The following is a 114130-nucleotide window of genomic DNA, read 5'->3' on the forward strand; positions in this document are numbered from 1 at the left end:
AGGTTGCCCAGCAACACGATTCCGAGGTTGCCGAGGGCCGGTCCGACGTCGATGCCGTCCTGCAGGCCGACGATCATGAACAGCACGGTGTTGGCGACCGAGTGCTCGAAGTCGAGGAACGCGAACACGAACACCGCCGTGATCATCGCCATGATCTTGGCGATGTCCTCGTGCAGGTAGCCGTTGTACACCAAGAGCATCGCCAGATTGATCATGAAGTTACACAGGATCGCTCGGATGAAAAGATCGAGCCAGCCGGTGAAACCCTCACTGAGGTAACCGGTCTTGACGTCGACCGAATGCTGCATCGCCTCGAGGACGCGTTCGTTGACGAGCGTGGTGCCGCGCAGCAGGCCGGCCAGGAGAAGTCCACCGATGATGTTGCCGAGATAGCACAGGCCCAGGATGCGCGCCACGATCAACGGAGTGACGCGGCGATAGTACGTGCCGATCGCCACGATCATCATGTTCGACGTCAGTAGCTCGGATTTCGTGTAGTAGATGAACACCAGCGCCCAACCGAACACGAATGCGCCGATCAGTTTGCCGACGACGTGGAGCTGATCGGGGTCGCTGCCCATTGTGTCGAACGCGGCGATGATCGTGTAGTTGATCAGGTAGAAGATCCCGATGATGATGCCCGCCATCGCGGCACGCTGAAGGTAGCGACGGCGCAGGTGCCCGGTCATCTTCCGCTTTGACTCGAGAACGTCGAGGGCGGTGCTGATGAAGAACTTTCCCGGGAACAGCTTGTTCACGTCGAAGTCTGGGCTGGTCATGGGTAAAACGATGGCACAAGTCGGCGGGCGTCGTCCGAGCGTCGCGAGGATTGGGCGGGCCGACGCCCGACTCCTTGCATGCAAGCATGCATGCAAGGGTGTTACAGTTCCTGACCATGCCAGAGCAGAGTCCGGTCGTGGCCGCCGAACGCGCTTACCTGACAGTGAGATCGCAGATCCTCAACGGTGAGTTGTCCGGTGGGCAGTTGGTCAGTGAGGTGAAGGTCGGCGCCGACCTCGGGATCAGTCGTACCCCGGTCCACGAGGCGTTCCTGCGTCTCGGCGCAGAGCAGTTGCTCGACCTCATCCCTCGTAAGGGTGCGATCGTGCGGCCGTTGACTCCGTCGGAGGCGTCTGACGTGCTGTCGATGCGCCGCGGTGTCGAGATCGGCGCGGCCGAGCAGCTCCTCGCGAAGCGCAGGCCGGACGATGCGGTGGCCGAGCGGCTGCTGGCGAACCTCGCGCGCCAGCGGGAGTACGTGAACTCCGGGGATGTCGACGCTTTCGTCGAGGCCGACGACGAGTTCCATGCGACCATGGTCGCCGCGTCGGGCAACCCCATCGCCTGCCACTTCTACGAGCAGCTCCGAGGCCGTCAGCAGCGGCTCCGGAACCTGCTGTTGCAGATCGATCCTGCCAATCTCGGCTCGTCGTTCGACGATCATGAGCAACTGGCGGCGTGCTTTCTCGATCGCGATGCCGTGGAGTTCGCGCGTTTGCTGACGGCGCATCTCGACCGCTACCAGGGGGCCATATGAGCATCGACGTGCTCCGACGTTCGCCCGCCGAATCGAGCCTGTCGGCCCGTACACCGGCGTGGGTCGTCGTGTTCGGCGCGTTGTTCGTCTGCGCGTGGTCGGGAAACCAGTTCAGTCCTTTGCTGTTGATGTATCGCGAGGTCGACCACTATTCGTCGGCGACGGTGACGCTGTTCCTCGGCGTCTACGTGGCCGGTCTGGCGCCTGCGCTGGTGATCGCTGGTGCCGCATCGGATCACCTCGGTCGTCGTCTGCCGATGGTGTGCGCGGTGGGCTTCGGCCTGTTGGGTAGCGGATTCCTCGCGCTCGACGGACTCGGCCAGATCCCGATCATGGTGGGCCGACTGTTGGCCGGTATGTCCGTTGGTACGGCGATGGCGGTCGGAACCAGTTGGCTCAAGGAGCTGTCGGTGCCGCCGCACGACCCGACCGCCGATGCCGGGGCGGGCGCGCGGCGGGCGTCGTTGGCGTTCACACTCGGCTCCGCGGTGGGTGCGCTCGTGGCCGGCTGTATCGCCCAGTGGGGGCCGCTACCGGAGATCCTCCCGTTCGTCATCCACATCGCCGTGACGATCCCGTTCGCGTGGCTGATCTGGCGGGCTCCCGAGACCGTGCACGCACACCAGGAGGCGGATTTCCGGTCGAGCCTGCGCGTGACGTCGGCGCGGCACCGTCGGTTCATGCGGGTGGTCCTCGTGTGTGGACCGTGGCTGTTCGTCGCGTGTGGACTGTCGTATGGCTATCAACCGGTGCTGCTGGCAGATGCCGCCGGCGGGCTCGGCCTGGCCTACGCCACCCTGCTGAGCGTGATCGCCTTGGGGTCGGGAGCACTGATCCAGCCCGTGGCGCGCCGCATCGATTCGGTGTCGAGCGCGCGCGGGATCGTCGTGGCGCTGTCGGCTCTGATCGTGGGAATCGTCGTCATGACAGTTGCCGTCACGGGCCAGCGGTTGGTGGTCGGGGTCGTGGCGAGCGTCGTACTGGGTGCCGGATTCGGCATCGGCCTGGTGTCCGGGCTGCTCGAGGTGCAGCGGATCGCCCCACCGCACGAGCTGGCGAAGCTCACCGGCATCTTCTACGCCGTCGCCTACATCGGCTTCGCCGCCCCCACCGTCCTGGCCGCCCTCACGCCGCCGTTCACCACCGTGCAGTTGCTGATGGTGCTGCTCGGACTGATGGTGATCTCGCTGCTCGTCGTGCTCGGCGGGTCACGCAAGCATCTGCCCGACCGCGCCTGAGGGATCCGTCCGGTCCGGCTGTCGGGCCGTCTACACATGCGCCCTCCCCGGGGGTCTCGCGCACATGATGTTCGCGGCACGTCTGGGGAGAGTGCATCTGTGGGGCGCCTTTCGGTGCTCGCCCTCCGAATCGAGCATTCAACAGTAATGCCGACGGTAGTAGCGATAGTGTCGCCCACGAGGTTGCCGACCGATCGGCGACCACGACGACGGGGGTGACAGTGCGACGTGTGGTGCAGGTTGCGACAGGCAATGTGGGACGTCATTCGTTGCGGACCATCATCGGCCGCCCGGATCTCGAGTTGCTCGGGGTCCACGCCGCGAGCCCGGCGAAGATCGGGAAAGACGCTGCCGCGCTGTGCGGGCTGGACTCGCCGACCGGCGTGATCGCCACCGATGACCTCGATGCGCTCATCGGTCTGGGTCCCGACTGTGTGGTGTACACAGCGCTGGCGGAGACCCGTCCCGACGAGGCGATCGAGCAGATGTCGAAGATCCTGGCGGCAGGCATCGACGTCGTCGGGACCTCGCTGGTGTGGCTGGCGGCGGGGCGGCATGCCGAGAGCTGGGTCGCCGAACCACTCGCACGCGCCTGCGACCACGGCTCGGCGTCGCTGTACATCAACGGGGTCGACCCCGGCTTCTCCGGCGACACCCTGGCGCATACGGCGCTCGGTCTGGTGGCTCGGGCGCGGACGATCACCGTGCAGGAGATCTTCGACTACGGAAACTACGACGACGCCGAGTTCACCGGGGCCGCGATGGGTTTCGGGCAAACAGAAGACGAGGAACCGGCCCCGCTGTACGCGCCCGGGGTGGTGGCATCGATGTGGGGTGGGCAGGTGCGGGCCCTGGCGGCCGCACTCGACATCACCCTGGACGAGGTGCGACAGCGGACCGAGCGATGGTTCACCCCCGATCGCATCGACTGCACGATGATGACCGTCGAGCCAGGAGGAATGGCCGCTGTCCGCTTCGCGACGGAAGGCGTCGTGGACGGCGTTGCGGTGATCACGCTCGAACACGTCAATCGACTCACGGCGGTGGCCGCACCGGACTGGGATTTTCCGCCACCAGGGCATTCCGGTGTCCATCGGGTGGTGGTCGAGGGAGACCCGAGGGTGGAGATCAACGCGCATGTGTCCCACCCCTGGCTCGACACCACCGACGCGGCGTGCATCTCCACGGCAGCGCGCGCCGTCAACGCCATCGACTGGGTGTGCGACTCCCCGAGCGGGATCCTCGGGGTGGAGGACATCCCACCGACCGCCACGCTGCGGGGCTTGGTGTGGGCAAACCGTTGAGCGGCACTCCTGCGGCGTAGGAGATGTGCTGCCGCCGGGTTCGTCGACGACAGAAGCACCTCAGCCTGCACCCGGTGGACGGCGTGCAGGCTGAGGTGAGTGGTATCCGGGGGATCAGTCGCGTGCGGCGGCCAATGCCTCGTTGAACGTCTTGCTCGGACGCATCACCGCCGCGGTCTTCTCGGAGTCCGGGAAGTAGTAGCCGCCGATGTCGACGGACGTCCCCTGCGCCTCGTTGAGCTCCCCGACGATCTGATCCTCGTTCTCCTTGAGGGTCTTGGCCAGCGACGCGAAGTGCTTGGCGAGGCCCTCGTCCTCGGTCTGCTCGGCGAGCGCCTGCGCCCAGTACATGGCCAGGTAGAACTGGCTGCCGCGGTTGTCGAGTTCACCGGTGGTGCGCGACGGTCCCTTGTTGTCTTCCAGCAGCTTGCCCGTCGCCGCGTCGAGCGCCTTGGCCAGGATCTCGGCCCGCTTGTCGCCGGTCTTCTTCCCGAGGTCTTCCAGGCTGACGGCGAGCGCGAGGAACTCGCCGAGCGAGTCCCACCGCAGGTGATTTTCCTCGATGAGCTGCTTGACGTGTTTGGGTGCCGAACCGCCGGCCCCCGTCTCGTACAGTCCGCCGCCGGCCATGAGCGGCACGATGGACAGCATCTTGGCGCTGGTGCCCAACTCGAGGATGGGGAACAGGTCGGTCAGGTAGTCGCGCAGGATGTTGCCGGTCGCCGAGATCGTGTCCAGTCCGCGGATCAGCCGCTCCATGGTGTAACGGATGGCCCGGACCTGCGACATGATCTGGATGTCGAGGCCCTCGGTGTCGTGATCCTTCAGGTACTTGTGCACCTTGGCGATCAGCTCGTTCTCGTGCGGACGGTACGGATCCAGCCAGAACACGACGGGCATGCCCGAGTCGCGGGAGCGCGTCACGGCCAGTTTCACCCAGTCCTGGATGGGCGCGTCCTTGACGATGCACAGACGCCAGATGTCACCCTCTTCGACGTTCTGGGTCAGCAGCACCTCGCCGGTGGCCAGGTCGACGATGTTGGCGACGCCACCGGCCGGGACCTCGAAGGTCTTGTCGTGTGAGCCGTACTCCTCGGCCTTCTGCGCCATCAGACCGACGTTGGGGACGGTGCCCATCGTCGTCGGGTCGAACGCGCCGTTGGTCTTACAGAAGTTGATCATCTCCTGATAGATGCGGGAGAAGGTCGACTCGGGGTTGACGGCCTTGGTGTCCTTGAGGCGGCCGTCCGCGCCGTACATCTTGCCGCCGGCGCGGATCATCGCCGGCATCGACGCATCGACGATGACATCGCTGGGGGAGTGGAAGTTCGAGATGCCGCGCGCCGAGTCGACCATGGCCAGCTCGGGACGGTGCTCGTGGCACTTGTGCAGGTCGTCGACGATCTCTTCGCGCTGCGCACTCGGCAGCGACTCGATCTTGGCGTAGAGGTCGGACAGACCGTTGTTGACGTTGACCCCGAGTTCGTCGAACAGTTCGCCGTGTTTGGCGAAGGCGTCCTTGTAGAAGACCTTGACGGCGTGACCGAAGACGATGGGGTGGCTGACCCGCATCATGGTCGCCTTCACATGCAGGGAGAACATCACGCCGGTCTCGTAGGCGTCCTCGATCTGCTCTTCGTAGAACTCGACGAGCGCCTTCTTGCTCATGAACATGCTGTCGATGACGTCGCCGTCGGTGAGTTTCACCTTCGGCTTGAGCACGAGGGTCTCGCCACCCTCGGTGATCAGCTCCATCTTGACCTCGCGGTCACCGGAGACCGTCATCGACTTCTCACCGTGGTAGAAGTCGCCCTCGGTCATGTGGGCGACGTGAGTGCGCGAGGCCATCGACCACTTGCCCATGCTGTGCGGGTGCTTGCGGGCGTACTCCTTGACCGCCTTGGGTGCGCGACGGTCGGAGTTACCTTCGCGGAGAACTGGATTGACGGCGCTACCCAGGCACTTGGTGTAGCGCTCGCGGATCTCGCGCTCTTCGTCGGTCTTCGGGCTGCCCGGGAAGTCGGGAAGGTTGTAGCCCTTCTCCTTGAGTTCCTTGATGGCGGCCAGCAGCTGCGGGACCGAAGCACTGATGTTGGGCAGCTTGATGATGTTGGTCTCGGGCAACTGCGTCAGGCGTCCCAGTTCACCCAGGTTGTCGGGCACACGTTGGTCGTCGCTCAGGTAGTCACCGAACTCGGCAAGGATACGGGCGGCCACCGAGATGTCGCTGGTCTCGACGTTGATGTCGGCGGCGTCGGCGAAGGCACGGATCACCGGCAGGAAGGCGTGCGTGGCGAGCATCGGCGCCTCGTCGGTCAGGGTGTAGATGATTGTCGGCTGATCCGTGCTCATGTGTGTTCCCAACTCCAGTCTCAGGTACGTGACGTTGTGGTTCGAGATTTTGTCTCGGCGTTACCAGTATCACGTCGGCGGGGGCATTGTGCGCAATGGTGGGGGTCGATTGGGCTGGGCCGTCCAGGAGTAGGCTTCGCTGACCTGCGCAGACGCCCTGGTGCGCGCAGGGTCACACCACAAGGACGCTGCCCGACAGGCGCCGGGCAAGCCAAACGCGCACTCGCCGACTTCCCGCGCATGTCGCGACACGCGCAGAAACTCGGCGGGTGCGCGTTTGGCAGAGAGCCTGCGGCAACCGGGTCCGAGGGGGCCGATGGGCCGGGTCAGAAGAAGGCGGGAGTGAGTTCGGCGTCTGTCGCGGCCACCACCCGGTCGACGGTCACCCCGGGTGCGGTCTCCCGCAGCAGTAGCGTGCCGTCGCCGACGACATCGATCACGGCGAGATTGGTGATGATGCGATCGACGATCGCCTCGCCGGTCAACGGGAGCGTGCAGGCATTCAGGATCTTGGGTCCGCCGCTGCGATCGGTGTGTTCCATGAGCACGATGACCCGCGCGGCGCCGTGCACGAGATCCATTGCGCCACCCATGCCCTTGACCATCTTTCCGGGCACCATCCAGTTGGCCAGATCGCCGGTGCGCGACACCTGCATCCCGCCCAGCACCGCGGTGTCGATGTGTCCGCCGCGGATCATGCCGAACGAGAGTGCCGAATCGAAGAAGGCAGCTCCGGGATTGACGGTGACGGTTTCCTTGCCGGCGTTGATCAGCTCGGGATCGACAGCGTCCTCGCTGGGATAGCCGCCGGTGCCGAGGATGCCGTTCTCCGAATGCAGAGTCACCCGCACGTCGTCGGAGAGGAACGACGGGATCAGGGTGGGCAGGCCGATACCGAGGTTCACATACTGGCCGTCGACCATCTCGGCCGCGGCGCGCGCGGCCATCTGGTCCCGGGTCCAGCCGGTTGGCGTGATCGTGGCAGTCATGGGGTCACTTCCCTTCGGCGGCGCGGACGGTGCGCTTCTCGATGCGTTTGGCCTGCGGGCCGGTGTGGACGATGCGTTGCACGAAGACGCCCGGCAGATGCACCTGGGCGGGATCGATCTCGCCGGGTTCGACGAGCTCTTCGACCTGGGCGACGGTGATACGTCCGGCCATCGCGGCCAGCGGGTTGAAGTTCAATGCGGTCTTCTCGAACACGAGATTGCCCTCGGTGTCACCCCGTCGGGCATGCACCAGCGCGAAGTCGGCGGTGATGGCCTCTTCCAGGACATAGCGTTTGTCGCCGAACACCCTGGTCTCCTTGGGGGGTGAGGCGACTGCGACCGACCCGTCGCTGTCGTACCGCCACGGCATGCCGCCGTTGGCGATCGGGCTGCCCACGCCGGCGGGGGTGAAGAACGCCGGTACGCCGGTGCCGCCCGCCCGTAGCCGCTCGGCGAGCGTGCCCTGTGGTGTCAGCTCGACCTCGAGTTCGCCGGCGAGGTACTGGCGGGCGAACTCCTTGTTCTCCCCGACATAGGAGGCCGTGACGCGAGCAATGCGTCCCAGGGACAACAGCACCCCGAGGCCGTAGTCGTCGATCCCGCAGTTGTTGGAGAACACCTCGAGTCCGGCGGCACCCGAGTCGGCGATCGCCGCGATCAGCGCGTCGGGCACACCACAGATGCCGAACCCGCCGACGGCGAGAGTGGCGCCGTCCCCGATGTCTGCGACGGCGGCCTCAGCCGTCTCATGCACTTTCGAACTCATGCTTCTCCTTCCACGCGCGTCCATTCAGTAAACGCGGCAAGCTGGGATCGAGTGTCGATGAATGGGCACGTCGTAGGCAACCAGCTGGAGAAATTGGCCAGGAATTGCTCAGTTGGTGGTCTGGAGTCTCAATTGGCGTCCATTGAATGAACGCTATGATCGACGTCGTGTCCGAAGAAAAGGGTGCGTCGGTGGTGGCGCGCGCGGCCGCGTTGCTGCGCGCGGTCGGCACCTCGGAACCCGCAGGTGCGAGTACCACCGAGCTGGCGCTCATCGCCGGTCTGACCCGACCGACCGCACATCGGTTGCTGTCGGCCCTGGTCGATGAAGGCCTCATCGACCGAGACAGCGCAACGGGGCGATGGTCTCTGGGGCCGGAGCTCTATCTGCTCGGCTCGTCCGCGGCGACCCGCTACGACATCACCGATCAGGCCCGCGATGTGGTCGACCACGTGGCCCGGGAGACCGGAGAGAGTGCGTTCCTGTCTGCACGGCGGGGCGACGAGACGGTCTGCGTTCTCGGCCAGGAAGGCAGCTTCCCGCTGCGCTCGCACGTCCTGCACGTGGGGATCCGATTCCCGCTCGGGGTCGCATCGGCGGGGCTCGCCATCCTCAGCCACCTCCCCGACGCCGAGATCGACCGCTATCTGCAGCGGGCTGATCTGGTGCCGCGCTGGGGCACATCACACTCCGTTTCGGGGGTCCGCGAGCGCATCGACGCCACCCGGACCACCGGCTACGCAGTCAACCCGGGGCTGTTGGTGGAGGGCAGCTGGGGCATCGGCGCGGCGGTTTTCGACGGCGCGGGCCGACCGGCGTGGGCTCTGAGCGTCACCGGCGTCGAGACACGTTTCCGGCCCGACCGTCGGCATGAACTCGGATCGTTGCTGCTCGATCAGGCGCACGTCCTGTCCACGAGGTTGCGGGGATAGTGGCGCTGCTCGCGTGAGGACACTTATCTGAGGCCCGTAACCCGACTTCGCACGCCTACAGAGTCGGCGCGAGGTCGGCGAGGCGCGGCAGTACCACGTCGCGCCAACCCGGTCCCATCTGAGTGAACGCGGCGGCCATGCGTGTGTCGTCGAGGTCGAACCCGGAGTGCTCCAGGAAGAGTCGGGTGCCGTTCCCTTCGGCGACGAGTACCCAGGTCAGCGTCCAGTTCTCGGTGAACGTGTAGACAAACCGTGATGGCTCGTCGACCTCCAGCACACGGCAGGGTTGAAGCCCGAATTGATGCATGTCCAAGGTGAATTCGTGGCCGACGACCGGTCGCACGTCGCCGCGCCCCCACCACCGTTCGACGAGTTCGGGTTCGGTCAGGGTGCGCCAGACCGCTTCGGGGCGCGCCGCGACGAACTGATCGACCCGGATCACGGCGAAGCGGTCGGTGGAGGTGGATGAGTCGGTCATTCGAGATCCTCTGCGATGTCGGCGATATCGGACAGTCGGTCGCGCCAGAACCGTTCGAACGGGTGTAACCACTCGCCGAGTTCGGCGAGCGGCGCGGCGGTGAGGCGATAGATCCTCTGGCGCCCCCGGGCCTCGTCGGCGACGAGGCCGGCGTCCTTGAGCACCTTGAGGTGCTCGGCGACCGAGGAGCGGCTCAGCGCGAACCGGGTGCTGAGCTCACCGGCCGGGGCGGGTTCGGTCGCCAGGATCTCCAGCAACTGTCGGCGCACCGGGTTGGCGAGCGCAAGGAAGACGGTGTCCTCGGTGGTCACGCGCCTGACAATACGTCGGAAATTTCCGACACGTCAACCGGGCGGTCGGCGCGATCATTTCTTGGTGCGGCGACTGCCGCCATGCCAGTCTTCCTGCACGCCGACATCGTCGACATCGACACCGAACGCCTTCAGCTGCGGCTTCTCACGCAGGCTCCGCTTGAGCTCGGCGAACCCCGGGAATCCGGCCAGGCCGATCACGTGGTCCCAGAGCACCACCGCGTCCTCGTCACTCGGAAGTCGGCTGATGACCGGCCCGAAGAAGGCGACTCCGTCCGGCGGCTGGAAATGGATGATGGGTGTGCCGACGTCCCGGCCGGTCAGGGATAGCGCCTCGTCGGTCTCGGCCTGGATCTCGGCGTCGAAGCTCGCATCGTCGAGCGCGGCGAGGTGCTGTGCGGGGAGCCCGAGTTCGGTGAGGATCGGGCCGAGGAAGTCCGCGGTACCGCGATGATCACGTCCGTCGACCGTGTACGTGCCGGTGTGTTGGTCGAAGATGCGGGTGCCGAAGGCGGCATAGAGCGCATCCAACGGCTCGCGACCGTGCTCCCGTCGGATGCTCGCCGCCGCCCGCAGCAGGCGCAGGCCGGCGCCGTGACCCGCTTCGTACTCGGGTGGGAAGTGGGCGTCGTAGTCGATATGGGCGTTGAGGAGCCGGAGCGAGATGAACCGCCAGTCGACGGTGTAGTCGCGTTGTGCCTGCACCTTGCGCACCCATTTGCTGGTCATCCACGCGAACGGGCATACCGGGTCGAAATAGAAGTTGATGTCGGCGTCGGCCATCGTGTCATCGTCCTTCGGTTGCCGTGGGCCTACCGGTGCGGGTAGCGCGCACTTTCGACGATAGCGCCGGGGGCCGATGACCGGCCGGTGCGGGCCGCAGCCGGCCTCGGCGACGTTCACGGCCAAGCGCGCAGGCACACACCAGTGGACTCCAAGTGATCTCCAAGCGCTGTCGGACACCCTCGTCGGTGAGCACATCGAACCCGAGGAGTACGCCATGGCCGTCCTGTCGCCGACCCGATCGCACGCCGGTCCGCCGTCGCGGTGGGTACGCCCGTGGCACGGAGTTCTGGACGCCATGGAGATGGCGGTTCCGCAGCTGCTGATTCTCGGACTGGTCGCCTTCGCGGGCGCCGAAACTGCTGCGCCGCACGACGGTTCTCTGGACCAGCCGCCGCGGGTGGTGGTCGTCGAGGCGCGGTGACCGATCTGGGGCCGACGACGGTGGTTTGACGAGCGCGGCACGACTAACCTCGAGGTATGTCGCGGGAAGCGCCGCCTCAGGAGGTGCGTTTCTGCCGCAGCGCGGACGGCACCAGGATCGCCTACGCCATCCATGGCGCCGGACCTCCACTCCTGCTCACCACCTGCTGGCTCAGCCATCTGGAGTTCGATTGGGAAAGCCCTGTCTGGCGACATTTCCTGCTGGATCTCGGTGAATTGGCGACCGTCGTACGTTACGACGAGCGCGGATGTGGGATGTCGGACTGGGACGTGGACGACTTCGGTCTGGATGCGCGGGTTGCCGATCTCGAGGCGGTGATCGAGTCTGCCGGACTCGACCGATGCGCAATGGTCGGGATGTCCCAGGGCGGACCGGTCGCCATCACCTATGCGACGCGCCATCCGGAGCGCATCAGCCGGCTGATCCTCTACGGCACACACGCCGCGTTCTGTCGTGACGACGACGCCACCGAGCTCGAGCACACGTTTCGGCAGCTGATCAAGGTCGGCTGGGCGAGGCCGGACAGCACATTTCGGCGGGTCTTCACCCAACTGCTGATCCCCGGGGCAACCGATGAACAAGCCTGCTGGCTCGACGATCTGCAGGCCCGGGCCACATCCACCGACAACGCTCTGCATTCGCGCGCCGCGCGCTGGACCGTCGACGTGTCGGCATTGCTGAGCGAGATCACCCAGCCCGCGTTGGTGATCCATGCCCGCGGTGATCGCATGTCTCCGTTCGCCGAAGGTCGCCGACTCGCCGCGGCGATACCGGACGCCCGGCTGGTGACCCTCGACAGTGACAATCACATCACCCTCGCCGACGAGAGCGCCTGGCCAGTGTTCGTCGCCGAAGTGCGCAACTTCCTTGCGGCAGAATCGGTCACCGCGCCGAGCACGCCGACGGCACTGCGCAGCCTCAGCGATCGCGAGCGCGACGTCCTGCGGCTCGTCGGACACGGGCTCGACAACGCCGAGATCGCCCGGGAACTTTCGCTGTCCATCCGCACGGTCGAGCGGCACCTCAGTAGCATCTACCTGAAACTCGGCCTGGCAGGTCGATCGGCGCGAGCGGCGGCGGTCGCGCGTCTGTTGAGCAACTGACCTGCGTGTCGACCGCCATAGAGGCGATGTCGGTGCCGGGAAACATGGCGGTCGGCACCGATTTCCGGGCCTGTGACGATCACTAACGTCCTGGTTGTCACAACGACAACCCGAGGAGGACGACATGAGTACCAACAAGGCCGCCATCAGTCTCACCACTGGGCTCGAAGACCCGGAGAAGGTGACGGTGGCATTTCTGGTCGCGGTCGGCGCAGCCGAAAGCGGTCGTCCCACAACGATGTTCCTGACCAAGGAAGCGGTTCGGCTTGCTGTGAAGGGCGTTGCGGTGGCCACGGCCTGTGTGGCCTGTCCGCCGTTGGAGGATCTGATGGAACGCTACGAGAGCGCCGGTGGGCGCTACCTCGTCTGTCCCATCTGTGTGAACTCGAAGGGAATCGACCCGTCCGGCTTCATCCCGGGTGCCGAGATGGGTGGCACCATCCAGTTGTGGGAGTGGATCGGCGACGGCGCGACGACGTTCAGCTATTGAAGCGTGTCCGAGGGCGACGGCGCGGCGTGGCCGCGCGCTCCGTTCTGCTAGTTCCCCGCGTCGGAACTTCGTTGATGATCTCGGCGCCCAGGCGGCTCCGCTGGGCCGGAACCGGCTCTGCGCGTTGCCGCATCGAAGAGTGACCAGACCTCGCGCTTCTCATGCTCGAGGTCGGCGCCTTCGCGGATGCGCTCGAGCGCGGCGTCCAGCCCCGCCCGGATGGTCGCCGACGTCACCGCGGGGTCGAGACGGCGGAAGTCGCCCGACCTGATACCGGCGATCAGGATGTCCTCCACATCCGTCGCCTCCGTTCGATGCTCGACTCGATCGGAGCGAGGCATGTCCGGCGAGCGGTAGATGGCCGACAATGCGGTCATCTCGGTAGGGTATGCGCCGTAGAAGTCGATGCTCCCGGTGATGAACTCGCGCAACGATTCACGTGGCGTCGATGCCGACTGGACACGGTTCTCGAGTACCTCGCGGGCACGGTCGTAGACGTAGGTGACCACGCCGGCGAGCAACGATGGACGATCCCGGAAGTGATAGGTGACCACCCCGCGCGTCACTCCGGCCGCCTCGGCGATACGCGAGATGGTCGCGCGCTCGGTGCCGACGTCGGCGATCACGCCGATCGCGGTCTCGATCAGCTGGGCGCGACGTGCCCGATGGATGAACGTGTCGTTGTCGACGCGGCTGGACGGCATGAGCTCTCCGGTCGGTCAGAGCCAGAAACTGCACTGGTGATCGGCAGCGAAGTCGACGTCGCGGGTCGCCGACGTCCCGAACTGCAGTGCATCGGTGGGGTCCTCGTCGACCGGTCCAATGTCGGCGTCGTCGGCGATGCGTGGTGTCCCGTCGTGCGCGAACGAGGTCCAGTACGCGATCATCTGGTCGGCGACCTCCCGTTGTCGCGGCGTCCTGAGCAGATTGTGTCCGGCGAGATCAAAGTAGTACGGCGTATCCGTCGCGTGGGCGGCACCCTGGGGGATGGTGTTGATCTGGTTCACGTTCGGTGCCGTCTCGTCGGCGAATTCGTAGAGGTGGGTCGATGCGTGCTTCGACATCAGCCGAGCACCCTGGAGGGTCGGACAGGCCCACACCGCATCGGTGGTGACCCTCGACCACGCGAGACCCGCGCTGGGGAAGTGGTCCAGGGGATAGCGGGCCAGCACCTCGGGCGCCCGCGCGCCGAACGCGGTCCTGATCAGCTGCGGGTAGTTGGCCGGTGTCACGGCGTCGGGTTGCGCGGCGAGGAGGCCGCCGACGAATGAACGCTGCTCATCATGGTTCCCGCCGGTGATCACCGGGATCTGTTGCTGATCACCGTCGCGGAGCGCTTGCGCGGGATCTCGGGGTAGCAGGTCGGTGCCGTAGGTGAGGTTGTCGGCGAAGTCCTGGTCGACGGTGAGGAGCCGGTCGACCGGAAGGCCGCGCAGGCATGCGATTGCGTCGGCACCGGAACACCCCAACTGCTCTGCGGCTGCGACACTGGTGGCCTGGTTGTCGGCACGCGAGGCGTAGGGCGTGTGCGCGGGGACCCCGGGATAGAGGGTGCCGTCGGGCCAGCGCAGCATGCACGAGCCCGACGCGAGGATCATCTTGTCCACCAGGCCTGTTGTCTTCGGCGAGGTGAGCGCCGCGCACGCCGACATCGCGCCCGCGGACTCGCCGAACACGGTCACGTTGTCGGGGTCGCCACCGAATTCCGTTGCGTTGGCGTGCACCCAGCGCAGGCTTTCGAGCTGATCGGCCAGACCGAAGTCGCCGCCGCCGGCCATCCCGGGCATGCCCAGGTAGCCGAACACCCCGAGTCGGTAGTTGGCCGTCACGACGATGACGTTGCCCCGGTCCGCGAGCCGCTGCGCGTCATAGGTGCTTGCCGCGCCGGTCGTGTAGCCGCCGCCATGCCACCAGACCATGACCGGCAACTGCGTGTCGGCGTCGGTCTGACGGGGTGTGGTGACGTTGAGGGTGAGGCAGTCCTCCGTTGGCGCGGCATGATCGCCGGGTATCGGCACACTCTGTGGGCATGGGCTGCCCGGGTGGGTCGCATCGACCGGGGCCTCGGGTGTGTGCACGGGTTCGGGTAGTGCCCACCTGCGTTGCCCGATGGGTGGTTCGGCATAGGGCACGCCGAGGAATGTCCGGCCGGTATCGGTGGCGGTGCCGATCAGATACCCGCTGGTGGTCGGCACATCGAGAGAGGTGGGATCGGCGTCCGATCCGGCAGGCGTTGTGGTGCAACCTCCGACGCCGAGTACCGCCGCGATCAGTAGCGATGCTGTTCGTCGGGAGGCTTTCGTGTCGGTGATGGTGCGTTTCGGCCTCATGGATTGACAGTGTAGGCAAAAATTTCTCGTCTGTGGGAAATTCCTCTGTCGGGTTCGATGCCGGGTCCTGAGAAGGCGTGATCATGAGCGTGCCGCGCGGCGCTCGAAGTGGTGGTCGACGCCGCGGTCACGGAGTACAAACGAGGGATGAGTGACGCCGCTGTCATCGAGATCGGTCGTGAGCACAACCCGTTCGGTCAGGACGGAGTCGTCCGGGACGACGCGGGCGTCCCCCGATATGCGGATATTCCGGCAACGCTCATCGACGTCCTGCGTGAGCGCGTCGAGACCGCGCCGGAGGATGAGGCCGTGGTGGAACTCGGCGGTCGCCGATTGACCTACGCCGAGCTGTGGGATGAGGCGGGACGCGTGGCGGGTGGACTGCGTGATCGCGGAGTGACGAACGGCGATCGGGTCGCGCTGCGGTATGCGGCAGGTGTCCAGTGGGCGCTGGCATTCTGGGGCACGCTGCTGGCCGGAGGGGTGGTGGTCGCCGTGAACACGCGGATGACCGAACCCGAGGTGGCGTTTGTTCTCGACGACGCCGGCGTCAGGGTGGACCTCGCCCCGGACATGCCGTTGCCGACGGGGGATCCGTACGCGGTGGACGGCCTCACCGCAGGTGACGTCGCGGCGTTCTTCTACACCTCGGGCACCACCGGCCGTCCGAAGGGGGTTCCAACCACGCACGAGGCGTTCATCACCAACGCCGAGAACATGATTCGTTGCATGGGCATCGGCCGCGATCTCGGGCCGTCGATGCGGACACTGATCTCGGTCCCGCTGTTTCACGTGACCGGATGCAACTCGCAGTTCCTCGTCGCCACCTACGTGGGTGGTACCGCCGTGATCATGCCGCAGCTCGACGTGGCCGCGCTGCCCGAGGTACTCACTACCGAGCGGATCGGCTACATGGTGACGGTCCCCGCCGTCTACGCACTGCTCCTGCGTCATCCGGCCTTTGCGGATGCGGACGTGTCGGGTGTCCGTTCGGTGGGTTACGGCGGCGCGCCGATCGCGCCGGCACTCGTGCAGCAGCTGCAGAAGGCGTTCGGCCAGGCAACTGTGATGAACGGCTACGGGATGACCGAATCCGCCTCCCTGATCACCGTTCTGCCCGATGCCGACGCGGTGGAGCATGCCGACTCGGTCGGCTACGCCGTGCCGTCGGTCGACATCGGCATCGTGCCGATCTCCGATGACCCGAGCATCGGCGAACTCGTCGTTCGCGGCGGCAACGTCACCGCAGGCTATTGGCAACGGCCGGACGCCGACGCGGCCACCATCGTCGACGGATGGCTGCACACCGGGGACGTCGTCCGCGTCGACGACGCCGGACGCGTCCACATCGTCGACCGGATCAAGGACATCATCAACCGCGGCGGGGAGAACGTGTCGAGCATCGAGGTCGAGGCCGTCCTGTTGTCGGCGCCCGGTGTCGTGGATGCCGCGGTGGTGCCGGTGCCCGACGATGTGATGGGGGAGAAGGTCGGCGCGATACTGGTGTCCGAGTCGGGCGACCTCGACCTCGACGCCGTGCTAGACCACTGCCGAAAGAGTCTCGCCGACTTCAAGATCCCCCAATTCGCATCCGTGTCGAAGGAGGCGCTGCCGCGCAATGCGGGTGGGAAGCTGCTGAAGAACAAGATCCGGGAACAGGCGCAGTGGGGTGGTCCGCTGCGCTAGTGCCGTACGTCGGCTGGCCGTTTCAGAGCTATCGGTCGGCTCTCGTCGGAAGTCCGGCGCCGCGGTGTGCGAGCGCGGCATCACGCTGGCGTCAGTTCACCGCGTAGGACGTCATCGACAGCGACCCGTACGAGCATCCGTCGACGAGGACCGTGGTCGCCGCGTCGCCGTCGGAGGACGCGGCGGCCTTCAGGCCGGCCAGGTAGACCGACGGCAGGAAGTGATCGGGCGTCGGGACGGCTTTCGCGTAGTCGCGGTGTCCCGCCAGGGCCGGGTACGCGGTGGGATCGCCGAGCATGGCCTCGCGGGCGGCGTCGTCGAAACGTTGGGCCCAGTCGTAGCCGTTCTCGGGCCGCGCGAAGTCGACGGCACGCAGGTTGTGCACGATGTTGCCGCTGCCGAGGATCAGCACCCCGGAGTCGCGTAGCGGTGCGAGTCGGGTGCCGAGGTCGAAGTGATAGCCCAGATCGCGCTCACCGTTGATGCTCAGCTGGACGATCGGGATGTCGGCGTCCGGAAATGCATGGGCGAGAACGGACCAGGCGCCGTGGTCGATACCCCAGCTGTCGGTGTCGCTGCCCACCCAGGTCGGCTTGACGACCTCGGCCACCTCGCCCGCGAGGTCCGGCAAACCCGGTGCCGGATAGTCGAACTCGAACAGTTCGCGCGGGAATCCGTAGAAGTCATGGATGGTGCGTGGCCGGGACATCGCGGTCACGGCGGTGGCGTTGATGTACCAGTGGGCGCTGATCACCAGGATGGCCCGCGGCCGCGGGACGGACCGGCCGAACTCCGCCCACGCCTGGGTGTAGCGGTTGTGCTCGATCGCATTCATCGGACTGCCGTGACCGAGGAAGGCGAACGGCATCGTCGATGGTGGGTGTGTGGCGGTCATGGAGGTCCTTCGGATGTCACGAACTATTTTCAATGAATCTTCATTTAAATTGATCGTACGGCAAGGTCCATGAAAGTTCAACAAGTTGTTACGCTGAGGCCCATGGCGCTCACTCCGGCCGAACAACGGGCCTTTCGCGGGTTCCTGACGGTGTCCATGCTGCTCGACGATGCTCTCGACGCTCAGCTTCGTCGCGACAGCGGGCTCACCCATTCGCAGTACATGATCCTGTTCCGCCTCTCCGAGGCCGCTGATCGGACCATCGGGATGAGGCGCCTGGTGGTGCTCGCGCAGAGCGAGCAGAGCCGTATGTCGCACTCGGTGACCGCGATGGAGCGTCGCGGGTGGGTTCGGCGGACGAAGTCGCCGTCGAGCCCCGATCGGCGCGCGGTGTCGGTGACGCTCACCGATGCCGGCATGGAGGTGGTACGGTCGGCGGCGCCGCGCCACAGCGACGAGGCGCACCGACTGATCTTCGATGCGCTCGATGCCGAGCAGCTCGCCGATCTGAACTCGGTGATCGACCGCGTCCTGCCGCACATGGCAGCTCTGGGGCTCGACCTACCCTCCCCGGAGGAGGACCCGATCATGTGGGAGGGTCGGGTGGATCCGCGGTCAGTCGACTCGGCGCATCCTGGTTGAGCTTCTCGCGCCGGGCGGTCGACGCCGCACACGAGGTTGCGTCGTGTGATTCCCACGCAACCCGCCCCGCCCCGCAATCGCGGCGGATACGGTGAGGTGACACACGCACGCCTTGCGCGACGTGGCCGGGTGGTCTTGTGAGCAAGGAGGATTGATGCCGACAATCCCGCACGGTAACCTCGTCGTGAGCCTTCCCGACGAGTGGTCGGCCGAGGACGTCACCATCGACGAGGTCCCCGGCGACGATCCGCTCGTCGCCTCGCTCGCGGCATCCGACGAGATTCGAGTCACCCACGCCGTCACGGTCTCGGTGTCGCCGAATGTGGTTCTGACCACCGAGGCGACAGGTAGGCCGGAATCTGTTGTGACCGTCCGCTCCTCGAATCCACACGACGTGCTGTTGTACGAGCGGGATGGGTGCTTCTGGTGGTCGACGTCGAGCGGTGACCCGATCGATGCCGAACACATCAGCGGAGTGCGAACACTTGCGACGTTTTCGCCCGCGGCGCCGCCAGAGGTGTCTGCGCTCCGGTCGGCCGATCGCGCGGACGCCGGTGGTGGCCTGCGCGTGCTCGCGTTCCATCTGCCCGACGCCGGGGACATCGTGCGCTTCGTCGAATCCAAGGTCGTGAAGCCGGGTTTGGTGAGCATCACCCACGTCGATCCCCGGACCTGGAGACAGCTGCCGCCGGAAGACTTCCGGCTGGCGCGAACCGGCGCGAGAGTTCTTCTCCTGGTGCACGGCACGTTCGCCACCACCACAACCGGATTCGGCCTGATCGGTGGTGGGTTGAACAACACCGTTGTGGCCACGGCGCTGGAGCGCTATGACGCGGTGATCGGTTTCACCCACCGGACACTCAGTGAGGACCCGGAACAGAACGGGCAGGAATTGGTCGCGCTCCTGGGTCGGCTGAATGTCGACACCGTCGACGTCGACATCCTCACCCACAGTCGAGGTGCGCTCGTCGCACGCAGTGCCATCGAGCTGGTGGGTATGCCCGGGAAGATCGTCATGGGCAAGCTCGTCATGGTTGCCGGCCCGAACGATGGGACCCTGTTGGCGCGCAAGGAGAACTGGTCGACACTGTTCGACCTGTACACGACGCTCGCCGTCGGCGTCGCCCGGCAATTCGGCGGGCCCATCGTGGCCGAGGCGACGCGGGTGGTGGTGACCCTCGTACTCGGGCCTGTGCGAGCGCTCATCACCACGGCGGTGAGTGAAGATCAGATACCCGGCCTCGCCGCGATGGTGCCGGGGTCGGATTTTCTCCGGCGCCTCAATCGGATTCAGCCTCGCCCCGGCGGGTCGGTCTACCTGACCGTGGTCACGGACTTCGAGCCCTCGGCGGTGACAATTCCGCAGGAGCCGGCCCTCGGACTGCTCGAACGGCTGGCCGACGACGTCGTCGACCCGTTGATGGGAGAGGCGAACGATCTGGTGGTGAACACGACATCGATGTCGCTCGTCGACGGGTCGCAGATCCCGCCGCCCGAGATGAACTTCGTTCCGCGATCGTCGGGCACCGAGCACGTCACGTACTTTGTCGTCGACGAATCGATCGCGATCATCGACTCACTGATCGGCTGAGACCACAGCACGCGACCCCGCTCATCAGTGGGAGCGGGGTCGCGTACCGGGTGGACCATCTGATCAGTCGCCGACCGAGACCTGCTGTGGTTGCGTGGGCTGCGCGCCGGCAGTTGCGTACGGCTCATCGCTCGTCGGCGCACCACCGGACCTGCTCAACCGTCGGCCCAGTACCGAGTGCCGCCGGCCGTAGACGAGGTAGATGATGATGCCCAGCACCATCCAGACCGCAAAGCGAATCCAGGTCTCCACCGACAGATTGATCATCAGCCAGACACATGCGGCGATGGCGAGACCGGGCACGATCGGGCTGCCGGGGACCCGGAAGCCTCGCTTGAGGTCGGGTCGGGTGCGGCGCAGAACGATCACGCCGGCGCACACCAGTACGAAAGCGAAGAGCGTGCCGATGTTGACCATCTGCTCGAGCGTCTCGATCGGGAAGAGTGCGGCGATGACGGCGACGACCACTCCCACGATCATGGTGATGCGGATCGGGTTGCCGGACTTGTTCGTTGCGCCCCACGGGCGCGGAACGAGTCCGTCACGCGACATCGCGAACAGGACCCGCGTCTGTCCGAGCATCATCACCATCACGACGGTCGTGAGTCCGGCGAGGGCGCCGACGTTGATCGCGGTCTGGGCCCACGTGATGCCGTGATACTCGAACGCCGTGGCCAGTGTCGCGCTGCCGTCTCCGACCAGGGGGCTTCCGGTGCGCAGCTGCTGGTAGTTGACCATGCCCGTCAGGACGACGGTCACAGCGACGTAGAGGACCGTGACGATCGCGAGCGACCCGAGAATGCCGCGCGGAATGGACTTCTGAGGATTCTTGGTCTCCTCGGCAGTGGTGGCCACGACATCGAATCCGATGAACGCGAAGAACAGCATGCTCGCTGCCGCCAGCAGGCCGTACCAACCGTAGTTGCTGCCGTCTGAACCACTGAGCACCGAGAACAGTGTCTGGTGCAGGCCGGCCCCGCCGCCGGTTGTCGCTTCGCCTGCCGGGACGAACGGGTGGTAGTTGTCGGCGTTGATGAAGAAGGCGCCGACCACGATGACCAGCAATACCACCGCCACCTTGATGGCGGTGATGATCGCTGACACCCGGGATGACAGTTTCACGCCGAAGGCGAGGGTCAGGGTGATCGCGCCGATGATCAGCACCGCACCCCAGTCGAGGCTGACGCCACCGATTTTGATGGTCGTCGCGGCGCCGAGGAAATCGGCGAGGTAGAGCGACCAGCCCTTGGCCACAACCGAACTGGCCAAGGCGAACTCGAGGACCAGATCCCACCCGATGATCCAGGCGATGAACTCGCCGAACGTCGCGTACGAGAACGTGTATGCGCTACCCGCGACGGGGACGGTCGAGGCGAACTCCGCGTAGCAGAGGGCCGCCAGGCCGCAGGCGACGGCGGCGAGGACGAAGGCCAGGGAGACCGATGGTCCCGCCATGTCACCGGCTGTGCGTGCGGTCAGGGTGAAGATGCCGGCGCCGATCACGACGGCGACGCCGAAGGTCGTCAGATCGCGGGTGGTCAGGTCCTTGCGTAACCGACTTCGTGGCTCGTCGGTCTCGGCGATCGATTGCTCGACCGACTTCGTCCGCCATATGCCAGTTCCCGGCATGCTTTCTCCTCAATGCGAGTTCGATTCGCGCAGTGCGCATCTGGCTGCCGACGCGCACGCACGGGTGGTCTGGCGGGTCAAGCGGATAGGTTCCGCGGGCGGTGCCCTCGCCCCGTCAGTCGCGTGTCGGCAGTGCTCGCTATGCAAGCAGTGTGATCTGGAACACGCCAGTCATCGGAGCGAAATCGAGGCGAAGACGCAAAATTTGTCGCGCTGTCCCCGTTTGCCGACGGATCTTTGCGTCGGGGCGGCCATTTCGAGGGTGGGCGCTCCCCGGTGGTCGAGCTGGCCCCGCTCCCTGAGCAGCGACCGCCTCCCCGCTCCCTGACGGGCTGCTGCCGCTCTCTGGGCGGCGACCGCCTCCCGCGAGCTTGAGCTCACCCCGCTCCCTGAGCGGCGACCGCCTCCCGCGAGCTTGAGCTCACCCCGCCCCCTGAGGAGCCTCGCGAGGAACGAGCGAAGCGTCACGAAGGGGCCGCTTCTCAGCAGCGAGCTTGCGAGTTCACCGCGCTCCCTGGGGAGCGAGCGTGCGAGTTCACCGCGCTCCCTGGGGAGCGAGCGTGCGAGCCCACCCCGCTCCCTGAGGAGCGAGCTGGCGAGCTCACCCCGCTCCCTGAGGAGCGAGCGTGCGAGCCCACCCCGCTCCCTGAGGAGCGAGCTTGCGAGCGTCACGAAGGGGCGCCCTTCGTGACGCATCCTCGCAGGCTCGGAGGCTCCTCGGGGATCGGGTGGTGGCGTTTGCGGGCTTGGAGGTTCCTCGGGGATCGGTGTGGTGGCGTTTGCGGGCTTGGAGGTTCCTCGGGGATCGGGTGGTGGCGTTTGCGGGCTTGGAGGTTCCTCGGGGATCGGTGTGGTGGCGTTTGCAGGCTCGGAGGCTCCTCAGGGATCGGGTACTCGGAGGCTCGTCGCTCAGGGACTCAGATCGGTGTGGTGGCGTTTGCGGGCTCGAAGGTTCCTCGGGGATCGGGTGGTGGTGTTTGCGGGCTCGGAGGTTCCTCGGGGATCGGGTGGTGGCGTTCGCGTCTCCACCCACCGTCGCGGCTCGCCCCTATCGATGCCAGGAACCGAGGACGATCATCGTCTTCGTGCCGGTGGCCTTGCCGCCACGTCGGAGATGGTTGATGACCTGTTGCAGATGGCTGTGATCGCGAGCGCGCACCTTGACCAGCATGTCCGGGTCGCCGGCAATGGTGTACACGGCCTCGACCTCGGGGATCTCGGTCATCGCCTGCATCATCTCGTCCGGCTGGGAGGTGCCCACGTAGCGAACCTCGGTGAAGGCCTGCACCGGCCAGCCGAGTGCGGTCTGGTCGATCGTTGCGGTGAACCCGGTGATCACGCGCTGCGCGCGGAGACGGTCGACACGTCGTTTGGTGGCCGCGACCGACAGATTGACGCGAGCAGCCAGATCCGAGAAGGTGGCGCGACCCTCCTCGGACAGCAGTGCCAGCAGGGCCAGATCAACGTCGTCGAGATCGACCATGCGCAACAATTTATCGAACTGGTCGCATTCGCGGCAAAGATTTGCGTATTGCCGGCCAGTTGACGCGAACTCCTTGTGTGGCCTGTCGAAGGGGTCATAGCGTCCTGCGCCATGACGACAACCATCGCCGCAAACGACCTGCACAACGAACTCCATGAACGCGACTTCGAACAGCTCGTCCTGTGTCGGGACCCCGAAGCAGGCCTGGAATCGATTATCGCCGTGCATGATACGACCCTCGGGCCGTCCCTCGGCGGCGTGCGGATGCGCCAGTACCCGTCCCGCGCGGCGGCTGTGGCAGATGCGATGGACCTCGCTCAGGCGATGACCTACAAGGCCGCGCTGGCGGGGGTGCCGCTCGGCGGTGGCAAGAGCGTGATCAACGCGGACCCGCGCGTCGCGAATCGTGACGAAGTGCTGGTCGCACATGCCAAATATATTGCGGCGCTGAATGGTCGATACATTCCGGCGTTGGACATGGGCACGTCGGTGCGCGACCTGGAACTGATCGGACGCCATGTGCCGGTGGTGTCGGCTCAGCGCGGCGATCCGTCCTACTTCACTGCCCGCGGTGTGGTGCGCGGTATCGAGGTCGCTCTCGAGGCGTGCGACGGAAAGGCGGTCGCCGGTAGTCGTGTGGCGATCCAGGGGCTCGGCAATGTCGGGTTCCACGTTGCCCGGATGCTGTCCGATGCGGGCGCCGAGGTGATCGGAGCCGACATCGATCCGGCCCGGGTGCGGCGCGGTGTCGACGAGCTCGGGATCACCGGGGCCGACCTCGCCGAGGTTCTGTTCGCCGAGGTCGATGTGGTGGCTCCCTGCGCGGGCGGCGGCGTGATCGACGAACCGGCGGTCTCGCGGTTGCGGACCTCCGCGCTGGTCGGCGCGGCGAACAACATGCTCAGCGAAGACCGGCTCGCTCGGGATCTGCACGAACGAGGCATCGTCCACGTCCCGGACTTCGTCGCCAATGCCGGCGGACTCATCGCGGTGGAGGCCGAACTCCGCGACGATGAGCACGGCCTCGAAGAGCGTGTGGATGCCATCGCGGACACCGTCCGCGAGGTCCTGAACCGATCCGCGGTGACCGGAGTCGATGTCGTCAGCGTGGCGCTGTCGATGGCCAAGGAGATCGTCGAGGCCAAGCGCAAGTACCGGCCGTATTTCCGAGCGTCCTAGCCGCCGACCGTCACGCGTCACCGGGACTGATGGCGGAATCGCCGGATCGTGGGTCGGATGCCGATATGCTCGCCACGATTCTCCAGAACCGCTGCTATCGAAGGTGACGCGTGATGACCGAACCGCTTCTTGTGGATGTGCGAGACACCGTCGCACTCGTGACCCTCAATCGGCCGGACGCGCGCAACGCGTTGAGTCTGGATCTCGCCCGAGGGCTGAGTTCCGCACTGCGTCAACTCGACGCGGACCCGGCCGTCCGGGTCATCGTGCTCACCGGCGCAGATCCGGCTTTCTGCGCGGGACTGGATCTCAAGAGCTTGGCCGCCGATGGCCCGGACTATCTCGATGCCGTTCACGAGGCGAACTGCATCCGTCTCGTCGGTGAGCTCGCCACCCCGGTTGTCGGTGCCGTCAACGGCGCGGCGTTCACCGGCGGGCTCGAGATCGCACTCGGTTGCGATTTCCTGATCGCCGGTGAACGCGCCGTGTTCGCCGACACCCACGCCCGGGTGGGCGTGTTGCCCGGCGGCGGGATGACCGTTCGACTGCCCGACCGTGTCGGGCCCGGCTGGGCGCGACGGATGTCCTTCACCGGAGAGGTCGTCGACGCACAGCTGGCGCTGCGTATCGGGCTGGTGACCGAGGTCGTCGCTCACGACGGCTTGGTGGATCGTGCCGTGGAGATTGCGCACCGGATCGCCGACACCGACGGTGGGATACTCCGTTCGGTGAAACAGATCTACGACGCCGGATGGGGCGCCACAACCGGGCCCGCCCTCGCCGTCGAAGGCGACCTCGCCGCGGCCAGCGTACCGAACTGGGCGGCACTAGAGTCGAATCGGCGCAACGTCATGGTCCGTAACCGCGCTCAGATGTGACGAGACCGTAGACACAACACTTCTCGTCGGATACACGTGGCGTGCCACGTGTATCCGACGAGAAGTGTTGTGGTTATCGGGTCGACAACCGCGAAGAGCTGCTCAACCTGTTCGCGCGCAAGGCGCCATGGCTACTGGAGGACATGCTCCGGGAGGCGGGTGTCGAGTACTCCAAGGTGCTGATCCCGCTGCGGTCGCATATCGTCGTCGACGGAAATCTGTACACCGGGCAGAATCCCGGGTCGTCGGAGGAGCTGGCGAATCGGATCGTCACAGACGTGGCCGGCGCCGCGCAGCGCTGAACTCCTGGCGGCGCCGGCCGGATGCCTAGACGGCGTCTTTCCCCTCGTCGAGTTTGACCGCGAGCACCGGGATCGGGCTGCGCAGGATCAGTCGTTGGCTGATCGATCCGAGTACCGCCTTTCCGACGGCGCTGCGGCGCTTGACACCCACCACCAGACGGCTGGGCTGGAACCGGTCGATCTCGTGCAGGACGGCGTCGACGGGGTCGCGTTCGTCACGGCCGAGTCGATCCACAACCGTGATGGCGGTGTCGGTGACGATCTCGGATGCATCGAGTTTGGTGAGGGTGAGGTTGACGGCGACGACGTCGGTGTCGAACCGACGCGCTTCGGTGACGGCCTCGTGCAGAGCGTGGGCGCCTTCAGCGGTATCGGTCACGGCGACGATGATGCTCATGGTGACTCCTTGAGGTGGATGTGCGGTGTCAGCGAAAATCGCCGCGTGCGAACGATTCTTCGAGTTCTTCGAGTGACCGGTGGCTGGTGTTGGGCAGCGTCTTGTAGGTCAGGAACGTCATGATCGCGCACACCACGAAGAACACGGTGTAGGTCCCGGTGATCCCGCCGATGGAAACCAGAGTGGGGAAAGCCTGTCCCACAATGGCGTTGGTGGACCATCCGATCAGAACCGACACCCCCATACCGAACCCGCGCATCCGCAACGGGAACAATTCCGACAGACACACCCACACCGGGATGTTCAGCGTTGTCTGCATGACGAGCACGAAGAGTGCGACGAAACCGAGCACGGCATAGGCCTGCAGCTTGCCGTCCGGCACCACCAGGGTGGACGCGACGATCAGGGCGTGACAGATCGTGACACCGATCAGTCCGGAGATGATCAGACGGCGGCGACTGACGCGTTCGATGACCACGAACAGGCAGAGCACACCGCCGACGACCGATGCCACTCCCATGAAGATGTTGGCGATGGGCGCGGCGTTGTCGCTGAATCCGGCGGTCTTGAGAAGGTCGGTGCCGTAGTACATGACGGAGTTGATGCCGGTCAGCTGTTGGCCGACGGCGATGATGACACCGGCCAACAGGATGCGCCGCACCCACGGGATGGCGAGGTCGGCGATACCACCGGTCTGCGATTCGCGCTCTTCTTCGGCGAGTTCTTCGACCTCGGCCATCTCGGCGCGGGCGCGATCTTGGGTGCGTACCTGCGAGAGCACTGCGAGTGCTTCGTCGTCGCGGCCCTTGGAGATGAGCCAGCGTGGGGATTCGGGCATCCGGAGCATACCGATGAACATGCAGACCGCGGGGATCGCACAGACCGCGAGCATGATTCGCCACACACCGTCGTGTTCGCCCCACACCGCGTGGATGATGGCGTTGACGACGAACGCTGCGAGTTGACCGATCACGATGGCCAGGTCGTTGCGCCCGGAGAGAGTGCCGCGACGTTCGGCGGGCGCCAGCTCGGACAGGTAGATCGGCACGGTGACCGATGCACCGCCGACGGCGAGGCCGAGGATGAATCGGGCCGGCAGCAGGAGTTCGAGGCTGGGGGCGGCGACTGCGCCGAGGGTTCCGAAGAAGAAGATGATCGACAGGATGATCATGGTCTTGCGGCGGCCGAGGACGTCGCTCATCCGGCCGCAGAGCACCGAGCCGATCGCGGCACCGACGAGCAGGGTGCTGACCACCAGCCCTTCGGTGACGGCGGTGAGGCCGAGTTGCCGGCTCATCGGCTCGAGTGCGCCGTTGAGCACGCCGGTGTCGTAGCCGAAGAGCAGGCCGCCGAACGTGGCCACGACCGCGATGAGGTCCATGCGGCGTTGGTGCGGTCCGGGACGCAAGGGTGGCAGCGCTACTCCGCTTGCCGTGAGAGAGGGGGCGGTGTTGGACATGAGTTTCTCCTGCCGGGTCGGATGCTTCCGGTTCCCGGTTGTGGGCTGTTTGCAGAGAGGTGGTTACTTCTGTAGTGGTGCAGTCTGTTTCAGTTGTGTCGGGGGTCAGAGGTCAGCGGTCAGAGGTCAGCGGTCGGAGGTCAGCGGTCAGGGGCGAGCACGATGTCGAAGCGAGCGCGGGCCCAGTCAGATCCGTTCAGGTCGCGGCCGTCGGGTGTGGGTGTGCCCGGGCCCTGTGGCACGAAGTCCTTGACGAGCGATTCCTTGACGCCGAAGACGGTGTCGGAGGTGAGCAGTTCGTCGCCACGGACGAAGATGTGGGTGACAAGTGTGCGCCGCCCCGGGGCCGACACCATGAAATGCAGATGTGAGGCCCGCATCGGCGAGCGTCCGGTCGCGGCGAGCATTCTGCCCACTGGGCCGTCGTGAGGGATGGGGTACGGCGTCGGGGTCAGTCCCCAGAATCGGAAGCCGCCTTCGTCGTCGCTGAACAGATGTGCTCGACCGCTGACGCGATCGTCGCCGTACTGGACGTCGTAGAAGCCGTCGTCGTCGGCTTCCCACACCTCGATCCGGGCGTTTGGGACGGGCGCACCGTCGAGGTCGCGGACGGTGCCCTCGACCCAGCACGGTTGGCCCGTTGCACCGCCGGCGATGTCGCCGCCGTTGTCGATGCGTGGAGCGTCGTCGACGAAGAAGGGCCCGAAGACGGTCGCCTCGGTGGCGTCGCCGACCGCCTCGTTGTTGACATTGATGGTCTGCATGGATGCCCCGAGCACATCGGACAACAGAATGAACTCCTGTCGGCGGTCGTCGGTGATGTTGCCGACCTCGGTGAGGAACTCGATTGCCGTGTTCCACTCGGATTCGGTCAGTCGCACTTCCCGGATGAACGCATGGGTATGACGCACGAGAGCCTGCATCAGATAGGTCAGACGTGGATCTTTGCACTCGGCGAAGGACTGCAGGACGTTGCGGGTCAGTCGCTCTTCGACCGCGTCCTGCTCAGGGCCGGGAGTCGGAATGGTGGTGGTGGGGGCGGCAACGGTGTCGGTCATGGTGATCTCGATCGTGGTTGTAGGTGGATGGGGTCAGTGGCCGGCCGGGCGATCTCCGGCCCAGGCCGCGCGCAGCAGTTCACGGACCGCATCAGGAGTGACGGGTCGAGGGTTTCCGTACGGGCGGGCGGTCACCTCGTCGACGATGCGGTCGATGTCGTCCTCGGTCATGCCGAGTTCGGCCAGGGAGGCGGGTGCCCCCAGTTCGCGCGACAGCCGCCAGATCCGCGACGACGGTGCGCCATTGCCGGGCAGCGCGCGGCACAGCGCGGCAACTGCGGCGGGCGCTTCGGGTTCGTTGAAGGCCAGCGCGTGCGGAAGGACCACCGTGTGTGTTTCGGCGTGCGGCAGATTCAGCGTCCCGCCGAGCGCGTGGCACAGCTTGTGGTGCAGCGACATCGTCGTGGCGCCCAAGGTGGCGCCGCACAGCCAGGCGCCGTAGAGGGCTTCGCTGCGCGCATCGAGGCCGGTGGGATCGGCGACCACCCCGGGCAGCGACGCGGCCAATGCGCGGACGCCTTCCTCGGCGAGCAACGACACGATGGGACTCGTATCGGGTGCATAGAGGCCCTCGACGGCGTGCGCCATCGCGTTGAACGCACTGGTGACCGACATGGCGGCGGGCAGTGTCGTGGTCAATTCCGGGTCATAGACGACGCTGCGGGGCAGGACTGCCTGGTCCCGTCCGGTCTCCTTGCGGCCGTCGGTGGTCAAGCCCCAGACCGGCGTCATCTCCGAGCCGGCGTAGGTGGTCGGTACGGCGATGATCGGCAATCCGTGTTTGAGGGCGATCGCCTTGCCGAGGCCGATGGCCGAGCCGCCGCCGACGGTGACACAACCGTCCGCACCGAGGTCGGCCGCGGTGGCGGTGGCCTTTTCGGCGACCTCGGCCGGAACGTGCATGACGGCGTGCGGGTACAGACCGACACTGCGGTCACCCAACAGGTCCGCAATCTGCTGCGCGACATCGTCCTGCCCGGGCGAACACAGCACCAGCACGCGCCGGAGCCCGAGATGGTCGAGCTCCTCGGCCAGCAGGCTGCGGGCACCGGGGCCGAAGCGGACCCTCATCGGAAGCGATTGATAAATGAAGTCGTAGGTCATCGACGTGACCCCTCCTGCAGATTGTTCGGGAGATGTACTCTCATACAATGGACGAGGTGTTCGCACAGTACCACGGTTCTGATAGAAAGTGATACGGCTAACGTCGAATGACGAGAGACGCTCCGGGCAGCGCGGTACCAACCGCCTGCGTGGCAGGGTCGGATCGGCGATCGGCGTGCCGGAGCAGGCCCGACAACTTCAGGGATGAGGCGCAGTGAACTCCATTCAATTGCTCACCAAGGCGGGTCAGATCATCGACGAACTCGCCCGCTCGGGCCCGTCGACCCCTGCTGAGCTGGCCAAATCCGTCGATGAGCCCCGGCCGAGCGTGTACCGGATCGCCGCCGCACTCGAGCAGCTGGAGATCGTCCGCGGTGGCGCCAATGGTCGACTCGAACTGGGCCCGGGGTTGCTGCGCTGGGGCGACGCCGTCGTCGAGGCCTTCGTCGACCGGCGCGACCTGCACAAGCATTTGCGCTGGGTACGTGAACAGGTCGGTATGAACGCGTACTTCGCAGTTCCGGGGCCCGGCGGCCTGCTGTGCCTGGATCAGGAGGGCGGAGCGGTCGTGGACCTGCGCGACCTCGAGCCCGGCCGCGTGCTACCACCGCATGCGGGCGCGGCATCGCAGGTGGCCCTGGCGTTCGCGCCGAACGCGGTCCGAGAAGAGTGGCTGGCCTCGGCCGGCTTCGAACCACTGGCAGCCCGCACACCTACCAGCGTCGACGATCTCCGCGCTCGGTTGACGCTCACCGTGACGCGCGGGTGGAGCGTCACCGACAGCGAGATCGTCGACGGTATCGCATCGGTGGCGGTACCCGTACGCCGTGACGACCAGGTCGTCGGCGTGATCTCGGTCGCCGGTCTGCGGTCCAGCATCGTCCCGCAGGCCGAGTCGGCGGCGCAGGTCCTCGAGGTCGCGGCACGCGCGATCGCCGAGTCGATGGGCCGGCCTTCGTCGCCGGTGCCACGCGGCGGGCCGGGTGCGGCCGCTGTCGCCGAACGCAGCGGCCCACGCTCGCCTGCCCTGATCCTCAAAGCCGGGGCGCTGATGGAAGCCCTTGCCGCAGAACGAGTTGCGACCTCTGCCCGACTGACCGAACTCACGAACGAGCCGGCCAGCTCGGTGTATCGGATGCTGGCGTCTCTGGTGGACCTCGGCTGGGTGGAACAGATCACCCCCAGAGGTGCCTATCGGGTGGGGGGCAAGGTCCTCACCCTGGCCTCGGAGCTGGTTCGACGACTCGACATCCGCAAGGCTGCGCGCCCGATTCTCGAGGAGATCCACGGAGCCACCGGTGAGACCACGTTCCTGTGTGTGCGCAACGGCCCACGTGCCGTCTGTATCGAGCGCATCGACGGGGTGCGGGTGAACAGCACGGTGTTGCAGCTGGGACGCTCGCTTCCCTTGCACGTCGGAGCCGCCCCACGGGCGCTGCTCGCCTTCGAGGAGAAGGAGGCCTGGGACGAGTACGCCTCGATCGCCGCGTCGAGCGATGACCTGCGCCGCGACGCCGTGTCGCGGTCGGAGTTGTATGCACAGCTCGAAGCGGTGCGCGATACCGGGCTCGCGGTCAGTGACAACACCGTGACCCCTGGTATCGCAGCCGTCGGCGCGCCCATATTCGACCACTACGGCCGTGTCGCCGCGTCACTGTCGGTCAGCGGCCTCCGCGAGGGCATCCTCGCGGAGCCGGACGAGGGCCGGTCGGTATCCGAGTTGGTTGAGTGGGGCGCCCGAGAACTCTCGCGGTATCTCGGCTGGGTCGATCCGGCCGTGTCCGAGGCATCGTCTTGACCCGCGACGTGCCCCATGCCACACTTGGACGAGATGTCCACTAGGTGATAGTCGAGCGGGCTAAGTGCCGCAGACATGTACTCACCACCTGCTCGGACCCGACAGAGGTAACCGGCAGATAGCCCAGAGCATTGCCAGACAGGAGAACCACACCGTGTCCGACACCATTCGCGTAGGCCTACTCGGTATCACTCATCCCCATGCGTCGGCCCGGGTGCGGGCACTGTGGGAGATCGACGGTGTCGAGGTGATCGCCGCCGCCGACGACGATTCCCGGTTGAAGTACTTCACCGACAAGTACGACCTCGAGGCACGCGAGATCGACGACATCCTCGGCGACACCGAGATCGACGCGATCATGGTCCACTCCAAGAGCCGGGACATGGTGCCCCATGCGTTGCGTGCGCTCGCCGCAGGCAAATCGGTCGTCGTCGAGAAGCCGGGTGGCGGCACCGTTGCCGACCTCGAGCAGCTCCGCGACGCGGAGCTGCGGGCGCCTGCCAGCCTGGTCCTGCAGGTGGGCTACAACGTGCGCCTGGCCGAATCGATCAATCGCGCCAAGGACCTGGTCGACAAGGGCGTCATCGGTGACGTCGTCAGCGTCTCCGCGCGCGGCGCGGCGCTGGCCGGGGAGCACCTCACCCAGCATCTCAATCAGCCCAATGACATGGGCGGCGTGTTGTGGATTCTCGGCTGCCACATGCTCGATGCGCTGGTGCACGTCTTCGGCGCTCCCGACTCGGTGAACGCGCGGGTGCACAAGTCGTCGAAGCTCTCCGACGATGCCAGCCGGGAGGACTCCGCGGCGGTGCTGTTGAACTACCCCGACATGTCCACGACATTCAGCTTCGACGGCCACGACCGCCTGGAATGGTTCGAGAGCTCGAACATCACGATCCACGGCACGAACGGGCTGATCGAGGCCGGCGTGCTCCCGCAGCGGCTGCGCGTGTTCGTCGACGAGGCACGCGAGGGTTACCAGGCGGGGTGGACCGAGTGGACGCAGAGCTACTTCACACCGCCGTTCGCCCGGACCGAGGCGAACAGGTTCTCCGAACTGCCCGAACTGGAGAACATCAGCAACTTCCACACCGAGATGCGGGGCTGGATCAACAGCATCCGCACCGGCGCCCCGATCGTGTCACCGGTTTCTGATGCGCTCACCGTGGCCCGCATCATCGACGCCTGCTATCGGTCGTCGGCGGACCGAGGCGCCGGCATCGATCTGTAGTCGCCAACTCACACGTCACTCCGGGGCCAACGCCCCTGCACTGCAAAGGATCACCCATGTCGAACGACAAGCTGCGCCTGGCCCTGTTCGGATCGGGCCGCATCGGCCACGTCCATGCCCGCAGCATCGCTGAAAACCCGGACGTCGAACTGGCGGTCGTCGCCGACCCGTTCCTCGATGGCGCACAAGCCCTCGCCGCGGCGACCGGTGCTCGCGCAGTCCAGGATCCCGAGGACGCGCTGGCGGAGCCGGGGCTGGACGGAGTCGTCATCGCCTCGCCGACACCCACCCATGTCGATCTCATGTCACGCGCTGCGGCCAAAGGGTTGGCAGTGTTGTGCGAGAAGCCGATCGACCTCGACATCAACACGGTGCGCGAATGCCGCGACTCGGTCCTCGCGCACGGCGTACCGATCATGCTCGGATTCAACCGCCGCTTCGATCCGGCGTTCGCCGCCATCCAGCAACAGGTGGCCTCGGGTGCGATCGGTCGGCTCGAACAGCTCATCGTGATCAGCCGCGATCCCGAACCCGCACCACGCGGCTACATCGAGGCGTCCGGCGGCATCTTCCGCGACATGACGATTCACGACCTCGACATCGCACGGTTCTTCGTTCCGGAGATCGTCGAGGTCACCGCCGTCGGCGCCAACGTGTTCAGCGATGACATCGCCGAGCTCAACGACTTCGATTCGGCGACAGTCACTTTGCGCGGCAGCAACGGCGAGATCGTGACGATCATGAACTCACGTCACTGCACCTTCGGCTACGACCAGCGACTCGAGGCCTTCGGGGCCACCGGCATGCTGTCGGCCGGCAACATCACGCCGACCACCGTGCGCCGATACGACGCCACCGGCACCGAACAAGCGCAGCCGTACTTCCCGTTCTTCCTGGAACGCTATGCGGCCGCCTACCGCGCCGAGCTCGATGCATTTGTCGCCGCCATCCGTACCGGGAAACCGTGCTCACCCGGCTTCGACGACGGCCTGCTCGCACTGGCACTCGCCGACGCCGCCCTTGAATCGGCGACGACCGGCACGACCATCGGTATCCCGAAAGCCTGACTCCACCACGCACAGAAAGCTCAGCGACGCCATGTCCTCGAACTCTATCGAACTCCTCGCCACCTGCTGGACCAGTGCCGGCAACGTCAAGCCGCTCCAGGCCAGCGAAGTCAGTCCGATCCCCATCGCCGAACGCATCCAGGCAATCGCCGACACCGGATGGGCCGGCATCGGCATCGCTCAGGATGATCTCCGTGTTCTGCGCGACGAACCCGGCTTCGGCGCACTCGGCGAAGCGATCCGTGGCGCGGGCCTGCGGCACGTCGAGGTCGAGTTGCTCACCGACTGGTGGGAGACCGGCGACAAACGCGCCGCTTCCGATGACGTGCGCACACTGCTGTTCGGGGCCGCCGCGGATCTGGGCGCCGGCCACATCAAGATCGGCACCGCGTTCGGGACCGCGCTGGATTCGATCGACCCGCTCGTCTCGCCCCTGCGTGATCTCGCCGACGATGCAGCCGCCCGTGGAATCCGCCTGGCCATCGAAGCGATGCCCTTCTCGATGGTGTCCAGCGTGCCGATGGCAGCCGACCTCGTGAGGGCCGTGGACCGACCCAATTGCGGTGTGCTCGTGGATAGTTGGCATGTGTTCCGAGCCGGCACCTCGATCGCCGATCTCCGGGCGTCGCTCACCTCGGACATTCTCTTCGGCGTCGAACTCGACGATGCGGCCGAGACCGTGCGCGGCACCTTGTTCGAGGACACCCGGGATCGGCGACTGTTCTGCGGTGAAGGGTCATTCGATCTGATCGGACTGATCCAGGCGCTCGCCGACATCGGATGGGGCGGCCCATGGGGTGTCGAGATCATCTCTGAAGACTTCCGCACGCTCGACGTGACGACCGCACTCGAGCGTGCGCGACGAACGGCCGCCGACGTCATCGCCAAGGCGCTGAACTGAGGATGCGTGTGGCAGGTGTGCCCGTCCAGGCGGACACCTGCCACACGATGATCGGATACACCCGGGCCGCGGCCGGGCCAACCCGTCGGTGTGTGGATGCGCCGGATTCGGGGGAACCGGGCAGGCATCAATGAGTTACAGGAGACGCTAGAATGTGACCGTCATCACACCCTAGCCAAGACTTGAGTGGAATGCACTCAACTTTACTGGCGTTGCACCTCTCGAGTGGCTCATACTTGAGTCTGTTGGACTAAAGAGAAAGGTACACGCGAGTGGACAGCTTCAACCCGACCACCAAGACGCAGGCAGCGTTGAGTGCTGCCGTGCAGGCGGCGGCCAGTGCTGGGAATTCCGATGTGCGTCCGGCTCACATCCTGGTGGCCCTGCTCGATCAGTCCGACGGCATCGCCGCGCCGCTGCTCAAGGCGGTCGGGGTGGACCCGTCGACGGTTCGCGCACAGGCCCAGGCTTTGGTGGACCGCGCCCCGACGGTGGCCAGCGCCAGCGCCCAGCCGCAACTCTCCCGCGAGTCGATCGCGGCGATCAGCGCAGCTCAGCAGCTTGCCGGTGAGCTCAGCGACGAATATGTGTCGACCGAGCACATCCTTGTTGGCCTGGCGACCGGCGATTCCGACACCGCCAAACTCCTGGCCAACGTCGGTGCGACGCCGCAGGCACTGCGCGAGGCATTCGTCGCCGTGCGCGGCAATGCGCGCGTCACCACCGCCGATCCCGAGCAGACCTATCAGGCGTTGGAAAAGTACTCCACCGATCTGACCGCGGCTGCGCGTGAGGGCAAACTCGACCCGGTCATCGGACGGGACACCGAGATCCGCCGTGTCGTCCAGGTGCTGTCTCGGCGCACCAAGAACAACCCGGTGCTCATCGGTGAACCCGGCGTCGGCAAGACGGCGATCGTCGAGGGCCTGGCCCAACGCATCATCGCCGGTGACGTACCGGAATCGCTGCGGAACAAGACGGTCATCTCGCTCGACCTCGGTTCGATGGTCGCGGGTGCCAAGTACCGCGGCGAGTTCGAGGAGCGCCTCAAGGCCGTGCTCGACGAGATCAAGGGATCGGCCGGACAGGTCATCACCTTCATCGACGAGCTGCACACGATCGTCGGCGCCGGTGCGACCGGTGACTCCGCGATGGACGCCGGCAACATGATCAAGCCGATGCTCGCCCGCGGTGAGCTGCGACTCGTCGGCGCCACCACGCTGGACGAGTACCGCCAGCACATCGAGAAGGACGCCGCGCTCGAGCGGCGCTTCCAGCAGGTCTACGTCGGGGAGCCGTCGGTGGAGGACACCATCGGCATCCTGCGCGGACTGAAGGAGCGCTACGAGGTGCACCACGGCGTGCGTATCACCGACTCCGCGCTGGTGTCGGCGGCGTCGCTGTCGGATCGCTACATCACCTCGCGTTTCCTGCCGGACAAGGCCATCGATCTCGTCGACGAAGCCGCCTCGCGGTTGCGGATGGAGATCGACTCGCGCCCCGTCGAGATCGACGAGGTCGAGCGCATCGTGCGTCGACTCGAGGTGGAAGAGGTCGCCCTGCAGAAGGAGACCGACGACGCGTCGAAGGAACGTCTGGAGAAGCTGCGCGGCGAACTGGCCGACCAGAAGGAGAAGCTCAACGAACTCTCGGCGCGGTGGCAGTCGGAGAAGACTGCCATCGACGCGGTCCGCGACCTCAAGGAGGAGCTGGAACGGCTTCGTGGTGAGGCGGATCGCGCCGAGCGCGAGAGCGACCTCGGCCGTGCTGCCGAACTCCGCTACGGCAAGATCCCGGGGCTGGAAAAGCAACTGGCTGCCGCGGTGGAGAAGACCGGCACCGATCCGGGTCAGGATGTGATGCTGCAGGAAGAGGTCGGACCGAACGACGTCGCGCAGGTCGTGTCGTCCTGGACCGGCATCCCTGCCGGACGCATGCTCGAAGGTGAGACCGCCAAGCTGCTGCGGATGGAAGATGAACTGGGACACCGGGTCATCGGCCAGAAGGAGGCGGTGCAGGCGGTGTCCGACGCGGTGCGTCGGGCGCGGGCCGGTGTCGCCGATCCGAACCGCCCGTTGGGCTCGTTCCTGTTCCTCGGACCGACCGGCGTCGGTAAGACCGAGCTCGCCAAGGCATTGGCGGAGTTCCTCTTCGACGACGAACGTGCGATGGTTCGCATCGACATGAGCGAATACGGCGAGAAGCACAGTGTCGCCAGGCTTGTCGGTGCACCTCCGGGATACGTCGGTTATGAGTCCGGCGGCCAGCTGACCGAGGCGGTCCGCCGTCGTCCGTACACGGTGGTGCTGTTCGACGAGGTCGAGAAGGCCCACCCGGACGTGTTCGACGTGCTGCTGCAGGTCCTCGACGAGGGCCGTCTGACCGACGGTCAGGGTCGAACGGTCGACTTCCGCAACACGATCCTGATCCTCACCTCGAACCTCGGTTCGGGTGGCGACAAGGACCAGGTGATGATGGCGGTGCGCGCGGCCTTCAAGCCGGAGTTCATCAACCGGCTCGACGACGTCGTGATCTTCGACGCGCTGAGCCCGGAGGAACTCGTCTCCATCGTCGACATCCAGTTGGCACAGTTGGGCAAGCGTCTGGCACAGCGTCGACTGGAGCTCGCGGTGACACCGAAGGCCAAGGAGTGGCTGGCCGAGCGTGGTTTCGATCCGCTCTACGGGGCCCGTCCGCTGCGGCGGCTGGTGCAGCAGGCCATCGGCGACCAACTCGCGAGGGCGTTGCTGGCCGGCGATGTCCACGACGGCGACGTGGTTCCGGTAAATGTCGGTGCCGACGGAGAGTCGCTGGTCATCGGCTGATCCGGGCCCTTCGTGACGCTCGCAAGCTCGCTCCTCAGGGAGCGGTGGGGGACGTCGGCAAGCTCGCTCCTCAGGGAGCGGTGGGTGACGTTGGCAAGCCCGCTGACGTCCCCCGATCCCTGAGAGCGTGTTTGAAAACTCGGATGTGCGGCGTGTGACGGATGGGATTTGAGTGAACTCCTGGTAGGTCAGTGAGTGCTAACAACACGTACTCACCAGGAGTTCACCATGCCATCATCACCCATCGGTGCGTGCCCGTCCTGCCCGACCCCCACCCACGGGTCTGGTCATCGGTGCGAGGTATATCCGTCCTCCAGTGTCACCGATGCCCAGTGGGCGGTCCTCGAACCGCTCCTGCCACCGGCCGGGAACACCGCAGGACGCGGTGGCCGACCCGAGAAATGGTGTCGCCGAACCGTTCTCGACGCCGTTTTCTATGTTGTCCGCGGCGGTATCGCCTGGCGACAACTCCCCTCGGAGTTCCCACCCGCGATGACCGTCTACGCGATCTTCCACCGCTGGGTCACCAGTGGAGCGTGGCGCCGCATCCACAACTGCCTCCGCGACATGCTGCGCGTGGCCGACGGCCGCAACCCGCTGCCGACCGCGGCGATCATCGACGCTCAATCGATCCCCGGCGCCGATACCGTGCCCGGTGCCAGTCGCAGCTACGACGCCGGCAAGAAGGTCAACGGACGCAAACGCCACATCGCCGTCGACACCACCGGTCTGCTGCTGGCGATCGTGGTCCACGTCGCCAACATCCAGGACGCCGACGGTGGTGCCCGAGTGTTGGCCGCGCTGCGCGCCCAGTTCTCCACCATCACTATGGTCTGGGCTGACGGCGGCTACCGCGGCAGACTGCTTATCTGGGCGAAAAACGTTCTGGCACTAACCGTTACGATCGTCAAACGCACCGACGACATGACTGGATTCCACGTCCTACCGCGCAGGTGGGTCGTCGAACGCACCTTCGGTTGGATCGTCAAACACCGCCGCTGCGTCCGCGACTACGAAACCCGACCCGACCACCACGAAAACATGGTGTACATCGCCCTCATCGCTACCATGTCACGACGACTGGCCAAACTTGCCTGAGTTTTCAAACACGCTCTGAGGAGGTCCGGAGCGCTAGCGGAGGACCGTCACGAAGGGGCGCCCTTCGTGACGCATCCTCGCAGGCTCGGAGGCTCCTCAGGGAGCGGGTGGGTGACGCATCCTCGCAGGCTCCTCAGGGAGCGGGTGGGTGACGCTCGCAGGGTCGTCAGGCTGCGACGACGGCCGCGTTCTGGGGTTCGTCGCCCAACTCGTGTCGTCCCATTCGGATCATGCCGATGATGACCAGCAATGCGAGGCCCATGAACCCGGCGCCGCAATAGAATGCGACGTCGTAGCTGTGGATGCTCGCCGACATGAAGTCTTGCGGGTTCACCGGGACGGTCTGCCCGGTGGCCTGGTCGACCGTCATGGCGCTGCGGTGGTCGTTGGAGAACACCTGCGCCACAATCGTGCTCAGTAGTGCGATGCCGACCGAACCACCGACCTGCTGGGATGTGTTCACCAATGCGCTGGCCACGCCGGCGTCCCGTTCGTCGATGCGGTGCAACGCAACGGACTGCATGGACACGAACACCAGACCCATTCCGAGGGCGATGAGGAGCTCGCTGGGCAGGATGTGTGAGAGCCAGGTCGAGCTAGAGTCCAGTTGCGCCAGATACAGGTAACCCAGGATCCCCGACACGGTGCCGATCACCATCAACGGTCGTGGTCCGAACCGGGGGAGCAGTGAGCTGGCCGCTCCGGCCGAGATGATCAGTGCTGCTGGGAAGGGTAGGAACAGGACGCCCGCCTTCAGCGGCGTGTTGCCGAGGGTGTTCTGGAAGTAGAAGCTCAAGAACAGGAACATGGCGAACATCGCGGTCGGGATGATGAACGCGATCAGATATGCCCCGCCACGATTCAGCTCACCCGGGATGCGCAGCGGCAGTAGCGGGCTGGCGCTTCTGCTCTCGATCAGCACGAAGGCAACCAGCAGTGCTGCGGCGGCCGCGAACAGCAGGATCGTCGAGGTTGCGCCCCAACCGGATTCGGCCGCCCGGGTGAAGGCGTACACGAGGCTGACGAGACCTAGCGTGACAGTGATTGCACCGGGGAGGTCATAGGTGCCGGTGCGCGGGGACGGCCGGTCCCGGATCACCAGGGTCAGGCCGCCGATCGCGGCGATGATGGCGATCGGGGTGTTCACCAGGAGCGTCCAGCGCCACGAGAAGTACTCGGTGAGCGCGCCACCGGCGATCAAGCCGATCGCCGCACCGCCGCCGGACACCGCTCCGTAGACAGCGAAGGCGCGGGCCCGCTCGCGATGTTCGGTGAACGTGACGGTGATCAACGACAGTGCTGCCGGCGCGAGCATGGCCGCGAACACACCTTGCAGGGCACGACCGGCGAAGAACGACATGCCGTCCCAGGCGAATCCCGCCATCGCGGAGGATGCGGCGAATCCGGCGAGTCCGATCAGGAACATCCGTCGGCGGCCGAGGTAGTCGGCCATGCGGCCGCCCAGTAGCAGCAGACCACCGAACATCAGCGTGTAGGCGGTGAGTGCCCATTGACGGTTGGCGTCGGAGATGTCGAGGTCGGTCTGGGCGAAGGGCAAGGCGATGGTGATGATGCTGGCGTCGAGCACCACCATCAATTGAGCGAGGGCGATGACGCCCAGTGCCCACCAGCGGCGTGAGTTTGCCCGAGGTGGAGATGCGATTTCTGAGTGGGGGAGATCCTGCGGGATCGCAGTGTCGGAGGTGGTCAAGAGATCCTCGATCCTGAGAGGTGTGTAAGACCTGCCTTTAAATAATGGCAGAGTCAGACAGAAGTCGTCAAGAGACAAAATGCGGATACAGACAATTGGCTGTAGGCGCAGAAATTCTGCGTCAGACGAGTTACAATCTGCTCGTGACTGCCGTTGAACCTCGAACGGGCCAGGTCAAGGCCGGTCTCCGTGAACGCAAGAAGGAACAGACGCGCGATCGGCTGATCGCCGCGGCGCTGGAGTTGTGCGATACGCAGGGGTTCGAGGCGACGACGGTTGAGCAGATCTCCGATGCCGCCGACATCTCACCGCGAACGTTCAACCGTTACTTCGCGACCAAAGAGGACGTCATCCTGGCGCCGATCGAAGACATGATCGCCGCCATGGCCGCATCCCTCGACGCGCAGCCGCGTACCGGAAACGCGTTCGAGGCACTCGTCAACGCGCAAATGCAGATCTTCTGCGGTGAGTGCCCGACGGGTTCTGTCGATCTCGCTCGTTTCGAGACCATGAACCGGATCATTCAGACGGCGCCGTCGGTGAGTGGCCGCAGTACCGAACTCGCCGAGAAGAAGTTCCGGAGCATCACCGACAAGGTCGCCGAACGGATGGAACTGCCGTCCGACGATCCTCGGGTGCGGGTGACCGTCGCGGTGTACATGTCGCTCATGCACATCTCGATGGACACCTGGCGGTGCGGTGAGTCCGGAGCCATGACCGATTCGGCGGTGGCAGCGCAGACCCTGAAGTCCACCTATGAGACATTCCGCGAGGTCGTTCAGAACGTCTGAGTGGGTTCGCGCTGCGTCACCGTCGTGACGCGGCCGCCCGGTACAGCCACGAGATCACCAGTGCGCCCGGGTCGACGACGCCGCGGGCATTGTCGCCGACATAGCTGGCACGACCCTTGGAAGCAGTGGTGTCCCTGGTGGATTCGGCGCCCGCTTCCGCTTTGTCGGCCACGGACGACAACGGCTCATCGTCGGAGAGCGCTTGCGCGGCGGGACCGAGGGCATCGACGACGGTGTTGTCGCCGACCTGTGCGCCTCCGAGATCCTGAATCTCGGCCAGGGCAGACACCGTCCCTTCACGCAAGGCCCGCCTGAAGTCATCAGACGAACCGAAAGCTGTTGCGAGCCCGCGGAAGAGAACGCCGAACACCGCACCCGATGTACCGCCGGCACGCACCAGGAATGACGTGCTGATCGCCGTCGACACCTCGGCATCCGACCCCCGCAGCGGCAGGTCGAAATGTGCAAGCGCCGCTTTCATGTTCGCTCCGAAGTCGCCGTCCCCGGCCTGCTGATCGAGCGCTGTCAGCTCGTCGATCGAATCCATCACGCGCCGAACGAATTCGGACAGCCACGCCGACTCGTCTCCGTCGGACGCGCTGTCGTGTGGCTCGGCGAACGCGATGTGCGACACCGATGCCGGCCCGCGACCGATGTGCGAGGGCCACGCGGGCGCACTGGTGTCGGCGTCGAAGCATTCGAGGATCTCGTCGTCGAACCGGACGAGGGTGATCGAGAATCCGGTCATGTTCAGGGCGGTCACGAATGTCCCCACCATGGAGCGCTCGACCGTGATCCCGCGACGATCGAGATCGATGACGACCTCGCCGAACACGAGGGAGAGCTCGAGCGGGTGCGCCGATCCGAGTCCGTTGACCAGGCAGATGACGTGGTCGTCCGCCGCCAGGCCGAGCGACTCGACGATGCGATCGATCATGCGCGCCACGAGCTCGCGTGCTGCGATGGCCTCGGTGCGGTCCTCACCGGCCTCACCGTGGATACCGACGCCGAATTCCATCTCTTCCGTGTCGAGTTCGAACGTGGGGGCGGCAGCACCCGGAATGGTGCATGCCCGATACGCGACGGCGAAACTGCGCGAGTTCTCGGCGGTTCGCCGTCCGAGTTCGGCAACCCGCGCGAGGTCGTCACCGCGTGCCGCGGCGGCGCCACAGACCTTCTCGACGATGATGGTGGCGCCGGTGCCCCGTCGGCCCGGTCCAGATTCTGACTCGGTCGCGACGTCGTCGTCGACGAGGACATGATCGGTATAGACCTCGTCGCGCAGCATGTGTCGAGCGATCCGGAAGTTCATCACGTCGCCGGTGTAGTTCTTGACGATGTGGAGCACACCGCGGCCCGTGTCGGCCCATCGGGTCGCGCCGACGACCTGCACGGCGTTGGGAGAGGTGAAGACCAGACCGGGGCATGCGGCGTCGAGCATGCCTGCGCCGATCATCCCGGAATGCATCGGCTCGTGTCCCGAACCTCCGCCCGAGATCAGGGCGACGCGAGGGTCGTCGTCCCTGTCACGGCGGTACAGGAATCCGGGATCGGGCTCCCACGCGATCGACGGATTGGCCGCAAGGAGACCGCGAAGCGCGTCGGTGATGAAGGTGTCGGGCCGGTTCAGGACGTACTCGTGAGCGGACACGTCTCCAGGGTAGGTGCCGGGTCTCGATACGCTCCTCGCTTCGTTCGTCGCTACTCGACCAGCGGTTGGGGCTGCTCGCTTCGTTCGTCGCTACTCGACCACTGGTTGGTCGCTGCTCGGGCAGTGGTTGGGCTGCTTACCTCGTTCGTTGCTACTCGACGAGCGGTTGGTCGCTGCTCGGTCGGTGGCGGGGTTCGCGCCGTGTTCGTGGTGGATGAAACCTCCTGGCTGTCGGGGGGTGGCGGTAGGGTGCGGATGTCGATCAACACGAGGAGCCTGCATGTCGTTTGTCATCACCGGAAATGACGGCGTGACACGGTGCGGGTGGGCTGGCGTGGAGCCGGAAACCACCTACCACGATGAGGAATGGGGTTTTCCACTCGAGGGAGACGATGCGTTCTTCGAACGCGTTGCGCTCGAGGGCTTCCAGTCCGGGCTGAGCTGGCGCACCATCCTCAACAAGCGGGAGAATTTCAGAGCGGCGTTCGCGGGTTTCCAGATCGAGAAGGTGGCCCGCTTCGGCGAGGCCGACGTCGAGCGTTTGCTGACCGATGCCGGCATCATCCGACACCGAGGCAAGATCGAGGCGGTCATCAACAACGCCCGCCGCGCGGCGGACCTGATAGACGAGGAAGGTTCGTTGCCGGCCTACTTCTGGCGGTATGAGCCGCAGGCTGCTGTCGAACCCCAGTCACAGACCACCTCGCCCGAGTCGATCGCCCTGTCGAAGGATCTCAAGAAGCGTGGCTGGAAGTTCGTCGGTCCGACCACCATGTTCGCGCTGATGCAGGCCAGTGGGATCGTCAACGACCATGCGGAAGAGTGCGTGATCCGTCCGCGAGTCGATCAGGCTCGGTCGTCGGCGCCACGTCGCTAGCGACGATTGACTTCAAGTCGACATGAGGTCCTAGCGTTCGGTGCATGGACGACACCACACTCATGAACGACGAGGTCCTCGACTACCTCTCGACCCAACGGCTCGGACGACTCGCCACCGTCGATCGTGCCGGCGCACCGCAGAACAACCCCGTGGGGTACCGCATCAACCGGGACCTGGGCACCATCGACATCGGCGGCTGGAATTTGACGAAGAGCCGCAAGTTCCGCAACCTCGCGCACAACGACCGCGTGGCCTTCGTCGTCGATGACATCGCGTCGCTGAAACCGTGGCGGGTACGGATGGTGGAGATACGCGGCCGCGCCGAGCGGATCGTCGGCGGCGTCACGCCCGGATCGGGTATGGACGACGCGCTGATCCGGGTGCATCCGGAGCGCGTGATCGCCTTTGGAATCGGTGACTGACCTGCGAATATTGCGTAACACAAATGTCACCTCCCCTGGATTGTTGACAATCCGACAATGTGTCATCATTCCTGCATGAAACCGGTGGAAGTCGCAGGCGTCCCACAGCAACAGGTGGGTATCGGGATGGTGTGCCCCTTCGACATGGCGCTCGACCGGGAACTGTGGCGGTGGATGCCGGATTCGGTCTCGCTCTACTTCACTCGGACGGGTTTCATCGATGCCCCGGTCGACGTCGACCTGTGCCGTGATCTGAACAATCACGCCGAGATCGCCGCCGCGGTGCGCAGCGTTTGCTCCGTCGGGCCGCGAGCGTTCGGATACGCCTGTGCGTCAGGAAGTTTCGTCTATGGCATGACCGGCGCGAAGGAACTGTCGCACTGCATGATCGCTGCCGGCGCGCCGGCAGCCGTCACCACGTCGGAGGCGCTCGTTCGTGCCCTGGACGCGATGGACATCGGACGGATAGCGGTCGCCACGCCGTACACCTCGGCGCTGACCGGGCTGCTCTGCGACTTCCTCGCCGAGTCCGGTCGGGCTGTGGTGTCGCAGGCGGGACTGGGACGTGACCACGAGATCTGGACCATTCCCTACGCGGTCACCTGTGACCTCATCCGCGCCGCGGACCACCCCGATGCCGATGCGATCTTCGTGTCCTGCACCAATCTCTGGACATACGAGATCCTCGGCCTGATGGAGGCCGAACTCGGTAAGCCCATCCTGTCGGCGAATCAGGTCACGGCGTGGGCCACCCTTTCCGATGCCGGCCTCGTCACCGAGTCGCTGTCCGGCGATGATGGGCAGTCGCTGTTCGCCCGCGTAGCCTGACCTGCATGACCGACTCCATACCCGCCGCTGCCTTTGGCGAAGCCGCCGAGGCCAAATTCGTTCAGCTCACCACTTTCCGCAAGGACGGGACTCCGGTGTCGACGCCGCTGTGGGCCGCCCTCGACGGTGACCGGATGGTGATGTGGACCGCGACGGATTCATGGAAGGTGAAGCGGATCCGACGCGACAGCCGTGTGGTGGTGCAGGCCTGCGATGCGCGCGGAAAGAAGACCAGGGGCACCCCGGTCGAGGCGACCGCCACAGTGCTCGACGACGCGGGCACCGAACGCGCCCGTGGCCTGATCATCCGCAAGTACGGCGTTCTGGGGTGGTTGACGGTCAAGGGCAGCCTGCTGCGGAGGGGTAAGTCGGGGACGGTCGGTCTCGCCATCAGCCTCTGACGGCGTCGATCAGGTTCACGCTGCGTCGTCCAACCTCGCCCGTAACCTCTTCAGGCCGTCGCGGATACGGGATTTGACCGTCGGCAGCGGCACCGAAAGTCGTTCGGAGACTTGCCGATAGGACAGGCCCTCGTAGTAGGCCAAGATCAGCGATTCCCGCTGCAGATCGGTGAGATCGCCCAGCGAGTCGAGCACGAGTCTGCGTGCGGCGCGTGCGGCGACGATGTCGCTCACCTCGTCGGCGTGGCGGATGGGCAGCTCGGCGGCGCCGCTGGCGAGGGTACGGCGCGTCAGGGCCGATTCGGAGCGGACACGATCGACGGCGCGCCGGTGGGCCTGCGTGATCAGCCACGACAGCGCCGACCCCCGGTCGGGACGGAAGTCGCGGGCATGCCGCCACACCGCGAGGTACACCTCCTGGGTGGTCTCCTCGCTGTAACCCGGATCCCGCAGTACACGAAACACCATGCCGTAGATACGCTCCGCGGTGAGATCGTAGAGACGTGCGAACGCTGCAGCGTCTCCGTCCGCTATCCGGGCGAGCAGGTATGGAAGCTCGGCCATCGAGGCATCGGGCGCGGTTGGCACGGGTTGCGCCGGTGCGAGACCATCGAGGACCGTCATGTGGTTCTCCCGTCCGACTGCCGAAATGAGCGTGCCACTTCCCTGATGCGACATGTCAGACGTTATTGATCTGCACCGCGACCGGCGTGGGTGCGGGAGTAACCGCGACCAGATCGCAACGATTGATAACGGAGCGATAACGACGCGACGGTGGTCTACGGTCCCGCGGGTGCCGAGCCGACCTCACTCGACGCGAACAGTGCGCCGATGCCCGCGACGACGGGCTCCGCGCCGATCAGCCGTAGACCCTGCCAGATCGTGACCTGATTGGCCGTCAAGATCGGCTTGCCGAACTCTCGTTCCAGATCCTCGATCCATCCGATGGTGTGCAGCGCGGTGTCGGGGACCAGGATCGCCTGTGCGTCAGCGGTGTTCACCGAGCGAACCATCTCGAACAGGTTGTCGCCGTCAAGCGTGCCTGCTTCGCCCGCGGTTGCGATGTCGTGTGCGGACGCGGACACGACGGTGATCCCCGCGTCGGCGAGAAAAGTGGTGAAGCCGTCCGCGACCGGCGCCGGATAGGTGGCGGCGATCGCCACCGAGCTCACCGACAACTGGTGGCACGCGGCGGCGAAGGCCAGCGATGTCGAGGACACCGGCAGCCCGATGCTCTCGGAGACCCGCGCCACCTGCTCGTGGGCTCCCGCCCAGCCATACAGGAAGCTGCCCGAGGTGCATGCCCACATCAGTGCGCCCGGTTCGTGCCGGAGTGCCTCACGTGCGCCGGCGAGCAGGGGCACGTCGGTGCCGACGGCGCGCATCGCTTCCACGGTGTGATCGTCGGACTCGATGTCGGTGATGATCACCGGTAGACGTGCCGCACCACCCAGGGCGCTCTCGGCCAATGGGTAGTCGTCCTCCGCAGCGTGTCCTGGATAGAGCATCGCGACCGTCGGTGTTCTGGTTGTCACCCGCATACCTCCCGAGTAGATTGTCAACAATCTACCAACATCTCGCCGCTTTGCCGAAGGAACCCATGCACACGACCGCACGCTGGTGTAGCGCCGCCGAACTGGTGGCCGGCTACACCTCCGGAGCACTGTCACCGACCACCGTCACCTCCGAGATCCTCGACGCGATCTCGGCCGACAACCCGGCGATCAACGCGTATTGCCTGGTGGACGCCGATGCGGCACTGAGTGATGCGCGCGCGTCGGCCGAGCGCTACGCCTCCGGGAGAACCCGCGGTCCACTCGACGGGGTTCCCGTCAGCATCAAGGACCTGTTTCTGACCAAAGGCTGGCCCACGCTGCGCGGATCGGAGTTGATCCATTCCGACGACGACGAGTGGGCCGTCGATGCGCCGGCGGCTGCGCGCCTTCGCGAGGCCGGTGCGGTCCTGCTCGGCAAGGTCACCACTCCGGAGTTCGGGTGGAAAGGGGTCACCGACAGCCTGCGGTGCGGTGTCACCCGCAATCCGTGGAACACCGAACGGACATCCGGCGGATCGAGCGGCGGCAGTGCGGGCGCCGTCGCGGCCGGGCTGGGCCCGCTGTCGGTCGGGACCGACGGTGGCGGCTCGATTCGTATCCCCGCATCGTTTTGCGGGATCGTCGGTTTCAAGCCGACGTTCGGCCGGGTGCCGCTCTATCCGGCCAGTCCGTTCGGGACGCTCGCGCATGCCGGACCGATGACCCGCACGGTCACCGACTGTGCGGTGATGCTCGATGTGTTGTCCGGCTTCGACTCCCGTGACTGGTGGGCCATGCCGACACCCACGGCCTCCGCGGCGGCCTCACTTGCCGAAGCTCCGAAAGATCTTGCCGGAGTTCGGATCGCGTACAGTCCCGATCTCGGTTATGGAACGAACGACCCAGGCGTGCAACGCAACACCGATGCTGCGGTCGAGATCTTGGGTTCGCTCGGTGCCGAGGTGAGCACGGTGGACATCGGCTGGCAGGACCCGGTCTGGGCTTATCACATCCTGTGGTTCAGTGGTGCCGACGTGGTTGTTCGGGCACAGGGTCCGGGAGCGATCGAGAAGGTCGATCGCGGCTTGGCCCAAGCCTTGCAGCGACATCATGACTTCTCCGCCGCGGACTATCTGGACGCCACAGCCCTCCGGATGTCGATGGGCGTCGAGATGGGGCGACTGCACGAGCAGTTCGACGTACTCGTCACACCGACGCTGCCGACAGTGGCTTTCGAAGCGGGCGTAGATGTTCCGGCAGGATCAGCGAGTTCGGACTGGACGTCGTGGACTCCCTATTCCTACCCCTTCAATCTGACCGGGCAGCCGGCGATCACCGTGCCGAGCGGGTTCGCCGGTGGGGAGACGGCGCAAGGGATGCCCACCGGCGTTCAGTTCGTCGCGGCCCGCCACAACGATGATCTGGTTCTACGCGTCGCCGCCGCCTACGAGGCCGCGGCCCCGTTCGCCACCCTCGAAAATATTGCGAAAGGATCTCGATGACCGACCGGTACATCTCCGTCAGCCTCGCCCAACGCGGTGTCAAGGCGGTGGCGCGCCTCCTCGACGACGAAGCGCCCAGGACTGCTGCGGCCGTATGGGATGCCTTGCCGCTGGGCGGGCAGGTGTACCACGGAAAATTTGCCCGAAATGAGATCTATACGTTACTTCCGGCCTTCGCGCCGCATGAGCCCGGGGCCGAAAACAGCACTGTCACGCCGATTCCCGGCGATTTGTGCTATTTCACATTCGATGGGGTGTTGACAAACCCGGCCTACGGGTACGAATCGGGTTCCGCGCCGGGCGAACATCAGTTGCTGATCGATCTCGCGGTGTTCTACGGGCGCAACAATCTGCTGGTCAACGGCGATGTCGGCTGGGTTCCCGGAAATGTCTTCGGCACCATCGTGGACGGTTTGTCGGAGTTTGCCGAGGCCTGCAACGACGTCTGGATGGGTGGCGCCCGTGGGGAAGTACTGTCCTATGCGCGTGAATGAGCGTAAGAAAAAGAGGTAATGTCGATGAGTGTTTCGCAGGACAGCAGTAGCCAAAGGCGGAAGAGAATTCTGACGCCGCTGGTGCAGGAGTCGACGCCTGCAATCATTGCGCGGAAGTTGCACGACGCGATTGCGAGCGGCGACTTCCCGCCAGGCTCGCAGCTGACCGAGTCGGGTCTGGCCGCAGACCTCGGGGTCAGCCGCGGGCCGCTGCGCGAAGCGATGCAGCGCCTCACTGCCGAGGGTTTGCTGGTCAGTCACCGCAACCGCGGTTTGTTCGTCGTCTCGATGGACGATGATGACATCCGCGACATGTATGTGGCGCGGACCGCGGTGGAACGCGCGGCAGTACAGCAGGTGATCAACAACGGAGCACAAGCGGCAGTGGACGACCTCAACGAAGCGGTCTCCGACATGCGCGAGTTCATCGACGAACCGAACGGCGCCGAAATGGCCGAGGCGGACATGCTGTTTCACCAGACCTTGGTGGAACATGCTCACAGCCAGCGCCTTTCGCGACTACATGAGACGATCCTGGTGGAGACCCGGATGTGTCTGCGAGCTATGCGGGGAACGTATTCCTCGGGAAAGGAACGCATAGAAGAACACCAGGCATTGGTGGACGCCATCGCGGCGGGAGAAGCGCCGGCGGCCGACTCACTGATGATCGAGCACATGAACGACGGTTTGCTTCGCCTCGTGGGCGAGTCGCCGCCGGATCTTGCCGACGCCTCGGCGGGGTGACCCGCGGCCATGCCGCGTGGCCCACTCGCTGCCGAGTACACGCCACTGATGTGACAACAGCACAAGACAACTGGCCGAACCGACCTGAGGAAGGCACAGATGACGAATGCAAGCCCATCAGGGGCCGCTGCTCATATCAGACCCGACCCCGAATCCCCAGAGGGGAAAACGATCCTGCGGAAGGCCATCGGCGCCTCCGCGATCGGTAACGCAACCGAGTGGTATGACTACGGTGTCTATGCCGCTACCGCCACCTATCTGACCGACGCCTTCTTTCCCGGCGACATGGGCACACTCGGCACCATGCTCGGCTTCGCGATCTCGTTCGTGCTGCGCCCGCTGGGTGGATTCGTCTGGGGCCCGATCGGTGACCGCATCGGACGTAGATCCGTTCTGGCACTGACCATCGTTCTCATCTCGGGAGCCACCGCCCTCATCGGTGTGCTGCCGACACACGCGGTGGCCGGGGTGTGGGCACCCGTTCTGCTGATCCTGCTCCGCGTCATCCAAGGTTTCTCCACAGGTGGCGAATACGGCGGTGCGGCAACGTTCATGGCGGAGTACGCGCCGGACAAGAAGCGCGGCCGATACGGTAGCTTCCTGGAGTTCGGCACGCTCGCCGGCTTCGTGCTCGGCTCGGCCGTCGTGCTGGGTCTCGATCTGATCCTCAGCGACGACGCCATGTCCACCTGGGGCTGGCGCCTGCCGTTCTTCCTCGCGCTCCCACTGGGTCTGGTCGGTTTGTACCTGCGTAGTCAGGTCGACGAGTCCCCGGTGTTCGAGGAACTCGAGGATGAGCACAAGCTCGAGGGGTCGCCGTGGGAAGAGCTCGTGGACCTCGTGAAGCGGTACTGGCAGCCGGTTCTGACCATGTTCGGCATGGTCATCGCGCTGAATGTGGCGAACTACACCTTGCTCGCCTACCAGCCGACGTACCTGGAGAACACGATCGGTATGAGTACCGACACCGGGACGACGGTGATCCTCATCGGCGAGCTGGTGATGATGGCGGTGATCCCGTTCTTCGGACGATGGTCGGATCGCACCGGGCGAAAACCGATGTGGTGGGGTTCGCTGATCGGGCTGTTCGTCTTGGCGCTACCGCTGTACTGGCTGATGGGCCAGGGGTTCGCCTGGGCCATCATCGGGTTCGTGATCCTGGGGTTGCTCTACATCCCGCAGTTGGCGACGATCTCCGCGACCTTCCCGGCGATGTTCCCGACTCAGGTGCGCTATGCGGGATTCGCGATCTCCTACAACGTGGCGACGGCCGCGTTCGGCGGCACGGCTCCGTTGGTCAACGACGCGGTCGTGAACAACACGGGATGGAATCTCTTCCCGGCGCTGTACATGATGATCGCGTGTGCGATCGGCATGGTGTCGTTGGTGTTCCTCAAGGAGACCGCAGGTGTGTCCATCCGCGGTACCGAGGTGCCCTCGAAGGAACGAGATCTCGCGATGGCCGCGTAGTCGGCCTGGCTCCTGCCGGCATCCACCTCATATGTCGCCGGGCACCTTCCGTACGCGGAAGGTGCCCGGCGACAGCTCAGGTGTCTGTCAGACGATCAGGCTGACGCGCGCCCCAGCAAGCGCAGCGCGGTGAGTGCGTAGGCGCGGGCGGCGGTGTCGAGATCGGCGATCGCGACGGACTCGTCGGGTTGATGAGCCTGGGTGTGGATCTCGCCGGGGCCGCACACGATCGACGGGATGCCGAGATCGCGATCGATGAACCCGCCGTCGCACGCGGCGCTCCACCCGCCGACGGAGGTGGACGCGCCGGCATCGGTGAGGGCTCCCACCGTGGTGGTGACCAGTGGATGCGTCGGATCGGTGGCGAAGCCAGGCATTTCCATGGTCACCCGGACATCCACCGAGACCCCGTCGGAGTCGATGGCGGACTGCGCGATCGCGTCGCGGAGTTCGGCAGCGATCGTCTGCGCATCCTCATGGGGCATCAGACGTCGGTCGATCCCGAGACTGCACATCGGCGCGACCACCGAGATGCCTTGGCCGCCATGGATGGTGCCCACGTTCCAGGTTCCGGAGCCGAGTAGCTCGTCGGCGGTCATGGCCAGCTGATCGTGGTCGAAGCGGATCAGATCGATGATCGATGCCGCAGCATTGATGGCACTCCGGCCATCGGCCGGGCGGCCGGAATGGGCTGCGCGGCCGATGATGTCGATCTCGAGATACGATGCGCCGCGGCAGCCGCGCACGACTTCCAGGTCGGTGGGCTCGGCGACGATGCAACCGGCGAACGCCTGCTCGGTGGGCCGCGACACGAGATCACGGACCCCGATGCCGTGTTCCTCCTCGTCGACCGTGCAGACGAGTTGCACCGGTCCGGTGAGATCGAGACCGTACGCGGACGCATGCGAGAGCGCCTGCATCGCCACGACGGCGGCGGCCAGCCCGCCCTTCATGTCCGTGGTGCCACGTCCGTAGATGCGGCCGTCGGAGTAGCGCGCCCGGTACGGGTCGGCGGTCCAGCCCGGACCCGCCGGCACGACATCGGAGTGACCCAGGAGCATCAGGCCGGGCCCGTCACCGCCCGTCATCGTGGCGATCAGGTTCGGCCGTCCGGGTGCCACTTCGTGTGTCTCCACGGAGAAACCTGCCGCGCGGCAGGCCTTTTCCAGTGCTTCGACGGTTGCTGCCTCGGTGCCGCCGGGATTCTCGCTGGGCGCCTCGACGAGGCCGGCGGTGAGCATGGCGACGGTGTCGGCGTTGATGTGCGACAACACGCCGTCCTCGGCCTCGGTCAGGGACACCTCGCCACCTCTTTCACCACGTTTCGTCATCCAGTATGAGCCATCTTCTCGAGACTGGCCGTGAGCCGGCGGATGCCCTCCTCGATCCGTTCGGGAGTGCTCGACGCGAAGCACAGGCGAAGCGCGTTGCGGAAGCGCCCGCCGGGGGAGAGTGCCGGACCCGGGATGAACGCGACGCCGTCGGCGAGCGCGACCTCGAACAGTTCGCGGGTGTCGATCTCGGCGAATTCGTCCTGCAGGGTCAGCCACAGGAAGAACCCACCGTCGGGATTCGTCGTGGCGACCCGATCGCCGAGGTGCCGGCTGATCGAGTCGATCATCGCCTCCTTGCGTTCGCGGTACAGCGTGCGAATGCCGGCGAGGTGATCTTCGAGACCGCCGCGGGCGATGTACTCGGCAACGATGTGCTGGTTGGGCACATTGGTGCAGGTGTCCATCGCCTGCTTGCCGTTGATGAGCAGCTGTCGCAGCGACGGATCGGCGTCCACCCAGCCCACCCGCCATCCGGGAGCCAGGATCTTCGAGAACGTCCGCACCGAGAAGACCAGCGGGTCCTGCGGGCTCAGCGTCTGGAACGTGGGGATGTCGGTGCCGGCGAACCGTAGCAAGCCGTACGGGTCGTCGTCGATGATCATCGCGCCCCACTTGTGGGCGAGGCGCAGCAGTTCGCGGCGGCGCTCCTCGGACAGGGTGACGCCGGACGGGTTCTGGAAGGTCGGGATGGTGTAGATCGCCTTCGGCGTCTGATGGGTGTGCGATACCAGGTCTTCGAGGGTGTCCACCTGCATGCCGTCGGCGTCGGTCGGCACCTCGAGGAGCTGCGCGCCGTAGGAGAGAGCGGTGGCGCTGCCGTTGGTGTAGGTCGGCGACTCCACGATCACCAGGTCACCCGGGTCGACGAACAGTTTGCAGGCGAGGTCGAGGCCCTGCATGCCGCCGGTGGTGATCACCAGACGTTCGTGGCTCGACGGGTCGGGCGTGGTGGCGAGATAGTCCACGAGCAGCTGCAGCAGCCGTGGTTCGCCCTCGGTGGCGCCGTAGGTGAACGACGTGTGGTCCAGGATCTCGCCGGCGATCTGTCGGAACTCGTCGGCCGGTACGGCCTCGTCGGCGGGCGAGCCCATCGCGAAGCGCACGATGTCGTGTTTCTGCGAGGCCAGCAGCGATGTCGAGGAGTCGATCATGGACCCCACAAGGTCTTTGGCCCGGCCGGCGAGCGGCAGGGTGGGCGCCGACCGTCGGATGTCATGCAGGTCGTGGGTGGTGGGATCGGTGGTGGCGGTCATGGTATTCACCTCTTTCGTTTCGGTCGGCCCTTCGTGACGCCTCAGGGGCCGGGTGACGTTCGCAAGTCGGCGCCGTGAGGGAGCGGGTCATTTTCGGATGAGTTCGCGCGGGAAGCTGGTGAACGTCTCCACGCCGGTCGGGCTGACCCGAACCGACTCGGAGAGTTCGAAACCGTAGTCGTCCATCCACATTCCGCAGACGATGTGGAAGGTCATGTTGGTCTCCAGGATGGTCTCGTCCTCGGAGCGGATGCTGATCGTGCGCTCACCCCAGTCGGGTGGGTAGCCGATCCCGATCGAATAGCCCAGGCGTGACGGCTTTTCCAACCCGTATTTGGCGAGCGTCCAGTTCCAGGTGGAGGCGAGTTCACGCGTGGCGACACCAGGGCGGATGACGTCGAGGACGTTGTTGAGACCTTCGGCGGTGGCCTTGGCGACGTAGTCGAGGTCCTTCGAGGGAGAGCCCAGCGAGACCGTGCGCGCAAGCGGGCAGTGATACCGGTTGTGCGCACCGGTGAGTTCGATGACCACGGCCTCGTCATCGACGAAGGTGCCCTGATGCCAGGTGAGGTGCGGGGTGTCGGCGGCGGCGCCCGTGGGCATCATCGGCACGATGGCGGGATAATCACCACCGAACTCCGAAGTCCCCGTGATCTGGGCCTGCGAGATCGCCGCGGCCGCATCGCATTGCCGCACACCGACCTCGATGGTCTCGATGGCGGCACGCATCGCCTCCGAGCACACCATCCCGGCCTGGCGCATGAGTTGGACCTCGGCGTCGGACTTCACCGAACGCACCCAGTTGACCAGCTCGAAGTTGTCCACCAGCTTCCATTCCGGGATCGCGTTGTACAGCGCCCGGTACGCCTTGGGGGAGAAGAAGTGCGAGTCCATCTCCAGACCCACCGACCCGGCACGTGAGGCGGGTGCGATCAGGTGGCGTTGGCGCAGCGCCCACGCCACCCAGTCGAAGGCGTGGACGTGCGGCCGGTGCACATAGCTCTCCGGGTAGCCGACGATCTGATCCTCGGGCAGCCAGGTGGTCCGGTGTGCGCCATGGGCATCCATCTCGCGGGCGAAGAAAACCATCTCGCCTTCGATCGGGACGAACAGCATCTGTGGGGTGTAGAACGACCACGCGTTGTAGCCGATCAGATAGAAGATGTTCGCGGGGTCGGTGACGATGATCGCCGAGAGTCCCTGCCGGTCCATGAGTTCGCGGACACGGGTCAGGCGCTGTTCGTACTCGCTGTCGGTGAACAGCTGAGCGCCGAGGTACATCCTCTGGTCTCCTGTCGGTCAGAATGTCGGTGAGCGCTGGACTCTCGCGGTCAGCGCTTCGGGATGGGGCGCGCGACGTACTTCACGTCGAGGAACTCCTCGATGCCCAGCCGTCCGCCCTCGCGGCCGAGTCCGGATTGCTTGACGCCGCCGAACGGGGCCGCGGGGTTGGACACGAGGCCGGTGTTCACCCCGACCATGCCGACCTCGAGATCGGTGGAAAGCCGGTCGGAACGATCGATGTCGCGAGTGTAAAGATAACCGACCAGGCCCCAGGGCGTGTCGTTGGCGAGCCGCAGCACCTCGTCGTCGTCGGCGGCCGGATCGCTGCCGTCGCCGCCGAACGGGATGATGGCGGCGACCGGTCCGAAGATCTCGGTGTGCATCAGGTCGGCGTCGGCATCGACGTCGGTGAGCACCGTCGGTGGGTAGAAATGTCCGGCACCGTCGGGACGCTCACCACCGCAGATGATCCGGGCACCGCGGTCGACGGCGTCGGCGACGAGGGCGGTGACCTTGTCGACCGCCTTCTGTTCGACCAGGGGGCCCACCTGGGTGCCGTCGGCGGCACCGTCGCCGACCTTCAGGGCGCCCATCCGTGCCGCGAGCTTCTCGCTGAACTCACCGAGGACATTGCGGTGCACGAAGATCCGGTTCGCCGCGGTGCACGCCTGTCCCATGTTGCGCATCTTCGCGACCATCACCCCGTCGATGGCGCGATCGACGTCGGCGTCGGCGCAGACGATGAACGGTGCGTTGCCGCCCAACTCCATCGATGTGCGCATGACCGTTCCGGCGGCCTGGCCCAGCAGGATCTTGCCGACCTCCGTCGAGCCGGTGAAGCTGACCTTGCGTGCCTTACCGGAGGTCATCCATTCGCCGACGACCGCGCCGGGGTCTGTGGTGGTCACGACGTTGAGCACACCGTCGGGAAGTCCTGCCTCGGTGAGGATCTCGGTGAGCAGCAGTGCGGTCAGGGGCGTCAGCTCGGCCGGCTTGAACACCATCGTGCAACCGGCGGCGACGGCTGGGCCGATCTTGCGGGTGCCCATGGCGAGTGGGAAGTTCCACGGGGTCACCAGCACGCACGGTCCGACGGGTTGCTTGCTGACGATGATGCGGTTGGCGCCGTCGCCGGTGGTGGTGTGGTCGCCGTCGATGCGGACGGCCTCCTCGGCGAACCATCGGAAGAACTCGGCCCCGTAGGCGACCTCGCCCTTCGCCTCGGCCAGTGGCTTGCCCATCTCGGCGGTCATCACCGCCGCGATCTCGTCGACCCGGTCCATGATGAGTTGGTAGGCGCGATAAAGGATCTCGCTGCGTGAGCGCGGCGATGTCGCGGCCCATTCGGCCTGATGCGCCGCGGCCGATGCCAGGGCACGGCGGGCGTCGTCGGCGTCACCGTCGGCGACCTGGGCGAGTTCCTCGCCGGTGGCGGGATTCTCGACGGCGAAGGTGGCGCCGGAGGCGGCCGGCGTCCACTGCCCGTCGATGAACAGGTCGGTGTGGATGCGCGCGATCCTCTGGGTGGCGTCGCTGGGTGAGATGGTGGCCGTCATCGGGTCACGCTCCTTCCGAGGTGGGGGGTGCTGTGGGTGGGCGGTTGGGTTCTGTCGGCGAGTCTTTGGGTTCTGTCGGCGCGAGCTGGGGTTCCGTCGGCGAGTTTTTGGGTTCTGTCGGCGCGAGCTGGGGTTCTGTTGGCGCGAAGACGGGTTCTGTCGGCGGGGATGGGGCGGGCCGGGTGAGGATCTCGGCGAGATGCAGGCCCGTCGAGCGGATGGCCGGGTCGGTGGCCGACAGGTGGTCGACGGACATGGCACAACTGAAGCCGTCGGTGATCACCGGGCGCTCGGGCGCCGATCGCAGCGCCGGTGCCAGGGCGTTCTCCGAAACCGCGACGCTGACCTCGTAATGCCCGCGCTCGAAGCCGAAGTTGCCGGCGACACCGCAACATCCGTCGGCCGTGTGTACCTCGACCCCCATCGCCTCGAGAACGCCTGCGCCGGTGCGTGCGCCGAACACCGCGTACTCGTGGCAGTGGGTCTGCAGTGTGACCGCGTCGGGTAGGTTCGCCGGCCGCCAGCCCTGAGCGAGGAGAGTCGGCAGATGATCGGCGAAGCTGTGCACGCGTGCGGCCACTCGTCGTGCCGCGTCGGTGTGGACCAGTTCGGGCAGATCCTTGGCCAGGGCGGCCGCGCAGCTCGGTTCGGGGACGACGATCGGGCGGTCGGTGCCGTCGTCGAGGTTCTGGGCGGTGCGGGACAGGACCTTTCGTGCCCGCGTGAGTTGCCCGGTGGAGATCCAGGTGAGTCCGCAACAGTTGTCGCTGGTGCAGCCCACCGTCTGACCTGTGGCGCCGAGCACCTCGGCGGCGGCGGTGGCCACCTGTGGTCGGAATGCGCGGGTGAACGAATCGACGAACAGCACGGTGTCGGTGGCCGCGGTCACCGGAGCGAGATCACGCAGATGCCTTGTGCGGTCGCGCCGGGTGGCGAAACGCGGCATGCTCCGGCGGGGGTCGAGGCCTCCGGCGCGGGCGGCGACGCGGCGCAACGGACTCTTCAGCGACGCGTTGATGACCGGCGCGAGCGTGCCGGCCACACCGAGCCAGGCGGGCATCCAGCCCAGTGAGTAGTGCGACAGGGGACGTCGTCGACCCTGATAGTGGTGATGCAGGAACTCCGCTTTGTAGGTGGCCATGTCGACGCCGGTGGGGCAGTCGGTGGAGCATGCCTTGCACGACAGGCACAGGTCGAGCGCCTCGGCGACATCGGTGGACTGCCAACCGGTTTCGATGTCGGGGGCGGTGCGCACCATGTCCTGCAGGACGCGGGCACGCCCGCGGGTGGAGTCCTTCTCGTCGCGGGTGGCGCGATAGCTGGGGCACATCACTCCGCCGGACGACGCGCGGCACCGGCCGACGCCGATGCAGCCCTGGACGGCGTGGACGAACGGGTCGAGTGACGCATGGGTGGTGGGCTCGTTTGCCGCGGCTTCCGGAAAAGCGCCCCGCAAATCCGCCCTCTGTGCGCCCGCCGTCGACATAGTGTCAACCACGCTGCTGCCGAGGGCGCTTTTCTGGGGCGCATTTGTGGGAGCGCCGGAGCCGACTGCTGCCGGATCGGGGGTACCCAGGTGGAACATCGTCTGCCAGCGCCGCTCCGGTACCCCGGCGAGCGCGAGGTCGTCGGTGATCGGGGCGGGGTCGACGATGGAGCCGGGGTTGAGGATGCCCTGCGGGTCCCAGATCTGTTTGAACTCGGCGAACGCCGCCAGCATCGTCGGCGAGTACATGATCGGCAGCAGCGCCGATCGCGCACGACCGTCGCCGTGCTCACCGGAGAGGGAACCGCCGTGCGCGACGACGAGGCGTGCCGCGTCGGTGCAGAAGCGCTCCATGGCCGCGCGGCCGTCGGCGGTGCGGAGGTCAAAGGTGATCCGCACGTGCATGCATCCGGCACCGAAGTGGCCGTACATGACCCCGGTGAGATCGTGCCGGTCGAGGAGGTCGGTGAAGTCGTCGAGGTAGTCGGCCAGACGCTCCGGCGCGACGGCGGCGTCTTCCCAGCCGGGCCAGGACTCGTAGTCGGAGCCGACGCTGTCGTCATCGGGGTCGGCCAGCCGCGACGACAGGCCCGCGCCGTCCTCGCGGACGCGCCAGAGTGTCTTGCGCGCAGCGGGATCGGGGACCGTGGTGCCGGCGATCATCCGGCCGCGGGCGTGCAGTTCGTCGAGCAGGCGTTTGGCCGTGGCGGCGACGTCGGATTCGGATTGTTGTGCGGCGCTGTGTTCGTCGATGTCGATGAACAACCATGCCGTGCAGGTGGGGTCGGCGACGCCGGGGAGCGCGGTCACGGTGTCGCGGCCGCGTCGGGCGGCCATCGTCGCGACGATCTTGCGGTCGATACCCTCCACCGCCGACGGAGCGTAGGGCAGGATGGCGGGGATGTCGCGGGCCGCGTCGCTCACGGTGGGATAGCCGACGCAGATGAGCAACGGGGAGGCGGCCACCGGGACAAGCCGTACCTTGGCCGCGACCACGATCGCGCACGTCCCCTCGCTGCCGACGAGGGCGCGGGCGACGTCGAACCCGTTCTCCGGCAACAGCTTCGCCAGGTGGTATCCCGACACCTGGCGCGGGATGGTCTCCAGGTCGGTGCGCAGGATGGCCATGTGGCGGGCGGCGAGGTCGCGCAGGCGTTCGGTCAGTTCGGCAGCGCGAACGACCGCGGCGGCGTCGGCGTCGTCGGTGGCGAACACGCCGGTGCGCGTGGCGGTCAGGCGCACGCCGTCGGCGGTCACCAGATACAGCTCATCGACGTGATCGGTGGTACGGCCGTGGCGCACCGAGTGATTGCCGCAGGCGTCGTTGCCGATCGCGCCGCCGACCGTGGCCCGTGACGCCGATGACGGATCGGGTGCGAACGTGAGCCGTCCGTCGGTGGCCGACCGGGCTTGCGCGGCCAGAGTGGTGAGCACCATTCCGCTCTCCACGATGGCGGTCGCCGACGTCGCGTCCAGCTCGCGGATGCGGGTCATGTGACGGGACAGGTCGATGACCACTCCGCGACCGATGGCGTTGCCGCCCATCGAGGTGCCGCCGCCTCGGGCGATCACGGCGACCCCATGGGCATGACACAGCGCTGCCGTGCGGGCGACGTCGTCGTCGGTGCGCGGGAAGACGACCGCCACCGGGCGTATCCGGTAATTGGAGGCGTCATAGGAGTACTCGGAGAGACGACGCGAGGACGTGTCCACCTCGACGCCGAGGGCCGCGAGGGCCTCGGCGACTTCGAGGTCTGTCGACGATCCGGTCAGGCTGACATGTGTCATCTCTGTCCGAGGGTATCGCCTGAGAACACATCGGACAGGGTCGCGGCGAAACGTTCCAGACCCGTCGCGATCTCGTCCTCGGTGACCACCAGCGCCGGGATGAGGCGCACCACGTTGCCCGCGGGACCGCACGTCAGTGTCAGCAGACCATGCCGGGTGGTGGCCTGCTGCACCGCGGCGGCCGCGGCGGCGTCGGGAGCGGTGGTGGAGTCGTCGCCGCTGGTCACGAACTCGATACCCGCCATGAGACCCAGGCCGCGGACGTCACCGATGGCGTCGAACCGCGCGGCGATGTCCCGCAGGCCGGTGAGGAGTTGTTCGCCCCGGATTCGTGCGTTCTCCACGAGGTCCTCGTCACGGATGACGTCGATGGTCGCGATCGCGGCGGCGGCGGCGACGGCATTGCCGCCGTAGGTGCCGCCCTGCGATCCCGGCCAGGCCTTGCTCATGAGTTCGGTGGATGCGGCGATCGCCGAGATCGGGAAACCCGAGGCCAGGCCCTTGGCGGTGATCAGGATGTCCGGTGTCAAGCCGTCGGCGTGCTGGTGGCCCCAGAACTTGCCGGTCCGGCCGAAGCCGGCCTGTACCTCGTCGAGGATGAACAGGATGCCGTGGCGATCGGCGCGCTCGCGCAGGCCCTCCAGGAATCGCGGCGGTGTGGGCAGATAGCCGCCGTCGCCGAGGACCGGTTCGATGAGGAACGCGGCGGTGTCGTTGGGGGCGACCCGCGACTGCAGCAGGTAATCGAGTTCCCGCAGCGCGAAGTCGACGGCGGTGTCGGTGTCCCAGCCGTAGCGATAGGCATAGGGGAACGGCGCCATGTGCACACCGGACATCAGCGGGGAGAAGCCCGCGGAGAATCGGGTGCCCGCGGTGGTCAGGCTGGCCGCCGCGACGGTCCGGCCATGGAATCCGCCCTGGAAGACGATGATGTTCGGTCGCGCCGTCGCCATGCGGGCCAGGCGAATCGCCGCCTCGACCGCCTCCGAGCCCGAGTTGGCGTAGAACACCGAATCGAGACCGAGCGGCAGGACATGGCCGAGCTTTTCGGTCAGCTCGAGCAGCGGCGGATGCATCACCGTCGTGTACTGGGCGTGGATGATCTTCGTGCACTGCTCCTGCGCCGCTGCGACGACCCGTGGGTGGCAGTGGCCGGTGCTGGTGACGCCGATACCGGTGGTGAAGTCGAGGTAGTCGTTGCCGTCGGTGCCGTGTATCCACGAGCCCAGTGCATGGTCGACCACGACGGGCGTGGCCTGTTTGAGCGCGGGGCTCAAGGTCGCGGTCTGGGCGGTCTGCATGGCTTCGGTGGTGACGGTCATGGGTACACCGTGACGGTCGATCGTCGGATTGTCAACAATTGGACATTGGTGCAGGTGGGGAAGCCGCCAGGCACTCCCGGGTGGTCGGAAGTCGGCGGTGCCGGGCACGTTCTGGTTACCGTGAGGCGTGGCCACCCAACGACCTGTCATCGCCGTCCTCGGGGCCGAGGGCGTCCCCTCGCCGTCCAACATCGATCAGATCGCCGAGATCGCGACCATCCGTGACTGCACCGCGGCAACGTTGCCCGACGCCCTGCCCGGCGCCGACGTCCTGCTCGTGTGGGACTTCTTTTCTCGTGCGCTGAAGGACAATTGGGGGCCGTCGACCGCAGATCTGCGCTGGGTGCATGTGTGCGCGGCCGGTGTGGACTCGCTGCTCTTCGACGATCTGCGCGCCGCCGACATCGTGGTGACGAACGCGGCCGGCGTGTTCGACCGCCCGATAGCGGAGTTCGTCCTCGCATCGATCCTGGCTCACGACAAGCAGTTGCACATCTCCAAGCGGCTGCAGGTACAACGCATCTGGCGGCACCGGGAAACGGCACGCACCGAGGGCAGGTCGGCATTGGTGATAGGGACGGGTGGAATCGGGCGTGCCATCGCCCGTCTGCTGTCCGCGGTCGGGATTGCGGTCACCGGCGCCGGCCGCACCGCCCGCACCGACGATCCCGACTTCGGGAGCGTCGTCCCCACGGCCGAGCTGGCCGACCACGTCGGAGATTTCGACACCGTGGTGGCGATCGCGCCGTTGACGCCCCAGACGGACCGGATGATCGACGCCGACGTCCTGCGCGCGATGCGTCCGGAGGCGCACTTCATCAACGTCGGTCGCGGCCAGCTCGTCGACGAGCCCGCACTCATCGCCGCACTGGAGAACGGCGAGATCGGTGCGGCGTCGCTCGACGTGTTCACCGACGAGCCGCTGGCCGAGACCAGCCCGCTGTGGGAGATGGACAACGTCGACGTCTCGGCCCACATGAGCGGCGACGTCGTGGGCTGGCGGGACGTACTCGCCGAGCAGTTCCTGGCCAACCTGCGGCGGTACGTGGCCGCGGACACATCGCGATCACTCGCCGATGTCCTGGACAACGTCGTCGACAAGGAGCGCGGATATGTCGTGACCGCTACGCGGGCGACCGGCGATAGTAGGCTGTAGCCCGATGACCATCGTGTATTTCGTGATCGCCGTGTTGGCACTGGCCGGTGCGGTCGCCCTGTTGTGGCTGGACCGACAACGTTCGAGTGCCGTGCGGCATCGTCGGGCGGTCTGGGGCGATCAGCACGAGTTCAAGTTCCGGGAAACGGATACCAAGCTGCGCAAGGTTTTCCACCGCGCAACGATGAATGTCCCGGACCGGGTCGAGGTTCGTGACGTCGCATTCGGGCAGTTCGGCGGCGCCGAGGCGGTGGTGTTCGATCTCGCCGAGACCGCCACGGTGGTCGCGGTCCGGCGCTCCACGCCGTCGGCGGTTGTGGTGGATCTGCGTCACGAGGACGTGCTCGCCCCGGCCGAGGAAGACGTCGAACTCCTCGGTGCCATGGGTCCGCGCGTCATGTTCTCGAACAATCTCGACGTGGCACGCCGGGTCTGCGACCGTCGGATGGTGGCGCTCGCCAACACCGCGCCGTCCTACATCGAGGTGCTGTGGAACGAGGGCAACTGGGTGCTCGGGTCCATGCCTCTGACCGCCGACGACGGCCAGCTCGACACCGGTCTGGACGTGGTCCGTCGCTTCGCCGACCTGCTGCGGGTGTTGCCGCCGCTCACCGACCCCCAGGATGCGCCGGACCCGCGTGATCCGCATGGGCCGACGCGCGCCGAACTCGCGGACGAGAAGACCGAGTCGATGCGGGACAAGCAGCGGCGTGCGCGGGTCGCTGCCGCGGACGAGAACCCGCGACCGGCCACGCCGGACAGTGGGGATGCTGCGCCGGCCCCGACGCGCGCATGGAGTGCCGCCGCGGACCCGGCGTCCGGGCCGTCCACCGCCGGGCGTCGCATGCAGCCGATGCCGGTTCGTCGTCCCCCGCAACCGCCCACCGGTGCGCGGCCTGCGGCCGATCGCGACGAGGAGTCCGCGCCACCACCATCGGGAGTCGGTCGCCCGGCGCGCCCGTACGATATGCCCCCGAGCACGATGCCGCCCACGGACCGGCCGAATCGTCACCGCAAGAGTTGACCACCCGGACCGTCACGGACCGTTGCCGCCGATTGCCGTAGTCGATACCGAGAAATGAGCCGTGACATGTCCTCGTCAGCTGCAGTCCCGCCCACCGTCAACGCCGACGGCCGCTCGCGTCTCGCCGAGCTGGTCACCGGACTCGCGGTGGTGCACGGGCGGGTGACGCTGTCCTCGGGCAAGGAGGCCGACTACTACGTCGACCTGCGCCGCGCCACGCTGCATCACGAGGCGTCGCGACTCATCGGCAGTTTGATGCGTGAGCTCACCGCGGACTGGGACTACCAGTCCGTCGGCGGACTGACGCTGGGTGCCGATCCCGTTGCCACGTCGATCATGCATGCGCCCGGGCGGGAGATCGATTCGTTCGTCGTGCGCAAGTCGGCCAAGACCCACGGCATGCAGCGCCGCATCGAAGGTCCCGACATCGCAGGACGCAATGTCCTCGTCGTCGAGGACACATCGACGACCGGCGCGTCGCCGTCGGCGGCTGTCGAAGCGGCCCGCGAGGCCGGTGCGACGGTGATCGGGGTGGCCACCGTCGTCGACCGCGCCACCGGAGCCGACGAGGTGATCGGTGCCCTCGGGGTGCCGTACCGCTCGTTGCTCGGGTTGAGCGACCTCGGACTGGGCTAGGGGTGGAGCAGTCCGGGCTGGGTGAGTCGGAAGTGGGAAGTTCCGGCGTGGACAAGCCCGGAGCGGATCAGTCCGGGCCCACCGAGTGGCAACCGCGATCTGGTCCGGTGGTGGGTGTGGGGCCGTGGGCCGACGAACGCAGCGGACCCCCGCCGACCGACCCGCGGTTCGATCCCGACCTGCTGACCGAGGGGGATACGCGGAACGTGGTCGACGCGTACCGCTACTGGTCGCGGGAGGCCATTGTCGCCGACATCGACGACCGTCGGCACCCGTTCCACGTCGCCATCGAGAACTTTGCCCATGACGCCAATATCGGGACGGTCGTACGGACGGCGAATGCGTTCGCGGCGGCGGCGGTGCACATCGTCGGACGTCGGCGCTGGAACCGTCGCGGCGCGATGGTGACCGACCGCTATCAGCATCTGATGCACCATGATTCGGTCGCGGAGCTCATCGCCTGGGCGCGTTCTGAGGAGCTGGCCGTCGTCGCGGTCGACAACACGCCCGGTGCGCAGCGGCTGGAGACCGCGGACCTACCCCGCGAGTGTGTGCTGCTGTTCGGTCAGGAGGGCCCGGGCGTCAGTGACGATGCCCAGACCCACGCCGACCTCACCGTGTCGATCGCACAGTTCGGCTCCACTCGCAGCATCAATGCCGGTGTGGCGGCCGGGATCGCGATGCATGCGTGGGTCCGGCAGCACGCGGATCTCGGCCAGGCGTGGTAGCCGGCATCGACCTTCAGAGTCCTTCCGCCGGTTCCTGATTCGTATTCGCGAAGTTGTGCGCGGACGAATGTAGAACCGACGGAAGAACCCGAAAGGCCATCAGGAGACGGTGATCTCGCGCTTGAGGATCTTGCCGGTCGGGCCGAGCGGCAGCTCGTCGACGATGCGCACGACGCGCGGGTACTTGTAGGCGGCGACGCGCTCCTTTGCAAAGTCGCGGATCTCATCCTCGGTCACCGACATTCCTGGCTTGAGGGTGATCACCGCCGCGACCTCCTCGCCGTGCATTTCGCTCGGGATGCCGACGACGGCGGCGCTACCGACGGCGGGATGTCCGTAGAGCACCTCCTCGACCTCGCGCGGGTACACGTTGTAGCCGCCGCGGATGATCATGTCCTTGGCGCGGTCGACGATGTAGTAGTAGCCGTCCTCGTCTCGGCGACCGATGTCACCGGTCCGGAACCATCCGTCGCGCAATACGGCAGCGGTGGCTTCCGGGTTGCCGAAGTAGCCCTTCATCACGTTGTGGCCCTTGATGGCAATCTCGCCGTCGGTGCCCTCGGGCACCTCGTTCCACGTCGCGTCGACGAGCTTGAGCTCGACACCCTCGACCGGCTGACCGACCGAACCGGGCTTGCGCTCGCGGTCGGCGTGGTTGAACGACGCGACCGGTGAGGTCTCCGACAGGCCGTAACCCTCGAGAACCATGGCGCCGTAGGCCTCCTCGAACGCGGCGAGTACCTCGACGGGGAGGGCCGAACCGCCGGAGACGCAACGGGTCAGGCTGGAGGTGTCGTACTTGTCACGATCGGGGAACTGTGACAACGCGACGTACATCGTCGGCACGCCGCCCATGTGGGTGACCTTGTCGCGCTCGATGATCTCCAGTGCCCGCTGCGGATCGAACCGGGGCAGCAGGGTCAGGGTCGCGCCGGTCAGTACCGCCGCATTCATCATGCAGGTCTGTCCGAAGACGTGGAACAGCGGTAGACCACCGAAGACCATGTCGCCGACGGACAGTCCGATGAGGCGCTCGCTCGCACAGACCTCTGCATTGCGGATCATGTTCGCGTGGGTGAGCTCGGCTCCCTTGGGTGCGCCGGTGGTGCCCGAGGTGTAAAGGATCACCGAGGTGTCGTCGCCGCCGCGATCGGCCGCCCTGGTCGCCGCGTGAGATGTCACCTGGCCGAGGAAGGTCGCCGGGTCGACCTCGACGAAGGTCACGCCGGCATCCGCTGCGCCCTTGGCGGCCTGTTCTGCCACGCCGTTCCATGCGAAGAACGCCTTCGCGCCACAGTCACCGAGGACGTGGGCGAACTCGCGGTCCTTGTAGAGCGGGTTCATCGGCACGACGACCGCACCGGCCCAGAGGATTCCGTAATAGAGGACAGGCATGTGTGGGATGTTCGGCAGTGACACCGCGACCCGATCGCCGGGCTCCACACCGAGATCACGCAGCCAGCGTGCGGTTCTCGCCGCGAGTCCGCTGAGCTGGGCGTAGGTGATCTCGGCATCATCCAGCTTGATCGCCACGACGTCGGGGTGGTTCTCGGCGGTGCGCCGCAGGTTGTCGGTGAGGTTCATATGTGTGAGTCCTGTTCGTGGGTGGGTTGTTCGGGTGGGGGTGGCCCTTCGTGACGCTCGCTCGTTCCTCGCGGGCTCCTCAGGGGCCGGGGTGATGACGCTCGCTCGTTCCTCGCGGGCTCCTCAGGGGCCGGGGTGATGACGCTCGCTCGTTCCTCGCGGGCTCCTCAGGGACCGGGGTGGTGGCGAGCGCTCGCTTTTTCCCGATCCCTGAGGAGGTCCGGAGCGCTAGCGGAGGGCCGTCACGAAGGGGGCCCTTCGTGACGCATCCTCGCAAGCTCGGAGGCTCCTCAGGGACCGGGTGGTGACGCTCGCTCGTTCCTCGCGGGCTCCTCAGGGGCCGGGGTGATGACGCTCGCTCGCTTTTTCCCGATCCCTGAGGAGGTCCGGAGCGCTAGCGGAGGGCCGTCACGAAGGGGCCCTTCGTGACGCATCCTCGCAAGCTCGGAGGCTCCTCAGGGACCGGGTGGTGACGCATCCTCGTAAGCTCGGAGGCTCCTCAGGGACCGGGTGGTGACGCATCCTCGCAAGCTCGGAGGCTCCTCAGGGACCGGGTGGCGACGCATCCTCGCAAGCTCGGAGGCTCCTCGGGGACCGGGGTGGTGGGGCCGCATCCTCGCAAGCTCGGAGGCTCCTCAGGGACCGGGGTGGGGTCAGCTGGCCGACAGCGCTGCAGCGCGAGCCAGACCATCGGCGAGGATCTGCACCATCCGGCCGGTGATCAGGGTCGACCCCGGCAGGAGGGTGCGGTACTGCGCCTCCCAGGTGATCGTGCTGCCACCAGACGGATTGGCCTCGACGGTGATGAGGCTGAAGTAGCGCTTCATGCCGGGCGCACCCTTGGCCGTGTATTCCATGCGGTGGGGTGCTTCGGCCGCGACGATCTGCTCGGTGACCGCCATGCCGGCCGGACCACCGCTGAGCTTGCGGATCAGTCCGACGCCGTCGGCGTCTCCGCCGCTGAGGATCTCGGAGCGTTTGAACGGAGTCCAGTCGGACATCGTGGCGTGATCGTCGAGCACAGCCCACACCTGCTCGGGGGTCGCGGTGGTCTGGGCGACGGCGCTCACCCGCTTGAGGGGCGGCTTCTTGGCGGTGAAGCCGAGTTCGAGGAGACCGAGTGGGTCCACTGGGCGACGCTTGCCCTTGCTGCCGTGCCAGAGCAACTCGATCGAGAAGCCCATGGGGTCGTTGACGTACGAGGCGTACCAGACCTTGTCGACGATCGTGCCCTTGGTGGTGTTCGGCTCGATGCCGACCTTCTGCCCCTTCGCGACGAGCGCGTCCAACGACTCCCGATCCTGCAGACCCAGAGCGACATTGAGGATGCCGAGGTCGCTGATGTGATATCCCTGCGGCCAGGGCTTGCCGACCGGATCCAGGTACTGAACCACCTCGAGGAACGCATCACCGGCGCGGACGACGAACGACTCACGGGTGGAACCGGCCAGGCCCCAGAGCTTTTCGTGCTCGGCGTCATGCAGTGCGAGGCCCACCTCGGGCAGGCCCATCACGTCGACCCAGGTGCGCCGGGCCTCGGCGAGGTCGGGAACCGACAATGTCGTGAACCGGGCGACTGCCGGGGTGTTCGGGCGAGGTCCCATGCCGGCGACGCGCGGGTCGTCTTCCATGATCTCCAGCAGGATACCGTCGGGGTCGGTGACGCAGACGCGTCGCGCTCCCAGCAGCCCCATCGGCTCGGTCAGCGGGGTCACGTTCCGGCGGGCGAGTGCCTCGAGCGTCGCGTCGAAGTCGGTGACGTGGAAACCGACTGTGGTGTAACCGATGTCGCTCGGACGCCAATCAGCGGGCACTGGCTTCGGATGCGGCTTGGAGAACTCGAAGAGCTCCATCTGGAATCCGGGAGTGCCGTCGAGCATCCACCAGCAGACACTCGTGGCGCCCGGCACGTTCTGGACGTCTTCGGAACCGAGCAGCGGGATGAAGGCGTGCGTGCCACCGGACTCGGTGAATCCGAAGATGTCGCGGTACCAGCGCTGGGAGTGCTGGACGTCGCGCACACTGAGCGCGATCTGGACGAGGGGCAGTGTTGTGGTCATGATTCGGTCCTCAGGAAAGAGATTTGGCTGCCGCCGCGATGCGTTCGGCGTTGGGGAGTGCCGCATATTCGAGGTGCGGCGCGAAGGGTATGGTCTGTTCGACCGCGACCCGCGCATAGCGGGCGTTGGTGCCGGATTCCAGCAACAGAGCGGCGATCTCGCCGGTCAGGCCGCCACGGCTGTAGTCCTCATCGGCGACGACGACGCGGCCGGTACGGCCCACGTGGGAGACGATGGCCTCGGTGTCGAGCGGGGCGAGGGTACGCAGGTCGAGGACGGTGGCCTCGATCCCGTCGGCGGCGAGTTGATCGGCCGCCTCGAGGCAACGATGCACGCCGATACCGACCGACACCAGCGTGATGTCGGAACCGGTGCGCCGGGTTGCGGCCTGTCCGAACGGAATCGGGGTGACGACATCGGGCACCTCACCGATGGCGCCTGCCTTCGGCTGCACGGGGGTGAGATCCAGGGTGTCGCGTTGGTCGCCACCGAGGTAGTCCAGGATCTGCTGGTCGAGCAGCTTCGGGGTGAGGAAGACGGTGAACTCGTCGCTCTGCACTGCCGAGAGCATCAGGCCTGCCGCGTCGGCCGGCGTGGACGGCACCACCACCTCGGTCGACGGGTAGGAGGAGAGGCTGCCCCAGAAGGTCTGCTCATGCTGGCCACCGTCGGCGTACCAGCCGCCGACACCGGCGCGCAGCACCATCGGGACGTTCCAGCGGCCGCCGGAGAAGTCCTTGAACTTGGAGCCCGCGTTGGCGATCGCCGACCAGCCGACCATGCCGAAGTCGATCATGTAGAGCTCGACCACCGGGCGCAGGCCGGCCATGGCGGCACCGATGCCGGCGTACATGAAGCCCTGCTCGGAGATCGGGGTGTCGCGCACCCGCTCCACGCCGAAGCGGCTCTGCAGCACGCGGCGCAGGATCTCGACGTCCTCACCCCAGGTGACGACCGAGGGATCGGCGGCCATGGCCTGGCCGAGAGCGTGGTCGACGGCTTCGTCGTAGCGCATGATGGTCATCGGTTTCCTCCTGTGGTGACGCCGAAGCCGAGGCGCTTGCCGACGCGCGCACGGACTGCGGTGATGGTGGCGAGCACTTCGGCTCGTTCCTGGGCTTCGATGGTCGCCGCGGCTTCCGCCCCGACCAGGGACCGGCCGCGACGGACCGGGTCCTTGCGGGAGTTGAGGGCCATGTCTCGGGTGAAACGACCGGCACGCTTGCCGACGCCGACCATCGCGCGCATCTTCTCGCCGGTGGAGCCGCTCTGCGAGTTGGTGAACCCACCCATCAACTCGGGCACCCACACCGACAGCTGCTGCTTGGGCTGACGCAGCAGACCGACCAGCGGGTCGCCCTCGAGATGTCCGTTGGGCCGGTGGCAGGTCACGTACAAGAACCCGGGTCCCTTGCCGGCACGTGCGCGGTCGATCAGCTTGCCGGCAGCACGGTGGACGTCGCCCACCTTGTGCCCGGCCGCCGTCTCCACGTGCAGGCCGAATCCTTTGGCGCGCTGCACCGGATCACCGGCGGTCTGGTCGCTGGAGTAGGTGGTGATGCCCCACTTGTTGTCCTTGCAGACGAACACCACGGGCAGATTCCAGGCGACGGCCATGTTGTAGGCCTCCATCATCATGCCCTGGTTCATCGCGGCCTCACCGTGGAAGGTGACCGCGACACTGCCCGGATTCGCGCGGGTGTGCGCGATGGCCTGACCGACGGCGAGCGGGCCGCCTGCGCCGACGATGCCGTCCGCGCCGGCGTTGGAGTCCGGATCGAAGATGTGCATGTGTCCGGCCATGCCGCGGGCGATGCCCTCATCGGATCCCAGCACCTCGAGCATCAGCGCTTCGAGGTCGATGCCGCGGCCGACGAACGGGCCGGTGTTGCGGTGATCGAGGGCGAGGGTGTCACTGGCGTGCAGGTGCGCGAGGACGCCGGCGTTGATGCCTTCTTCGCCGTGGGCGGAGTGGTATTCACCCGGCACCAGGCCGTCCTTCCAGGCCTCGACGAAGGCCTCGTCGACCAGTCGCATGCGGACCATCATCCGGTAGATGCGGGCGGTGTCCATCCGCTTGGTGCTCATCGGTTTCCTCCGGCAATTATGTTGTGATGCACGATATTTCCTGTCGTTCGGTAGCTGTGTGGGTGCTCAGATGAGTCCTTCGCGGCGGGCCCATTCCTTCTGTCGTGCCATGCCCTCCTCGTAGGAGACGACGGGCTTGAAGCCGAGCACGGTGCGCGCCTTCTCGTTGGACACGACGACCTTGCGGTTGAACATGTGCATGAGGGCCGGGCCCAACTCGCTCTTCATGCCCAGTCGGCGCTGGAGCTTGCCGACGGCGTCGAGCGCAGGAACGGCGACCTTGATCGGCACCGACGTGACCTTGCCGCCCGCGACCCAGGAGGCGAGCTCGCCGAAGTACTCGGCGCAGGTGCGGATCAACTCCTCACCGAAGTTGAAGATCTGGCCGTCGACGTCGGCGCCGTCGGCGGCGAGCAGCAGGACCATCGCGTCGACGAAGTTGTCGATGTAGATGACGTCGAACACGCCGGAGCCGTGCTCGGGCAGGATCATCTGCTTCTTCTTGATCATCGCGAGCGGTTCACGAATCCAGACCGAACCGGGGCCGTAGACGTCGGCCGGACGCACGATGACGGTCTCCATGCCGCGCTTGCCGTTGGCGAGGACCGTCAGTTCGGAGTTCGTCTTGGTGTCGGTATAGGTGCTGATCCCGCCGGTGACGCGGGTCGGGTAGTCCTCGGTGACGTGATCGGGGTAGTCCCAGCCGTAGGCGGCGATCGAGCTGAGGTGCACGAAGCGGCCGACGCCGGCGCCGACCGCGGCGTCGAGCACCTTCTTGGTGCCGAGCACGTTCACCTCCCAGGCCTGGTCGACCGGGGCGACGGTGCTGACGATCGCCGCGGTGTGGACCACCGCGTCGACACCTTCGAGCGCATGGGCCCAGGTCGACGGGTCGGTGGTGCTGCCGGCGACGATGCCCTCGGCCGGGTTGGCCACGAGGTCGACGCCGGTGACCGTGGCGCCGAGCTCACGCAGGCGGGCGGCGAGAGTGCGGCCGATGAAGCCGCCGGCGCCGGTGATGAAGACCTTCGACGGGACCGTCGGGTTGGGGCGGGCGTCCGACATCTGCGGAACCTCCTTGGGTGATCTTTGAACCTGCAGCACTGTTGTGTGACAGTATTAACTGTAAAACGACAGTAAGACAAGTCACACAGCACTGTCAAGTGTTGTTCGGACCAACGGTGCACGATGGCACTTGAAGGTGATTTCATGAGACGTATGGCAGCGAATGACACCGCCGAGGGTGCCGAGTTCTCACTGGCCGAACTCGAGAAGGTGGCCGAGGTGCCCGCGCGGACGATCCGCTATTACCAGTCCGAGGGTCTGCTACCGCGTCCCCTGCGCAAGGGCGGGCAGGCGGTCTACGGGTCGCAGCACCTGGAACGTCTCCGGTCGATCGCTGCGCTGCAAGGTCGTGGACTACGTCTGCAGACGATCCGCACAGTGTTGGGGGATTCCGGGGAGTCGCAGAGCAGGGTCGTCGATCTCCTCGGGCCGGCCGTCGCCGGGTCCGCGTGGCTGGCCACCTCGAACCGAGAACTCGATGAGGGGGAACTCGCGGATCTCCTCGGTGATGCGTATCCGGATCAGGTGCCCGCGCTCGTCTCGAGTGGCTATCTCGAGCGTCGGACGACGCCGGACGGACGTAAGGTCTGGTTCGCCGCGAGTGTGCCGCAGCTCCGCGGTGCGCTCGAGATGTTCACACTGGGAAGCGATTTCGAATTGAGCCGGTGGTCGGCCGACGCCATGCGATCGAGCTTGCGGGACCTCTGTGAGCGGCATGTGGTGAAGTGGCTGTCCGAGCGTGGGCACCTGTACCAGGGCACGATCGAGGACCTCGAGGCGAACCTCGAACGGATTCGTGCAGTCGCCTGGCAGTCGGCGGCGCACGTGATGGCCGAGGAGATCGGTGCGGCGATCCTTCGGGCGGGCGAGATCCAGGAGCGACTCGACAACGGTGAGATCGACCCGGACCCGGAGTAGTCCGGCGGAGGAACGATGCGTGACGGTCGGGTGGCCGCGGCGTGACCACTTGCGCCATCGGTGCGTGGGGCGGAAGAGTGTTGCTCCGTGTCGACTTCGCGCCTGCGCCTGGTGTTCCCCACAGTTCTGACCGCACTGATCGTCATGTTCGGGTTCGTCGGGGGTGGAGCTGCAGTCGCGGCGCCGACCGCCACGAGCACCGGGTTCACGACCGCTCAACTGGTCGGGCCCTATGCGTCGGACGTCCCGCCGTCGGGCACCTATCTGCCGGTCTTGGACGGGTTCGCCGACCTGCGCGCCACCCATCCGTCGATCATGGCCGCGAACCTGCAGAAGGTGCAGCGGATCAACAACTCCGCGACCGCGCAGCAGCAGGCGGACGCCATCGCCATCAACTACGACGACCGGCTCATCTCGCTCTCGGACGCCCTCGGTGCGAAGCTCGGTCCGGTGTTCCGCACCCTCCTCGCCGACGGCAGACTCCCCAAGGTGCAGGCGCTCGTCGGTGGCGACACCGCGCGTGCGGGCCTCCCGCTGGGCACCAGCCTTCTCGAGAAGCAGCTGTACAACAACCCACGTCCGTTCGTCGTCGCGCCGAACACCATCCGGCGCTACGACCGCCCGGGCGGACACCTCTACGCCGAGCTCGAGGGCAACGGCTCATATCCGTCGGGCCACGCGAACATGGGTTACTGGAAGGGCGCGTTGCTCGCCTACTGGTTGCCCGAACTGGGGCCGCAGATCATCGCCCGTGCGGGGGAGATCGGCCGTGGCCGCATCGTGCTGGGTGTGCACTATCCGCTCGACGTGATGGGCGGCCGGATCATGGGCACCGACATCGCCACCGCCCGGTTGAGCGACCCGCGATTCGCCGCGCTGATCGCAGACGCCGGGACAGAGCTGCGCACACAACTGCAACGCGCCGTCGGCATGCCCGTCGCACAGTTCATCGCCCGCGACACGCCGTACCTGACCACCCGGCAGGCTGTCGCCGAACATCGTGAGGTGATGACCTACGGATTTGCAAAGGTGGCGCCCGGGCAGCGCAATCAGATCCCCGTGGCGGCGGCCGTGTTGCTGAAGAGTCGATTCCCCGGGCTCTCCGACGCCCAGCGGCTCGACATCCTGCGCCGCACGTCGATAGACGCCGGCTATCCGCTCGATCAGGCCGGGTCGAACGGCGGCTGGCTGCGGATCGACCTCGCCGCGGCATACGCAGCGCGCCCATAGCGGCGATGCGCGGCCACGGCCCGCAACGCCACCGTGCGGGATGGATCAGACGGTGTCGGTGGTCTCGGTGGACGTCGTCAGGGCTGCGTCCGGTGACTTCTTGGCCACCCGACGACGGCGGTACCACTCGATGAACATCGGCAGCACCGAGAGCAGAACGATCAAGATGAAGATCGGCTCGATCAGGTTCTGGACGAATTCGAACCGGCCAAGCCAATAGCCGAGGAGCACGATGCCGGCACCCCACACGATGGCGCCGGCGACGTTGTAGATGAAGAAGATCGAGTACTTCATTCGGGCGGCGCCGGCGACGATCGGAGCGATCGTGCGGACGATGGGCACGAAGCGGGCCAGGAAGATGGTGATCGGTCCACGCTTCTCGAAGAACTCGTGCGCCTCGACGAGGTAGCGCTCCTTGAGGAAGCGGGCATCCGGTTTGAACATGCTGGTGCCCACGTAGCGGCCGATCCAATACCCGATCTGTCCGCCGATGATGGCGGCGATCGGGACGAAGATCAGCAGTTGCCAGAGGGACGCGAACTTGTCGATGCCCTCCTTGCCACCCGCGGCGACGACCATGCCCGCCACGAAGAGCAACGAATCGCCCGGGAGCACCGGGAACAGGATTCCGGACTCGACCATGATCACGAGCAGCAGGCCCCAGAACGCCCAGGCACCGAAGTAGCCGAGCAGGGTCACCGGGTCGAGAAATCCCGGCATGAGGGCGACGTTTGTCGTGGTCTGGACGAGCGCGGAGTCGATCACGACGCCTCAGACTACCGGGCAGCGACCCGCGAACCCATTTCACCAGGTGACAGGCCATCGGTGTCGGTGGTGAACCGGCGTCGCTGCAGGACCACCACGACCCCCACCAGCAGGGCCCCGATCAAGAACAGGCCCAGCGCCCCCGGCCAGTCCGCACCCACCCCGAGCACGCCGCCGTCGTCGGCCTGCCACGGCCACAGCGCCCGCAACGAACCGAGCAGCAAACCGCCCGCCGCGACCATCGCCGTGGTGTGGTGGTTGGCCAGCAAACGTTCGAGAATTCGCACGAACGACGCCAGGCCGACGATCGCCCCCAGCGCGAAGGTCGCGAGGTAGGCGAGATCGACGGAGTCGACGGCGGCCATGGTCGGTGCGTACACCCCGACCACCAGTAGGAAGAACGACCCGGACACTCCCGGCAGGACGAGGGCGCAGACGGCCACCGCCGCGACGGCGAATACCAGCAGGAGCGGCGGATCGACGATCTCCGAGCGTGGCAGCGACGTCAGTGCGAACACAGCGATCGCCGCGACGGCGAACACGCCGAACGCTCTGGTCTTGTCGCGTCGGGAGGTGAGTGCGCCCGGGGAGATCTCGAGGAACGGGACCACCACCGACATCGCGATCATGCCCATGAACAGGGCGCGGGAGTAGACCGGTTGCTCGGTGACGAACTCTTCCATCACGCCGGCGATCGTCGCCACCATGACGGCCATGCCCAGCCCGATCGGGACCAGCAGCCACCAGTCGATGCGCCGAACAGCCGAGCGCCATTCGCCGGAGACCACTGCTCTCGGCAGGTCGACGAGGTGTTTCGCCGAGCCGATCAGCCGGCCGTAGACGCCGGTGACGAGCGCAACCGTGCCGCCGGAGACACCCGGCACGGTCTCGGCAGCACCGATGAGCGCGCCGCGCGCGAGGTTCGCCCCGAATGCGGCGGCGGTCGGCCGTGGGGGCCGCGTGGTGGGCGGTCCGGCGGAATCGGGACGGCCTTCTTCGGTATGGGACTTGTCGGGGGTGGTGCTCACCGGAGGATTCGCAGACATCACCGGCCATGGTACGGACGCCCGGCAAATCGGTCATAAAGGACACGTCGGTGCCGCTGACATCGAATTTGCTGAAGGTACCGGGCGTTGCACGCCGACGCAGCGGACTTGACATACTGAACGGGAGTGACCGACTCGCAGGACGCGAAAGCCTTATCCGGTTGGAGGACGTGACATGCCCATTGCTACCCCAGAGCAGTACGCGGAAATGTTCGACAAGGCCAAGAAGGGGGGTTACGCGTTCCCGGCGATCAACTGCACGTCGTCGTCGACGATCAACGCCGCCATCAAGGGCTTCGCTGACGCCGGCAGTGACGGGATCATCCAGTTCTCCACCGGCGGTGCCGAGTTCGGCTCCGGCCTCGGTGTGAAGGACATGGTGACCGGTGCCGTCGGGCTTGCCGAGTTCGCCCATGTCGTCGCCGCGAAGTACGACGTGACCATCGGTCTGCACACCGACCACTGCCCCAAGGACAAGCTCGACACCTACGTCCGTCCGCTGCTCGCCATCTCCCAGGAGCGCGTCGACGCGGGCAAGAACCCGTTGTTCCAGTCGCACATGTGGGACGGCAGCGCGGTCCCGCTGGCCGAGAACCTCGAGATCGCCAAGGATCTGCTCGCCAAGGCGGGCGCCGCGAAGATCATCCTCGAGATCGAGATCGGTGTCGTCGGCGGCGAGGAAGACGGCGTCGAGGCCGCGATCGACGACAAGCTGTTCACCACGCCGGAGGACTTCGAGAAGACCCTTGAGGCGCTGGGCGCCAGCGACACGGGCAATCGCTACCTGCTCGCCGCGACCTTCGGCAACGTGCACGGCGTCTACAAGCCCGGCAACGTGAAGCTGCGCCCCGACGTGCTCAACACCGGCCAGGAGGTTGCGGTCAAGAAGCTCGGTCTGGCCGACGGATCGAAGCCGTTCGACTTCGTCTTCCACGGTGGTTCCGGCTCGCTGAAGAGCGAGATCGAGGAAGCGCTCAGCTACGGCGTGGTCAAGATGAACGTCGACACCGACACCCAGTACGCCTACACCCGCCCGATCGCCGGGCACATGTTCTCGAACTACGACGGTGTTCTGAAGGTCGACGGCGACGTGGGCAACAAGAAGGTCTACGACCCCCGCGTCTGGTCGAAGAAGGCCGAGACGTCGATGTCCGAGCGGGTCATCGAGGCCTGCACCGACCTCAAGTCGGTGGGCAAGTCCATCACCGCCTGACCTTCGATCTTCTGACAGCACCCGGTCATCGCCGGGTGCTGTCGGCGTTTCGGGGTGCTCTCGGTGGGAGCTGGGGTTCTGTCGGCGAGATTTCGGGTTCTGTCGGCGCGGGTCCGGGTTCTGTCGGCGAGATTTTGGGTTCTGTCGGCGCGGGTCCGGGTTCTGTCGGCGCGTGTTCGGGTTCTGTCGGCGCAGGCCTGGCTCTGGTTGGTCAGAGGGTGGCGAGACCGACGATGACGCCGACGGCGAGTGCGATCATGACGAGCGCCGCGAGCACGACCGGGGGATCGACACGGCGTCGCCGGGTGGGGCGCGGTGCGGGGGCGTAGCGTCCCGTCGGCGCGTCGATCCGCAACGGGCGGGTCGGTGCCTCGTAGTAGGCGCCGCGGGCCTCGATCGGCTCGGCCGGGGGGATCTCGATCCCGGGCCGATGGTGGACCCAGGACGAGCTGCCGTGTGTGGCCGTACTGCGCTGTGTGGACGAGCCGGCCTGGGTGGACGGGCCATGTGGCTGCGTGGACGTGCTGTGTGACAGACGGGTAGTGGGTCCGTTTCCGGTCACTGAGGAGTGCACACCTTCCATTGGTCGCCGGATTTCTGCAGATTGATCGTCACGGTCATGGGGTCGTTCGGGTTCGTGCTGTGCACCGCCGACACCTCGACCACGGCCTGACTTCCGTCGCCGGTCACCTTGACGGCCTTGACGTCGTCGACGCGGATCAGTTCGTCGCGACTCTTCTGCCCGTCGTAGATCTTCTGGAAATCCGAGTCGCTGATCGACTGGTAGAACTGGTTGCGCTCACCACACGTCACCGACCGCAGCGTTTCCAGGTCGCCCTCATAGAGCGCGGTGGAGAATTTCTCGGCGGCGTCGGCCGCCTCGTCGGCGGGAGCCGGTGGCCGCAGGTTGAGGTACGCGAAAACCCCACCGACGACGACGGCGATCAGCACGATCACCGCGGCACCGATGATCCACGGCAGACGACGACGGCCGCTGGACTTCGCCTTCGACTGGGATGTCTCGTCCTTGCCGCGGATGACCTCGGGCTTGTGCGCGGTCGTGGACCAGCCCTGCGAGGCCGTGGTGGCCGCGGCGGTGGCGGCGGCGGCGCCGGCTGTTGCCGGCAGGACCTTGGTCGAGCCCGATTCCGAATCGTCCTCGGTCTCGTCGCCGCCGGTAACCGTGTCGTTCTCGGTGGCGGATTTCGTTTCGTCGGCCGATGCGGGCTCGTCGACATCGACCCATTCGTCGGTCGAGTCGGTCGTGTCCGTGGTGTCGGTGGTGTCGGCTTCGTCCGGCGCGGCGGTGGCGGCGGCCCCGGCGACCCCGGCACCGAGCGCGTTGATCTCCGACAGATCGTCGAGCTCGTCGGCGTCGGGGAGGTCGTCGCGGCGAATGACCGTGGTCGCCGAATCGGTGGGGTTGGCACTGCCGCCGGGCTTCGGGTGCGTCGACACCGACTCGTCGGGTTCTTCGTCGGTTGCTTCGCCGCTGTCGTCGCCAGACAGTGCGTCGATGCTGTCGAGGTCGGCCAGATCGGCGGTGTCGGGCAGATCTTGGCGACGGATGACCTTGGTGGACGAGTCGATCCCGAGCCCGCCCTTCGGCTTGGGTCGTACGGCTTCGGCCGGCTCCGGGCTCTCGACGGCGTCCGCCGGGCTGTCGTCGGCTTCAGCGGTGTCGGCGTCAGTGGCATCCGCCGCTGCGTCGGTGACGTCGGAGTCCTCGGCCGGCGCGAGGTCCGCGTTCGTGTCGTCGGTGTTGTCGGTGCCGGTCTCGATGTCGCTCGTGTCCGGATCCGACGGGGACTCATCGTGCAATTCGGCGACGTCGGTGTCGTGCGGCCCGTCGGCGTCCGATTCCGAGGTCGTCCGGGAGTCCTCATCCGCGGTGTCGGCGTCTGCTGCGTCGGCGTCTGCTGCGTCGCCCTCTGCCGTGTCTGCGTTTGCCGTGTCGCCCTCTGCCGTGTCGCCCCCTGCCGCGTCGCCCCCTGCCGCGTCGCCCTCTGCCTGGTCGCCATCGGTCGCGACGGTCCCGGTCGGCTCGTCGTCGGTGCTCATGGTGTCGGCGGCACCGTTGGCCTCTGCACTGTTGGCCTCGGCGCCGTCCGTATCGGCGCCTGCCTGGTCGACATCCGCTCCGCCGACGTGCTTCTCGTCGTCCGATACAGGACCGGTCACATCGTCTGTGTTCGTCGCGTCTGTCACCGCTGCGTCGTCGCCCTTCGTACTGTCTACCCAGGAATCGTCCGGTCCACGGCGGCCGGTTCGGGCCGCGTGGTCGTTGTTGCGATTGCGCCATGCATGCAGGGCGCGTCCGACCAACGAGCCCTGTTCATCTCGCGATGGAGGCATCGTCGTGTACACCCCGCTTCCCCGGATTGGATCTGATCGGCGTCGGTGAGTTCGTGACGACTCCGCCGTGTGGGTTTGCGTCGTGGCCGATCGCGTCATTCACCCTAGCGAATGCGCACCGGATACAGCACTCGGTGGGCGCCGAAGTGACCGAGTCGAACCACGGCCCGCCGACCGGGCCGGCGTACAGCGGGGTCGGGGCTGGTCGAAGACCCGACCGGCGCCAGGGTGATTCAATAGGACGATGACTTCCTTCGGAGACCTCCTGGGCCCGCAGCCGGTGCTGCTCACCGGCGACGACGAGGCCGAATCGGACCTGCTCAACGGCGCCGATCCGGCGCAGACCGCGGCGGCGCACCCCACCGCGTCGATCGCCTGGGCATATCTGGCCGACGCCGCGCTCGACGCCTCTGACGGCGGCGCCGACGTCCGGAAGGTGATCGAGGCCTACGGCTACGCCCGCACCGGCTATCACCGTGGACTCGACCAGCTCCGTCGTCATGGATGGAAGGGCTTCGGGCCGGTGCCGTGGAGCCACGAACCCAACCAGGGCTTCCTGCGGTGCGTCGGGGCGCTGGCCCGGGCCGCCCAGGCGGTCGGCGAAGAGGACGAATACCTGCGCTGCCTGGACCTTCTCAACGACAGCGATCCCACCGCCGCGCAGCACCTCGGATTGGCTTGACCGACTGGCTGCGCACGCGCCTGAACGCGTTGCCGGCACCCGTGCGGCGACGCGTTCGTCGACTGTGGCTGTCTCTGGTCCCGATCGCACAGTGTTCGCTCGCCGCCGGCGTCGCCTGGTGGGTGGCGGTCCACGTCTTCGGCCATCCGCAGCCGTTCTTCGCCCCCATCGCGGCGGTCATCTCCCTGGGGTTGTCGCTGGGCAAGCGGTGGCGCCGGACGGTCGAACTGGTCGCAGGCGTCACGATCGGCATCCTCGTCGGCGATCTACTCATCTCCGTGATCGGTTCCGGAGCGTGGCAGATCATCGTGGTGGTCGCGCTGGCGATGGCGGTCGCGGTGTTCCTCGACGACGGTCCACTCATCCCGATGCAGGCGGCGTCGTCGGCGGCGCTGGTGGCCACCCTGCTGCCGCCCGGTGGGGTCGGTGGCTTCCATCGGGCGATCGACGCCCTGATCGGCGGGGTGATCGGCATCGTCATCGGCGCACTGATCCCGGTGAACCCCGCGCACCGGGCCCGACGAGACGCCGCCGGGGTACTGGCCACCATGCGTGACGCCGCCCGACGCCTCGCCGGCGGATTGCGTGACATGAACGAACCCGAGGTGTTCGCCGCTCTCGAGGTCGCGCGCGGTACGCAGGAGGCGATCAACACGATGCGCGCCGACATGCGCGGAGGCCGGGAGGTCAGCAACATCTCGCCGCTCTACTGGAATTCGCGTGAGCGACTCCAACGGATCTCGGCGACCGCTGATCCCATCGACAACGCAGTCCGCAACTTCCGGGTCATCGCACGACGCGCGCTGGGGATGACCCAACGCGGCGAGCCTCTGAACCCCGAGATGATCGAGATCATCGCCGACGTCGGTGAGGCGTTCGAGGTGCTCCGCGCGATGATGATCGCGAAACCGGGCGAGGAGCCCGACCCCGCCGACGCCGCGCGCGTGCTTCGCACCATCGCACGGAAGGCCAAGGCGGAACTGGTCGAGGACAGCTCACTGTCGGAAACCGCGGTCATGGCCGAGCTGCGATCACTGCTCATCGACATGCTGATGGTTGCCGGTCTGCGCCGGTCGTCGGCGGCCGCAACACTGCGCTGAGCCCGCCGTTCCGCTGGGCCGAACGGCCCTTGTCATATATGCGAAAGTCTGCATATATTGGCCCCACGATGGGTCACTCACATTCACACACGCATGCCGAGCCGGCCGGCTCGGTGTCGAAGCGCCGGATCTGGCCGATGGCTGTCGCCGTCGCGATCATCGGTGCCTACTTCGTCGTCGAGCTGACCACGGGCCTCGTCGTCAACTCTCTGGCCTTGATCGCCGACGCCGGACACATGCTCACCGACGTCGTCGCCCTGATGATGGGCCTGGTCGCGTTGCTGCTGGCCAAGCACGGATCGAGCACCGACGACCGCAGTTTCGGCTGGCATCGCGCCGAGGTGTTCACCGCGGTCGCCAACGCCGTGCTGCTGATCGGCGTCGCTGCGTTCGTCCTGTACGAGGCAATCCGGCGACTCGGCACACATCCGGAAGTGCCCGGCCTCACCCTGATCGTGGTCGCGCTGATCGGCCTGGCCGTGAACGTCGCGATGATGCTGCTGCTACGAGCCGATTCGCAGGAGTCGATCGCGGTCCGCGGTGCCTATCTCGAGGTACTGGCCGACGCCGTCGGCAGCGTCGGCGTCCTGATCGCCGGTGTCATCGCGCTGACCACCGGGTGGGGATACGCCGACGTCGTGGTCGCGGTGCTCATCGCGATCTGGGTGGTGCCGCGCGCAGTGCGGCTGGCACTGGACGCGATGCGCATCCTCAATCAGCAGGCACCCGCCCACGTCGACGTCGACGCCCTACGCAAGGAGCTCGCCGCGATCCCCGCCGTCGACGACGTCCACGATCTCCATGTCTGGTCGCTCACCACCGGGATGGACGTGGCCACGGTGCACCTCGACAGCGACGGTTCCAACAGCGACGTGCTGACCGCCGCGCAGGCGGTGATGGCCCGCCACGGCCTCGAACACGCCACCATTCAGGTCGACCCGCAGGAGGTCCAGCGACGCTGCCGCGACGAGCTGCAGTGGTGACCCGGCGAACCGGCGTGATCCGCCGGCCGAAAACCTGCTGACAATCGACCGGCGGACCCGCCATGCTGTCTGCCATGTCCGATGACGCGCTCTCCACGCTGACCCGCAAACCCGACCGCGGCGGTGACCGCGCACTGCTCGACGAGGTCCTCGACGAGGCGCGGGTCGGGGTGCTGGCCACGGTCACCGACGACGGTCTGCCGTGGTCGGTGCCGATGCTCGCCGCGCGGGACCGGGATCGGTTGCTGATCCACGGATCGTCCGGCGCGGGCGCGTTGCGTCACGTCGCTGCGGGAGCGCCCGTGACCTTCACCGCGTTCCTCGTGGACGGCCTCGTCGTCGCCGACATTCTCTTCGACCACTCGGTGAACTACCGATCGGCGGTGGTCCGCGGAACGCTGCATCGGATCGACCCGGACGACGCCGCACGCGCCCTCGACATCTTCTCCGACGCGATCCTGCCGGGCCGCAGCGCCGAGGTGCGTGACCACACCCGCAAAGAACTGTCCTCGACGACGATTCTCGCGCTGCCCATCGTCGACGGACAGTGGCTGGCCAAGGCGCGCTCGGGTGGGCCGGGATCGGCCGAGGCGTCGGGTTGGACCGGGCACATCCCGATGACCGTCACGTATGGCGAGCCGGTCGCCGCGACGGCGGGTGACCTTCCAGAATCGGTGGCCGGCCTCTACCGGCACAAGGAACACGGCTCCCGCCGGTGAAGGGTCCGGTCCGGATTCCGGTCGCAGCCGATCTACAGCCGCACCCCTGACTCAGAGTCTTCGAACAGATGGGCTCGCGACGCATCCGGCAGCAGCCGGACACGGTCGCCCTTGCGGGGCGGGGCGGAAACGTCCGCACGGGCGACGACGTCGATGCGAGCGCCATCGGGTCCGAGGACGTGCGCGAACACGTGCGCCTCGGAGCCGAGTTCCTCGATGACGTCGACGGTGGCCTCGATCCCCTCGGCAGAGTCGAGCGGACGGACCTCGATGTGCTCGGGACGGATCCCGACCACCACGGTGTCGCGCGCGCCGACCGCATCGCGCGTGGCGGGCACCACCAGCCCGGCGAGGCTGACGCCACCATCGACAACCGGTACGGCCACCAGATTCATCGCCGGGGATCCCATGAAGCCGGCGACGAACCGGTTGGCCGGAGCGTCGTAGAGTTCCCGTGGTGCCGCGCACTGTTGCAGCACACCTGCCCTGAGCACCGCGACACGGTCACCCATGGTCATCGCCTCCACCTGGTCATGGGTCACGTACACGGTGGTGGTGCCCAGACGCGCTTGCAATGAGGCGATCTGGGTGCGGGTGGCCACGCGCAGCTTCGCATCGAGATTCGACAGGGGCTCGTCCATCAGGAACACCCGCGGCGAGCGGACGATCGCGCGGCCCATGGCGACACGCTGACGCTGGCCGCCCGACAGCGCCTTCGGCTTGCGGTCCAAGTAGTCGTTGAGGTCGAGGATGCGGGCCGCCTCGGTCACCCGGTCGGCGATGTCGGACTTGGGCACCCCGGCGAGTTTCAAAGCGAAACCCATGTTCTCGGCGACACTCATGTGGGGGTAGAGCGCGTAATTCTGGAACACCATCGCGATGTCGCGGTCCTTGGGATCGACGTCGGTGACGTCGTCGTCGCCGATGAGGATGCGGCCGTCGTCGACGTCCTCGAGACCGGCGAGCATGCGCAGCGACGTGGACTTGCCGCACCCGGACGGCCCGACCAGGACGAGGAATTCCCCGTCCTCGATGTGCAGGTCGAGGGTGTGGACGGCGGGCTTGTCGGTGCCGGGGAAGAGTTTGGTGACCTTGTCGAAGGTGATGGAGGCCATGGCGTGCACCTTTCTGGGAGCGGGTGGTATCGGAAGATGTTGTGGAGGTGTCTACTTGACGCCACCGGCGGTGAGCCCGGCGACGATGCGGCGTTGGAGCAGAAGGACCATCAGGATCAATGGGACGGTGACGATGGTGCCGGCCGCCATGATCGAACCGAACGGGTCCTCGTGTGGTTGCGATCCGGCGAACGAGGCGATCGCGACGGTGGCCGGTTGGGTCTTCTCGTCGGCGAGCTGGCTGGCGATCAGATACTCATTCCAGGCCGCGATGAAGGCTAGGATCGCCGTGGTCACCATGCCCGGTGCGGCCAAGGGCAGCAACACCGTTCGAAACGCGCGCAGCCGGGATGCGCCGTCGAGACGGGCCGCTTCCTCGAGCTCCCAGGGCAGTTCGCGGAAGAACGTGGTGAGGGTGTAGATCGTCAACGGCAACACGAAAGAGATGTCGGGGATGATCAGTGCGGGGTAGGTGCCGTACCAGCCGACGTTGGTGAACAGCTGGAACAGCGGGGTGAGCAGTGCGACTCCGGGGAACATCGACGCCGCGAGGATGGCGCCCATCACCACGTTCTTGCCGCGGAAGTCCATGCGCGCCAACGCATAGGCGGTGAACACCCCGGCGATCAACGCGATCACGGTGGTGGCCGCGCCGATGATGACGCTGTTGATCATGGCGCGCGCGAAGTGATTTCCGCTCGCGGTGGAGAACACCCCGGTGAAGTTCGAGAAGGTGACGTGGGTGGGCCACGGGGTGGTGTCGAAGATGTAGGCGGGATCGCGAAATGCGCTGACCACCATCCAGTACACGGGGGCGAGACCCCAGACGATGACCAGGGCGAGCCCGAGGTTGTTGCGGAGCGAGGCGAATCGTTCGGTGTGACGTTTACGAGCGGCGCGGCCGGTGGCGACCGGGCTGACGGTGAGCGTGGCCATTCCTCAGGCCCCCTTTCGTTGCGCGTTCTGGGTTGCGACGACGTTGATACTGAGCGTCTTCACCAGCAGCCAGGCGATGAGGAAGACGAGTCCGAAGGTGATGGTGGACAACGCGGATGCGCTGTTGAAGCCTTGGCGCATCTGATCGACGACCAGGATGGACAGGGTGGTGGTGGAGCCGTCTCCGCCGCCGGTCATGATGGCCGGCAGGTCATACATCCGCAGCGCGTCCAGGGCGCGGAACAGCACCGCCACCACGATCGCGGGTTTGATCAGCGGGAAGGTGATGTAGCGGAACTGCTGCCACCGCGACGCTCCGTCGACACGTGCGGCCTCGTAGGTCTGCTGCGGGATCATCTGCAGACCGGCGAGGATCAACAACGCGACGAAGGGCGTGGTCTTCCAGACATCGGCGATGACCACGGCGAATCGTGACGGCCACACCTCACTGGTCCACATGATGTGGGTGCCGAGCAGCCGGTTGGCGATCCCGTCGTAAGCGAAGATGTAGGCCCACAGCTTGGCGCTGACCGCGGTCGGGATCGCCCACGCGACCAGCACGCTGGTGCGGATGAGCGCTCGGCCCCGCATCGTGCGGTGCATGATGTTGGCGAACCAGAGTCCCAGCCCCACCTCCAGCGACACGGTCACCACGGCGAAGAACAGCGTGACGAACACCGACACCCAGAACAGTGATCCGAGTGTGCCTTCCGGGCAGGAGACCGTCTGGCCGGAGGCGTCGGTGCACTGCTGCAGAAACCAGTGTTTGTAGTTGGCGAACCCAACCCATCCCTGGCCGACGAACCGGCCGATCGCGGTGTCGATCGTCGGGTCGCCGCGGAACGACATGACGATCGCGCTGATGACCGGATAGCCGATGACGATGGCGAGCAGGACCACGGTCGGGGCGATGAGTGCGGGAACCGCGAGACTGCGCTTGCGTCGGCGCCGTCCGGGAGTTTCGGGCGCGGTGTCGCCGCTGACGTTCGGTGGGGTCGGTTCGTCGGATAGACGGGGAGGTGATTCGATTCGAGTGGTCATCGGATACTCCTAGGACTGGGATGCGCCGATCGAGGCACTGATGTCGCGGGCGGCGGTGTCGACGTCCTTGGTGCCCTGCAGCAGCGAGTAGACGTTGCTCTGCACCGCGCGGGTGATGGCCGGATAGTAGGGACTCACCGGACGTGGCACGGCATTCTGGATCGAGGTGAGAAGTGTTTCGAGATAAGGGAATTCGCTCTGCAACGCGGGATCGTCGTAGAGGGATGCGCGGACCGGGGCCAAGGAACCCACTTCCAGGAACGAGCGCTGCTGCTCCCCAGACGCCAGGAACTCCAGAAAGTCTCGCGCCGTCGCCTTGTGCTGGGAGAACACGTTGATGGCCGCGTTGTGCCCGCCGAGCGACGAGTTGCCGATGCCGTCGTGGCCGGGCAAGGGGGCGATACCGAACTTGCCGGCCACCTCGGAGCCCTCGGCGCTCATCAGGCTGTACACATACGGCCAGTTCCGCATGAACAGCAGCTGCCCGGTCTGGAACGCCTGGCGGGCCTGCTCTTCCTGGAAGGTCAGTGCTGCGCGGGGTATGTTCCCGTCGGCGAAGGCCGCGGCCAGCGCCTGCAGTCCGGCCTTGGCCTTGGGTGAGTCGATGGTGGGGGTGATGCCGTCGTCGGCGACGATGGATCCGTCTGCGCTGTTGATCGCCTCCGCGGCGTTCACCGCCAGCCCTTCGTACTGCGCGAACTGGCCTGCATAGCAACCGATGTGGTGCTCACGGGCGATGCTGCAGTCGTTCATCATCGCCGACCAGGTGGCCGGCGGGGCGGGCACGAGATCCTTGCGATAAAACAACATGCCACCGTCGCTGGTGGTCGGCATGGCCCACAGCTGTCCGCCGTAGGACGCGCCACGCACGGTCGCCGGGATGAGTCCCGAGGTGTCCACCGCCATCGGACCGGCCAGCTGTTGCAGCCATCCACGCGCGGCGAACTCGGCCGTCCAGACGACGTCCACGGTCACGACGTCGTAGCCGGTGTCGCGGGCCTGGAAGTGCTGGACCAGATCCTGGTGCTGCTGATCGGCCTGGTCGGTCTGCTCCTTGATGGTGACCCTTTCGCCCGGGTGCGAGGCATTCCAGCGGGCCACCAGAGGCGGGAGCACCCCCGAGTTGTCCTTGCCCTGGACGAAGGTGATCGGTCCGCGGCCGTCGAGATGCTCGTGCTGGGAGTCGGAAGCGACCTGCAGACTGTCGTCCGCGCAACCGGCGACGGCGGCGGTGAGCCCGACTGTTGTCAGCAGCGCGGCGGCGATGCGTCGGATGCGCATGTCAGACGTCCTCCTCGACCAGCCACACGGTGGTATCGGGCGGGAGGATCTCGCCGGTGGCCGTCGGGTGCGACGCGATCAGCATCCGGGTGCCCGCGGGCAGCACGATCTCGTGCGGTCCGGTGTTGACCCAGACCTGCACCCGGCCGCGACGGAAGGCGAGCACGCCGTCGGCGTCGTCGAGCCACTCGATCTCCTCCACGAAACCGCCCTCGGCGCAACTGTCCTCCACGCAACCGTCGTCCACGCCGCGGAAGACGTTGCGCCGCAGTGTCAGGGCTTCGCGATACATCCACAGCGCGGAGTTCGGGTCGGCTTCCGCGGCGGCGACGGTCAGCTCCGACCAGTCCTGCGGCTGCGGCAACCACGGATCGACGGCCTCGTGCGGCGAGAAACCGTAGGGCGGTGCGTCGCCGGAGAAGGGGATGGGCACGCGGCATCCGTCGCGGCCCACGTCGGTGTAGCCGGACTGCACCCACGTCGGGTCCTGACGGCGGTCGTGCGGAATCTGCTCGTGCTCGGCCAGCAGCAGTTCGTCACCCTGATAGAGGTAGGCGGTGCCGGGTAGCGCGAGTTGCAACAGCGCCGCGCCCCGGGCGCGCCGTCGACCCAGCTCGAGATCGGGCTCCTCGGCGGCCCATCGGGCCCGGTCCCACTCCGACTCGATCAGATGATCCGGCTGCGAGCGTGCGTAGCGGGTCACCGGGCGCACCACGTCGTGGTTTGCCAACACCCAGGTCGACGGTGCCCCGACGGCCCGGGCCTGGTCGAGGGAGTCGTCGATCACCGCCCGCAGCTGGGCAGCACGCCACGGGGCGCGCAGGAAGTCGAACTGGAAGGCGGTGTGCAGCTCGTCGGGGCGCAGGTAGCGCGCGAGGCGCTCGTTGTCGGGCACCCACGCCTCGGCGACGAACACCCGAGGCGGATCGAACTCGTCGGCCACCGACCGCCACCGGCGGTAGATGTCGTGGACGCCCTCCTGATCCCACGCCGGATGCGGTTTGGTGTGCTGGGTGCCCGGTGTGATCGCACCGGCGTCGGGGAGTGCGGGGTTCTTGACCAGCCCGTGGGCGACGTCGATGCGGAACCCGTCGAGGCCGCGGGAGAACCAGAACCGCAGGATGTCGTCGAATTCGGCTCGGACCGACGGGTGCTCCCAGTTCAGATCGGGCTGTGCCGGGGCGAACAGGTGCAGATACCAGCTGCCGTCGTCGACCCGCGACCACGCCGGGCCGCCGAAAGCGCTGAGCCAGTCATTGGGAGGCTGTTCGCCGTCGGCGCCGCGGCCCGGTCGGAAGATGAACTTGTCGCGTGCTCCGGGCTCGTCGCGCAGCGCGGCGTGGAACCACGCGTGATCTGCGGACACATGGTTGGGGACGATGTCGGCGATCACCCGGATTCCGGCGCGGTGTGCCTCGTCGATGAGCTGCTCGGCCTCGGCGAGGTCGCCGAATGACGGGTCGATCTGCCGAAAGTCGGCGACATCGTAGCCGGCGTCGATCATCGGTGAGCGGTACCAGGGGTTGATCCAGATCGCGTCGACGCCGAGCTCGTGTAGGTGGCCGAGTTTGCTGCGCAGGCCGGTCAGATCGCCGACACCGTCCCCGTTTCCGTCGGAGAAGCTGCGGATATAGACCTGGTAGACCACCGCGGACCGCCACCAGTCGTGGTCGTTGAGCTCGATGCCGTGTGCGGATGCGGTTGGTACGGGACGAGTTGTCATGGAGCTGCTCCTGGGTGCTGGGCCGGGATCCTGAGATGTTGCGAGAACCGCAAACGTTTTCGTGCGACAACTGTGGCGGCAATCACAGATGATGTCAAGACGAAGGGTGAATTTATGTGTTTTAACTGCGAAGTATCTGGTGATCGCTAGTTCTCTGCTCGCAGTTGAAGTGACGTTGACCGCATTTGCGCAAGTATTTGCGTCAAAGGTGACCTAAGGTGAGTGACGTGATTCCCAGGCAACAGGTGAACATGCACGACGTGGCGCAGCGGCTCGGTGTGTCGATCTCGACGGTCTCGCGCGCGTTGCGTGGTCAGGCGGGCGTGTCCGAGGCGATGCGCCAACGGGTGCTCGCCGAGGCCGAGGCGATGTCCTACGTGGTCTCGCCCGCCGCGTCGTCGCTCAGCGGTGGCGCGACCGGACGGGTAGGTGTGCTCGTACCGCAGATCGATATCTGGTTCTACTCGTCGGTCGTCGCGGGTATCGAGAGCCGGCTTCGTGCCGAAGGTCTCGACGTCCAGCTGTGTTGCCTACCGACAACCCGGGAACGCTTCGACTTCTTCGAGCGACTGCCGTTGCGACGCAAGGTGGATGCGCTGGTCGTCGCGAGCTTTCCGCTCGACGAGCGTGCCCGCACGCGGCTGGAGTCGATGGGAATGCCGGTGGTCATGGTGGAGGAAGAGGTCGAGGGCTTTCCGGGTGTCCGCATCGACGATCAGGTGGCCGCGACGATGGCCGTCGAGCACCTCCTGCGCGCCGGTCATCGGCGCATCGCGATGATTCGGACTTCCGATCCCGAGGGCCGGGTGTGGGCGGCCGACATCGCGCGTCTCGACGGATACCGCGCGGCGCTGTCCGCGCATGGCGTCATTCCCGACGACGACCTGGTGATCAAAGTGCCCTGGGGTATCGAGGGCGGTGCGTCGGCGATGGAGATGCTGCTGAGCCGGCCCGACCCGCCGACCGCGGTGTTCTGTTTCTCCGACGAGGTGGCCATCGGCGCCCTGCGCACGTTGCGGCGCGCCGGACTGTCCGTGCCGGCGGAGATGTCGGTCGTCTCTGTCGACGATCATCCGATGGCCGAGCTGATGGACCTCACCACGGTCCGTCAGCCGGTGCACGAGATGGGAACGGCCGCAGCGGAGATCATCTTGGCGACGCTGCGCGGAGAAGAACCGGAGTCGGTGGTGCTCCCCACGCGACTGGTGATCCGGCACAGCACGCGACGACTCGAGTGACTCTGCGTGCCTCGAACGCCGGCGCCGCGGCTCTACCGCCAGAACACGAACAGATTCCAGCCGTAGGAGGCCAGCGCGCTGGGCACCCCGGACAGGCCGAACAGCCAGTAGATGAGGTCGAAGAAGGCGCGGTTGAGGAACGGGATGAACAGCAGCGCGAACACGATGAGGAAGCCGTACGGCGCGATCTTGCTCACCGACGCACGCGTCTGGTCCGACAGATACGGCTCGATCGCTCCGTACCCGTCGAAACCGGGGACCGGCAGGATGTTCAGCACCGCCGCGGTGATCTGCAGGAACGCCAGCATCGACAGCGCCGCCCACAGATTGAAGCCGCGGTCGACGTAGAGGACGCCACCGAAACCGTACGTGCCGAAAGCATCCGGCGAGGCGAACCGGACGACCACCAGGAGGATCGCACCGAGCACAGCGTTGGTCACCGGGCCGGCCAGCGACACGATCGTGCGTTGGGCGCGGGTGAATCCGTGCTGGTTCACGTAGACCGCACCTCCGGGAAAGCCGATGCCGCCCAACAGGATGATCAGCAGGGGTAAACCGATCGAGAGCCCGGGGTGGGTGTAGCGCAACGGATTCAGCGTGAGATAGCCGCGCAGCTCGGCGTTGCGGTCGCCGAACCTGAATGCCGTGACCGCGTGCGCGAACTCGTGCAGGCACAGCGAGATCACCCACCCGGCCAGCACCAGCAGCAGTGTGCCGCCGACCGATTCCAGGTTGCGGCCGGGCTCCGATCCGGCGACCAGCCAGCCGCCGGCGATCGCCGCGACGACCAGTCCGAGAAAGATCCACCCGGGCCGGATGGCGCGCAGGATCTCACGGGTCGTCGGCGCAGCCGGGTGACGGTGCGGGCTGTTGGCTCCGAAGGTCATGGGCGTACCAGTTTCATGTCCACATGATGCCGGTAAAACGTCGACCGCTTCAGCACGCGCTGATTCACCACGCCCTCACGCTCCACGACGATGTTGGTGCCCCCGGTCTGCGCCGCCCGGCCCTGGTACCAGCGTCCCGGAAGCAGCAGGCGCTCCACCTGCGCACGCAGCCCGGGTTCCTGTGCAAGCGGTTCGATGAGCACCGAGCGCACCTCGCCGGTGAACAACCGCTGGTTGTCGACATAGGTCTCGCCGTGCAGTTTCGCGCCGTCGGCGCCGAGATGGCGGGCGCGGCCCACCACCACGGTCGCGGCGTCGTCGCGGATGAGCGGTGTCGTCGGCGCGGCGCCGTGGTCGGCGAGTTCACGCGCGGCCGGACCGTGAGGCAGCCCGTAGCGCTTGGTGGCAGGGGTCGCCTCCGGCGAGACGAACGCCACCTCGATGTCGAGGCGTTCGAGGACCATGAGGGCGGCCAGCACGTGGGCGAAAAAGGTATCGGACTCGTCGGCGATCGTCGGTGCCACCCGTTCCGCGACCCGGGGTTCCACGATCAGCCGAGTGACCCCGGCGTCGTCCAGGGCTGCGGTCACCGAGGCCCGGATGGCCTTCTTGTCGTCGGAGGACGAAGCCTGCGAGATCAGCGCAATCGACACACCGATAGCGTATCCACGCTCATGAACAAGTAGGGTTGGCCTGTTGTTCAGCGTGCCAACTCAAAGGAGTAACCGACCATGGCCGCGATCGTGCTTATCGGGGCCCAGTGGGGCGACGAGGGCAAAGGCAAGGCAACCGACCTGCTCGGCGGGAAACTGCAATGGGTGGTCCGCTATCAGGGCGGCAACAATGCAGGTCACACGGTTGTCCTCCCGAACGGCGAGACATTCGCCCTCCATCTGATCCCCTCCGGCATCCTCACCCCCGGCGTGCAGAACGTCATCGGCAACGGCGTGGTCGTCGATCCCGGTGTGCTGCTCACCGAGCTGGGCGGTCTCGAGGACCGCGACGTCGACACGTCGGGTCTGCTGATTTCGGCGGATGCGCATCTGCTGATGCCGTATCACGTGGCGATCGACAAGGTGACCGAACGGTTCCTCGGCAACAAGAAGATCGGCACCACCGGCCGCGGAATCGGTCCGTGCTACCAGGACAAGATCGCCCGCGTGGGTGTTCGGGTCGCCGACGTCCTCGACGAGAAGATCCTTGCGCAGAAGGTCGAGGCCTCCCTCGAGCTCAAGAACCAGATCCTGGTCAAGATCTACAACCGTCGTGCGCTCGATCCGGCGCAGGTCGTCGACGAGGTGCTGGGCCAGGCCGAGGGATTCAAGCACCGCATCGCCGACACCCGGCTGCTGCTCAACCAGGCCCTCGAGCGCGGCGAGACCGTGCTGCTGGAGGGTTCGCAGGGCACCCTGCTCGACGTCGACCACGGGACCTATCCGTACGTGACGTCGTCCAATCCGACTGCTGGTGGCGCCGCTGTCGGCGCGGGTATCGGGCCCAACAAGATCACCACCGTGCTCGGCATCCTCAAGGCCTACACCACCCGTGTCGGGTCGGGGCCGTTCCCGACCGAGCTGTTCGACGAATGGGGCGACTACCTGGCCAAGACCGGTGGCGAGGTGGGCGTCACCACCGGCCGGGCGCGGCGCTGCGGCTGGTTCGACGCGGTCATCGCGCGCTATGCGACCCGGGTCAACGGCATCACCGACTACTTCCTCACCAAACTCGACGTGCTCTCGAGCCTGGACACGGTGCCCATCTGTGTGGCCTACGACGTCGACGGCGAACGTGTCGAGGACATGCCGATGACCCAGACCGGGTTCCACCACGCCAAGCCCATCTACGAGGAGATGCCCGGCTGGTGGGAGGACATCTCGCAGTGCAAGCGTTTCGAGGATCTCCCGAAGAACGCTCAGGACTACATCCTTCGACTGGAAGAGCTTGCCGGAGCTCATGTCTCGTGCGTCGGCGTCGGGCCGGGACGAGATCAGACCATCGTGCGTCGCGAGATCGTCTAGCCGGAACGGTCCGGCGGGGGAGGGAATGGCGACACGGGACAGCAGGGACTACGGGTCGATCCTGCTCGGTTCCGCCGACGAGAGTTCGTTCCGTCAGCGCATCCGCATCCAGACGCTGCTGACCGCGATGATCGTCGTCGCCAATCTGTTCGGTGCCGCCATCGCGATCCTGTTGACGTCGGTGGGTATTCCGCAGCCGTCGGTGTTCCAGGCACGGTTGTGGTGGGTGAACTTCATCGCGCTGCCCGTCTACGTGGTGACCGCGTTCGTCATCGGGATCGGCCTCGGCACGGTGGTGGTGGTCCGGGACCTGCGTTGGGCGATCCGCGGTCAGGAGCCGACCGCGCGGGATGCGCGTCGTACCCAACGTGCGCCGTGGCGTCTGGTCGCCATCCAGGGGATTCTGTGGGGCGTCGCCACCGTGATGTTCACGATCATGTACGGGGTCATCGACCCCGCGCTGATCCCGAAGATCTTCTTCGTGATCACGCTCAGTGGCGTTGTCGTGGTGGCCAACTCGTATCTGCTCGTCGAGTTCGCATTGCGGCCGGTGCTCGCCGAGGTGATCAGCGCGGGGTACGGGCGCCGCAAACGCAGCGGTGTCCGGGCGCGGTCGCTGGTGTCGTGGCTGGTCGGTTCCGCGATCCCGATCAGCGGCATCCTGCTCGTGGTGCTGTTCGGGCTCTTCCGGGACGACACCGACAAACTCGACCTGTTCATCGGTGTCACCGTGCTGGCGGTGATCGCGCTGGGGACCGGGCTCATCCTGACCGTGCTGTCGAGTGTCAGTGTCACCGGGCCGATCCGGAGTGTGCGGTCGGGGATGAAACGGGTCCAGGACGGCGACGTCGACGTCGACCTCGTGGTGTACGACGGCACCGAGCTCGGCGACCTGCAGGTGGGGTTCAACCGCATGGTGACCGGACTGAGGGAACGTGAGCGGCTGCAGGATCTCTTCGGCCGGCATGTCGGCCGTGACGTTGCCGCGGCTGCGCTGCAACGTGATCCGGAGCTCGGCGGCGTCGAGCGCACGGTTGCCGTCGTGTTCGTCGACGTGATCGGTTCGACGACGCTCGCCGCCGGGCGCTCTCCGACCGAGGTGGTCGAGATCCTCAACCGGTTCTTCGCGGTGATCGTCGCGGCCGTCGAGCGGAGACAGGGCCTGGTGAACAAGTTCGAGGGCGACGCCGTGCTGGCCATCTTCGGTGCGCCGATCGATCTCGACGACGCCGGCGGTGCCGCGCTGTCCGCCGCGCGCGAGATCTCGTCACGCCTGGGGGCCGAGGTGCCCGACATTTCCGCCGGCATCGGCGTGAGTTATGGGCCGGTGGTCGCCGGAAACGTCGGGGCCATCGAACGTTTCGAATACACGGTGATCGGCGATCCGGTCAACGAGAGCGCGCGGCTGTCGGAGCTGGCCAAGCGCGACCCGACCCGCCCGCTGGCCTCAGCGCGCGCCATCGACGCCGCCGGCGGTGAGGCCGACGCGTGGGAGCGCCAGGAGGCCACGACGTTGCGCGGGCGGACCGAGGAGACGGTGGTCTACGCGGCCCGACGCCTGGTCGAGTAGCCCAGCCCGCTGGTCGAGTGACCGTCCGCTGGTCGAGTAGGTGCCGAGCCGTTAGGCGAGGTGCCGTATCGAGACCTCTTGTTCCGAAAGTGATCTCGATTCGCGACTCACTGCGTTCGCTGCTACTCGATCAGCAGGAGGCCGGAGACGGGTGACTGCTCGATCAGGCATCGCGATGCCTACTCGACTTCGCGGTCCATCTGACCCTCGGCGAAGTCCAGGCGGCGCAGTGCGGTGCGGAGCACCTCGTCGTCGATGTGGCCGGCGTCGCGCTCGTCGATGAACACCGCCCGCTGGATCTGCAACAGCTCCAAGCGCATCCGATTGCCGGCGGCCGTCGGGCTCTCGCCGATGTCCTCGGGGCCGCGACCGAGTTCCTCCCACCCGACATTGCGTTGCGTGGTCACCCATTTGCGCAACATCATCACCTGATGTCGGCGGGTGTCCTTCTCCGGCAGGTCCGCGGCCATCTCGTCGAGCCGTCGCTCGCATTCCCGCGACGCCCGGTCCTGCGCACCCGCATACGCCAGCCGGTCCCGGGCCGCATCGTCCCCGGCGACACCGAGCCTGCGGATCATCCACCCGAGCGAGGTGCCCTGGATCAGCAGGGTGCCGACCACCACGACGAAGGTGAGGAACAGGATCTCGGCACGGGCCGGGAACGCCCCGCCGTCATCGGTCATCAGCGGGATCGCGAACGCCGCGGCCAACGACACCACGCCCCGCATACCCGCCCAGCCGACGATGAACACCGCGCGTGGCGTCGGACGTTCCTCGCGTTCACGGATCTTCGACGACAGCACCCTGGGTAGGTAGGTGGCCGGATAGACCCAGAGGAAACGCGCCACGATCGTCGCGGTCAACACCAGGGCGGCGTCGATCGCCACCTGCACCCAGGACTCGCCGGCGAGCCCGCGGATGAGGAACGGCAGCTGCAGGCCGATGAGCAGGAACACGAAGGACTCGAGGACGGCGTCGATCGACTTGCGCACCGCGTCGTCCTGCAGGCGGGTCGCATACCCCATCCGCACCGACCGCTGACCGAGGAACAGCCCGGCCACAACCACCGCGATCACGCCCGATGCGTGCGCCTCCTCGGCGATGTAGTAGGTGCCGAACGGCACCATGAGGCCGATCGCGGTCTCCATCGGTGGGTCGGTCAACCACTGCCGCAGCCAGGTCACCGCGTAGCCGACGGCGAGCCCGATCACCAGACCTCCGACCGCGGCGATCGCGAAGGTCGACAGACCCTCCCACAACGAGGCCGTGGCACCGACGGCGGCGGCCAGAGCCACCCGGAACGCGGTCAGGGCGGTCGCGTCGTTCAGCAGGCTCTCGCCGCCGAGCAACGTCATCAGTCGGCGCGGCAGCCCCACCCGGCGGCCGATCGCCTGCGCCGACACCGCGTCCGGCGGGGCGACGACGGCACCGAGCACCAGCGCCGCCGCCAACGGCAGGTTCGGCACCGTCCAGTAGGCGACCAGACCGACGATCACCGTGGTGAACAGCGGCAGGCCGATCGCGAGCAGCCCGATGGCCCGCCGATTGGCCCTGATCGCCTGATACGAACTCTCCTGGGCGGCGGAGTACAACAACGGCGGCAGGATCAGGAACAGGACCAGCTCCGGCTCGAGCATCACCTCGGGGGTGCCGGGAATCCAGCCGATCCCCAAACCGACGACGACCAGGATCAGGGGAGCCGACAGACCGAAGCGTCGGCACAGTGCGGCGATGACCACGGCCACCACCGCGACCAGCAACAGCGATGCGCTCACGCGAAGAACCTAACCCGCCGACGCAACCGCGGCCCGACGGTCCACCGGGATAATGGGGTCATGCGAATCTTCCGCCGCAGTTCCGATGACCGATCAGAGACCGACCGAGCAGACACCGCAAGCGGTGGCGGGGCTCGTTCCGCACGGTGCGCGGAGCTGGGCACCTACGGTGTCGACGCCAACACAGACCCGTCACCGCGCAGCGGCGACCTCGCCGCCTGCGAGGAATGCACCCAACTCGGCGAACATCATTGGGCGCACCTGCGGATCTGCCTGACCTGCGGACATGTCGGTTGCTGTGACTCCAGCCCGCGTCGTCACGCCAGCGCGCACTTCGACGAGACGGGTCACCCGGTGATGCGTTCGGCCGAGCCGGGAGAGGTGTGGCGGTGGTGCTACACACACGAGGTCATGGGCTGAGTCGTGGGCCTCGACGATCGACGTCTGCACGCGGTCGTGCACTGAACTGCACGTAGGATCTGGGGCATGACGTCAGACAGCCACAGTGCTTCCGAGGCGTCGGTGCCGGCCGGCGGGGAGGTCGCACCGGTGCCGGGTGACACCGCCACGCCCACCCCTGCCACCCCGGAGTCGGGCGATGCCGGCCGGCAGTCGGGAGACCCGGCGTCCGACGCGACCGCCGCGGCCGACCTGCGACCCGCCGCGAAGCCGTCGGTCGGTCCGCCCGCGGTGCTCGGCACGCCGCTGAGCGCCACCGCGACGAAGGTGATGGTGCTGGGTGCCGGTGAGCTCGGCAAAGAGGTCATCATCGCCTTCCAGCGGCTCGGCGTCGAGGTGATCGCCGTCGATCGCTACGCCGACGCACCCGGGCAGCAGGTCGCCCATCACGCCGAGGTCATCGACATGACCGATCCGGACGCCGTGCTGGCACTGATCGACCGCTACCGGCCGCACTTCGTGGTGCCGGAGATCGAGGCGATCGCCACCGACGCCCTCGTCGAGGTGGAGAAGCGCGGGCTCGCCGAGGTGATCCCGACCGCCCACGCGGTGGTCTCGACGATGAACCGTGAAGGCATCCGACGTCTCGCCGACGAAGAGTTGGGCCTGCCGACCTCGCCCTATCTGTTCGCGTCGTCGGCGGAGGAACTCGAGGTCGCGGTCGCCGAGATCGGGTTCCCCTGCGTGGTGAAGCCGGTCATGTCGTCGTCGGGCAAAGGCCAGACCGTGGTCCGCGCGCCCGCCGACATCGGCACCGCCTGGGACACCGCGACAACCGGTGGGCGCGTGCACGGCGAACGCGTCATCGTCGAGGGGTTCATCGAGTTCGACTACGAGATCACCCTGCTCACCGTGCGTGCCGTCGATCCGGCGACCGGACGTCTGGCCACCCATTTCTGCGCACCCATCGGACATCAGCAGGTGGGCGGCGACTACGTGGAGAGCTGGCAACCCCACGACATGAGCACCGACGCACTCGGTGCCGCCACCTCCATCGCCGCCCGCGTCGCCACCGCCCTCGGTGACGGCAGGCTCGGCGGACGTGGCGTCTTCGGCGTCGAACTGTTCGTCAAGGGTGACGACGTCTACTTCTCCGAGGTCAGCCCCCGTCCGCACGACACCGGATTGGTGACGTTGGCGACGCAACGCCTCTCGGAGTTCGAGATGCACGCCCGCGCGATCCTGGGTCTGCCGGTCGATGTCACCCTCGCCTCGCCCGGGGCATCGGCGGTGATCTACGGACAGCTCGACGAACCGGCGATCGGATTCGCCAACGTCGCGCGCGCGATGGCGGTGCCGGAGACCGACATCCGGCTGTTCGGCAAGCCGGAGAGCCACCGCCGTCGCCGGATGGGTGTGGTCACCGCGACCGCCGACGACATCGCGACCGCCCGCCAGCACGCGCTCCAGGCCGCGTCGATGGTGACGCCCGTGTCCGGTGGTCCGTTCGAGCGGGCCACCCCGGAACCGGTGAGTGCGCCCGCAGGGCCACCGCCGGCACGGCGACCGGGCCCACCGCCGAATCCGGTGCCCCCGGGCCCGCCGCGACCGCCCGGTCCGCCGCGAGGGGGACCCGCGGGGCCGCCGCCTCCGCCCGGCGCGCGGCCGGGACCGATGCCCCCGCGCGGACCGGTTCCGCCACGAGGCATGCCCGGACGCCCGGGCGGGCCGCCGCCACGGCCGATCCCACCGCACGGTGCCCGACCGGCCGGACCGCCGCCCCCACCGCGACCGGCCGAGCAACCCCCGGCCGACAAGACCACTCGCGCCTCGGTCGACTGACCCGGACCGGCAGCGATGTCGCTGGGTGGGGAACTGCTCGTCGGGGCGGTCATCCTCGTCGGTCTGCTGGGCATCGTGTTTCCGGTCCTGCCGGGCGGATTGCTCGTCATGGCGGCGATCGGTGTCTGGGCGTTCCTCGTCGGCGGCTGGGCGTGGGGGATCTTCGCCGCTGCTGCCCTCGTGATCGTGGCCGGTGAGGGCATCAAGTACGTCGTCGCCGGACGATCGCTGAAAAACGACGGCATCCCGAACACGACCATCGCGGTCGGTGGGATCCTCGGGATCGTCGGATTCTTCGTGATCCCGGTGATCGGTCTGTTCATCGGTTTCGTCGTCGGTGCGCTGCTGGCCGAACTCGCCCGCACCCGCAGCGGCCGGGCCGCCTGGCGGGGCACCGTCGCGGCGTCGAAGGCGGCGGTGATCACGATGGGCATCGAACTGTTCGCGGCGCTGGTCGCGACGGCGATCTGGCTGGTCGGGGCAGGGATCTGGTGAATTCACGCGCCCCGGTGCTGCTGCTCGTCGCCGGCTTCGTCGATGCCATCGCATTCATCTATCTGCAGGCGAACTTCGTCTCGTTCATGTCGGGTAACACGACGGTGCTGGGAGTGTCGCCGAGCCTCGGGCATTGGTCGGATGTCGGGGTGTGTGCCGCCTTGATCGGATTGTTCTTCGCCGGCGTGTTCGTCGGGTCGATGCTCAACCGCACCCGGACCCGGCCGCGCGTGTGGCTGCTCTGGTCGGTGCTGGGCGGACTGACCCTGGGCGCGACGCTGGCGACGTTCGAGCCCGGCGTCGGCGTCGACACCGGGGTGTCCGGCGCCGGCACGGCGGGCATGCTCGTCGTCGCCGTGGCCACCGGCATGATCAACGCGGTGTTCGAGAAGGACGCGACGGTGCCGTACGGATTGACCTATGTGACCGGCACTCTCGTGATGGCGGCCCGGCAACTCGCCGACACGGTCACCTCGGGGGAACGTCGCGGGGCCGGTCTGGGCCGGTGGGCCTGGCTGATCTCGCTCGGCATGTGGTCGCTGCTGGCGGTCGGTGCTCTGCTCGGGGGCTACTGCTTCCGGTGGTTCTCGTTGCTCGCCTTGTGGATTCCCGCGGCGGTCATGGTGCCGTTGGCGCTGTCGAGCTCGCTCGGGAATGATGCACGCCGAACGGGATGATCATCGGTCCACCGGCGACCGGGTCCTCCATCACATGTGCCTGTAATCCGAAGGCGTCCGCGAGGAGGTCGGCGGTGATCACATCAGCGGGCCGGCCATGGGTCACGATCTGGCCATCACGCATCACGAACAATGAATCACTGTAGCGGGCAGCGAGATTCAGGTCGTGCAACACCATCACGACGGTCTTGCCGTGGTCGGCGCGCAGGGTGTGGACGAGGTCGAGGATCTCGACGGAGTGGGCGAGGTCGAGGTAGGTGGTCGGCTCGTCGAGCAGCAGCAGGTCGGTCTCCTGGGCGAGCGTCAACGCGATCCACACCCGCTGACGTTGCCCGCCGGACAAGGCGTCGATCGGACGGTCGGCGAGATCGGCGGTCTCGGTCTGCTCGAGCGCTCGGGCGACCGCGGCCTCGTCGGCGGCGGTGGCCTGCTGGTACCACCGCTGGTGCGGGTGCCGACCCCGGATCACCAGATCGGCGACTGTGAGACCCTCGGGCGCCACCGGGTTCTGGGGGAGTAGGCCGAGGGTGCGGGCCACCGTCTTGGGTCGCATCCGGTTGATGTCGTGATCGTCGAGGAACACCGTGCCGGCCCGTGGCGGCAGCAGCCGTGACAGTGCGCGCAGCAGGGTCGACTTCCCGCACCCGTTGGGTCCGATGATCGTGGTGATGGCCGCGTCGGGGATCGCGATGTCGAGGTCGGAGAGGACGACGCGTTCGTCGTACCCGACGCTCAGACCCGAGGCGCGCAGTCGGCACCGGGTGTCGTCGGCGGGCCGGTCGACGTCGTGGCGGCCACCGCCGGTCAGGGTCTCGCCGTTCATACCGTGGCCTTCCGGGACATCGTGATCATGAGGTAGATGAGGAACGGCCCGCCGATCGCCGCGGTGACGATGCCGACGGGGAGACTGCCCGGCAGCACCGTGCGGCACAGCAGGTCACCGCCGAGCACGAGCACCGACCCGACGAGACCGGACGCCAGTGGGGTGGGCAGCGGTGAACCCGTCAGCCGCAGCGCGATCTGCGGGGCCAGCAATGCCACGAACGCGATCGGACCGGCGGCCGAGACGCACAACGCGGTGACCACCACCGCGACCAGCAGTACCACCGCGGTCACGCGGCCGGCGCTGACGCCGAGTCCCCGGGCGATGTCGGGGCCGAGTCCGAGCACCCCGATCGGTCGGCACAGCCCGACCACCATCGCGATTCCGAGGGCAACCGCGATGAGCGAGGGCCATACGTCCGACCAGGTGGCCTGTGACACCGACCCGACCAGCCACGTCTGGGCGCGCGCGGCGTCACCGATCTGCGCGCGGGTCAGCATGTAGCTGGTCAGCGCCTGCAGCATCCACGTGACCCCGACGCCGATGATGACGAGGCGGAACGGGTCGATGCCGGCGTTGGCCCGCCGACCCGGCCAGGCGAGGAGGTACATCGCCACCGCCGTGGCCAGTGCGCCCAGCAGTGCGGCCGTCGGGACACCCAGCCCGGCCAGCCACGCACCCCACGTGCCCGAGAACGCGATGGCCGCGACCGCGGCGGCGCTCGCACCCGCGGTGATGCCGAGGATGTCCGGTGTGGCCAGCGGGTTGCGGGCGATCCGCTGGGTGAGCGCCCCCGCCATCCCGAAACCGAAGCCGACGAACAGCGACACCAGAGCGCGGGGCAGCGAGACGTCGACGACCACGACGTTCTCGATGCGGGTGCCGCCGCCGAGAAGGACCCGGGCGACGTCCAGCGGCCCCATCGGGTAGTCGCTGACGCCGACGCTGAGCAGGAACAACAGCAGCGTGATCGCGGCGCCGACGCCGGCGACCACGAGCATCCGGGGCCGCAGGATCCACGACGACGGGCCCACCCGCACGACGCGTCGAGTCGTCGTCGGCCGGGGCCGCGGGGCCGCGGGTTCGGGCGTGGGCCGGATGTCGGGCCCGAGGTCGAGGGTCATACGCTGACCAGCTTCCGTCGGCGGACCAGGGCGATCAGGAACGGCGCCCCGACCAGTGCTAGTACCACCCCGACCTGCACCTCGCCCGGCCGGGCGATGACTCGACCGAGGATGTCGCAGATGAGGATCAGGATGGCGCCGAGCAGTGCCGAATACGGGATGATCCACCGATAGTCGGGCCCGGTGAAGGTGCGGGCGATGTGCGGCACGACCAGCCCGAGGAACACGATCGGCCCACATGCCGCGGTGGCGGCACCGATGAGAAGGGTGATCGTGAGGATGCCGATGGATCGGATGAGCACCACCCGCGACCCGAGCGCCTTGGTCATGTCCTCGCCGAGGCTGAGCACGTTGAGGAAGTAGCCGCTGCCCAGCGCGAGGATCAGCCCGATGACGATGAACGGCAGGCTCGCCGAGAACACGTCGAGTCCGCGGCCGGTGGTCGCGCCGACGTTCCAGAAGCGCCACGCGTCGAGGGTGACACTGTCGGAGAGGACGATGCCGGACGTGATCGCCAGCAGCAGTGCCGACAGGCCCGTGCCGGCCAGGACCAGCGTCAACGGACTCGCCCCGGACAGCGCCGACAGTCCGAAGACCGCGCTCGCCGCGATCAGCGCACCGATCAGCCCGAACGCCATGTACGCGACCGGACTCTGGATGCCGAGCACATAGACGCCGACGACGACGGCGCACGCCGCACCGGCATTCACCCCGAGCATCCCGGGATCGGCCAACGGGTTGCGGGTGTGGCCCTGGGCGAGTGCACCGGCGGCGCCGATGGCGAGTCCCACCGCGAGACCGAGAACGGTTCGCGGGAAGCGAAGATCCCAGACGATGCCGTAGACATCGCCGGCGCCGGCCGGAGGAGTAGGGGTTTCCACGACGACCCACGGCACCCCGTGGAAGTCGGTGATACCCAGATGCGGCCATCCGCCGGCCTGCAACGCGTCGAGCACGTCGCCGAGTCCGAGAGGGCGGGTCCCGATCGCGATGGACGCGACAACGGCCAACACCAGCACTGCGCTGAGCAGCACAATTCCGGTCAGGCGACGCACGAAGGTAAACCTTACCAAAGTTCCTTGTGGCAGATCCCGGGGCCGATCCGGAAGCGTGTCCGTTGCATAACGAAAAGCCGAATGCGCCTGTGAGGATCCTTTGGAGTGCGTAACGATTCGCTGGGTGGGCGTCGATAGTGTCACCAGAACATCACGCGGACAACGGAGGAGAGGTTGATGAGAGCATCATTCAAGCGTGCGGCCACTGCGGTACTGGCGACCGTCGGAATCGCCGCCGGCACGCTTGCCGGCACCGCACCCGCACAGGCCGCGGCGCCCGGAGACCTGCAGATCATCGGTGGCATCGAGTGTCACTTCGGACAGTGGGGACAGCCCTGGAATCAGGCCTGGTACATGTACCGCTGGATGACCGTCCGCAACATCGGCGGCACGACGATGCACAACGTGATCCTCAACGAGATCAACGGCGCGTCGGTGCGGGTCAAGGAACTCAAGCCCGGTGAGTCGATGTCCAAGTGGGACAACAAGGCCAAGCGCTGGGTCCGCCCGATCGAGACCAAGTGGTTCGGTTGCTTCCCGGCGACCATCTCCGGCTTCACGTTCGGTGACGAGGCCGAGAACCTGACCAACAACTTCGGCTACTGGCAGAACTGGCGCAACCAGCAGAACTAGCCAACTGAAACCAAGGCTCCCAGAGCAACCGATGGGGGCCGAGAGAACCCAAAATTCCACCGAGGGAACCCACCGCGATCACCAATCGCACCTGACAATCAGGCTGTGGGTTCCCTCGGTGGAATTTGGGGTTCTCTCGGCGTGAAGCGGCCGTTGCCTCGCCGGGTTCTCTCGGCTCCCATCGCTTGCGTTGGGAGCCTATCTTGCGGGTGTGGGTGCGGGGGGCTTGGCGGGCTACGCCTTCTCGACCTTGTGGGGTTCGCTGGCGGCGAGCATGTCCTCGCGCTCGACGACCTTGACGCGTTCGCGGCCTTCGGCGGCGCCGAGGGCGCGCTCGTGCTCGTCGAGGCGGTACCAGCCGTCCCAGGTGGTGAACGGGATGCCCTTGCTCTCGAGCAGTTCGATGACGGCGTCCTCGGACGGCTTGGTCGGCTCGTTGAGCACGCCGTTGGCCATGTCCTCGAGGATGCAGTCGACGGTCTCGTTGGCGTCACCCTTGGTGTGGCCGATGAGGCCGACGGGGCCGCGCTTGACCCAGCCGGTGGTGTACATGCCGGTCAGGTGTGCGCCCTCGTCGAACACGCGTCCGGCCTCGTTCGGGATCACGCCGGCCTGGGTGTCGAACGGGATCTGCGGGAGGTTGTCGGACAGGTAGCCGACAGCCCGGTAGACCGCGCCGACCTCCCAGTCGGTGTGCTTGCCGGTCGGCTTGACGTTGCCGGTGCCGTCGAGCTGGGTGCGCTCGGTGCGCAGGCCAACGACCTTGCCGTCCTCGCCGAGGATCTCCACCGGGTTCTCGAAGAAGTGCAGGAACAGCTTGTGGATCGCGCCCTGCTTCGGGTCGCGGATCGCGTAGTTCTCGATGATCGTCGCGACCTGGTCGGTGATCTTCGAACCGCGGCGTGCGACAGCCGAACCCTCGTCGTAGTCGATGTCCTCGGGATTGACGACGACCTCGATGTTCGGCGAGTGGTCGAGCTCCTTGAGCTCGAGCGGGGTGAACTTCGCCTGTGCCGGGCCGCGACGACCGAACACGTGCACCTCGATGGCCTTGTTGGCCTTGAGGCCTTCGTAGACGTTGGCCGGGATCTCGGTGGGCAGCAGTTCGTCGCCGGTCTTGGCGAGAACGCGCGCGACGTCGAGGGCGACGTTGCCGACACCGATGACGGCGACCTTCTCGGCCTCCAGCGGCCAGGTGCGCGGGAAGTCGGGGTGGCCGTCGTACCAGGCGACGAACTGGGCGGCGCCGTAGCTGCCGTCGAGCTCGATTCCCGGGATGCCGAGGGCGCGGTCGTCGGTGGCGCCAGTCGAGAAGATCACCGCGTCGTAGTGTTCGCGCAGCTCGGCCAGGGTGATGTCGGTGCCGTAGTCGATGTTGCCGAGCAACCGGACCTGCGGCTTGTCGAGCACCTTGTGAAGAGCGGTGATGATGCCCTTGATCCGCGGGTGATCGGGAGCGACACCGTAGCGGATCAGGCCGAAGGGCGCGGGCATGCGCTCGTAGAGGTCGATGCTGACGCCGCGGTCCTTGGCGGTGTCGGACTTCATCAACGCATCGGCGGCGTAGATCCCGGCGGGACCGGCACCGACGATCGCAACCCGCAACGGGCGGCTCGTGTCACTCATGGATTAGGTGCTTCCTGGCTCTCGTGGAACTGGCTCTCGTAGGACTCCGGCGAAGAGTCGCTGATGGTAGCCGCTGACGCGACGCTATCCCTTCTACGGTAGGCGCTGATCGGCCACGACCAAAATCTCCTAGTGAGGTTTACCTCACTAGGATCGATGCGCGACGTCGGCGGGTGCGTGGCCTGCCCCATCGCACGGCGCCCACCGCCGCCGACGGCGGTCGGGTCCGCGATGCCCGAAATCGAAGCGTTCACGGCGATCGATAGACTGCGCGCCATGGCCAAGCGTGCAGGTGACCGGGACCGTTCGGCCTCCGTCGACCCCGGCGAGGAGCAGCCGGCCCCTCCGCCGCCGAGTTGGAAGAACGCACTGCCGTTCTTGGTGGCTCTCGGCGTCGTCGTGATCGCCGCCGCCGGCATCGGCATCTCGTACCTGATCCGACCGGCCGATGACCGGATGAGTACTGAGGCCCATGTCCAGCACGCCGTGAACGATGCCTACACGGCCCGCAACGAACTCGACTACCCGAAGTATCGGGCGTCGACGTGCGCGGCCGACCTCGCATCCGGCGATTTTCCCGACGAGGCGACGTTCCTCGCGGAGAACCGGCAGTCGAACGACCAGAACGGGCACATCGTGATCCCCGAGATCACCGACATCACCGTGTCGGGAGACCGTGCGACCGCGCAGGTACATTGGCATTTTGACGACAAGCCCGACCAGCAACAGGTCACCAAGGTGGTCGTGGTGCGAGAAGACGGGGTCTGGAAGGTGTGTGGTTCGTGAGCTACGCGGGTGATCTCACGCCGCAAGAGGCGTGGAAGAAACTGGAAGACGACCCGAAGGCGGTCCTGGTGGACTGCCGGACGCGGGCCGAGTGGGCGTTCGTCGGTGTGCCGGACCTCGAGGTCATCGGCAAGAAGACCGTCTTCATCGAGTGGAACACCTTTCCCGACGGTAGGCCGAACCAGGCCTTCGTTTCTGAACTCCGTGACGCGGGTGTCACCGACGACAACGAGGTGATCTTCATCTGCCGCTCCGGCCACCGGTCCATCGGCGCGGCCGAGGCGGCCACCGCGGACGGCGTGACCGCCGCCTACAACGTGCTCGACGGATTCGAGGGCGCCCTCGACGAGAACGACCACCGTGGTGCCGTCGGCTGGCGTGCCCTGAACCTGCCGTGGCGGCAATCGTGAGCAAACAGCTGCCCGAGAGCGTCTCGGCGGACACGCTCGCGGTACGGGCCGGCCTGGACCGGTCGGGATTCTTCGAGACCTCCGAAGCGCTCTACCTGACCAGTGGCTACGTCTACGACTCGGCCGAAGCGGCCGAACGTGCGTTCACCGGTGAGGACGAACGATTCGTCTACTCGCGCTACGGCAATCCGACTGTCGAGATGTTCCAGGAGCGCCTCCGTCAACTCGAGGGCGCCGAGGCGTGCTTCGCCACGGCGAGCGGTATGGCCGCGGTGTTCGTGGCCTTGGGTGCGCTGCTCAAGACCGGGGACCGATTGGTGGCCGCCCGCAGTCTGTTCGGCTCGTGCTTCGTGGTGTGCAACGAGATCCTGCCGCGGTGGGGCGTCGAAACCGTGTTCGTCGACGGTGAAGACCTCGATCAGTGGGCGGCGGCGCTGTCGCAGCCGACGACCGCGGTGTTCTTCGAGACCCCGTCCAATCCGATGCAGACCCTCGTCGACGTGGCCAAGGTGACCGAGATGGCTCACGCCGCAGGTGCAAAGGTGGTGTTGGACAACGTCTTCGCCACGCCGCTGCTGCAGCGCGGGCTGGATATGGGCGCCGACGTGATCGTGTACTCCGGCACCAAGCACATCGACGGGCAGGGACGCGTGATGGGCGGAGCGGTGCTCGGCGAGAAGGAGTACATCGACGGCCCGGTGCAGACCCTGATGCGACACACCGGTCCGGCGTTGAGTCCGTTCAACGCGTGGACGATGCTCAAGGGGCTGGAGACGATGCGCCTGCGGCTCGACGCCTCGGTGTCGTCGGCGCTGCGCATCGCCGAGTTCCTCGAGGCCGATCCGCGCGTCCGGTGGGTGAAATATCCCTTCCTGCAGTCGCATCCGCAGTACGAGCTCGCCAAGGCGCAGATGTCCGGCGGCGGCACTGTGGTGACCTTCGAGATCGATGACCGCGGCGGTGTCGAAGGCAAGAAACGTGCCTTCGAGGTGCTCAACGGTCTGCGCGTGATCGACATCTCGAACAATCTCGGCGATTCGAAGTCGTTGATCACCCACCCGGCGACCACCACACACCGGGCGATGGGCCCGGAAGGCCGTGCGGCGATCGGGGTCACGGACTCCGTGGTGCGACTCTCGGTCGGCCTGGAGGGTGTCGAGGATCTGTTGTCGGATCTGGATCAGGCGCTGGGCGGGTCGTGATCTCGGCGGGTTAGATCGCTGGCCCCCGATCCCTGATCTGCGAGCGTCTTCACGCGATATGGGCGGAAGTGGAGCGCTGTCCACCCGATCCCTGATCTGCGAGCGTCTTCACGCGATATGGCAGAAGCGGAGCGCTGTCCACCCGATCCCTGAGGAGGGCCGGAGCTTGCGGAGGCCCGTCACGAAGGGTCGGCCCTTCGTGACGCTCGGCTGGCGCCTCGCTCCTCAGGGACCGCAATGGGGACGCTCGGCTGGCGCCTCGCTCCTCAGGGACCGCAATGGGGACGCTCGGCTGGCGCCTCGCTCCTCAGGGACCGCAATGGGGACGCTCGGCTGGCGCCTCGCTCCTCAGGGACCGCAATGGGGACGCTCGGCTGGCGCCTCGCTCCTCAGCGACCGCAGTGGGGAGCGCTGGGCTGAGGGTCGGGGTGGTCTGACTCGATACGGTCGGCGTCGGGTATGTGGCTCGGGGCCGGTTGGTGCGCATCGTCCGCTGGTTGAGTAGGCCGGAGCGCTAGCGGTGCGCTAGCGGAGGGCGTATCGAAACCTGGTGACGGACAACGCAGAGCCCACCGAATCCACGGTGAATACTCAGTCCTGTCTGTCGTTGCGCTTCTCCCACGCTTCGCGAACGCGCGCAGGGATGCGGCCCTTGGTGGGTACCTCGACTCCGTTGGCCACTGCCCACGCGCGGATCTCGGCCGGTCCGGCGGCGGGGCCCTGCAGATCGTTCACGACGATGTCGGTGCGGGTGGACAGATGCCACTCGTGCAGTGCCGCGCCGAGCCAGCGGTAGGTCCACTCCTCGGCCAGTTTGCGGTTGTCGCAGAACACGATCGGCACATGAGGGAAACGCACCTGGGCTTCGGCGACTGCTTCGGCCAATGTCGAACCCGCGACGTATTCGCGTTTGAACACCGCGCTGTAGGGTGCCTCGACAACGACTGCGGCGCGGTGCAATCCGGCGAGATCGGAGAGCTGATAGGTCATCTTGCCCGACGTCAGACCGGAGCTCAGATCGTCGATCGACTTGCGTTCAACTGCGGCGATCACGGTCTCACCATCGGTGACCGCGTAGTCGCCGGCAGGCAGTTTGCGTCGGGTCGTCTCGGCCTGCTGATGTGTGAACCCATAGGCGTAACGCTCGCCGCTGTCCACCACGATCGTCAGAACCTGCCCGTGCGCACGGGCTTTCGGGATCGCCACGTTCGGACGTGCCTGCTTGGTGGTGCGCCGTGACTGCCAGAAGATCATCTCCCGACCGCGCGCCTGGGTGAGCACGAACTGCGATCGGTTCTCCCGGCCGCGCTCGAGGACGAGGTCGATGGCGGCGCCGCGCCGGGATACGGCCCGTACCGGAAGCTGTTCGACGATCTCCGGATCGGACGGCCATTCGACGGCGCGATGGCAGTAGATCTTGCTGGTGCGCGGCCAGGTCTCGCGGACCTTGAGGATGATCCCGTTGGCGCCGAGAGGAATTCGTACGAGGTAGGGGAGCGAGGAGCCCTCCTCCGGATTGCGCGCGATCAGGAAGTCGTCAGGCATGCTCGATCCCGAGCGCATTGAGGACGGTCCGCAGTTTCGCGGTGGTCTCGTCCACCTCCGCCTGCGGGTCTGACTGCGCGACGATGCCGCCGCCGGCCCAGGTCCGCAGCGACCGACGGTCGGCGGCCAGTTCGAGGCACCGGATCGTCACCATCCAGTCCCCGTCGCCCGATTCGTCGCACCACCCGACGGCACCGGCATATAGTCCCCGCGGCTCCTCGTTGTCGAGGATGAACTGTGCCGCCACGGAATTCGGTGTTCCACCGACAGCGGGCGTGGGACCCAGACGCAGTGCCAGGTCGAGCGAGGTCATCGTGTCGTCGCGAAGGGTTCCGTGGATGGTCGTCGCCAGATGCCAGATCTCGCCGGTGGAGCGCACCTCGGGCGACGTCGGTGCGTCGAGGTCCTCGCAGATCGGTGCGAGTTGCCGACGCAGATGGTCGACGACGAACGCGTGCTCGGTGAGATCCTTGGCCGACGCGGCGAGAGCGGCTGCGGCCGCGCGGTCGGCTTCGACATCATCGGACCGAGGCGCGGACCCGGCGTACGGCTGACACGTCACCGTCCGACCGCGCTTGCGTAACAACATCTCCGGGCTGGCGCCGAGTAGCCATGCGCCGTCTCCACGGACCGCGCCGACGTCGACGGCGAACGCATTGTGCTCGGCGTTACCCGCAGCGAGGGCGGTGAGCAGCTCGGCGGGATCGACCGCCGGTTCGACGATCAGATCCACTGCCCGGGCGAGCACCACCTTGGCGAGGTTTCCCTCGGCGATCTCCTTGATCGCCCGTACCACGCGATCGCGATGGGCCGACGGCTCCGGACGATAGGTCGCCGACGCGATGCGGTGCGGCGTTGCGGCCCGGCCCGCCAGCGGTTCGGGGGTGCGAGCGAGTGTCTCCGGGGTCAGAAGGGCGGCCGGCTCGGCCGGATCGAACGGGATCGCGCCGGTGATCGCGCCGACCGTCCGCGCGCGCATGGCGTCGGCGGCCGCGTGCGCATCGGTGAACCGGCGTCGCACACCGCGCGCACGGACCGTGCCGTCCGGGCGTGACAGCACGAACACACCGGCGTCGGTGTCGTCGCCGTCGAGGTTCGCCATGCGTCTCACGCTACCGTCGCGGGTTCGCGCGGGTGTTTCGCGCATGCTGATCCAAAGGTTGACTCCGATCATCCGATGGGCGAATCTTGACGCGGGTCATGAGTGCCAGTGCCAAGCCCCGGCTCGCTGGTCGGCAACCCTCCTCCGCGGTGGGGTGCTCCGGGTGACGACCCGGCCGTGTTCGAGGTGATCACGGCAAGTGCGGATTCCCAGGAGTATTTGTCATGTCTGCTGTCCTCTCAGCGCCGTTCGTCAAGCCCCTCGCCGACCTCGGATCGGCCCACTCGTGTGCCACGCGGGCACCGATCGCACCGTTGGCCGAGGTCGTCGGCGCCGGTGAGCTCGTGCCGCTCCGTACGGGCGGTTCGGTCGCGTACGCGAATCTCGATTACGCCGCGAGCGCGCCGGCGCTCGTCGACGTCGCCCGCGTGGTGCAGGAGTCGTTGGCGCAGTACGCGAGTGTGCATCGTGGCGCCGGCCACCTGTCGCAGATCACCACCCGCCGCTACGAGGCGGCCCGTGACGTCGTACGGGGGTTCGTCCGCGGGCGGGTCGACGACACCGTGGTCTTCACCCGCGGCACCACCGATGCGATCAACCTCGCAGCCCATGTGACGTGCGGTGATGTCGTCGTACTCGACATCGAGCATCACGCCAACCTGCTGCCGTGGGCTCGCGGCGGATCGTCGCGGGTGCGTGTCGTCCGCGCCGCCTCGACGATCGAGGACACGCTGACCGCGCTCGAGGCGGAACTCGCGTCATCGCCGGCGGCGCTGCTGGCGGTCACCGCGGCGTCGAATGTGACGGGTGAGGTGTTGCCGATCGGGCGGCTCGCATCGATCGCGCACCGCAACGGCGCACGCATCCTCGTCGACGCCGCGCAGCTGGTCGCGCATCGTCGGGTGTCGATGGTCAGCCACGGCATCGACTACCTGGTCTTCTCCGGCCACAAGCTCTACGCGCCGTTCGGCGCCGGCGTACTGATCGGCCGGGGCGACTGGCTCGACGCGGCCGATCCGTACCTGTCCGGCGGCGGGGCGTCGGCCACCGTGTCCGTGGGCGACACCGAGGTCGGGAGCTCCAGCGTCGAATGGCACACCGGTGCGGCCCGCCACGAGGCGGGCTCGCCGAATGTGCTGGGCGCCTTGTCGATCGCGGCCGCCTGCGAGGCGCTTGCGGCCATCGGCCTCGAGTCGATCGGAGTGCACGAGGCGGCATTGCTCGCCCGCCTGGACGACGGCCTCGCCGGCATCGACGGTGTCACCCCGTTACGGATCTTCGACGACTCGACCGAAGGGGTCGGCATCGCCGGCTTCGCCGTAGCCGGACACGCGCCGCGGCTCGTGGCCGAATACCTCAGCGACAGTGCGGGTATCGGTGTCCGCGACGGCAAGTTCTGCGCGCACCCGCTGCTGAACCGGTTGGGGTATCCGGACGGCGCGGTGCGGGCGAGTTTCGGCCTCGGCACCGGTTCCGCGGATATTGACCGGCTGGTCGACGCACTCTCCGGTCTCGTCGCCTGACAACCGCGCGCCCATCAGGCATCCGCGCGCGTCGCTACATGCGCGGATGCACGCCAGGCGCGCGGTATCGGGGCGACGCCAGGTGACGAGTCAGGCCTCGCCACGCTCCCACTGCTCGACGAGTTCGGCCTCGGCATCGCCGGTCAGGGTGCCGTAGAGCTTGAACCGCGCCATCCCGCCGTCGGGGAAGATGTCCATCCGTGCCTCGGTCATGGGTCGATCGAGGTCGATGACGAATCGGTGACGTGTGTCGGGCTGCAGGTCGGTGCGGGGTAGGACCTCGAACCACTCGCCGTCCTCGCCGTCGCGGCCGCGGACCGTCGCGGCACCGGGCGCATTGCCGAGGAAGTAGCTGGTGTCGAGCTCGACGAGGCTCACCAGTCCGCGTCCGGCGAGGCGAACCTGCACCCAGTCGTTGCCGTCGTCGCGGCGTCGCGACGTCTCCCAGCCCTCGCCCATGTTCCGGGCCCGGCCCGGCATCAGCAGATTATTCGGTGAGCTGTAGAACATGTTGGAGCAGGCCGTGATCAGGCCACCGTTCTCCAGCGCCGCGAGGTCGAAGTGGCCATAGCGGAAGAAGTGCGGATTGGGCACGCCGCGGCCGTGCACGCGGAAGCGGGCCACACCGCCGTCGGGGTGCATCGTGAGGCGTACGTGGGTGAAGCGGTTCTTCGCGTCGACCTTGAACGGATTGCGGGTGTCTCCCTCAGCGGGACTGCGCTCAACGATGGTCACCCACTCGACGTCGTTGAGGAGTTGCTCGACCGACACGACGCCCTCGACCGCGGCCGCCTCCACCGAGATGAACGGCGGGTAGTTGCCCTTGAACCACGACGTGTCCACCACCACGCCATAGATCACACCCGGCGCGCCGAGGCGCACGATGGCCTGGTCGACTCCACCCACTCGCCGACGACGCGTCTCCCAGCCGTCGTAGATCTGACCCTTGTGGCCGAACGTCGCCGGCTGGTACTGGGCCGGTGCCGTCTTGATCAGGTTCTGGGCCTCGGCGAACAGATCGTCGTTGGTCCACACCACGGCGCCGCCGAGGTCCCGAAGTGCCAGGTCGGGCATCGAGGTGAAGTGGGGCCGGTTTCCCGTCGGGGGCGGTGGTGCAGGAGTCACGACCTCTGATCGTAGGTACTCGTTTGCCTTCGATCGAATCCGAGCGCATACTTGCGGGCGGCAACTAATTGCAGCCTACAACTAATTGCAATGAGAAAGTAAAAATCCGTCAGCGGGGAAGGACGTGCGCGTGCTCGATCAATCGGCGTTCGACGAGTTGTTCGATGTGCTCACCCGGTACATGCGTATCCGGGATCGGGCGGTGCACACCACGTTCAAGACGGCCGAAGGTGAGTTCGAGACGGCGGCATTCAAGGGGCTTTTCCACCTCGCCCGCCAATCGATGCGCTCGCGAGAGTTGGCGGAGAGCCTCAACGCCGATCCGTCGACCGTCAGCCGTCACGTCGCGCAACTCGTCGATCTCGGGCTCGTGCGCCGAGAGGCCGACCCCGCCGACGGCCGTGCCACCCTTCTCGTCATCACCGATGCCGGGCGGGAGCGTGTGGAGGCCATGCGGACGGTGCGCCGTGTCGCAATGGATCGCGCCATGACCGATTGGACCGACGACGAACTGTGGACGCTGGTGCGTCTGCTGACCCGATTCGTCGACGCGACCGAGTCGGTCATCGTGCCGCCGCAGTGCGACAAGAACCAACCGTCGCTGACAGACCTTGTGAAAGGACAATCATGACCGAATCGACGGCCGCAGACGTCACCGCGGCCCACGACGACAACACGGCGGGGGCCGGGCTGACACACCGTCAGATACTGACCGTGCTCGCCGGTCTGATGAGTGCGATGTTCCTCGCCGCACTGGATCAGACCATCGTCTCGACGTCGATCCGAACGATCGCCGACGACCTCAACGGCTACGACATGCAGGCGTGGGCCACCACCGCGTACCTCGTCACCGCGACGATCGTGACGCCCCTCTACGGCAAGCTCTCCGACCTGTACGGCCGTAAGCCGTTCTTCATGGTTGCGATCTCGATCTTCGTGGTCGGGTCGCTGCTCTGCAGCATCGCGACGTCGATGTATGAGCTGGCGGCGTTCCGCGCATTCCAGGGCCTCGGTGCCGGTGGTCTGATGACGTTGGCGTTGACCACCATCGGTGACATCGTGCCGCCCCGCGAGCGCGCCAAGTACCAGGGCTACTTCCTCGCGGTGTTCGGCACCTCGAGCGTGCTGGGCCCGGTCCTCGGCGGTCTCCTCGCCGGACAGAGCTCGATCCTGTGGGTCTCCGGCTGGCGCTGGGTGTTCCTGGTCAACGTGCCCATCGGCCTTCTCTCGCTGCTGCTGATCTACAAGGTCCTGAACTATGACCAGCAGAAGGGTCGGGGTGGGCGCACCGACTACTGGGGCGCGACGGCACTGGCCGTGGCGGTCGCCCCGCTGCTGATCGTCGCCGAACAGGGACGCGAATGGGGATGGACCTCGGGCCTGTCGCTGCTCTGCTACGCCATCGGCGTGATCGGGATCGGTGTGTTCATCTGGATCGAGCACAAGATGGGCGACGAGGCGCTGATCCCGTTGCGCGTCTTCAAGAACCCAATCTTCTCCCAGGGCATCGTGATCTCGGTGATCATCGGTGCGGCGATGTTCGGCGGCATCTCGATGCTGCCGCAGTACTACCAGGTCCTGCGTGGATCGAGCCCGATGGTCGCCGGCCTGCAGATGCTGCCGATGGTATTGGGCCTGATGACCGGTTCGATCGTGTCCGGCCAGCTGATCTCCCGCACCGGCCGCTACAAGATCTACCCGATCATCGGATCGGTGCTGGTCACCGTGGGTGCGTTCCTGATGCATCTCGTCGGGGTGGACACCCCGGTGTACCTGGTGATGCTGACCGCTGCCCTGATCGGCTTCGGTCTGGGCAACCTGATGCAGCCGATCATGTTGGCGATGCAGAACATCTTGCCGCCCAAGGACATGGGACTGTCCACCGGCACGTCGACCTTCTTCCGCCAGATCGGCGGCACGATGGGCGTCGCCGTCTTCTTCTCGTTGCTGTTCTCCCTGATGGGCCCGAACATCCACGACGAGATGACCGCAGCCGCAAGCCAGCCCGAGTACCGGACCGCCGTGGTGCAGGCCGCGCAGAGCGACAACCCGAAGGTCGCGCAGTTCGCCCAGGGGTTGATGGCAGCCGCGGAG

Annotated in this window: 103 protein-coding genes and 1 riboswitch (2 of these 104 cut by a window edge); of the genes, 53 read left to right on the plus strand and 50 right to left on the minus strand. The window is 66.7% G+C overall.

Annotated elements, in window-relative coordinates; genetic code table 11:
* A protein-coding gene (locus AC4AMJ_RS00760) for a formate/nitrite transporter family protein (protein ID WP_489897483.1) crosses the window boundary here: on the minus strand, window positions 1-779 show its 5' portion. It extends 91 nt beyond the left edge of the window; 779 of the gene's 870 nt are visible here — the first part of the coding sequence; its start codon is at window positions 777-779; its stop codon lies off the left edge, out of view.
* A 116-nt stretch (window positions 780-895) separates the two neighbouring features.
* Between AC4AMJ_RS00760 and AC4AMJ_RS00765 the strand changes: the two genes are divergently transcribed.
* The 3 genes from AC4AMJ_RS00765 (at window position 896) to AC4AMJ_RS00775 (ending at window position 4079) form a co-directional block, all read left to right on the plus strand.
* A complete protein-coding gene (locus AC4AMJ_RS00765; RefSeq protein ID WP_489897482.1) occupies window positions 896-1537 on the plus strand; it encodes a GntR family transcriptional regulator in 642 nt (213 codons plus the stop codon).
* Window positions 1534-2775: an MFS transporter gene (locus AC4AMJ_RS00770; protein WP_489916663.1), complete on the plus strand. Its 1242-nt coding sequence runs from the start codon at window positions 1534-1536 to the stop codon at window positions 2773-2775. The genes AC4AMJ_RS00765 and AC4AMJ_RS00770 overlap by 4 nt, the downstream gene beginning before the upstream one ends.
* Window positions 2776-2996: 221 nt before the next feature.
* Complete coding sequence (locus AC4AMJ_RS00775; protein ID WP_489918549.1) at window positions 2997-4079, plus strand: NAD(P)H-dependent amine dehydrogenase family protein; 1083 nt, start codon at window positions 2997-2999, stop codon at window positions 4077-4079.
* Window positions 4080-4193: 114 nt separating this feature from the next.
* On the opposite strand, the gene AC4AMJ_RS00780 is transcribed toward AC4AMJ_RS00775, so the two are convergent.
* From AC4AMJ_RS00780 to AC4AMJ_RS00790, 3 genes are all read right to left on the minus strand, one after another.
* The gene (locus AC4AMJ_RS00780) at window positions 4194-6431 is read right to left on the minus strand and encodes an NADP-dependent isocitrate dehydrogenase (RefSeq protein ID WP_489916665.1); all 2238 of its coding nucleotides are present in this window, start codon (window positions 6429-6431) and stop codon (window positions 4194-4196) included.
* 326 nt (window positions 6432-6757) lie between these two features.
* On the minus strand, window positions 6758-7420 hold the full coding sequence (locus AC4AMJ_RS00785) for a 3-oxoacid CoA-transferase subunit B (RefSeq protein WP_489916667.1): 663 nt from the start codon (window positions 7418-7420) through the stop codon (window positions 6758-6760).
* A 4-nt stretch (window positions 7421-7424) separates the two neighbouring features.
* Complete coding sequence (locus AC4AMJ_RS00790) at window positions 7425-8186, minus strand: CoA transferase subunit A (RefSeq protein ID WP_489897478.1); 762 nt, start codon at window positions 8184-8186, stop codon at window positions 7425-7427.
* A 146-nt stretch (window positions 8187-8332) separates the two neighbouring features.
* Between AC4AMJ_RS00790 and AC4AMJ_RS00795 the strand changes: the two genes are divergently transcribed.
* On the plus strand, window positions 8333-9118 hold the full coding sequence (locus AC4AMJ_RS00795) for an IclR family transcriptional regulator (protein ID WP_489916669.1): 786 nt from the start codon (window positions 8333-8335) through the stop codon (window positions 9116-9118).
* Between the two features lie 55 nt (window positions 9119-9173).
* Here AC4AMJ_RS00795 and AC4AMJ_RS00800 read toward each other — a convergent pair whose 3' ends face one another.
* Genes AC4AMJ_RS00800 through AC4AMJ_RS00810 form a run of 3 tightly spaced genes read right to left on the minus strand, consistent with a single transcriptional unit; the run spans window position 9174 to window position 10690 of the window.
* Window positions 9174-9596: an SRPBCC family protein gene (locus AC4AMJ_RS00800; RefSeq protein WP_489916671.1), complete on the minus strand. Its 423-nt coding sequence runs from the start codon at window positions 9594-9596 to the stop codon at window positions 9174-9176.
* Window positions 9593-9907: an ArsR/SmtB family transcription factor gene (locus AC4AMJ_RS00805; protein ID WP_489916673.1), complete on the minus strand. Its 315-nt coding sequence runs from the start codon at window positions 9905-9907 to the stop codon at window positions 9593-9595. Before AC4AMJ_RS00805 ends, AC4AMJ_RS00800 begins: the two co-directional genes overlap by 4 nt.
* 54 nt (window positions 9908-9961) lie before the next feature.
* Entirely contained in the window at window positions 9962-10690 is a 729-nt protein-coding gene (locus AC4AMJ_RS00810) for a mycothiol-dependent nitroreductase Rv2466c family protein (protein ID WP_489897474.1), read from the minus strand.
* Window positions 10691-10766: 76 nt separating this feature from the next.
* Between AC4AMJ_RS00810 and AC4AMJ_RS00815 the strand changes: the two genes are divergently transcribed.
* The 3 genes from AC4AMJ_RS00815 (at window position 10767) to AC4AMJ_RS00825 (ending at window position 12728) form a co-directional block, all read left to right on the plus strand.
* Window positions 10767-11114, plus strand: coding sequence for a hypothetical protein (locus AC4AMJ_RS00815; RefSeq protein WP_489916675.1), 348 nt, complete (start codon window positions 10767-10769; stop codon window positions 11112-11114).
* Between the two features lie 56 nt (window positions 11115-11170).
* Window positions 11171-12238: an alpha/beta fold hydrolase gene (locus AC4AMJ_RS00820; RefSeq protein ID WP_489916677.1), complete on the plus strand. Its 1068-nt coding sequence runs from the start codon at window positions 11171-11173 to the stop codon at window positions 12236-12238.
* A gap of 124 nt (window positions 12239-12362) precedes the next feature.
* Window positions 12363-12728 carry a DsrE family protein gene (locus AC4AMJ_RS00825; RefSeq protein WP_489916679.1) on the plus strand — a complete coding sequence of 122 codons (366 nt, stop codon included), beginning with the start codon at window positions 12363-12365 and terminating at the stop codon, window positions 12726-12728.
* Between the two features lie 47 nt (window positions 12729-12775).
* On the opposite strand, the gene AC4AMJ_RS00830 is transcribed toward AC4AMJ_RS00825, so the two are convergent.
* Window positions 12776-13432 (minus strand): TetR/AcrR family transcriptional regulator, encoded by a 657-nt coding sequence (locus AC4AMJ_RS00830; RefSeq protein ID WP_489916681.1) that lies wholly within the window; start codon window positions 13430-13432, stop codon window positions 12776-12778.
* Between the two features lie 15 nt (window positions 13433-13447).
* On the minus strand, window positions 13448-15058 hold the full coding sequence (locus AC4AMJ_RS00835; RefSeq protein ID WP_489916683.1) for a carboxylesterase/lipase family protein: 1611 nt from the start codon (window positions 15056-15058) through the stop codon (window positions 13448-13450).
* Window positions 15059-15205: 147 nt separating this feature from the next.
* On the opposite strand from AC4AMJ_RS00835, the gene AC4AMJ_RS00840 reads away from it, so the two are divergent.
* Window positions 15206-16744 carry a class I adenylate-forming enzyme family protein gene (locus AC4AMJ_RS00840; protein ID WP_489916685.1) on the plus strand — a complete coding sequence of 513 codons (1539 nt, stop codon included), beginning with the start codon at window positions 15206-15208 and terminating at the stop codon, window positions 16742-16744.
* Window positions 16745-16835: 91 nt separating this feature from the next.
* Here the strand turns inward: AC4AMJ_RS00840 and ygiD are convergent, their stop codons facing one another.
* Complete coding sequence (gene ygiD, locus AC4AMJ_RS00845) at window positions 16836-17639, minus strand: 4,5-DOPA-extradiol-dioxygenase (RefSeq protein ID WP_489916687.1); 804 nt, start codon at window positions 17637-17639, stop codon at window positions 16836-16838.
* 102 nt (window positions 17640-17741) lie between these two features.
* Between ygiD and AC4AMJ_RS00850 the strand changes: the two genes are divergently transcribed.
* Both AC4AMJ_RS00850 and AC4AMJ_RS00855 read left to right on the plus strand, forming a co-directional pair.
* Window positions 17742-18281: a MarR family winged helix-turn-helix transcriptional regulator gene (locus AC4AMJ_RS00850; RefSeq protein WP_489897466.1), complete on the plus strand. Its 540-nt coding sequence runs from the start codon at window positions 17742-17744 to the stop codon at window positions 18279-18281.
* A gap of 154 nt (window positions 18282-18435) precedes the next feature.
* The gene (locus tag AC4AMJ_RS00855) at window positions 18436-19872 is read left to right on the plus strand and encodes an esterase/lipase family protein (protein WP_489916689.1); all 1437 of its coding nucleotides are present in this window, start codon (window positions 18436-18438) and stop codon (window positions 19870-19872) included.
* A gap of 63 nt (window positions 19873-19935) precedes the next feature.
* Here the strand turns inward: AC4AMJ_RS00855 and AC4AMJ_RS00860 are convergent, their stop codons facing one another.
* Both AC4AMJ_RS00860 and AC4AMJ_RS00865 read right to left on the minus strand, forming a co-directional pair.
* A complete protein-coding gene (locus AC4AMJ_RS00860) occupies window positions 19936-21501 on the minus strand; it encodes an amino acid permease (RefSeq protein WP_489897464.1) in 1566 nt (521 codons plus the stop codon).
* Window positions 21502-22549: 1048 nt separating this feature from the next.
* Window positions 22550-22984 carry an Lrp/AsnC family transcriptional regulator gene (locus tag AC4AMJ_RS00865; protein WP_489897463.1) on the minus strand — a complete coding sequence of 145 codons (435 nt, stop codon included), beginning with the start codon at window positions 22982-22984 and terminating at the stop codon, window positions 22550-22552.
* A 111-nt stretch (window positions 22985-23095) separates the two neighbouring features.
* Here AC4AMJ_RS00865 and AC4AMJ_RS00870 point away from each other — a divergent pair, with 111 nt between their 5' ends.
* The 3 genes from AC4AMJ_RS00870 (at window position 23096) to AC4AMJ_RS00880 (ending at window position 25343) form a co-directional block, all read left to right on the plus strand.
* On the plus strand, window positions 23096-24163 hold the full coding sequence (locus AC4AMJ_RS00870) for a Glu/Leu/Phe/Val family dehydrogenase (RefSeq protein WP_489897462.1): 1068 nt from the start codon (window positions 23096-23098) through the stop codon (window positions 24161-24163).
* Window positions 24164-24276: 113 nt separating this feature from the next.
* Window positions 24277-25041 (plus strand): enoyl-CoA hydratase, encoded by a 765-nt coding sequence (locus AC4AMJ_RS00875; protein WP_489916691.1) that lies wholly within the window; start codon window positions 24277-24279, stop codon window positions 25039-25041.
* Window positions 25042-25082: 41 nt separating this feature from the next.
* Entirely contained in the window at window positions 25083-25343 is a 261-nt protein-coding gene (locus AC4AMJ_RS00880) for a hypothetical protein (protein ID WP_489916693.1), read from the plus strand.
* Window positions 25344-25368: 25 nt separating this feature from the next.
* On the opposite strand, the gene AC4AMJ_RS00885 is transcribed toward AC4AMJ_RS00880, so the two are convergent.
* The 4 genes from AC4AMJ_RS00885 to AC4AMJ_RS00900 form a co-directional block, all read right to left on the minus strand.
* Complete coding sequence (locus tag AC4AMJ_RS00885) at window positions 25369-25740, minus strand: universal stress protein (protein ID WP_489916695.1); 372 nt, start codon at window positions 25738-25740, stop codon at window positions 25369-25371.
* 28 nt (window positions 25741-25768) lie between these two features.
* Window positions 25769-27199 carry a sugar porter family MFS transporter gene (locus AC4AMJ_RS00890; protein ID WP_489897458.1) on the minus strand — a complete coding sequence of 477 codons (1431 nt, stop codon included), beginning with the start codon at window positions 27197-27199 and terminating at the stop codon, window positions 25769-25771.
* A gap of 140 nt (window positions 27200-27339) precedes the next feature.
* Window positions 27340-28257 carry an intradiol ring-cleavage dioxygenase gene (locus AC4AMJ_RS00895; RefSeq protein WP_489916697.1) on the minus strand — a complete coding sequence of 306 codons (918 nt, stop codon included), beginning with the start codon at window positions 28255-28257 and terminating at the stop codon, window positions 27340-27342.
* 33 nt (window positions 28258-28290) lie between these two features.
* Window positions 28291-29361 carry a maleylacetate reductase gene (locus AC4AMJ_RS00900; RefSeq protein ID WP_489916699.1) on the minus strand — a complete coding sequence of 357 codons (1071 nt, stop codon included), beginning with the start codon at window positions 29359-29361 and terminating at the stop codon, window positions 28291-28293.
* Between the two features lie 214 nt (window positions 29362-29575).
* Here AC4AMJ_RS00900 and AC4AMJ_RS00905 point away from each other — a divergent pair, with 214 nt between their 5' ends.
* The 6 genes from AC4AMJ_RS00905 to AC4AMJ_RS00930 all read left to right on the plus strand — a co-directional run bounded on the left by AC4AMJ_RS00905 (window position 29576) and on the right by AC4AMJ_RS00930 (window position 38281).
* A complete protein-coding gene (locus tag AC4AMJ_RS00905; protein ID WP_489916701.1) occupies window positions 29576-31159 on the plus strand; it encodes an IclR family transcriptional regulator in 1584 nt (527 codons plus the stop codon).
* A 154-nt stretch (window positions 31160-31313) separates the two neighbouring features.
* Window positions 31314-32390, plus strand: a complete 1077-nt coding sequence (locus AC4AMJ_RS00910) for a Gfo/Idh/MocA family protein (protein WP_489916703.1) — start codon at window positions 31314-31316, stop codon at window positions 32388-32390.
* A gap of 56 nt (window positions 32391-32446) precedes the next feature.
* Window positions 32447-33457 (plus strand): inositol 2-dehydrogenase, encoded by a 1011-nt coding sequence (gene iolG / locus AC4AMJ_RS00915; protein ID WP_489897454.1) that lies wholly within the window; start codon window positions 32447-32449, stop codon window positions 33455-33457.
* A gap of 31 nt (window positions 33458-33488) precedes the next feature.
* Window positions 33489-34358, plus strand: coding sequence for a sugar phosphate isomerase/epimerase family protein (locus tag AC4AMJ_RS00920; RefSeq protein ID WP_489916705.1), 870 nt, complete (start codon window positions 33489-33491; stop codon window positions 34356-34358).
* 272 nt (window positions 34359-34630) lie between these two features.
* The gene (gene clpB / locus AC4AMJ_RS00925) at window positions 34631-37183 is read left to right on the plus strand and encodes an ATP-dependent chaperone ClpB (protein WP_489897452.1); all 2553 of its coding nucleotides are present in this window, start codon (window positions 34631-34633) and stop codon (window positions 37181-37183) included.
* A gap of 228 nt (window positions 37184-37411) precedes the next feature.
* On the plus strand, window positions 37412-38281 hold the full coding sequence (locus AC4AMJ_RS00930) for an IS5 family transposase (protein ID WP_489896485.1): 870 nt from the start codon (window positions 37412-37414) through the stop codon (window positions 38279-38281).
* Between the two features lie 166 nt (window positions 38282-38447).
* Here AC4AMJ_RS00930 and AC4AMJ_RS00935 read toward each other — a convergent pair whose 3' ends face one another.
* Window positions 38448-39992 carry an MFS transporter gene (locus AC4AMJ_RS00935; protein ID WP_489916707.1) on the minus strand — a complete coding sequence of 515 codons (1545 nt, stop codon included), beginning with the start codon at window positions 39990-39992 and terminating at the stop codon, window positions 38448-38450.
* Window positions 39993-40135: 143 nt separating this feature from the next.
* Here AC4AMJ_RS00935 and AC4AMJ_RS00940 point away from each other — a divergent pair, with 143 nt between their 5' ends.
* Window positions 40136-40783 (plus strand): TetR/AcrR family transcriptional regulator, encoded by a 648-nt coding sequence (locus tag AC4AMJ_RS00940; RefSeq protein WP_489897450.1) that lies wholly within the window; start codon window positions 40136-40138, stop codon window positions 40781-40783.
* Window positions 40784-40799: 16 nt separating this feature from the next.
* Here AC4AMJ_RS00940 and AC4AMJ_RS00945 read toward each other — a convergent pair whose 3' ends face one another.
* On the minus strand, window positions 40800-42434 hold the full coding sequence (locus AC4AMJ_RS00945; protein WP_489916709.1) for a dihydroxyacetone kinase family protein: 1635 nt from the start codon (window positions 42432-42434) through the stop codon (window positions 40800-40802).
* A gap of 280 nt (window positions 42435-42714) precedes the next feature.
* Between AC4AMJ_RS00945 and AC4AMJ_RS00950 the strand changes: the two genes are divergently transcribed.
* The 4 genes from AC4AMJ_RS00950 to AC4AMJ_RS00965 all read left to right on the plus strand — a co-directional run bounded on the left by AC4AMJ_RS00950 (window position 42715) and on the right by AC4AMJ_RS00965 (window position 44965).
* Window positions 42715-43311 (plus strand): DNA-3-methyladenine glycosylase I, encoded by a 597-nt coding sequence (locus AC4AMJ_RS00950; RefSeq protein ID WP_489916711.1) that lies wholly within the window; start codon window positions 42715-42717, stop codon window positions 43309-43311.
* A gap of 44 nt (window positions 43312-43355) precedes the next feature.
* Window positions 43356-43736, plus strand: a complete 381-nt coding sequence (locus AC4AMJ_RS00955) for a PPOX class F420-dependent oxidoreductase (protein ID WP_489897447.1) — start codon at window positions 43356-43358, stop codon at window positions 43734-43736.
* Window positions 43737-43811: 75 nt separating this feature from the next.
* Window positions 43812-44564, plus strand: coding sequence for a maleate cis-trans isomerase family protein (locus AC4AMJ_RS00960; RefSeq protein ID WP_489897446.1), 753 nt, complete (start codon window positions 43812-43814; stop codon window positions 44562-44564).
* Between the two features lie 5 nt (window positions 44565-44569).
* Window positions 44570-44965 (plus strand): PPOX class F420-dependent oxidoreductase, encoded by a 396-nt coding sequence (locus AC4AMJ_RS00965; protein WP_489897445.1) that lies wholly within the window; start codon window positions 44570-44572, stop codon window positions 44963-44965.
* Window positions 44966-44980: 15 nt separating this feature from the next.
* On the opposite strand, the gene sigK is transcribed toward AC4AMJ_RS00965, so the two are convergent.
* Window positions 44981-45589 (minus strand): ECF RNA polymerase sigma factor SigK, encoded by a 609-nt coding sequence (sigK, locus tag AC4AMJ_RS00970; protein WP_489916713.1) that lies wholly within the window; start codon window positions 45587-45589, stop codon window positions 44981-44983.
* A gap of 155 nt (window positions 45590-45744) precedes the next feature.
* On the minus strand, window positions 45745-46506 hold the full coding sequence (locus AC4AMJ_RS00975) for a maleate cis-trans isomerase family protein (RefSeq protein WP_489916715.1): 762 nt from the start codon (window positions 46504-46506) through the stop codon (window positions 45745-45747).
* A gap of 59 nt (window positions 46507-46565) precedes the next feature.
* Between AC4AMJ_RS00975 and AC4AMJ_RS00980 the strand changes: the two genes are divergently transcribed.
* The 4 genes from AC4AMJ_RS00980 to AC4AMJ_RS00995 all read left to right on the plus strand — a co-directional run bounded on the left by AC4AMJ_RS00980 (window position 46566) and on the right by AC4AMJ_RS00995 (window position 50710).
* Complete coding sequence (locus AC4AMJ_RS00980; protein WP_489916717.1) at window positions 46566-48002, plus strand: amidase; 1437 nt, start codon at window positions 46566-46568, stop codon at window positions 48000-48002.
* Window positions 47999-48496: a DUF3830 family protein gene (locus tag AC4AMJ_RS00985; RefSeq protein ID WP_489897441.1), complete on the plus strand. Its 498-nt coding sequence runs from the start codon at window positions 47999-48001 to the stop codon at window positions 48494-48496. The genes AC4AMJ_RS00980 and AC4AMJ_RS00985 overlap by 4 nt, the downstream gene beginning before the upstream one ends.
* Window positions 48497-48520: 24 nt before the next feature.
* Window positions 48521-49240 carry a GntR family transcriptional regulator gene (locus AC4AMJ_RS00990; protein ID WP_489916719.1) on the plus strand — a complete coding sequence of 240 codons (720 nt, stop codon included), beginning with the start codon at window positions 48521-48523 and terminating at the stop codon, window positions 49238-49240.
* Between the two features lie 99 nt (window positions 49241-49339).
* The gene (locus tag AC4AMJ_RS00995; RefSeq protein ID WP_489897439.1) at window positions 49340-50710 is read left to right on the plus strand and encodes an MFS transporter; all 1371 of its coding nucleotides are present in this window, start codon (window positions 49340-49342) and stop codon (window positions 50708-50710) included.
* A 95-nt stretch (window positions 50711-50805) separates the two neighbouring features.
* Here AC4AMJ_RS00995 and AC4AMJ_RS01000 read toward each other — a convergent pair whose 3' ends face one another.
* The 6 genes from AC4AMJ_RS01000 to AC4AMJ_RS01025 all read right to left on the minus strand — a co-directional run bounded on the left by AC4AMJ_RS01000 (window position 50806) and on the right by AC4AMJ_RS01025 (window position 60733).
* Complete coding sequence (locus tag AC4AMJ_RS01000) at window positions 50806-51951, minus strand: M20 family metallopeptidase (RefSeq protein WP_489918550.1); 1146 nt, start codon at window positions 51949-51951, stop codon at window positions 50806-50808.
* 86 nt (window positions 51952-52037) lie between these two features.
* Window positions 52038-53297, minus strand: a complete 1260-nt coding sequence (locus tag AC4AMJ_RS01005; RefSeq protein ID WP_489897438.1) for an aminotransferase-like domain-containing protein — start codon at window positions 53295-53297, stop codon at window positions 52038-52040.
* A gap of 87 nt (window positions 53298-53384) precedes the next feature.
* On the minus strand, window positions 53385-54578 hold the full coding sequence (locus AC4AMJ_RS01010; RefSeq protein WP_489897437.1) for a M24 family metallopeptidase: 1194 nt from the start codon (window positions 54576-54578) through the stop codon (window positions 53385-53387).
* A 50-nt stretch (window positions 54579-54628) separates the two neighbouring features.
* Complete coding sequence (locus AC4AMJ_RS01015) at window positions 54629-56137, minus strand: NAD-dependent succinate-semialdehyde dehydrogenase (protein WP_489897436.1); 1509 nt, start codon at window positions 56135-56137, stop codon at window positions 54629-54631.
* A 4-nt stretch (window positions 56138-56141) separates the two neighbouring features.
* A complete protein-coding gene (locus AC4AMJ_RS01020) occupies window positions 56142-59411 on the minus strand; it encodes an FAD-binding and (Fe-S)-binding domain-containing protein (protein ID WP_489916721.1) in 3270 nt (1089 codons plus the stop codon).
* Window positions 59408-60733, minus strand: coding sequence for an aspartate aminotransferase family protein (locus tag AC4AMJ_RS01025; RefSeq protein ID WP_489916723.1), 1326 nt, complete (start codon window positions 60731-60733; stop codon window positions 59408-59410). The genes AC4AMJ_RS01020 and AC4AMJ_RS01025 overlap by 4 nt, the downstream gene beginning before the upstream one ends.
* A 127-nt stretch (window positions 60734-60860) precedes the next feature.
* On the opposite strand from AC4AMJ_RS01025, the gene AC4AMJ_RS01030 reads away from it, so the two are divergent.
* The 4 genes from AC4AMJ_RS01030 to AC4AMJ_RS01045 all read left to right on the plus strand — a co-directional run bounded on the left by AC4AMJ_RS01030 (window position 60861) and on the right by AC4AMJ_RS01045 (window position 64277).
* Window positions 60861-61889 (plus strand): D-2-hydroxyacid dehydrogenase, encoded by a 1029-nt coding sequence (locus AC4AMJ_RS01030; RefSeq protein WP_489897433.1) that lies wholly within the window; start codon window positions 60861-60863, stop codon window positions 61887-61889.
* Between the two features lie 4 nt (window positions 61890-61893).
* Window positions 61894-62913 carry a hypothetical protein gene (locus AC4AMJ_RS01035; protein ID WP_489897432.1) on the plus strand — a complete coding sequence of 340 codons (1020 nt, stop codon included), beginning with the start codon at window positions 61894-61896 and terminating at the stop codon, window positions 62911-62913.
* Between the two features lie 66 nt (window positions 62914-62979).
* Complete coding sequence (pyrE, locus tag AC4AMJ_RS01040) at window positions 62980-63549, plus strand: orotate phosphoribosyltransferase (RefSeq protein WP_489897431.1); 570 nt, start codon at window positions 62980-62982, stop codon at window positions 63547-63549.
* 47 nt (window positions 63550-63596) lie between these two features.
* Window positions 63597-64277: a TrmH family RNA methyltransferase gene (locus tag AC4AMJ_RS01045; RefSeq protein ID WP_489916725.1), complete on the plus strand. Its 681-nt coding sequence runs from the start codon at window positions 63597-63599 to the stop codon at window positions 64275-64277.
* 99 nt (window positions 64278-64376) lie between these two features.
* On the opposite strand, the gene AC4AMJ_RS01050 is transcribed toward AC4AMJ_RS01045, so the two are convergent.
* The 5 genes from AC4AMJ_RS01050 to AC4AMJ_RS01070 form a co-directional block, all read right to left on the minus strand.
* Window positions 64377-65861 carry a long-chain-fatty-acid--CoA ligase gene (locus AC4AMJ_RS01050; protein ID WP_489897429.1) on the minus strand — a complete coding sequence of 495 codons (1485 nt, stop codon included), beginning with the start codon at window positions 65859-65861 and terminating at the stop codon, window positions 64377-64379.
* Between the two features lie 653 nt (window positions 65862-66514).
* Window positions 66515-67921 (minus strand): SRPBCC family protein, encoded by a 1407-nt coding sequence (locus AC4AMJ_RS01055; protein WP_489916727.1) that lies wholly within the window; start codon window positions 67919-67921, stop codon window positions 66515-66517.
* A 10-nt stretch (window positions 67922-67931) separates the two neighbouring features.
* A complete protein-coding gene (locus AC4AMJ_RS01060; protein WP_489916729.1) occupies window positions 67932-68945 on the minus strand; it encodes an alpha-ketoacid dehydrogenase subunit beta in 1014 nt (337 codons plus the stop codon).
* Window positions 68942-70009: a thiamine pyrophosphate-dependent dehydrogenase E1 component subunit alpha gene (locus tag AC4AMJ_RS01065; protein ID WP_489897426.1), complete on the minus strand. Its 1068-nt coding sequence runs from the start codon at window positions 70007-70009 to the stop codon at window positions 68942-68944. Before AC4AMJ_RS01065 ends, AC4AMJ_RS01060 begins: the two co-directional genes overlap by 4 nt.
* Window positions 70010-70075: 66 nt before the next feature.
* Window positions 70076-71074, minus strand: a complete 999-nt coding sequence (locus AC4AMJ_RS01070) for an NAD-dependent epimerase/dehydratase family protein (protein ID WP_489916731.1) — start codon at window positions 71072-71074, stop codon at window positions 70076-70078.
* Window positions 71075-71218: 144 nt separating this feature from the next.
* On the opposite strand from AC4AMJ_RS01070, the gene AC4AMJ_RS01075 reads away from it, so the two are divergent.
* A complete protein-coding gene (locus AC4AMJ_RS01075; protein ID WP_489916733.1) occupies window positions 71219-71992 on the plus strand; it encodes a MerR family transcriptional regulator in 774 nt (257 codons plus the stop codon).
* A gap of 87 nt (window positions 71993-72079) precedes the next feature.
* Entirely contained in the window at window positions 72080-73222 is a 1143-nt protein-coding gene (locus AC4AMJ_RS01080) for an acid phosphatase (protein ID WP_489916735.1), read from the plus strand.
* 45 nt (window positions 73223-73267) lie between these two features.
* Here the strand turns inward: AC4AMJ_RS01080 and AC4AMJ_RS01085 are convergent, their stop codons facing one another.
* The gene (locus AC4AMJ_RS01085; RefSeq protein WP_489897422.1) at window positions 73268-73987 is read right to left on the minus strand and encodes a DedA family protein; all 720 of its coding nucleotides are present in this window, start codon (window positions 73985-73987) and stop codon (window positions 73268-73270) included.
* 11 nt (window positions 73988-73998) lie between these two features.
* Entirely contained in the window at window positions 73999-75033 is a 1035-nt protein-coding gene (locus AC4AMJ_RS01090; RefSeq protein WP_489916737.1) for a DUF368 domain-containing protein, read from the minus strand.
* Window positions 75034-75208: 175 nt separating this feature from the next.
* Here AC4AMJ_RS01090 and fbaA point away from each other — a divergent pair, with 175 nt between their 5' ends.
* A complete protein-coding gene (fbaA, locus tag AC4AMJ_RS01095) occupies window positions 75209-76246 on the plus strand; it encodes a class II fructose-bisphosphate aldolase (protein WP_489897420.1) in 1038 nt (345 codons plus the stop codon).
* A gap of 211 nt (window positions 76247-76457) precedes the next feature.
* Here fbaA and AC4AMJ_RS01100 read toward each other — a convergent pair whose 3' ends face one another.
* Entirely contained in the window at window positions 76458-76808 is a 351-nt protein-coding gene (locus tag AC4AMJ_RS01100) for a hypothetical protein (protein WP_489916739.1), read from the minus strand.
* Window positions 76805-78427 (minus strand): Rv0361 family membrane protein, encoded by a 1623-nt coding sequence (locus AC4AMJ_RS01105; RefSeq protein ID WP_489916741.1) that lies wholly within the window; start codon window positions 78425-78427, stop codon window positions 76805-76807. The genes AC4AMJ_RS01100 and AC4AMJ_RS01105 overlap by 4 nt, the downstream gene beginning before the upstream one ends.
* Before the next feature lie 418 nt (window positions 78428-78845).
* Here AC4AMJ_RS01105 and AC4AMJ_RS01110 point away from each other — a divergent pair, with 418 nt between their 5' ends.
* The 4 genes from AC4AMJ_RS01110 to AC4AMJ_RS01125 all read left to right on the plus strand — a co-directional run bounded on the left by AC4AMJ_RS01110 (window position 78846) and on the right by AC4AMJ_RS01125 (window position 82085).
* Window positions 78846-79283: a DUF3151 domain-containing protein gene (locus AC4AMJ_RS01110; RefSeq protein WP_489897417.1), complete on the plus strand. Its 438-nt coding sequence runs from the start codon at window positions 78846-78848 to the stop codon at window positions 79281-79283.
* Complete coding sequence (locus tag AC4AMJ_RS01115) at window positions 79280-80383, plus strand: FUSC family protein (RefSeq protein WP_489897416.1); 1104 nt, start codon at window positions 79280-79282, stop codon at window positions 80381-80383. Before AC4AMJ_RS01110 ends, AC4AMJ_RS01115 begins: the two co-directional genes overlap by 4 nt.
* A gap of 68 nt (window positions 80384-80451) precedes the next feature.
* Entirely contained in the window at window positions 80452-81366 is a 915-nt protein-coding gene (locus AC4AMJ_RS01120; RefSeq protein ID WP_489916743.1) for a cation diffusion facilitator family transporter, read from the plus strand.
* 74 nt (window positions 81367-81440) lie between these two features.
* Window positions 81441-82085 (plus strand): pyridoxamine 5'-phosphate oxidase family protein, encoded by a 645-nt coding sequence (locus AC4AMJ_RS01125; RefSeq protein WP_489916745.1) that lies wholly within the window; start codon window positions 81441-81443, stop codon window positions 82083-82085.
* Window positions 82086-82117: 32 nt separating this feature from the next.
* Here the strand turns inward: AC4AMJ_RS01125 and AC4AMJ_RS01130 are convergent, their stop codons facing one another.
* From AC4AMJ_RS01130 to AC4AMJ_RS01150, 5 genes are read right to left on the minus strand one after another with little or no spacing between them, the layout of a single operon-like run.
* On the minus strand, window positions 82118-83200 hold the full coding sequence (locus AC4AMJ_RS01130; RefSeq protein WP_489916747.1) for an ABC transporter ATP-binding protein: 1083 nt from the start codon (window positions 83198-83200) through the stop codon (window positions 82118-82120).
* A gap of 51 nt (window positions 83201-83251) precedes the next feature.
* Complete coding sequence (locus tag AC4AMJ_RS01135; RefSeq protein ID WP_489916749.1) at window positions 83252-84136, minus strand: carbohydrate ABC transporter permease; 885 nt, start codon at window positions 84134-84136, stop codon at window positions 83252-83254.
* Between the two features lie 3 nt (window positions 84137-84139).
* The gene (locus AC4AMJ_RS01140) at window positions 84140-85177 is read right to left on the minus strand and encodes a carbohydrate ABC transporter permease (protein ID WP_489916751.1); all 1038 of its coding nucleotides are present in this window, start codon (window positions 85175-85177) and stop codon (window positions 84140-84142) included.
* A 9-nt stretch (window positions 85178-85186) separates the two neighbouring features.
* Window positions 85187-86452 carry an ABC transporter substrate-binding protein gene (locus AC4AMJ_RS01145; RefSeq protein ID WP_489918551.1) on the minus strand — a complete coding sequence of 422 codons (1266 nt, stop codon included), beginning with the start codon at window positions 86450-86452 and terminating at the stop codon, window positions 85187-85189.
* Between the two features lie 7 nt (window positions 86453-86459).
* Window positions 86460-88181 (minus strand): glycoside hydrolase family 13 protein, encoded by a 1722-nt coding sequence (locus AC4AMJ_RS01150; protein ID WP_489916753.1) that lies wholly within the window; start codon window positions 88179-88181, stop codon window positions 86460-86462.
* A gap of 227 nt (window positions 88182-88408) precedes the next feature.
* Here AC4AMJ_RS01150 and AC4AMJ_RS01155 point away from each other — a divergent pair, with 227 nt between their 5' ends.
* Window positions 88409-89419 (plus strand): LacI family DNA-binding transcriptional regulator, encoded by a 1011-nt coding sequence (locus tag AC4AMJ_RS01155; RefSeq protein ID WP_489918552.1) that lies wholly within the window; start codon window positions 88409-88411, stop codon window positions 89417-89419.
* A 32-nt stretch (window positions 89420-89451) separates the two neighbouring features.
* On the opposite strand, the gene AC4AMJ_RS01160 is transcribed toward AC4AMJ_RS01155, so the two are convergent.
* Entirely contained in the window at window positions 89452-90306 is an 855-nt protein-coding gene (locus AC4AMJ_RS01160) for a site-2 protease family protein (RefSeq protein WP_489916755.1), read from the minus strand.
* Window positions 90303-90959, minus strand: a complete 657-nt coding sequence (locus AC4AMJ_RS01165; protein ID WP_489916757.1) for a hypothetical protein — start codon at window positions 90957-90959, stop codon at window positions 90303-90305. The genes AC4AMJ_RS01160 and AC4AMJ_RS01165 overlap by 4 nt, the downstream gene beginning before the upstream one ends.
* 78 nt (window positions 90960-91037) lie before the next feature.
* Here AC4AMJ_RS01165 and AC4AMJ_RS01170 point away from each other — a divergent pair, with 78 nt between their 5' ends.
* Both AC4AMJ_RS01170 and AC4AMJ_RS01175 read left to right on the plus strand, forming a co-directional pair.
* Window positions 91038-92324, plus strand: a complete 1287-nt coding sequence (locus AC4AMJ_RS01170) for an adenylosuccinate synthase (protein ID WP_489897411.1) — start codon at window positions 91038-91040, stop codon at window positions 92322-92324.
* Window positions 92325-92349: 25 nt separating this feature from the next.
* Window positions 92350-93894 carry an adenylate/guanylate cyclase domain-containing protein gene (locus AC4AMJ_RS01175; RefSeq protein ID WP_489897410.1) on the plus strand — a complete coding sequence of 515 codons (1545 nt, stop codon included), beginning with the start codon at window positions 92350-92352 and terminating at the stop codon, window positions 93892-93894.
* A gap of 179 nt (window positions 93895-94073) precedes the next feature.
* Here AC4AMJ_RS01175 and AC4AMJ_RS01180 read toward each other — a convergent pair whose 3' ends face one another.
* Window positions 94074-95669 carry a Na+/H+ antiporter gene (locus AC4AMJ_RS01180; protein ID WP_489897409.1) on the minus strand — a complete coding sequence of 532 codons (1596 nt, stop codon included), beginning with the start codon at window positions 95667-95669 and terminating at the stop codon, window positions 94074-94076.
* A gap of 60 nt (window positions 95670-95729) precedes the next feature.
* Here AC4AMJ_RS01180 and AC4AMJ_RS01185 point away from each other — a divergent pair, with 60 nt between their 5' ends.
* The 4 genes from AC4AMJ_RS01185 to AC4AMJ_RS01200 all read left to right on the plus strand — a co-directional run bounded on the left by AC4AMJ_RS01185 (window position 95730) and on the right by AC4AMJ_RS01200 (window position 99082).
* A complete protein-coding gene (locus tag AC4AMJ_RS01185) occupies window positions 95730-96089 on the plus strand; it encodes a UBP-type zinc finger domain-containing protein (RefSeq protein ID WP_489916759.1) in 360 nt (119 codons plus the stop codon).
* A gap of 66 nt (window positions 96090-96155) precedes the next feature.
* A complete protein-coding gene (purT, locus tag AC4AMJ_RS01190) occupies window positions 96156-97910 on the plus strand; it encodes a formate-dependent phosphoribosylglycinamide formyltransferase (RefSeq protein WP_489916761.1) in 1755 nt (584 codons plus the stop codon).
* Window positions 97911-97925: 15 nt separating this feature from the next.
* Window positions 97926-98405 (plus strand): DUF456 domain-containing protein, encoded by a 480-nt coding sequence (locus AC4AMJ_RS01195; protein WP_489916763.1) that lies wholly within the window; start codon window positions 97926-97928, stop codon window positions 98403-98405.
* Complete coding sequence (locus tag AC4AMJ_RS01200) at window positions 98402-99082, plus strand: YoaK family protein (protein ID WP_489916765.1); 681 nt, start codon at window positions 98402-98404, stop codon at window positions 99080-99082. Before AC4AMJ_RS01195 ends, AC4AMJ_RS01200 begins: the two co-directional genes overlap by 4 nt.
* Here AC4AMJ_RS01200 and AC4AMJ_RS01205 read toward each other — a convergent pair.
* Genes AC4AMJ_RS01205 through AC4AMJ_RS01215 form a run of 3 tightly spaced genes read right to left on the minus strand, consistent with a single transcriptional unit; the run spans window position 99024 to window position 102084 of the window.
* Complete coding sequence (locus AC4AMJ_RS01205) at window positions 99024-99905, minus strand: ABC transporter ATP-binding protein (RefSeq protein ID WP_489916767.1); 882 nt, start codon at window positions 99903-99905, stop codon at window positions 99024-99026. The two genes, AC4AMJ_RS01200 and AC4AMJ_RS01205, sit on opposite strands and share 59 nt — an antisense overlap.
* Entirely contained in the window at window positions 99902-101029 is a 1128-nt protein-coding gene (locus AC4AMJ_RS01210; protein ID WP_489897403.1) for a FecCD family ABC transporter permease, read from the minus strand. Before AC4AMJ_RS01210 ends, AC4AMJ_RS01205 begins: the two co-directional genes overlap by 4 nt.
* On the minus strand, window positions 101026-102084 hold the full coding sequence (locus AC4AMJ_RS01215; protein WP_489897402.1) for a FecCD family ABC transporter permease: 1059 nt from the start codon (window positions 102082-102084) through the stop codon (window positions 101026-101028). The genes AC4AMJ_RS01210 and AC4AMJ_RS01215 overlap by 4 nt, the downstream gene beginning before the upstream one ends.
* 177 nt (window positions 102085-102261) lie before the next feature.
* On the opposite strand from AC4AMJ_RS01215, the gene AC4AMJ_RS01220 reads away from it, so the two are divergent.
* Entirely contained in the window at window positions 102262-102717 is a 456-nt protein-coding gene (locus tag AC4AMJ_RS01220) for a hypothetical protein (protein WP_489916769.1), read from the plus strand.
* A 234-nt stretch (window positions 102718-102951) separates the two neighbouring features.
* On the opposite strand, the gene AC4AMJ_RS01225 is transcribed toward AC4AMJ_RS01220, so the two are convergent.
* Window positions 102952-104343 (minus strand): FAD-dependent oxidoreductase, encoded by a 1392-nt coding sequence (locus tag AC4AMJ_RS01225; protein ID WP_489897400.1) that lies wholly within the window; start codon window positions 104341-104343, stop codon window positions 102952-102954.
* 276 nt (window positions 104344-104619) lie between these two features.
* On the opposite strand from AC4AMJ_RS01225, the gene AC4AMJ_RS01230 reads away from it, so the two are divergent.
* From AC4AMJ_RS01230 to AC4AMJ_RS01240, 3 genes are read left to right on the plus strand one after another with little or no spacing between them, the layout of a single operon-like run.
* Window positions 104620-105129, plus strand: coding sequence for an Rv0361 family membrane protein (locus tag AC4AMJ_RS01230; RefSeq protein WP_489916771.1), 510 nt, complete (start codon window positions 104620-104622; stop codon window positions 105127-105129).
* Window positions 105126-105539 (plus strand): rhodanese-like domain-containing protein, encoded by a 414-nt coding sequence (locus AC4AMJ_RS01235; RefSeq protein ID WP_489897398.1) that lies wholly within the window; start codon window positions 105126-105128, stop codon window positions 105537-105539. Before AC4AMJ_RS01230 ends, AC4AMJ_RS01235 begins: the two co-directional genes overlap by 4 nt.
* Window positions 105536-106741 carry an O-succinylhomoserine sulfhydrylase gene (locus AC4AMJ_RS01240; RefSeq protein WP_489916773.1) on the plus strand — a complete coding sequence of 402 codons (1206 nt, stop codon included), beginning with the start codon at window positions 105536-105538 and terminating at the stop codon, window positions 106739-106741. Before AC4AMJ_RS01235 ends, AC4AMJ_RS01240 begins: the two co-directional genes overlap by 4 nt.
* Window positions 106742-107332: 591 nt before the next feature.
* Here AC4AMJ_RS01240 and AC4AMJ_RS01245 read toward each other — a convergent pair.
* Together AC4AMJ_RS01245 and AC4AMJ_RS01250 are read right to left on the minus strand one after the other, a co-directional pair.
* The gene (locus AC4AMJ_RS01245; protein WP_489916775.1) at window positions 107333-108286 is read right to left on the minus strand and encodes an ERCC4 domain-containing protein; all 954 of its coding nucleotides are present in this window, start codon (window positions 108284-108286) and stop codon (window positions 107333-107335) included.
* The gene (locus AC4AMJ_RS01250; protein ID WP_489916777.1) at window positions 108279-109388 is read right to left on the minus strand and encodes an isochorismate synthase; all 1110 of its coding nucleotides are present in this window, start codon (window positions 109386-109388) and stop codon (window positions 108279-108281) included. The genes AC4AMJ_RS01245 and AC4AMJ_RS01250 overlap by 8 nt, the downstream gene beginning before the upstream one ends.
* Window positions 109389-109482: 94 nt before the next feature.
* Window positions 109483-109596, plus strand: a riboswitch (SAM riboswitch).
* A 16-nt stretch (window positions 109597-109612) separates the two neighbouring features.
* Here AC4AMJ_RS01250 and AC4AMJ_RS01255 point away from each other — a divergent pair.
* Window positions 109613-110911 (plus strand): aminotransferase class V-fold PLP-dependent enzyme, encoded by a 1299-nt coding sequence (locus AC4AMJ_RS01255; RefSeq protein WP_489916779.1) that lies wholly within the window; start codon window positions 109613-109615, stop codon window positions 110909-110911.
* A gap of 90 nt (window positions 110912-111001) precedes the next feature.
* Here AC4AMJ_RS01255 and alc read toward each other — a convergent pair whose 3' ends face one another.
* Window positions 111002-111985, minus strand: coding sequence for an allantoicase (gene alc / locus AC4AMJ_RS01260; protein WP_489897393.1), 984 nt, complete (start codon window positions 111983-111985; stop codon window positions 111002-111004).
* A 181-nt stretch (window positions 111986-112166) separates the two neighbouring features.
* Here alc and AC4AMJ_RS01265 point away from each other — a divergent pair, with 181 nt between their 5' ends.
* Together AC4AMJ_RS01265 and AC4AMJ_RS01270 are read left to right on the plus strand one after the other, a co-directional pair.
* The gene (locus AC4AMJ_RS01265) at window positions 112167-112667 is read left to right on the plus strand and encodes a MarR family winged helix-turn-helix transcriptional regulator (RefSeq protein ID WP_489916781.1); all 501 of its coding nucleotides are present in this window, start codon (window positions 112167-112169) and stop codon (window positions 112665-112667) included.
* Window positions 112664-114130: the 5' portion of an MDR family MFS transporter gene (locus tag AC4AMJ_RS01270; protein WP_489916784.1), read on the plus strand. 246 nt of this gene lie beyond the right edge of the window; only the first 1467 of its 1713 coding nucleotides appear in the window; it begins with the start codon at window positions 112664-112666; its stop codon lies off the right edge, out of view. The genes AC4AMJ_RS01265 and AC4AMJ_RS01270 overlap by 4 nt, the downstream gene beginning before the upstream one ends.

The organism is Gordonia sp. LMA484, from assembly GCF_058129505.1.

Coding starts and splice junctions, on each gene's coding strand:
- AC4AMJ_RS00765 (WP_489897482.1), top strand. CDS start 896: ATGCCAGAGCAGAGTCCGGTCGTGGCCGCCGAACGCGCTTACCTGACA.
- AC4AMJ_RS00770 (WP_489916663.1), top strand. CDS start 1,534: ATGAGCATCGACGTGCTCCGACGTTCGCCCGCCGAATCGAGCCTGTCG.
- AC4AMJ_RS00780 (WP_489916665.1), bottom strand. CDS start 6,431: ATGAGCACGGATCAGCCGACAATCATCTACACCCTGACCGACGAGGCG.
- AC4AMJ_RS00785 (WP_489916667.1), bottom strand. CDS start 7,420: ATGACTGCCACGATCACGCCAACCGGCTGGACCCGGGACCAGATGGCC.
- AC4AMJ_RS00790 (WP_489897478.1), bottom strand. CDS start 8,186: ATGAGTTCGAAAGTGCATGAGACGGCTGAGGCCGCCGTCGCAGACATC.
- AC4AMJ_RS00795 (WP_489916669.1), top strand. CDS start 8,333: ATGAACGCTATGATCGACGTCGTGTCCGAAGAAAAGGGTGCGTCGGTG.
- AC4AMJ_RS00800 (WP_489916671.1), bottom strand. CDS start 9,596: ATGACCGACTCATCCACCTCCACCGACCGCTTCGCCGTGATCCGGGTC.
- AC4AMJ_RS00810 (WP_489897474.1), bottom strand. CDS start 10,690: ATGGCCGACGCCGACATCAACTTCTATTTCGACCCGGTATGCCCGTTC.
- AC4AMJ_RS00815 (WP_489916675.1), top strand. CDS start 10,767: ATGACCGGCCGGTGCGGGCCGCAGCCGGCCTCGGCGACGTTCACGGCC.
- AC4AMJ_RS00820 (WP_489916677.1), top strand. CDS start 11,171: ATGTCGCGGGAAGCGCCGCCTCAGGAGGTGCGTTTCTGCCGCAGCGCG.
- AC4AMJ_RS00825 (WP_489916679.1), top strand. CDS start 12,363: ATGAGTACCAACAAGGCCGCCATCAGTCTCACCACTGGGCTCGAAGAC.
- AC4AMJ_RS00830 (WP_489916681.1), bottom strand. CDS start 13,432: ATGCCGTCCAGCCGCGTCGACAACGACACGTTCATCCATCGGGCACGT.
- AC4AMJ_RS00835 (WP_489916683.1), bottom strand. CDS start 15,058: ATGAGGCCGAAACGCACCATCACCGACACGAAAGCCTCCCGACGAACA.
- AC4AMJ_RS00840 (WP_489916685.1), top strand. CDS start 15,206: ATGAGTGACGCCGCTGTCATCGAGATCGGTCGTGAGCACAACCCGTTC.
- ygiD (WP_489916687.1), bottom strand. CDS start 17,639: ATGACCGCCACACACCCACCATCGACGATGCCGTTCGCCTTCCTCGGT.
- AC4AMJ_RS00850 (WP_489897466.1), top strand. CDS start 17,742: ATGGCGCTCACTCCGGCCGAACAACGGGCCTTTCGCGGGTTCCTGACG.
- AC4AMJ_RS00855 (WP_489916689.1), top strand. CDS start 18,436: ATGCCGACAATCCCGCACGGTAACCTCGTCGTGAGCCTTCCCGACGAG.
- AC4AMJ_RS00860 (WP_489897464.1), bottom strand. CDS start 21,501: ATGCCGGGAACTGGCATATGGCGGACGAAGTCGGTCGAGCAATCGATC.
- AC4AMJ_RS00865 (WP_489897463.1), bottom strand. CDS start 22,984: ATGGTCGATCTCGACGACGTTGATCTGGCCCTGCTGGCACTGCTGTCC.
- AC4AMJ_RS00870 (WP_489897462.1), top strand. CDS start 23,096: ATGACGACAACCATCGCCGCAAACGACCTGCACAACGAACTCCATGAA.
- AC4AMJ_RS00875 (WP_489916691.1), top strand. CDS start 24,277: ATGACCGAACCGCTTCTTGTGGATGTGCGAGACACCGTCGCACTCGTG.
- AC4AMJ_RS00885 (WP_489916695.1), bottom strand. CDS start 25,740: ATGAGCATCATCGTCGCCGTGACCGATACCGCTGAAGGCGCCCACGCT.
- AC4AMJ_RS00890 (WP_489897458.1), bottom strand. CDS start 27,199: ATGTCCAACACCGCCCCCTCTCTCACGGCAAGCGGAGTAGCGCTGCCA.
- AC4AMJ_RS00895 (WP_489916697.1), bottom strand. CDS start 28,257: ATGACCGACACCGTTGCCGCCCCCACCACCACCATTCCGACTCCCGGC.
- AC4AMJ_RS00900 (WP_489916699.1), bottom strand. CDS start 29,361: ATGACCTACGACTTCATTTATCAATCGCTTCCGATGAGGGTCCGCTTC.
- iolG (WP_489897454.1), top strand. CDS start 32,447: ATGTCGAACGACAAGCTGCGCCTGGCCCTGTTCGGATCGGGCCGCATC.
- AC4AMJ_RS00920 (WP_489916705.1), top strand. CDS start 33,489: ATGTCCTCGAACTCTATCGAACTCCTCGCCACCTGCTGGACCAGTGCC.
- AC4AMJ_RS00930 (WP_489896485.1), top strand. CDS start 37,412: ATGCCATCATCACCCATCGGTGCGTGCCCGTCCTGCCCGACCCCCACC.
- AC4AMJ_RS00950 (WP_489916711.1), top strand. CDS start 42,715: ATGTCGTTTGTCATCACCGGAAATGACGGCGTGACACGGTGCGGGTGG.
- AC4AMJ_RS00955 (WP_489897447.1), top strand. CDS start 43,356: ATGGACGACACCACACTCATGAACGACGAGGTCCTCGACTACCTCTCG.
- AC4AMJ_RS00960 (WP_489897446.1), top strand. CDS start 43,812: ATGAAACCGGTGGAAGTCGCAGGCGTCCCACAGCAACAGGTGGGTATC.
- AC4AMJ_RS00965 (WP_489897445.1), top strand. CDS start 44,570: ATGACCGACTCCATACCCGCCGCTGCCTTTGGCGAAGCCGCCGAGGCC.
- sigK (WP_489916713.1), bottom strand. CDS start 45,589: ATGACGGTCCTCGATGGTCTCGCACCGGCGCAACCCGTGCCAACCGCG.
- AC4AMJ_RS00975 (WP_489916715.1), bottom strand. CDS start 46,506: ATGCGGGTGACAACCAGAACACCGACGGTCGCGATGCTCTATCCAGGA.
- AC4AMJ_RS00980 (WP_489916717.1), top strand. CDS start 46,566: ATGCACACGACCGCACGCTGGTGTAGCGCCGCCGAACTGGTGGCCGGC.
- AC4AMJ_RS00985 (WP_489897441.1), top strand. CDS start 47,999: ATGACCGACCGGTACATCTCCGTCAGCCTCGCCCAACGCGGTGTCAAG.
- AC4AMJ_RS00990 (WP_489916719.1), top strand. CDS start 48,521: ATGAGTGTTTCGCAGGACAGCAGTAGCCAAAGGCGGAAGAGAATTCTG.
- AC4AMJ_RS00995 (WP_489897439.1), top strand. CDS start 49,340: ATGACGAATGCAAGCCCATCAGGGGCCGCTGCTCATATCAGACCCGAC.
- AC4AMJ_RS01000 (WP_489918550.1), bottom strand. CDS start 51,951: ATGCTCACCGCCGGCCTCGTCGAGGCGCCCAGCGAGAATCCCGGCGGC.
- AC4AMJ_RS01005 (WP_489897438.1), bottom strand. CDS start 53,297: ATGACCGCCACCACCGATCCCACCACCCACGACCTGCATGACATCCGA.
- AC4AMJ_RS01010 (WP_489897437.1), bottom strand. CDS start 54,578: ATGTACCTCGGCGCTCAGCTGTTCACCGACAGCGAGTACGAACAGCGC.
- AC4AMJ_RS01015 (WP_489897436.1), bottom strand. CDS start 56,137: ATGACGGCCACCATCTCACCCAGCGACGCCACCCAGAGGATCGCGCGC.
- AC4AMJ_RS01020 (WP_489916721.1), bottom strand. CDS start 59,411: ATGACACATGTCAGCCTGACCGGATCGTCGACAGACCTCGAAGTCGCC.
- AC4AMJ_RS01025 (WP_489916723.1), bottom strand. CDS start 60,733: ATGACCGTCACCACCGAAGCCATGCAGACCGCCCAGACCGCGACCTTG.
- AC4AMJ_RS01035 (WP_489897432.1), top strand. CDS start 61,894: ATGACCATCGTGTATTTCGTGATCGCCGTGTTGGCACTGGCCGGTGCG.
- pyrE (WP_489897431.1), top strand. CDS start 62,980: ATGTCCTCGTCAGCTGCAGTCCCGCCCACCGTCAACGCCGACGGCCGC.
- AC4AMJ_RS01050 (WP_489897429.1), bottom strand. CDS start 65,861: ATGAACCTCACCGACAACCTGCGGCGCACCGCCGAGAACCACCCCGAC.
- AC4AMJ_RS01055 (WP_489916727.1), bottom strand. CDS start 67,921: ATGACCACAACACTGCCCCTCGTCCAGATCGCGCTCAGTGTGCGCGAC.
- AC4AMJ_RS01060 (WP_489916729.1), bottom strand. CDS start 68,945: ATGACCATCATGCGCTACGACGAAGCCGTCGACCACGCTCTCGGCCAG.
- AC4AMJ_RS01065 (WP_489897426.1), bottom strand. CDS start 70,009: ATGAGCACCAAGCGGATGGACACCGCCCGCATCTACCGGATGATGGTC.
- AC4AMJ_RS01070 (WP_489916731.1), bottom strand. CDS start 71,074: ATGTCGGACGCCCGCCCCAACCCGACGGTCCCGTCGAAGGTCTTCATC.
- AC4AMJ_RS01075 (WP_489916733.1), top strand. CDS start 71,219: ATGAGACGTATGGCAGCGAATGACACCGCCGAGGGTGCCGAGTTCTCA.
- AC4AMJ_RS01090 (WP_489916737.1), bottom strand. CDS start 75,033: ATGTCTGCGAATCCTCCGGTGAGCACCACCCCCGACAAGTCCCATACC.
- fbaA (WP_489897420.1), top strand. CDS start 75,209: ATGCCCATTGCTACCCCAGAGCAGTACGCGGAAATGTTCGACAAGGCC.
- AC4AMJ_RS01110 (WP_489897417.1), top strand. CDS start 78,846: ATGACTTCCTTCGGAGACCTCCTGGGCCCGCAGCCGGTGCTGCTCACC.
- AC4AMJ_RS01120 (WP_489916743.1), top strand. CDS start 80,452: ATGGGTCACTCACATTCACACACGCATGCCGAGCCGGCCGGCTCGGTG.
- AC4AMJ_RS01125 (WP_489916745.1), top strand. CDS start 81,441: ATGTCCGATGACGCGCTCTCCACGCTGACCCGCAAACCCGACCGCGGC.
- AC4AMJ_RS01130 (WP_489916747.1), bottom strand. CDS start 83,200: ATGGCCTCCATCACCTTCGACAAGGTCACCAAACTCTTCCCCGGCACC.
- AC4AMJ_RS01135 (WP_489916749.1), bottom strand. CDS start 84,136: ATGGCCACGCTCACCGTCAGCCCGGTCGCCACCGGCCGCGCCGCTCGT.
- AC4AMJ_RS01140 (WP_489916751.1), bottom strand. CDS start 85,177: ATGACCACTCGAATCGAATCACCTCCCCGTCTATCCGACGAACCGACC.
- AC4AMJ_RS01150 (WP_489916753.1), bottom strand. CDS start 88,181: ATGACAACTCGTCCCGTACCAACCGCATCCGCACACGGCATCGAGCTC.
- AC4AMJ_RS01160 (WP_489916755.1), bottom strand. CDS start 90,306: ATGACCTTCGGAGCCAACAGCCCGCACCGTCACCCGGCTGCGCCGACG.
- AC4AMJ_RS01170 (WP_489897411.1), top strand. CDS start 91,038: ATGGCCGCGATCGTGCTTATCGGGGCCCAGTGGGGCGACGAGGGCAAA.
- AC4AMJ_RS01175 (WP_489897410.1), top strand. CDS start 92,350: ATGGCGACACGGGACAGCAGGGACTACGGGTCGATCCTGCTCGGTTCC.
- AC4AMJ_RS01185 (WP_489916759.1), top strand. CDS start 95,730: ATGCGAATCTTCCGCCGCAGTTCCGATGACCGATCAGAGACCGACCGA.
- purT (WP_489916761.1), top strand. CDS start 96,156: ATGACGTCAGACAGCCACAGTGCTTCCGAGGCGTCGGTGCCGGCCGGC.
- AC4AMJ_RS01195 (WP_489916763.1), top strand. CDS start 97,926: ATGTCGCTGGGTGGGGAACTGCTCGTCGGGGCGGTCATCCTCGTCGGT.
- AC4AMJ_RS01205 (WP_489916767.1), bottom strand. CDS start 99,905: ATGAACGGCGAGACCCTGACCGGCGGTGGCCGCCACGACGTCGACCGG.
- AC4AMJ_RS01210 (WP_489897403.1), bottom strand. CDS start 101,029: ATGACCCTCGACCTCGGGCCCGACATCCGGCCCACGCCCGAACCCGCG.
- AC4AMJ_RS01220 (WP_489916769.1), top strand. CDS start 102,262: ATGAGAGCATCATTCAAGCGTGCGGCCACTGCGGTACTGGCGACCGTC.
- AC4AMJ_RS01225 (WP_489897400.1), bottom strand. CDS start 104,343: ATGAGTGACACGAGCCGCCCGTTGCGGGTTGCGATCGTCGGTGCCGGT.
- AC4AMJ_RS01230 (WP_489916771.1), top strand. CDS start 104,620: ATGGCCAAGCGTGCAGGTGACCGGGACCGTTCGGCCTCCGTCGACCCC.
- AC4AMJ_RS01245 (WP_489916775.1), bottom strand. CDS start 108,286: ATGCCTGACGACTTCCTGATCGCGCGCAATCCGGAGGAGGGCTCCTCG.
- AC4AMJ_RS01250 (WP_489916777.1), bottom strand. CDS start 109,388: ATGGCGAACCTCGACGGCGACGACACCGACGCCGGTGTGTTCGTGCTG.
- AC4AMJ_RS01255 (WP_489916779.1), top strand. CDS start 109,613: ATGTCTGCTGTCCTCTCAGCGCCGTTCGTCAAGCCCCTCGCCGACCTC.
- alc (WP_489897393.1), bottom strand. CDS start 111,985: ATGCCCGACCTGGCACTTCGGGACCTCGGCGGCGCCGTGGTGTGGACC.